This window comes from Streptomyces sp. NPDC002092, assembly GCF_053593775.1.
On record NZ_JBSFDG010000022.1, the window covers coordinates 56,078 to 142,807 of the forward strand.

The 86,730-nt window shown below is 72.4% G+C and carries 54 protein-coding genes and 5 pseudogenes (1 of these 59 running past the window's edge); 27 read left to right on the forward strand and 32 right to left on the reverse strand.

The genetic code is table 11. From position 1 onward, the window contains the following. On the forward strand, positions 1-549 hold the 3' portion of the coding sequence (locus tag ACWCRD_RS38095) for a TetR/AcrR family transcriptional regulator (RefSeq protein ID WP_450970266.1). It extends 102 nt beyond the left edge of the window; the window shows 549 of its 651 coding nt (coding positions 103-651); its start codon lies beyond the left edge, outside the window; the stop codon is at positions 547-549. Between the two features lie 62 nt (positions 550-611). Here the strand turns inward: ACWCRD_RS38095 and amaB are convergent, their stop codons facing one another. After that, positions 612-2,141, reverse strand: coding sequence for an L-piperidine-6-carboxylate dehydrogenase (amaB, locus tag ACWCRD_RS38100; protein ID WP_450970267.1), 1,530 nt, complete (start codon positions 2,139-2,141; stop codon positions 612-614). A 76-nt stretch (positions 2,142-2,217) separates the two neighbouring features. Then, positions 2,218-3,393, reverse strand: coding sequence for an NAD(P)/FAD-dependent oxidoreductase (locus ACWCRD_RS38105; protein ID WP_450970268.1), 1,176 nt, complete (start codon positions 3,391-3,393; stop codon positions 2,218-2,220). Between the two features lie 122 nt (positions 3,394-3,515). Between ACWCRD_RS38105 and ACWCRD_RS38110 the strand changes: the two genes are divergently transcribed. Both ACWCRD_RS38110 and ACWCRD_RS38115 read left to right on the forward strand, forming a co-directional pair. Then, positions 3,516-4,430 (forward strand): LysR family transcriptional regulator, encoded by a 915-nt coding sequence (locus ACWCRD_RS38110; RefSeq protein ID WP_450970269.1) that lies wholly within the window; start codon positions 3,516-3,518, stop codon positions 4,428-4,430. Positions 4,431-4,776: 346 nt separating this feature from the next. Further along, entirely contained in the window at positions 4,777-5,667 is an 891-nt protein-coding gene (locus ACWCRD_RS38115) for an ornithine cyclodeaminase family protein (protein ID WP_450970270.1), read from the forward strand. Between the two features lie 852 nt (positions 5,668-6,519). Here ACWCRD_RS38115 and ACWCRD_RS38120 read toward each other — a convergent pair. After that, positions 6,520-7,116 (reverse strand): short chain dehydrogenase, encoded by a 597-nt coding sequence (locus ACWCRD_RS38120; protein WP_450970271.1) that lies wholly within the window; start codon positions 7,114-7,116, stop codon positions 6,520-6,522. Positions 7,117-7,186: 70 nt separating this feature from the next. Between ACWCRD_RS38120 and ACWCRD_RS38125 the strand changes: the two genes are divergently transcribed. The 4 genes from ACWCRD_RS38125 to ACWCRD_RS38140 all read left to right on the forward strand — a co-directional run bounded on the left by ACWCRD_RS38125 (position 7,187) and on the right by ACWCRD_RS38140 (position 11,468). Continuing rightward, on the forward strand, positions 7,187-8,038 hold the full coding sequence (locus ACWCRD_RS38125; RefSeq protein ID WP_450970272.1) for a LysR family transcriptional regulator: 852 nt from the start codon (positions 7,187-7,189) through the stop codon (positions 8,036-8,038). A 231-nt stretch (positions 8,039-8,269) separates the two neighbouring features. Continuing rightward, the gene (locus ACWCRD_RS38130; protein WP_450970273.1) at positions 8,270-9,160 is read left to right on the forward strand and encodes an alkaline phosphatase family protein; all 891 of its coding nucleotides are present in this window, start codon (positions 8,270-8,272) and stop codon (positions 9,158-9,160) included. 5 nt (positions 9,161-9,165) lie between these two features. Continuing rightward, entirely contained in the window at positions 9,166-10,449 is a 1,284-nt protein-coding gene (locus ACWCRD_RS38135) for an MFS transporter (RefSeq protein ID WP_450970274.1), read from the forward strand. After that, positions 10,446-11,468, forward strand: a complete 1,023-nt coding sequence (locus tag ACWCRD_RS38140; protein WP_450970275.1) for a TolB family protein — start codon at positions 10,446-10,448, stop codon at positions 11,466-11,468. Before ACWCRD_RS38135 ends, ACWCRD_RS38140 begins: the two co-directional genes overlap by 4 nt. Before the next feature lie 7 nt (positions 11,469-11,475). Here the strand turns inward: ACWCRD_RS38140 and ACWCRD_RS38145 are convergent, their stop codons facing one another. Continuing rightward, positions 11,476-11,805 (reverse strand): GNAT family N-acetyltransferase, encoded by a 330-nt coding sequence (locus ACWCRD_RS38145; protein ID WP_450970276.1) that lies wholly within the window; start codon positions 11,803-11,805, stop codon positions 11,476-11,478. Between the two features lie 233 nt (positions 11,806-12,038). Here ACWCRD_RS38145 and ACWCRD_RS38150 point away from each other — a divergent pair, with 233 nt between their 5' ends. Continuing rightward, positions 12,039-12,824, forward strand: a complete 786-nt coding sequence (locus tag ACWCRD_RS38150) for a transglutaminase domain-containing protein (protein ID WP_450970277.1) — start codon at positions 12,039-12,041, stop codon at positions 12,822-12,824. A gap of 8 nt (positions 12,825-12,832) precedes the next feature. On the opposite strand, the gene ACWCRD_RS38155 is transcribed toward ACWCRD_RS38150, so the two are convergent. The 4 genes and pseudogenes from ACWCRD_RS38155 to ACWCRD_RS38170 all read right to left on the reverse strand — a co-directional run. Continuing rightward, positions 12,833-13,741, reverse strand: a complete 909-nt coding sequence (locus ACWCRD_RS38155) for a TIGR01777 family oxidoreductase (protein WP_450970278.1) — start codon at positions 13,739-13,741, stop codon at positions 12,833-12,835. Between the two features lie 219 nt (positions 13,742-13,960). Beyond that, entirely contained in the window at positions 13,961-14,935 is a 975-nt protein-coding gene (locus ACWCRD_RS38160; RefSeq protein ID WP_450970279.1) for a helix-turn-helix domain-containing protein, read from the reverse strand. A 53-nt stretch (positions 14,936-14,988) separates the two neighbouring features. Next, positions 14,989-16,194, reverse strand: a complete 1,206-nt coding sequence (locus ACWCRD_RS38165) for a cysteine desulfurase-like protein (protein ID WP_450970315.1) — start codon at positions 16,192-16,194, stop codon at positions 14,989-14,991. 81 nt (positions 16,195-16,275) lie between these two features. After that, positions 16,276-16,588 (reverse strand): annotated as a pseudogene (locus ACWCRD_RS38170) (IclR family transcriptional regulator domain-containing protein); the annotation flags it as partial. 3 nt (positions 16,589-16,591) lie between these two features. Here ACWCRD_RS38170 and ACWCRD_RS38175 point away from each other — a divergent pair. The 10 genes and pseudogenes from ACWCRD_RS38175 to ACWCRD_RS38220 all read left to right on the forward strand — a co-directional run. Beyond that, positions 16,592-16,684 (forward strand): annotated as a pseudogene (locus ACWCRD_RS38175) (hypothetical protein); the annotation flags it as partial. A 115-nt stretch (positions 16,685-16,799) separates the two neighbouring features. Next, entirely contained in the window at positions 16,800-18,218 is a 1,419-nt protein-coding gene (locus tag ACWCRD_RS38180; RefSeq protein ID WP_450970280.1) for a hypothetical protein, read from the forward strand. Between the two features lie 58 nt (positions 18,219-18,276). Further along, positions 18,277-19,527 (forward strand): AAA family ATPase, encoded by a 1,251-nt coding sequence (locus ACWCRD_RS38185; RefSeq protein WP_450970281.1) that lies wholly within the window; start codon positions 18,277-18,279, stop codon positions 19,525-19,527. After that, on the forward strand, positions 19,524-20,759 hold the full coding sequence (locus ACWCRD_RS38190; protein WP_450970282.1) for a vWA domain-containing protein: 1,236 nt from the start codon (positions 19,524-19,526) through the stop codon (positions 20,757-20,759). The genes ACWCRD_RS38185 and ACWCRD_RS38190 overlap by 4 nt, the downstream gene beginning before the upstream one ends. Positions 20,760-20,844: 85 nt before the next feature. Then, a complete protein-coding gene (locus tag ACWCRD_RS38195; protein WP_450970283.1) occupies positions 20,845-21,684 on the forward strand; it encodes a PaaX family transcriptional regulator in 840 nt (279 codons plus the stop codon). Between the two features lie 156 nt (positions 21,685-21,840). Next, positions 21,841-23,442 (forward strand): MFS transporter, encoded by a 1,602-nt coding sequence (locus ACWCRD_RS38200; RefSeq protein ID WP_450970284.1) that lies wholly within the window; start codon positions 21,841-21,843, stop codon positions 23,440-23,442. Positions 23,443-23,632: 190 nt separating this feature from the next. Then, a complete protein-coding gene (locus ACWCRD_RS38205) occupies positions 23,633-24,322 on the forward strand; it encodes a DUF4232 domain-containing protein (RefSeq protein ID WP_450970285.1) in 690 nt (229 codons plus the stop codon). 188 nt (positions 24,323-24,510) lie between these two features. Further along, positions 24,511-24,645, forward strand: coding sequence for a hypothetical protein (locus tag ACWCRD_RS38210; RefSeq protein ID WP_450970286.1), 135 nt, complete (start codon positions 24,511-24,513; stop codon positions 24,643-24,645). Between the two features lie 155 nt (positions 24,646-24,800). Further along, positions 24,801-32,780: a type I polyketide synthase gene (locus ACWCRD_RS38215; RefSeq protein ID WP_450970287.1), complete on the forward strand. Its 7,980-nt coding sequence runs from the start codon at positions 24,801-24,803 to the stop codon at positions 32,778-32,780. Next, positions 32,777-34,297, forward strand: coding sequence for a tryptophan 7-halogenase (locus tag ACWCRD_RS38220; RefSeq protein WP_450970288.1), 1,521 nt, complete (start codon positions 32,777-32,779; stop codon positions 34,295-34,297). The genes ACWCRD_RS38215 and ACWCRD_RS38220 overlap by 4 nt, the downstream gene beginning before the upstream one ends. Here the strand turns inward: ACWCRD_RS38220 and ACWCRD_RS38225 are convergent. The 8 genes and pseudogenes from ACWCRD_RS38225 to ACWCRD_RS38260 all read right to left on the reverse strand — a co-directional run bounded on the left by ACWCRD_RS38225 (position 34,263) and on the right by ACWCRD_RS38260 (position 58,290). Next, a complete protein-coding gene (locus ACWCRD_RS38225; protein WP_450970289.1) occupies positions 34,263-36,938 on the reverse strand; it encodes a non-ribosomal peptide synthetase in 2,676 nt (891 codons plus the stop codon). The two genes, ACWCRD_RS38220 and ACWCRD_RS38225, sit on opposite strands and share 35 nt — an antisense overlap. 69 nt (positions 36,939-37,007) lie before the next feature. Next, positions 37,008-37,832: an SDR family oxidoreductase gene (locus ACWCRD_RS38230; protein ID WP_450970290.1), complete on the reverse strand. Its 825-nt coding sequence runs from the start codon at positions 37,830-37,832 to the stop codon at positions 37,008-37,010. A 49-nt stretch (positions 37,833-37,881) separates the two neighbouring features. Beyond that, a complete protein-coding gene (locus ACWCRD_RS38235; protein ID WP_450970316.1) occupies positions 37,882-38,586 on the reverse strand; it encodes a thioesterase II family protein in 705 nt (234 codons plus the stop codon). 51 nt (positions 38,587-38,637) lie between these two features. Further along, positions 38,638-38,787: pseudogene (locus tag ACWCRD_RS38240) on the reverse strand (MbtH family protein); the annotation flags it as partial. After that, a complete protein-coding gene (locus ACWCRD_RS38245) occupies positions 38,784-42,773 on the reverse strand; it encodes an amino acid adenylation domain-containing protein (protein ID WP_450970291.1) in 3,990 nt (1,329 codons plus the stop codon). The pseudogene ACWCRD_RS38240 and the gene ACWCRD_RS38245, both read right to left, overlap by 4 nt. A 192-nt stretch (positions 42,774-42,965) precedes the next feature. Continuing rightward, entirely contained in the window at positions 42,966-49,247 is a 6,282-nt protein-coding gene (locus tag ACWCRD_RS38250) for an amino acid adenylation domain-containing protein (RefSeq protein ID WP_450970292.1), read from the reverse strand. A 5-nt stretch (positions 49,248-49,252) separates the two neighbouring features. Then, on the reverse strand, positions 49,253-56,953 hold the full coding sequence (locus ACWCRD_RS38255) for an amino acid adenylation domain-containing protein (protein WP_450970293.1): 7,701 nt from the start codon (positions 56,951-56,953) through the stop codon (positions 49,253-49,255). Then, the gene (locus tag ACWCRD_RS38260) at positions 56,950-58,290 is read right to left on the reverse strand and encodes a cysteate synthase (RefSeq protein ID WP_450970294.1); all 1,341 of its coding nucleotides are present in this window, start codon (positions 58,288-58,290) and stop codon (positions 56,950-56,952) included. The genes ACWCRD_RS38255 and ACWCRD_RS38260 overlap by 4 nt, the downstream gene beginning before the upstream one ends. 251 nt (positions 58,291-58,541) lie before the next feature. Here ACWCRD_RS38260 and ACWCRD_RS38265 point away from each other — a divergent pair, with 251 nt between their 5' ends. The 3 genes and pseudogenes from ACWCRD_RS38265 to ACWCRD_RS38275 form a co-directional block, all read left to right on the forward strand. Continuing rightward, positions 58,542-59,654 (forward strand): thiamine pyrophosphate-dependent dehydrogenase E1 component subunit alpha, encoded by a 1,113-nt coding sequence (locus tag ACWCRD_RS38265; RefSeq protein WP_450970295.1) that lies wholly within the window; start codon positions 58,542-58,544, stop codon positions 59,652-59,654. A gap of 1 nt (position 59,655) precedes the next feature. Continuing rightward, a pseudogene (locus ACWCRD_RS38270) lies at positions 59,656-60,624 on the forward strand (alpha-ketoacid dehydrogenase subunit beta); the annotation flags it as partial. A 129-nt stretch (positions 60,625-60,753) separates the two neighbouring features. Then, positions 60,754-61,683: pseudogene (locus tag ACWCRD_RS38275) on the forward strand (dihydrolipoamide acetyltransferase family protein); the annotation flags it as partial. A gap of 3 nt (positions 61,684-61,686) precedes the next feature. Here the strand turns inward: ACWCRD_RS38275 and ACWCRD_RS38280 are convergent. Beyond that, positions 61,687-62,538, reverse strand: a complete 852-nt coding sequence (locus ACWCRD_RS38280) for an isocitrate lyase/PEP mutase family protein (RefSeq protein WP_450970296.1) — start codon at positions 62,536-62,538, stop codon at positions 61,687-61,689. 90 nt (positions 62,539-62,628) lie between these two features. Further along, on the reverse strand, positions 62,629-63,819 hold the full coding sequence (locus ACWCRD_RS38285; RefSeq protein WP_450970297.1) for a cytochrome P450: 1,191 nt from the start codon (positions 63,817-63,819) through the stop codon (positions 62,629-62,631). Between the two features lie 224 nt (positions 63,820-64,043). Here ACWCRD_RS38285 and lanKC point away from each other — a divergent pair, with 224 nt between their 5' ends. From lanKC to ACWCRD_RS38305, 4 genes are all read left to right on the forward strand, one after another. Then, complete coding sequence (lanKC, locus tag ACWCRD_RS38290; protein WP_450970317.1) at positions 64,044-66,656, forward strand: class III lanthionine synthetase LanKC; 2,613 nt, start codon at positions 64,044-64,046, stop codon at positions 66,654-66,656. A 6-nt stretch (positions 66,657-66,662) separates the two neighbouring features. Continuing rightward, positions 66,663-66,782 carry a class III lanthipeptide gene (locus ACWCRD_RS38295; protein WP_266963462.1) on the forward strand — a complete coding sequence of 40 codons (120 nt, stop codon included), beginning with the start codon at positions 66,663-66,665 and terminating at the stop codon, positions 66,780-66,782. A gap of 85 nt (positions 66,783-66,867) precedes the next feature. Beyond that, positions 66,868-68,589 carry an ABC transporter ATP-binding protein gene (locus ACWCRD_RS38300; protein ID WP_450970298.1) on the forward strand — a complete coding sequence of 574 codons (1,722 nt, stop codon included), beginning with the start codon at positions 66,868-66,870 and terminating at the stop codon, positions 68,587-68,589. Continuing rightward, positions 68,586-70,886 carry an ATP-binding cassette domain-containing protein gene (locus ACWCRD_RS38305; protein WP_450970299.1) on the forward strand — a complete coding sequence of 767 codons (2,301 nt, stop codon included), beginning with the start codon at positions 68,586-68,588 and terminating at the stop codon, positions 70,884-70,886. The genes ACWCRD_RS38300 and ACWCRD_RS38305 overlap by 4 nt, the downstream gene beginning before the upstream one ends. 25 nt (positions 70,887-70,911) lie before the next feature. Here ACWCRD_RS38305 and ACWCRD_RS38310 read toward each other — a convergent pair whose 3' ends face one another. Further along, a complete protein-coding gene (locus ACWCRD_RS38310) occupies positions 70,912-71,526 on the reverse strand; it encodes a response regulator transcription factor (RefSeq protein WP_450970300.1) in 615 nt (204 codons plus the stop codon). Positions 71,527-71,731: 205 nt separating this feature from the next. Between ACWCRD_RS38310 and ACWCRD_RS38315 the strand changes: the two genes are divergently transcribed. Together ACWCRD_RS38315 and ACWCRD_RS38320 are read left to right on the forward strand one after the other, a co-directional pair. Then, positions 71,732-72,790, forward strand: coding sequence for a right-handed parallel beta-helix repeat-containing protein (locus ACWCRD_RS38315; protein WP_450970301.1), 1,059 nt, complete (start codon positions 71,732-71,734; stop codon positions 72,788-72,790). 48 nt (positions 72,791-72,838) lie between these two features. After that, on the forward strand, positions 72,839-73,867 hold the full coding sequence (locus ACWCRD_RS38320) for a methyltransferase (protein WP_450970302.1): 1,029 nt from the start codon (positions 72,839-72,841) through the stop codon (positions 73,865-73,867). Between the two features lie 74 nt (positions 73,868-73,941). Here the strand turns inward: ACWCRD_RS38320 and ACWCRD_RS38325 are convergent, their stop codons facing one another. The 13 genes from ACWCRD_RS38325 to ACWCRD_RS38385 all read right to left on the reverse strand — a co-directional run bounded on the left by ACWCRD_RS38325 (position 73,942) and on the right by ACWCRD_RS38385 (position 86,061). Beyond that, positions 73,942-74,274, reverse strand: coding sequence for a TcmI family type II polyketide cyclase (locus ACWCRD_RS38325; RefSeq protein WP_450970303.1), 333 nt, complete (start codon positions 74,272-74,274; stop codon positions 73,942-73,944). A 22-nt stretch (positions 74,275-74,296) separates the two neighbouring features. Next, positions 74,297-74,776, reverse strand: coding sequence for an SRPBCC family protein (locus ACWCRD_RS38330; protein WP_450970304.1), 480 nt, complete (start codon positions 74,774-74,776; stop codon positions 74,297-74,299). A gap of 1 nt (position 74,777) precedes the next feature. Beyond that, positions 74,778-75,032, reverse strand: coding sequence for an acyl carrier protein (locus tag ACWCRD_RS38335; protein ID WP_450970305.1), 255 nt, complete (start codon positions 75,030-75,032; stop codon positions 74,778-74,780). 29 nt (positions 75,033-75,061) lie between these two features. Next, complete coding sequence (locus ACWCRD_RS38340; protein ID WP_450970306.1) at positions 75,062-76,315, reverse strand: beta-ketoacyl synthase N-terminal-like domain-containing protein; 1,254 nt, start codon at positions 76,313-76,315, stop codon at positions 75,062-75,064. Continuing rightward, complete coding sequence (locus ACWCRD_RS38345) at positions 76,312-77,580, reverse strand: beta-ketoacyl-[acyl-carrier-protein] synthase family protein (protein ID WP_450970307.1); 1,269 nt, start codon at positions 77,578-77,580, stop codon at positions 76,312-76,314. Before ACWCRD_RS38345 ends, ACWCRD_RS38340 begins: the two co-directional genes overlap by 4 nt. Next, the gene (locus ACWCRD_RS38350) at positions 77,577-77,987 is read right to left on the reverse strand and encodes a cupin domain-containing protein (RefSeq protein WP_344398925.1); all 411 of its coding nucleotides are present in this window, start codon (positions 77,985-77,987) and stop codon (positions 77,577-77,579) included. The genes ACWCRD_RS38345 and ACWCRD_RS38350 overlap by 4 nt, the downstream gene beginning before the upstream one ends. A gap of 67 nt (positions 77,988-78,054) precedes the next feature. Further along, entirely contained in the window at positions 78,055-79,197 is a 1,143-nt protein-coding gene (locus tag ACWCRD_RS38355) for a SchA/CurD-like domain-containing protein (protein ID WP_450970308.1), read from the reverse strand. 113 nt (positions 79,198-79,310) lie between these two features. Then, complete coding sequence (locus tag ACWCRD_RS38360) at positions 79,311-79,916, reverse strand: class F sortase (protein ID WP_450970309.1); 606 nt, start codon at positions 79,914-79,916, stop codon at positions 79,311-79,313. Between the two features lie 307 nt (positions 79,917-80,223). Beyond that, positions 80,224-80,760 carry a hypothetical protein gene (locus ACWCRD_RS38365; RefSeq protein ID WP_450970310.1) on the reverse strand — a complete coding sequence of 179 codons (537 nt, stop codon included), beginning with the start codon at positions 80,758-80,760 and terminating at the stop codon, positions 80,224-80,226. A gap of 162 nt (positions 80,761-80,922) precedes the next feature. Next, positions 80,923-82,629: an FAD-dependent oxidoreductase gene (locus ACWCRD_RS38370; protein ID WP_450970311.1), complete on the reverse strand. Its 1,707-nt coding sequence runs from the start codon at positions 82,627-82,629 to the stop codon at positions 80,923-80,925. Between the two features lie 224 nt (positions 82,630-82,853). Continuing rightward, positions 82,854-84,116 (reverse strand): MFS transporter, encoded by a 1,263-nt coding sequence (locus ACWCRD_RS38375; protein ID WP_450970312.1) that lies wholly within the window; start codon positions 84,114-84,116, stop codon positions 82,854-82,856. Between the two features lie 128 nt (positions 84,117-84,244). Next, positions 84,245-85,039, reverse strand: coding sequence for an endo alpha-1,4 polygalactosaminidase (locus ACWCRD_RS38380; protein WP_450970318.1), 795 nt, complete (start codon positions 85,037-85,039; stop codon positions 84,245-84,247). Beyond that, positions 85,027-86,061 carry a serine/threonine-protein kinase gene (locus ACWCRD_RS38385; RefSeq protein ID WP_450970313.1) on the reverse strand — a complete coding sequence of 345 codons (1,035 nt, stop codon included), beginning with the start codon at positions 86,059-86,061 and terminating at the stop codon, positions 85,027-85,029. Before ACWCRD_RS38385 ends, ACWCRD_RS38380 begins: the two co-directional genes overlap by 13 nt. Positions 86,062-86,730 lie beyond the last annotated feature (669 nt).

The following is an 86,730-nucleotide window of genomic DNA, read 5'->3' on the forward strand; positions in this document are numbered from 1 at the left end:
GAGCGTGTCCTGATCGGTGAGGGGGTCGAGGCGCTGACCACCACCCGGGTCGCCGCGGAAGCCAAGGTGTCGGTCGGCTCGCTGTATCAGTACCTGCCCGACCGCGACGCGATCATCGACGCCCTGGCGGCCGGCTACTTCGCGAAACTGGAGGCCGCCATGGACGGCCTCGTACAGGCCGCGACGGCGGAGCGCTGGGAGGACCCGGTGGCCGTGCTGATCGACGCGTTCGCCGGGATCTACCGCACCGAGCACGGCTTCCGGGCCCTGTGGTTCGGCAGCGGCCTCACCGAGCGGACCCACACAGCGGACCGCGCGCACAAGAGCCGTATGGCCGACGGAATCCGCCGCGTCCTGCTAGCGCTCGACCTGGCCCACGACCACGAGACCCTCGCCCGCGCCTGCCACGCCGCGGTCCTGGCGGCCGACGCGCTGGCACAGGAGGCGTTCCGGCGGGACGCCGAGGGGGACGCGGAACTCCTCGACGAGGCCAAGGTCATGCTGCGCGGCTATCTCGCGGACGTCACCGCACGCCGTCGCCGGCGCTGACCGTGCCGACGCTCGCGGGCGGGGTGGGTGCCCCCGCGCCCGCTGCACTCCCCCGGCTGCCCCTAGAGGAAGCTGACGTTCTGGGCCAGGGCGAGTCGGCCGGAGTAGTTGATGGTGTTGGTGGCCGGGCGCATGTAAGCGCGCCAGGCGTCGGAGCCCGACTCGCGGCCGCCGCCCGTCTCCTTCTCCCCGCCGAACGCGCCGCCGATCTCGGCGCCGGAGGTGCCGATGTTGACGTTGGCGATGCCGCAGTCGGAGCCCTCGGCGGAGAGGAAGAGCTCTGCTTCCTGCTGGTCGCGGGTGAAGATGCTGGAGGACAGGCCCTGCGGGACGTCGTTGTGCAGGGCGATGGCCTCCTCCAGCGTGTCGTAGGTCAGGACGTAGAGGATCGGCGCGAAGGTCTCCTCCCGTACGACGTCGGTCTGTTCGTCGACGCGGACGATGACCGGTTCGACGTAGGCGGCTCGGGGCGCGGCTTCGGCCAGGCGGCGCTCACCGCCGGCCAGGATCTTGCCGCCCTGGGCCTGGACCCGGGTGACGGCGTCCTGCATGGCGTCGAGGGCCTTGGTGGAGATGAGCGGTCCGACGAGGGTGTTCTCGTCGAAGGGGTCCCCGATGGGAAGCCTGGCGTAGGCGGCCGTGAGCCGTGCGACGAGCGTGTCGGCGATGTCGCGGTGCACGATGAGGCGCCGCAGCGTCGTACAGCGCTGCCCCGCGGTGCCGGCCGCGGCGAAGACGATGCCCTGGACGGCCAGGTCGAGGTCGGCCGAGCAAGCGACGATCGCCGCGTTGTTGCCGCCGAGCTCCAGCAGGCTGCGGCCGAAGCGGGCCGCGACACGGGGGCCGACCTCGCGGCCCATGCGGGTGGAGCCGGTGGCGCTGACGAGGGCGACGCGCGGGTCGTCGACGAGCTGTTCGCCGACGGTGCGGTCGCCGAGCAGGAGGCGGTGTACGCCCGCGGGCGCCCCGGTGTCCTCGGCGGCCCGGGCCAGCAGCCGGTCGCAGGCGAGGGAGATCAGCGGGGTGAGCTCGGACGGCTTCCAGATCACCGTGTCGCCGCAGGCCAGGGCCACGGCGGTGTTCCAGGACCATACGGCGGCCGGGAAGTTGAACGCGGAGATCACGCCGACGACGCCCAGCGGGTGCCAGGTCTCGGCCAGGCGGTGGCCGGGGCGCTCGGAGGCGATCGTGCGGCCGTACAGCCGGCGGGAGAGACCGACGGCGAAATCGCAGATGTCGATCATCTCCTGGACCTCGCCGAGCGCCTCGGAACGGATCTTGCCCGCTTCGACGGTGATGAGGTCCGCCAGGTCGCTCTTGTTCTCACGCAGCAACTCGCCCAGTCGGCGCACCAGTTCACCGCGTCGCGGGGCCGGGGTGGTGCGCCAGGTGAGGAAGGTTTCCCGGGTGGCCTTGATGGCCTCCTCGGTGTCGGCGGCGGTGGCGGCCTTGAGGCCGAAGAGATCCTCGCCGGTGATCGGCGTACGGGCCTGGAAGTCGGCGCCTTCGGGGACGGTGACGCCGATGCGCCCCAGGCTCGTACGGGCGCGGGTGCGCAGGTCCTCGGTGCTGGGCAGGGGGGTGCTCGTCATGGTTCCTCGGGGTTCGGTGAGGGGCAAGGGGCGGGTCAGCTGAGCGGGCCGTCGAGTTGCAGCTCGCTTCGGGGCGTCACACCACGTGGGCTTCGGGGCGGAATTCGGCCCCCGAACGGAAGCGGTCGGCGCTGAGCGGGGAGATGTCGACGAAGGGGGCGCGGTCGAGGTGGAGGTCGCGCAGGATCTCGCCGACGGCCGGGGCCTGGAGGAAACCATGGCCCGAAAACCCCGTGGCGTAGAGGAAGTTGACGAGTTCGCCGGAGCGGCCGATGAGGGCGTTGTGGTCGGGGGTGACCTCGTAGAGGCCGGCCCAGCCGCCGACGGTCTTCATATCGGCCAGTTCGGGGGCCCGCCTGCGTACGGCGTCCCGGAACAGTTCGAGCCACTCCGGGGTCCAGGTGGTGTCGAAGCCGTCGGGCTGGCGGGGGTCGGCGAGGCCGAACAGCAGGCCGTCGTCGCTGTTGTGGAAGTAGGCCGAGGAGGTGAAGTCGATGGTGAAGGGGATGCGGGGAGCGGGTGGCACGAGCGGTTCGGTGAAGGCGAGTTGGCGGCGCACCGGCCGGACCGGCAGGTCGATGCCGACCATGTCGCCGATCAGGCCCGACCAGGCGCCCGCCGCACAGATCACGGTGTTGCAGTCGATGCTGCCGTGGTCGGTGTGGACGGCGGTGACGCGGTCGCCCGCGGTGTCGATGCCGGTCACGGTGGTGCGGGTGGCGAAGGTGGCGCCGGCCCGGGCGGCGGCGTCGGCGTATCCCCTCACGACCAGTACGGGGCGGGCGTGGCCGTCTGCGGGCGAGTAGGCGGCGGCCACGAGTCCGTCGGTGCTGACGTAGGGGCACAGGCGGAGGGCCTCGTCCGGGGTGATCATGCGGGTGGGGACGCCGAGGGCGTTCTGGGTCCTGACGCCGGCCTCGAAGTCCGCGGCCTGCCGGTCGGTGGCGAGCAGGAAGAGGTAGCCGACGGTGTCCAGGCGGATGTCGGCGCCGGGGCGGTGCGGGAAGTCCTCGTAGGCGCGCAGGCTCCGGCTGCCCAGCTCGATGTTGAGCGGGTCGGAGAACTGGGCGCGTACGCCGCCGATCGGCTTGCCCGAGCTGCCGCACGCCAGGTCGCCGCGCTCGACGACGACGATGTCGGTCACCCCTGCTTCGGCGAAGTGGAACGCGGCACTGGCGCCCATCACACCCCCGCCGATGATCACGACGTCTGCGGTCGGCGGAACGGAGCGGAGGGCGGATGTGGAGGACAAGGGGCCGTCCCTTCCGGAGGCCGCGCCGGGCCGGGGCATGGGCTTTCTGGCCGTCATCGTGACGCAACCCGACCTTTGACGTCCATGAACAGTTACTGCGCCTGATCTATTAGTGTTCCCATATGGACTGGACGAGCTCCCAGCTGCGTTCGCTCGTGGAGCTGACCAGGCGCGGAACCATCACCGCGGTGGCCCGGGCGCTGGGGTACACGCCCGGCGGGGTCTCGCAGCAGATCGCCGCGCTGGAGAAGGCCACCGGCATGGAGCTGCTGCAGCGGGTGGGGCGGCGGGTGGAGCTGACCGACGCCGGGATGACGCTGGCCCGGCATGCCGAGCGGATCCTGTCCACGGAGGCCGAGGCGGTCGAGGCGCTGGAGCGCAGCCGGGGCGAGGTCTCCGGGGTGCTGGTCGTGGGGCTGTTCGCCACGGCCGCCGCCGAGATCCTGCCGCCGGCGCTGCAGCGGGTGCGCGAGACGCATCCCGGGCTCGCCGTGCACAGCCGCGACATGGACGTGGACGAGGTGTACGACGCCGTCGCCTCCGGTGCGGTGGACCTGGCGCTCGGCCTGGACTACCCGGACGTGCCCATCCCGCGCGATCCGGCGCTGCGGGTCATGCAGCTGGACCGGGAGCGGTTCTCCCTTGCGGTGCCCACCGGGTGGCTTAAGGGCCGCGAGGAGATCGCCCTGGCCGAGACGCAGAACCTGGGCTGGATCCTGCCCTCCCCCGACAGCTACTACGGCCGCGCCGTGCGCACCGTCTGCCGACGGGCCGGCATCGAACCCGACGTCCAGCACGAGGTGACCGACACGGCGGCCACACTGGCACTGGTCGAGGCCGGCATCGGGATCAGCACGGTGACGGAGCTGATGCTCGGGCTGCGCGCCTCCCGCTTCGACGTGGTGCGGCTGCGGGAGAGGGTCGAGCGGCACATCGTCGTGGTGTTCCGCTCCGCCGCCGAACACCGGCCGACGGTGGCCGCACTGGTCGAAGTGCTGCGGGCGGTGACCGGTACGCGGCGCGGTACGACGACGTAGCAGGTGCCGGAGGGGGCTCGGGACAGGCCCGCCGGCCGGTCGCTCAGTCCGCTGTCGCGGGCGCGGAGCAGGACGAGGTCCTCGTCGCCGCTGCCGAGTGCGGCGAGGAGTTCGTGGGGTTCGCCCTTCGGCAGCTCGATCCCGGCGCACGGCTGGGGAGGCGACGGATGTCGACAGCGCGGACGGCACCGCCGGCGAGTTCCTGCACCGCTCACACTCGAATGGCAGGCGGTGTGGCCGGGCCGCCGGTCGGGTGATCTTCTGGCCCTTGCGGGTGCGGCTGTCCGGCCCACGTCGTGGGAGGAACCGGTCGTAGATGACCGGTGAGCAAGGAGGGTTTCCAGCTGTGATCACCGTTCTGAAGGGTGCGCCGTCCATGGAGGCGGCCATCGGCGCGCTGCGTGCCAGCCTGCTCGGCGGGCTCGATCCGGAGGCCGGTCCGCCGCGTTCGGCCGTGCCGGTGCCGCGGGGTGAGCTCCTGCTCATGCCCGCGCAGTGGGGCTCGTACGCCGGAGTCAAGGTGGTGACCGTGGCACCGGACAACCCGGCGCGCGAACTGCCGCGGATCCAGGGCAACTACCTGCTCCTGGACGGCGAGACCCTCACCCCGCTGGCCCTGCTGGACGGCATCGCGCTCACCAACGTACGTACCGCCGCGGTGTCCGCCGTCGCCGTCGACGCGCTCGCCGAGCCGGACGCGAGCCGACTGGTGCTGTTCGGGACGGGGCCGCAGGCACGGTCGCATGTCGAGGCCCTGCGGTGCGTCCGGCCGATCCGGGACGTCGTGGTCGTCGGCCGCGACGCCGAGCGCACCCGCGCGTTCGCCGATGACATCAAGGCGCGAGTCGGCAGTGCGGACGATGTGGCGGACGCGGACCTCGTGGCCTGCTGCACCACGGCGCGCACACCGCTGTTCGACGGCTCGCTGCTGCCGCCGCACGCGACCGTGGTGGCCGTCGGATCGCACGAGCCGGACGCCCGGGAGGTCGACGAGACGGCTGTCGGGCGTTCGGCGGTGGTGGTGGAGGCGGTTTCGGCGGCGCTGCGTGAGGCGGGCGACATCGTGCTGGCCGTGCGGGCAGGGGCACTCGATCCCGGCACGCTGGTCGGCCTCGCCGATCTCGTTCGGGGCCGGGCCCGACTGCCTTCCGATCGCCCGCGGTTGTTCAAGAGCGTGGGCATGGCCTGGCAGGACCTGGTGGTCGCCGCGGCCCACTTCGACGCGGGGCGGGCATGACGGCGGCGGTCCGGTGACACCATCGGGCGCCGGGCGCGGTACTCGGCCGATGGTCCGAACTACCGCCTGCGCGCATCCGGGAACCGCTGCGGCGCATGGATGTCGACAACTTCGCGCTCGTGATCGGGCTGGACTGGACAGGGGGCTGCCCGAGAGCGACGCAGCCGTCGTCCATGACGAGTTGGACGATCGCGGGCCGGTCCGCGGCACGCCCGTCGCCGAGTCGGCCGACGGGGCGGCCCTATATCTGGACCTGCCTTTGGACGGCGCCCTGTCGCCCGCCAGGGCTTCGGCGTCGCAGGCAGCGCGGTCGCCCGGCGCTTCACGGAGCTCGACACCACCGTTGTCGCGCACCCACCGCGCACGGCGCCCTGTCCGACCCGAGCGCTCTCGACGCCGAGGACCTCCTGGCCGCGAGCGAGGAGGGCGGCGACCCATCTCGTCACCCGCGCCCTCTGGTGCTGAACTCCCCGTTGACTGCGAGGTGTTGACGCCCGCCGTACTGCAGGACGCCATCGACGACGCCACGGCGCACGAGATCAAGGGAGCTCATCGTGGAGGGCCAACTGCCCACGGCGCCGGCGGCCCGGGCGTCCTCGCCGCGCGCCGCATCACAGTGGTCCCGGACTGCGTCGCCACCGCCGGAGCATCGTCGCGGGCGGCTTCGCGGACGGGCCTTGGCCACTCAGGGTTTTGCCCTGACACCGCCGCCGTCTTCGAGGCGATCTGGACGAGGCTGCGCGCCAACACGGTGGCCGTCCCCCGCCCGCCGCGGGCCGCGCCCCGGCCGAGGAGCGCGTCCGCACGGCGATGCGGAGCAAGGGGCACCCGTCCCGGACAGGACTCAGCCCGCTACAGGGCGTAGATCTGCCCGGTCTGCGCGCCCTCGACGGACCGGACGTACGCCTGGGTGACGTCGGCGAGATCGACCGGTGGCATGCCCGGGAAGTGGTCGCCGTACTCGGCGAGGCTCTCGGTGAAGACCGTCGGGCTGATCGCGTTGATGCGCTGCGGGGCGATCTCGATGGCGGCGGCCCGGACGAACGCCTCCAGCGCCCCGTTGGCCATGGAGGCCGCACTGCCCGTGGGGATGGGCTCGCGGGCCAGCACGCCGGTGATGAGGGTGAAGGAGCCGCGCTCGGCGATCCGGGGGATGCCCTGGCGCACCAGGTCGATCTGGCTGAGCACCTTGCCGTGGAAGGCGGCCAGATAGTCCTCGGGGGTCAGTTCGGTGACCGGCTTGTACGGCACGTGTCCGGCGGCGCTGACCACGGCGTCCACCCGGCCGGCGCGGTCGTAGAGCTCGGTGACCTGCGCGGGGTCGGTGATGTCGTGGCGCAGATCGCCGCCGCTGCGTCCCACGGTCAGGACTTCGTGGCCGCGGGTGCCGAGTGTCTTGTGGAGGGCCGCGCCGAGCGTGCCGGTGGCGCCGATGAGCAGAATCTTCATGGCTGCGACGCTAGGCCCGGCCCCCGGCGGGAGGGAAATACCTTCTGGGGAGCACTTATGCTTCAGGGTTATGAATGTGGAGCTACGGCATCTGCGGGCGCTCACCGCGATCGGCGACGAGGGCACCATCACCGGCGCGGCGGCCGTGCTTCACATCAGCCAGCCCGCCCTCTCCCGCACCCTGGAGCAGCTGGAGAGCCGGGTCGGCGTGCGGCTGGCGGAACGTACCACCCGCACCCTTGCGCTCACCGATGCCGGTCAAAAGCTGTACGAGAGAGCTCATTTGATCCTCCGTCAGCTGGATGACGCGCTGACGGAGGCCGCGGCCGGGGTGCGGCCACTGCGGATCGGTTTCGCCTGGGCGGCACTCGGCGACCTGACCGTACCGCTGTTGCGTACATGGCGGGAGGCACACCCCGGGACCCCGGTGCAGGTGTACCGGCGCGACGATCCGGAGGTGGCGCTGCGCCGGGGGGAGATCGACGCGGCGCTGGTGCGCACCGCGCCCGGCGCCGGGCTCGAGGTCCGGTCGCTGTACCGGGAGCGGCGCATGGCCGCCGTACCCGACAGCGACCCGCTGGCCACTCGTCCATCGGTGCGGCTGACGGATCTCGCCGAGCGCCCGGTGGTGCTGTGTGCCACCGCCGCGACCACCGCCGAGCTGTGGCCCGAGGGACGACGGCCGCGCACGTTCGAGGTGGCCAACGTCGACGAATGGCTCACCGTGATCGCCACCGGGGAGGCGGTCGGTGTCACCGCGGAGGCCACCCGGCAGAGCCATCCGCACCCCGGGGTCCGCTATCTGCCCCTGACGGACGTACCGCCCGTGACGGTCCGCATGGCCTGGCCGCACACTCCCACGCACCCGGCCACGCTCGCCTTTCTCGGCCATCTGCAGGTCATGACGTCCGCGCAGCCGTAGGCCGCGGGCTGCGCGGCGATCGACGAGAGGACCTCGGGGTACGCGGGTCGTATGTCGTGGCGACCGCGAGCCCGCACCGCGCATGACCTGTACATGACCAGCATGTCGTGCGATGTTTGCCCATCGGGGTCCGGCGTTCGTCTGGGCTTCACGCAGTACCGGCCTGGGGCTCCTATGGTTGCGGCGCCGCCTCCCCCGCACGTGCCCGTCACTTCTGTCCGGAGGACAGTCATGACCGCCGTAAAGGCTTCCAAGCGCACCCGACGCCCCCTCACCGCACTCGCCGGGGCTGTCGCCCTGACCGCGACGTCGATCGGTGTGTGGGCCGCAACGACCTCAGCCGCTCAGGCCGCCGCTCTCCCCACCCCCGACCACGTGGTGGTCGTGGTGATGGAGAACCACGCCTACTCGCAGGTGATCGGAAGCTCCAGCGCCCCGTACATCAACAACACCCTCAAGGCGGGTGGCGCCAACCTCACCCAGTCCTACGGCCTCACCCACCCCAGTGAGCCGAACTACTACATGCTCTTCTCGGGCTCCAACCAGGGCCGCACCGACGACAGTTGTGTGAGCGTCGGGTCCATCTCGGCGCCGAACCTCGCCTCCGAGCTGATCGCCGCGGGCAAGACGTGGAAGAGCTACAACGAGTCGCTGCCCAGCCAGGGTTCGACGACCTGCAGCAGCGGCAACTACGCGCAGAAGCACAACCCGTGGTTCGGCTTCTCCAACGTGCCGACGAACACCGCGATGACCTTCGCGCAGTTCCCGACCGACTACACGACCCTGCCGAACGTCTCCTTCGTCGTGCCGAACCTGTGCAGCGACATGCACGACTGCTCGGTCTCCACCGGCGACACCTGGATCAAGAACAACCTGGGCGCGTACGCCACGTGGGCCAAGACCCACAACAGCATCCTCGCCGTCACCTTCGACGAGGACAACAAGCTCTCCGGCAACCGCATCCCGACCCTCTTCTACGGGCAGCACGTCGCCCCCGGCAGCTCCGACGCGACCACGTACAACCACTACAACGTCCTGCGCACCCTGGAGGACCTGGCGGGTCTGAGCGCCCATGCGGGCAACGCCGCCTCGGCGTCCGACATCTCCGGCATCTGGAACTGACGCCCGTGTATCTCGCGGACTCCCGCAGCACCAAGGCCGCCGTCGCCCCGGACACCCGTCCGGGGCGGCGGCCGGCCGCTGTGCCCGGCACCGTGCTGGCCCTGGGTGCGGTCAGCCTGATCACCGACGTCTCCTCGGAGATGGTGACGGCCGTGCTGCCGCTGTACGTGGTCGCCGGCCTCGGCCTGTCCCCGCTCGGCTTCGGTCTCCTCGACGGCATCAACAACGGCGTGGGGGCGCTGGTCCGGCTGGCCGGCGGTCATCTCGCCGACCGCGGCGGCCGCCGGCACAAGGTCGTGGCGGGCCTCGGCTACGGTCTGTCGGCGCTGTGCAAGCCGCTGCTGCTGCTCGCCCACACGCTTCCCGTCATCAGCGCCGTGCTCGCGGCCGACCGCACCGGCAAGGGACTGCGCACCGCCCCACGGGACGCGATGATCTCGCTGGCCACCGAACCCGAGCGCCGGGGGCGGGCGTTCGGGGTGCACCGCGCGATGGACACCACCGGCGCACTGCTCGGCCCGCTGGTCGCCTTCGCCGTGCTGCGGGCCACCGTCGACGGCTACGACGCGGTCTTCACGGTCAGCGGCTGTATCGCGGTGCTCGGGGTGCTGGTTCTGGTGCTGTTCGTGCCGGGCCGCATCACGCCCGCCGGTGCCGTGCGACCGCCCGCATCGGCCCGGCCCGCCCTGCGCGACTCGCTGGGCCTGCTGCGCCGCCCGGAGCTGCGCCGACTCACTCTCTGCGCGGCCCTGCTGGGTCTCACCACCGTCAGCGACTCCTTCCTGTATCTGCTGCTGCAGCGCGAGGGGGACCTGTCCGCCGACCTGTTCCCGCTGCTGCCCCTGGGCACCGCCGCGGTCTTCCTGCTGCTGGCCGTCCCGCTCGGCGCGCTCGCCGACCGCCTCGACCGCCGTCGGCTGTTCCTGGCCGGTCACGGCGTCCTGCTGCTCGGCTACGGCCTGGTGCTCTCACCCTGGCACGGCATTCCCGCCGTGGTCGCGGTCCTCGTACTGCACGGCACCTTCTACGCGGCCACCGACGGAGTCCTCGCGGCGGCCACCGCCTCAGCCGTGCCGGCACAGCACCAGGGGGCGGGGCAGGCGCTGGTGGGCACCGGCCAGGCACTGGCCCGGTTCGCCTGCTCGCTCGCCTTCGGCGCGGCCTGGAGCCTGTGGGGCGGGCGCACCGCGCTCGCCGTCACCGCCGCCGCGCTGGCCGTCAGCGCCGTCGTGGCCTCGTTCGTGCTCCGCCCCGCCGACAACGTGTCCCCCGCCGAGGTGTCCGCATGACCCGAACCTCCCGTCTGGTGATCCTGCTGGTAGCCGTCCTGCTGCTCGGCGGCGTCGGCACGGGGGCGGTCCTCTACGCCGCCCACCGCTCGGGCATGCGCGACGAACAGCAGGCGAACGGCCCGACCGTGCGGACCGGCACCGTCACACTGGGGCCGACGGCCGGGCGTCGGCTGCTGGTGCGCAACCTGGCCTGGGGCCCGCACCGCGACGAGATCGCCACCGTGCCCGCCGACGATCCGCAGGGGCCGCGCACCGCCTCGGGCATGAAGTGCCTGCGCTTCCACGCGGCGGCAGGTACCGGCATCTGCCTGCAGGCCGTGCACGGCACGCTCAGGGACACCTACCGGGCGGTGGTCCTCGACGCACACCTGCGCGAGCGGCACCGCTTCCCGGCCGCGGGCATCCCCACCCGGGCCCGCGTCTCACCCTCCGGCCACCTGGTGGCCTGGACGGTCTTCGTCAGCGGAGACTCCTACGCCGGCACGAACTTCTCCACCCGCACGGCCGTCGTCGACACCCGCACCTGGAAGATCGACGACAACCTGGAGACCTTCCGCATCATCAAGGACGGCCGGACCTACCGAGCCGCCGACACCAACATCTGGGGCGTCACCTTCGCCGACGACGACCGCTTCTACGCCACGCTGGCCACAGGCGGCAACACCTACCTCGTACGAGGTGACGTCGCGGCACACACCCTCACCACCCTGCACCGCAACGTCGAATGCCCCTCCCTCTCCCCCGACGGCACCCGCATCGCCTACAAGAAACGCGTCAAGGGAGCCTCTCCCGACGCCCCTTGGCGGCTGTACGTCCTGAACCTGCGCACCATGAAGGAGACCGCGACCGCCGAGCAGCGCAACATCGACGACCAGGCCCTGTGGGCCGACGGCTCCACCCTCGTCTACGCCCTCCCCGGCGACTACGGCTCCGACCTGTGGACCGTCCCGGCCGACGGCACCGGCACGGCCCACCGGCTGATGACCTCGGCCGTGGCCCCCGCCTACCTGGGCTGACGGGTCCTCACAGGTCCCATGTGCGCGGGCGCCACAGCGTCTCCCACTCGGAGCGCAGCAGCGACAGCACCGCAACGTCGTGGCGGCGCCCCCGGTGCAGACAGGCCGAACGGCGCACGCCCTCCCGGACGAACCCGGACTTGGCCAGGACCTTGAGGGCGGCGGTGTTCTCGGTGTGGGTGACTGCCTGGAGGCGGTGCAGGGGCAGTTCACCGAAGGCCAGGTCGACCATGGTGTCGAGGTCACGCTCCACCCGCTCGCGGAGCCAGGACAGGGACCGGGGCCAGAGGCCGATCTCATGTGCGGCCGCCGGGTCGGACCGCCACCGCTGCAGCACCTCGGCATCGTCGACCTCCAGAGGGGCGGAGGCGATCTTGCTCCCCGCCGGCAGGGCACCCTTTCACTCGCCGCCGTCACTGCTTCCCGCCCGTTGTCGTCCACGAGCGGAGCGGCTAGAGGCCGGTGCGGGACATGACCACGCTTTTTCGGGCGACCGCAGCATAGTTGAACATGTTCAATTCATGAGCGATGATACGTGTGGCCATCGGGGCTGGAGAGAGGACCACGGTCATGACGAGCTCGCTTCTCACGCCACGAGGCCGTTGTCGCGCCGGTACGACGGCCGGGGTGGCGGCGGGGAGCACTGCCCCGACGCGGATCCTCGACTGGCAGCACCCGCAGGTCACTTCCCTGCTCCGGCAGGTCGACGCGGGGACGGGCGCGGCGCCCGACCGCCGGACAGCGGACCTGCGCCGGGCCCACCGGGTCATTGCCGCGGCTGTGCGGCCGGTGTACTCGGTGCAGGACGAGCGGCCCGTGTCCGAGGTGCTGCGCCGTGGCCGTGGTTCGTGCAGCCAGCGGCTGGCCGTCCTGGAGGCGGTGGCGCGGGCGTCCGGGATGGCCACGCGGGTGCGTGGGCTGCTGGTCGACGGGGCTTTCTGGTACCCGCGCTTCCCGAGGCTGCGCCGGATCGTCCCGGACCAGGTTCTCCTGGCATGGCCGGAATTCCGCCTCGACGTACCGGCGCCGACCGCCCACACCGCAGACCCCTGGCTGACGGTCTCGGAACTCTTCGGCAGCCTTGACGAGTTGAGCGACAACCGCGGTGGCGGCTTCACCAACGCCGGTGCGGAGACGCTGTTCGAGGCGCTGTCCAGGACAGCGATCGACTGGGACGGCAGGACACTCTGCCCGGCCGACGGTGCCTCGTGCGATCTCTCGGCCTACGTCCTGGCGGACCTGGGCCACTTCGACTCGCGCGACGAACTCTTCGCCCGGCACGGCCAGACCCTCTGCCGGGCGGCGAGAGTGCTGGCCGAGCCCGTCCTGGGCCGTCGTCGCGCGGCCCGCGTCTGAGGACACCGTCAGTGGATCGCTGAGCCCAGGGCGGCCTCGAAGGTCGGGTGCTCGAAGGTGAAACCCGAGTCGAGGAGGCGTCCCGGCACCACCCGTTGGCTCATCAGGATGCCGTCCGCGAACTCCCCGAGCACCAGCCTCAGGGCGAAGCCGGGCACGGGCAGCACCGTGGGGCGGTGCAGGGCCCTGCCGATGGCGGCGGTGATGTCCCGGTTGGTCGCGGGGTGCGGGGTGGTCATGTTGACCGGCCCGCTGACCGATCCGGTGTCGATGAGGTGGCGCAGGGCGCGGACCGTGTCGGGCAGGGAGATGTAGCTCCAGTACTGGCGGCCGTCGCCCAGCCGCCCGCCGAGCCCCGCCCGGGCCAGTGGCAGCAGGCGGCCCATCGCCCCGCCCGCGCCGGACACGACGATACCGAAGCGGGTGGTGACGACCCGCGTCCCGGCCGCCCGGGCGCCGTCGGCGGCCTCTTCCCACTCCTGGCAGACGCCGGCCAGGAAATCCCGGCCCGGCCTGCCGGACTCGTCCACCACGGCCTGCCCGGTCTCGCCGTAGTAGCCGACGGCGGATCCCGACACGAACACCTGCGGCGGCTTCTCGCAGCCGGCGATCGCCTCAGCGAGGGCGCCGGTGCCGCGCACCCGGCTCTCGCGGATCTCCTTCCTGTACGCGGCGGTCCACCGGCGGTCGCCGACTCCGGCACCGGCCAGCCCGACCACCGCGTCCGCGCCGTCGAGCACCGCCGGATCCACCCCGCTTGCCGCCGCCCGCGGGTCCCACCGGGCCTCGGCGCTTCCGTCGGCCCGGGTCTGCGGCTCGCGCCGGACCAACCGGGTCACACGGTGACCGTCGGCCAGCAGCGACGCGGCGAGTGCACCGCCTATCAATCCTGAGGAACCACTGATGACGACGTGCATGAGAACCGGCCTCGATCCGGGAACGAACAACCGACCAATACGTTTGACTCTTCAAACATACACCCGGTCGGACACAACGGCGGGGCCAGGACTCCCCGGCAGTCCTGGCCCCGCCCCGGTTCGCGCGTCTCCCTCGCGCCGATCACCATGATGCGCAGAGGGCAGCGGAGCTGTCGTTGGCGCACGGTCCACACCTGCTTGGCGCACGGTCCACGGCCGCTACTCGGCGGGCGGTCCGCTCCGTTGGCGGAACTCGCTCGGCGGCACACCATGGGCCGAGCGGAAGGCCCGTGTGAACTCGGCGGCCCGGGGAAAGCCCCAGCGGGCGGCGACGGCATGGATCGGCAGTGTGCGCAAAGCCGGGTCGGCGAGGTCCCGGCAGACGTTCTTCAGTCGTTGATCGCGGATGTAGGCGGCGACGGTGGTGCCCTCAGACCGGAAGAGTCTGTACAGGTAGCTGCGGGAGATGTGGTGCGCGGCGGCGATCCGGGCGGGGGTCAGGTCGGGGTCGCCGAGGTGCCGGCGGATGAACGACTTGATTTGCAGGGTCAGCGTCCGGGCGCGGGTCTCGGGCGGCAACTGGCGGTCGGCGTCCAGGGCGTGGGCGAAGACGGTGGTCACCAGATCGGCGACGACGGTTCCCAGCCGGGGCGCGTCCAGCGGCTGGTAGGGCGCTGTGTCGGAGACCAGCTGCACGAGGAACTGCGCCAGCAGCGCGCCGACGCCCTCACGGCCCGACATCCGGCGCCCGATCACCTGGTCCGCCCGGTGCGCGGGCAGCGCCACCAGGGCCCTGGGTATCTCGATTCCGATGAGGGTGACCGGGTCCGGGCCGGTGGATATGTCGTAGGACCGCGAGGAGCTGTTGGTGTGGATGTCGTCGATCCGGTAGGCGACCTGCTGCCTGCCCCAGCTGGCCGCTCCCTCTCCCCGTCGCAGGACGGAGAGGTGGTAGACCTCCGGGTCGGACTGCCGTACGAGCTTGGGGGTCCGTCGGAAGACCAGGTGGTCGAAGGTGGCCGGCCACACCGTCACATCGCCCAGGCAGATCAGGCGCTGCTCGCCGCGGTAGTCCGCCGCGCGGTCGCTGGCCAGTTGCATGGGCGCGTGGGTGCGGCCCATGCGCTCGGTCCAGGCGTCGAAACGGTCGCCCGCCGGCAGATCCACGGTCCGCAGGACCGACTCGTGCAACACGGCCGTAGTCAACCACACGGCCCGGGCGGCACTTTCGGGCGTCCGGCCGCTGCTCAGAGGCTGAGGAACTCAGACAGTCCGCCCAGCAGCCGGTCGGCGTCCTCCGCGCTGTTGTAGGGCGCGAGGCCGATGCGGAGGCCGCCGGTGTCGCCGAGGCCGAGCCTGCGGGAGGCCTCGATGGCGTAGAAGGATCCCGAGGGGGCGTGGACGCCGCGCTCGGCGAGGAAGCGGTAGGCGTCCGTGGTGGAGCGGCCCTCGAACGTCAGCAGCAGGGTGGGAGTGCGGTCGGCCGCCCGGGAGTGGATCGTGGTGCCTTCGAGTGAGGACAGTCCCTTGTCGATCTGTGTGCGCAGGCTGTGTTCGTGTGCTTCGAGCGCCGTGAACGCGGCGGCCAGGCGCTGTCGGCGGGTTCCCGTGGCGCCCGGGTCGAGGCAGGTGAGGAAGTCGGCCGCGGCGGTGGTGCCCGCCAGGAACTCATAGGGCAGCGTGCCCAGTTCGAAGCGCTCGGGGACCGCATCGGTGGAGGGCAGGAGTTTGTCCGGCCGCAGGGTCTCCAGCAACTCCGGCCGGGCGGCGAGGACTCCGTGGTGCGGGCCCAGGAACTTGTACGGGGAGCAGACGAAGAAGTCCGCGCCGAGCGCCTCCAGGTCGACCAGCGTGTGGGCGGCGTAGTGGACGCCGTCCACGTAACTGAGCGCCCCCGCCTCGTGCGCCAGGCGGGAGATCTCGGCGATCGCGGGACGGGTGCCGATCAGGTTGGAGGCGGCGGTGACGGCGACCAGCCGGGTGCGTCCGCTGAGGACGGCGCGGATGTCGTCGAGGGTCAGCTCCCCGGTGGCGGGGTCGAAGTCGGCCCAGCGTACGGTGGCGCCGGCCGCCGCGGCGGCCTGGACCCAGGGGCGGATGTTGGCGTCGTGGTCGAGGCGGGTGACGACCACCTCGTCCCCGGGCTGCCAGGTCTTGGCGAGGGTGCGGGAGAACTCGTAGGTGAGCTGGGTGGCGCTGCGGCCGAAGACGATCCCCGACGGATCCGCTCCGAGCAGGTCGGCCATGGCCCGGCGGGCCCCGGTGACGATGGTGTCGGCGTTGCGCTCCCCCTGCGCCACCTGGCCACGGTTCGACAGGGGGTTGGACAGGGCGTCCGCGATGGCCTGGATCACCGCTCGCGGGGTCTGGGTGCCGCCCGGGCCGTCGAAGTGCGCCGTTCCGGCCGCCAGGGCGGGGAACTGGGAGCGGATGGCGGTGATGTCGTACGTCACGAGGGCTCCTGTCGAGTGCCGGGCCGGAGCAAAGATCCTCCGCGACGGCGGGCGGACGTGGCAACAGGCCGTGTCAGCCACCTGGGTGCGGGGCACGGCCACCGAGAGGGCGGCGACGGCAGTGCCGTCGGCGAACACGGGGGCGGCGATGCAGCTCACGCCCGGGGCGGCCTCCTGCTCCTCGTGGGCGAGGCCGGACACCTGGCCGACCGCGGTGCAGCTCAGCGGGAGGCTGCCGCCGATGCGGGGAGGGCAACTGGAGGGGTTCGTGGCCGTGGATGCGTTCGAGGTGGATGAAGTCCATGCCCTCGCGCATGCCGAGACGGACGGTCTCGCGGGTGGCCTCGAACAGGTCCTGGAGGAAGGGCAGGGCCGTCTCGCGCAGGTCCAGCCGGACGAGGTCGGCCGACGGGGCATGGTCGGCGGCCAGGAGGACATGATCACCGACATCGCGCTGGATCTGCTCACCCGCGCGCAGACATCGCCCTGAACCGGCTGCTCGGAAAACCCGTGGCCGAGCGGGCGGGGGCAAGGCTACGATCCCTCGCGATGACGACTCATTCTGTTGACAGATCGGGGGTCCCGTCCGCGCCAGGTGAGTGCTGATGCTCACCGAGACTGCGAACGGGGATCCCCGCCTCTCCTTCTGGCAGCGCGTGCGCGAGTTCGCCGTGCCGCCCTCCATGATCGAGACTGCGACCGCCCGCCGCCTGGTCGGCGACTGGGCGGGAGCGTGTGCCGCCGCAGGCCTCGATGTCGATCTCAACCTGCGTTCCGTGGCGCGCAGCCACGGCCGGGAGCTCGGGGCCCAAGTGCGGGCCGATCTGCGCCGGTTGGCTCCCGACCTGCTGCGCTGGCACATGCCGAGGATCGCTCCCGACGGGTTGCTGCGCCCGGGACTGACCATTGCCCTGGCCCGGTACGAGGCTGCCGGGCGGGACGGGGCAGGTCCGGTGCACCTGGTGGTGCGGACTCCGCCGGCCTGGGCCGATGCCGGGCAGCGGATCAGCCTCGCGCTGTGGGGCGGATCCTCTGCCGAAGCCGCCGCCCGGCGCCATCCGCATCCTCATCCCAGCCGGCGGTTCCGGCTCGACCTGCACCGCCATCTGTGGGACGCGAGCAGAGCCGACGAGCTGCGGACACGGTCCGGGGCCGATCGGCCGAGCCACGACAACAGCCCTGCAGCACAATGGGAGTTGCCCGCGCCGGTGCCGGACGGTCGGCGGTGTGCCGTCGACCGGTGGGCGGCCGAGGCGGGGATACTGCTCGGCGCCGAAGGGCGGCGCGGGTCCGGCGGTCGCGTGCTCGTGCGGCTCGGGGGCAGGCATCGCCTGGTCCTGGCCCTGACCGCGGGCAGCGAGGAGGCCGGGCCGACCTCGGTACGACACGCGGAGGCGTCCGGGTACGGCGACCGCTCCGCGCTGCCGGTGCTGCCCGATGCGGCGACCTGGGTCCCGCCCGACCTGGAGCTCCTGCGCACCGGTGCGATCACACCCGAGCGACTGCACCCGCTGGTCGCCACCGCCCTCGTACCGGACTACTCGCCGGCCGACCCGCCCCCTGCTCCGGAACTGGCAGGGCAGCCGCGTCTCGTGGAGTGCCGTGGAGCCCGGCACCGGATCGGTCTGGTGAACGGGGTACTGGCCTCGTTGGACCATGACCCGGCCGAGATCCGGCGGGAGGAGCTGCTGGTCGCGCTGACCGGGACTCCGCTGCCCTGCCTCCAGGCGATCGACGAGGCGCACCGTCGTCCGGACTGCCTCACGGGCGTCCGCGAACGCCTGGACCACGGAGACATCGCCGGTGCACTGGCCGTCGTGGAGGGCCTGCTCGGCCCTGGGGCGGTGCTGCGCGACGGCCCCTTGCGGGACGAGCTGGAGGCGGCCGCGGAGCGGCGGATCACCTACGGCCTGTTCAGGCAGGGGCTGACCGGACCCGCTCGCGGGCCTGCACGTTACCGACCCGGGGACCTTTGCCGCACCCCCCGCCACCGCTCCCACCCGCGCCACGCGAATTTCCGCTGACCTCACCCTCGTACATCCGTCGCACTCGGCTCACCCCGACGAAAAGGTGACCACACACATGCCTGCACACACTCCGTTCGCTGCCACCGTCACCCCCTCCGGCTCCCAACTCGACGTCGCCGACGAGCTGTTGATTCTGCTGCGCGACGCCAGCACCGAACCCCGTCCCGACCTGCAACTCGAAGCCCTGACGCTGACCGTGGCCGCCGATCTGCCCGTGCTGCTGTGGGGTGAGCCGGGGATCGGCAAGACCGCGGCCCTGACCCAGCTCGCCGAGGCCCTCGACCTGCCGCTGACCACGGTGATCGCCAGCGTGCACGAGCCGTCCGACTTCTCCGGACTGCCCGTCGTCGGGGACGATCCCGCGGAGCAGGGGGTCCCGATGGCCCCGCCGGACTGGGCGGTGCGCCTGGTGCGGGCCGGGCGGGGGCTGCTGTTCCTGGACGAGCTGTCCACCGCGCCGCCCGCCGTCCAGGCCGCGCTGCTGCGCCTGGTGCTGGAGCGCCGGATCGGCGCCCTCCGACTTCCGCCCGGGGTGCGGATCGTGGCCGCCGCCAATCCGCGGTCCTCGGCGGCCGACGGCTGGGAGCTGAGCCCGCCGCTGGCCAACCGTTTCGTACACCTCCAGTGGACCCACGACCACGAGGTCGTCGTCCGCGGCCTCGGCGGGACCTGGCCGCGCGCCACGCTGCCGCGGCTCTCACCGGAGAAGCTGTCGGAGGCGGTGGACTTCGCCCGCCGTGCGGTGTGCGGGCTGCTCACCGCACGGCCCAAACTCGTACACCAGCTTCCCGGCAACGAGATGCGGCGGGGCGGCGCCTGGCCGTCGCCCCGGAGCTGGGAGATGACGCTGCGCCTGATCGCCTTCGCGACCGCGGCCGACTCCTCCCGGGACGTGCTCTCGCTGCTGGTCCGGGGCACGGTGGGCGACGGCCCGGGCCTCGAACTGCTGGCCAGTCTGGACCGGTTGGACCTGCCGGACCCCGAGGTGCTCCTGGCCGACCCCGCGAACGCGGAGCTGCCCGAGCGGGGGGATCTGCGCCAGGCCGTGCTCGACGGCGTGGTGGCGGCGGTCCGCAGCCGCCCCGAGAAGCCCCGCTGGGACGCGGCCTGGGCGATCCTGGTCCGCGCGCTGGAAACGGGAGCGCCGGACCTGGTGGTGGTGCCCGCGACCACGCTCGCCGCGCTGCGCCGCGAGGACTGGGATGTACCGGCGTCGATCGAGAAGCTCGCCGGAGTGGTGTCCGTGTCCCGGCGGGCGGACCAGGCGGCGGCCCGCGCCGCCGTGACCGCGAAGGCCGGCCGATGAGTCCCGACGCACCCGGGGCACTGGACCTGGACAAGCTCTTCGCGGCCCGGCTGCAGGCCGCCCGGGCCCGCCCCTATCTGGCGACCGCGCTGTTCGCCCTGCACACCGTGGAGTCGCGGCAGGTGCCGACGATGGGCGTCGACCGGCACTGGCGGTGCTATGTCTCACCGGGCTTCGTGGACCGGATGCCGGTGGAGGACCTGGCGGCCGTATGGGTGCACGAGGTGTCGCATCTGCTGCGCGACCACCACGGGCGCAGCGACCGGGTCGCCCGGGAGCGGGGGCTGACCGGCCCCGGCGAACGGCTGCGGATGAACATCGCCGCGGACTGCGAGATCAACGACGACATCTACGGCGACGGGCTGGTCCTGCCCCGGGGCGCGGTGCGGCCGACGGCCCTGGGGCTGTCCGAGGGGCAGCTGATGGAGGACTACCTGCGCCAGTTCACGCTCGGCGCGCGGACCCAGAGCATGGCCTGGCTGGACTGCGGCAGCGGCGCCGACGGACTGGCACGGGAGTGGGAGCTGGGCCCGGACGGCGCGCACGGCCTGAGCGCGCAGGAACAGGACGCGGTGCGGTTCCGGGTGGCGGAAGGGCTCAAGGGCCGTCCGGGGAACGCTCCGGAGGGATGGCGGCGGTGGGCGGAGAAGGCGTTCCATCCGCCGCAGCCGTGGCGGGAGTTGCTGGGCGCGGCGGTCCGTTCGGCGGCCTCGGGGTCGGGCGCGGGCGAGGACTACAGCTACGGCCGGCCCGCGCGGCGCTCGGCGTCACTGCCCGGCGTCGTACTGCCGAGCCTGCGGCGCAGACCGCCCCGGGTCTCGGTGATCATCGACACGTCCGGGTCGGTCAGTGACGCCGAACTGGGCAGCGCGCTGCTGGAGGTCGCCGCGATCTCCCGGGCCGTGGGCGGCCGCCGCGACCTGGTGACCGTCGTGCCGTGCGACGCGGCGGCCCGGGTCGCGCACCCACTGTGCCGGGCCGAAGGCATCCCGCTGCTGGGCGGCGGCGGCACGGATCTGCGCACGGGCTTCGCCAAGGCGCTGCGCACGCGCCCGCGCCCCGATGTCGTCGTGGTGCTGACCGACGGTCAGACACCCTGGCCGGACGCGCGGCCGGCGTGCCGGACGGTGGTGGGCTTGTTCCCCCGGCACGGCGCGGGCTGGGACGAGGAGGATCCCGACCATGTGCCCGATGCGCCGCCCGGGTGGGCCCGGGTGGTCGAGATCGGATAGGTGACCGCGGCCCGGCGCGCCCCTGTGGCACGGCGGACCACGACCTGTCCGCCGAGGTGGAAAGGACCGGATCTACCCTTGCCCGGTGACCAGCTTCGATCCGCCGGACCAGGCGGGCAGCGCACCCCGGCCGCAGTCGCTGATGCTGAGCTTCCTCGGCATTCACGCCCTGGGCCGGGGCGTCGCCCTGTCGGCGAGCAGTCTGATCGACGTGTTCGGGCAGGCCGGGATCACCGAGGACGCCGTACGGTCGACGCTGACCCGCATGGTCAAGCGCGGCCTGCTGGAACGGCACCGGCGCGGCCGTAAGACGTACTTCGGCCCGACGCCCCGCGCCACCCGCGTGCTGCAGGACGGCCACGATCGGATCTGGTGCACCGGTGCGGTCAACCGCACCTGGGACGGCACCTGGACCCTGGTGGGCTTCTCCCTCCCGGAGGCGTGGCGGCGCGAGCGGCACGACCTGCGTTCGCGTCTGCTGTGGAGCGGTTTCGGGCCGCTGCAGAACGGCCTGTGGGTGGCGCCCGGCCAGGTGGACGTGCCCGGGATCGTCGCCGGGCTGGACCTCGACCCGTATCTGCGCGTCTTCCAGGGCGCCACGGCCGTCGCCCCGACCGACGCCCGGACGATCCTGCACACGGCGTTCGACGTGGAGTCCGTCGCCAAGGGATACGAGGCGTTCCTGGCCCGCTGGAGCACGGACGCCGACGCGCCGGCGGACGCCCTCGTACGGCAGTTGCTGCTGCACACCGACTGGCTGGACCAGGTCCGCCAGGATCCCCATCTGCCCGCCGAGCACCTGCCCGAGGACTGGCCTGCGGCCCGCGCGGAGGAACGGTTCCACGAGCTGGCGCGCCGCTGCGAGGAGCCGGCCCGTCAGGCGGCCGCGAGCACTCTCGATGTGATCCGGGTGGCCGTCCCGTAACACCGCACGGACCTGCGGTAGCACCCGCAGGGCACAGCCATGCCCATCGTTACTGGGCAATCTATTGACCGCCGTCGAAAAACTGCCCTACATTCATCGCGTTCTCGGCGTCCCCGCATCGCTCGAAGCCGCCCAGCCGCTCAAAGGGGAGCACACGTGTCCACCGAAACGCGCACTCAAACCGGCGCCACCGCCGCCTCGCAACCATCCGGCGGCCTGCCCGTCGGCACCCTGATCGCCGGCTGCTTCGCGGTCTGTCTGGCACAGATCGCCCTGGCCATGCCGGCCACGCTCAACGGGCTCTTCCAGGAGGACCTGCATCCCGTCGGTTCGCAGCTGACCTGGATCTCGGACGCCTTCCTGCTGCCCGTGTCCGTACTGGAGCTGACCTTCGGCGTCCTCGGCGACCTCTTCGGCCGCAAGCGGCTGCTGGTCGGCGGCGGTGCGCTGCTGGTGGTCGGCGAGGCGCTGGCCGCCGCCAGCACCGGCATCCACATGCTCTGGGTGGGCCAGGCCATCGCCGGTCTGGGTGCGGCGGCGCTGTTCCCGACCTCGCTCGCGATGATCGCCGCGGGCACCCACTCGGCCAAGGACCGGGCCCGCACCATCACGGTCTGGGCGGCCGCGCTGTCCAGCGGCGGTTTCGTCGCCCCCGTCCTGGGCGGCATCACCGGCAACTACGGCTCCTGGCGCTGGGCGTTCATCGTCGTCACGGGCCTCGCCCTGATCAGCACCGTGCTCAGCCAGCTGCTGGCACACAACTCCAGCGCCCCGGAGGGCCGTTCACTCGACCTGGCGGGCCAGATCACCATCGGCATCGGCATGTTCGCCCTGCTCTACGCGGTGATCCAGGGCCCGGCTGACGGCTGGACCGCGACGCCGGTGGTGATCGCGTACGTGGTCGCCGCAGTGTTCATCGGCCTGTTCGTCGTGGCCGAAAGCCGGGCCGCCTCCCCGTTGTTGAGGCTCGATCTGTTCAAGAACCGGGCGTTCGCGGTGGCGTCGTTCGTCGCGGTGGTCGGCATGTTCAGCTACCTCGGCACCGCCTACGCGACCAGCATCCGGCTCGGGCCGATCCAGCACCAGAGCCCGCTGCGCGGCTCGTTCGCGTTCATTCTCCTCAACGCCTGGACACTGCTGCTGATGCCGCTGATCTCCCGGCTCCTTGAGAAGGTCAGCCCGCGCTGGGTGCTCGGCGCCGGCCTCGGGCTGATGGCGACAGGAGACTTCATCGCCGCCACCCTGTCGGTGCACGACCGTGCCCTGACCTCTCTCATCCTCCCCATCGGCCTGGTCGGCATCGGTTTCGCGCTGACGGTCTCCTCGATCACGGCGACGGCCGTCAACACCGTGGAGGTCCACTACGCGGGCATGGCCAGCGCATCGACCAGCCTGCTGCGCGACTTCGGCTTCACGCTCGGCCCGGCGGTCATCGGCGCGATCGCGCTGAGCCGCGCGGCGGACGAGTTCACCTCGAAGCTGGCCGCCTCCCATCTGCCCGCCGAGGTCAAGGCGGCCGCCGGGCAGGTGGCGGCGGAGGGCGGCCCGCTCGCCTCCAACTCCGTACCGCCGTCCTCCCCGCCGGGCGGCGCGGTCCCCCTCGCCCTGGAAGCCCTCGGCAACGGGTACGCCATCGGCTATGTGATCTGCGGCCTCTCGGCCCTGGCCTGCTGCCTCCTCAGCGTGATCGCGCTGCGCGGGAAGGCCGACAAGGACGCGACGGTGGGCATCGCGGAGGACGAACCCGCGTCCGCCTGACCCCCGTGAGATCCCCGTGCGAGACGGCGCCGGTCCACCTGGCCGGTGCCGTCTCGTCACTGCACTGTCACAGAAGATCCACGCGTGTCACAGCTGACCCACAGGCGAAACCCCCGGTGAGGCAGTCATGTCTCCATGGTCGGGCGCCGGCGAAGGACCGGCCCCGCACCATCCGAACTCGGGGGACTCCATGCAGTACGTGAACGGCATCCGCAAGGCCGCGCCGGCGATCGCCGCCCTTCTGGCCGCCCTGTCGGTGACCGCGTGTCAGGCCGACGGCTCCAAGGCGGCGGCCGAAACGTCGTCGAAGGCGCCGAGCAGCGCGCCGTCCGCTTCCACCACCACCCCGGGCACGACCACCCAGGAACCCTCCCAGGCGCCCACGTCGAAGGCTCCGACCGCGAAGGCATCCCCCATATCCGGGTCCGGTTCCACGGGTACGGCCGTGAAGACGTGCGCGGCAACCGCCCTGAAGGTCACGGCGCACCAGGCCACCGACCGCCCGGCGGGCACCGGAACCGGAGCGGCAGTGGTCGTGTTCACCAATGTCTCCGCCAAGCCGTGCATCCTGCAGGGCCACCCCACCGTGGCCGGCGCGGGCAACGGTTCCCCCGAGCACAACGCCCCGCTGAAGGTGACGCCGTCCGGCACCGCCGCTCCGGTCAAGCTGGCACCGGGCGCCAAGGCCTGGCTGAAGCTGACCTTCGTCCAGGTCCAGGGCGAGGCAGACGGCTACTGCAAGTCCGGCGCGAAGCCGGTCGCCTACCCGACGCTGGTGGTCGGTCTGCCGGGCTCCGGGGCACACCAGGTCGCCCTGGACGACGGTGTCTTCGCCGAGTGCGACAACACGGTGACGGCCACGGTCGTGGCGGCCGCCTAGTCCTGAGCCCACAGGACATTTTCACCATGGACACCGAAGGCGTTCTCCTTCTCCTCAATTCGGTCCGCCTGTCCTGATTTATTGGCTGGTCGGTCACGGCATCCGTGACCGACCAGTCCGCACGACCGGCACACCACGGAGAAGGACAGACTGTGATACCGAACCCGACCGGAAACGATCACCTACCGGTGTACGAGAGCCTGCTGCGCGAGCGCGGTGACGTCGTGGCCGAAGCTCGTGTGGCCGCGGAGCAGATGCAGGACCAGGCACCGCACGCGTCGAGCAGCCACGACTGGGATCCGTCGGACTTCGGCCCGCAGTGAAGCAGGAGCCCCACCGGTGAGGCATGGGGCTCCTCCTTTGCGCCACCCCGCCGGAATGTTCGATCACCCGGCCTTCCTCCCCGTAGGCTCAACGTCATTGACCTGCAAGGGGATTGACGGCTGCCGTGCCGAGCACGCGCCGGAGGGGCAGGAACATGACGCACGACGGGCTGATCCGGCCGCTGCCGGAGCTGCTGAAGGCGCACGCGTCGGAGGCACCGTCACGGGTGGCGTTCGCCGACGACGTACGCGCCGTCACCTACGCGGAGTTGGAGGAGCGCACCGGACGACTTGCCGCGTACCTCGCCCGGACCGGCCATCGGCGGGGCGAGCGGGTCGCGATCTGCCTGGGCAACCGTGTCGAGACGGTGGAGAGTGTGCTGGCCGTCGTCAGGGCTGGGGCGGTCGGCGTACCGCTCAATCCCCGGTCCTCCGACGCGGAACTCGCCCATTTCCTGGCGGACAGCGGCGCCTCGGTCCTCGTCACCGACCCCGGGCACCTGGACCGGCTGCACCGCCTGGGCCCCGGACAGCGCCGTCCACGCGTCCTGCTCACCGGCCCGGGACCGCTCCCCGAGGACGCCCCGGAGGGCACGGTCCTCTTCGACGCCGTCGCCGCCGATCCCTCGCCCGCCCGGCCGCCGCGGGACGATCTCGGCCTGGACGAGCCCGCCTGGATGCTCTACACGTCCGGCACCACCCACCGCCCCAAGGGCGTGCTGTCCACGCAGCGCGTCGCCCTGTGGTCGGCGGCGGCCTGTTACGCCCCGCTCTTCGGGCTCTCCCCAGCGGACCGGCTGCTGTGGCCGCTGCCGCTGTTCCACAGCTTCGGGCACTCCCTTGCCGTCCTGGGCGTCACCGCGGTCGGCGCGAGCGCCAGGATCACCGCCGAACTCCTTCCGCCCGACGGCCTGTTGCGGGAGCTGCGCGCACCGCGCGAAGACCTGGGCGGCCCCTACACCGTCCTGGCCGGGGTGCCTGCCACCTACCACCAGCTGCTGGCCTCCGCCCGCGAGCAGCCCTCCCCGGCCCCGCCGGGTCTGCGGACCTGCATCGTGGCGGGCGCCCCGAGCACACCCGCCCTGCGCCGGGCGGTGGAGGACCTGCTGGGGGCTCCGCTCCTCGACGCCTACGGCAGCACCGAGACCTGCGGCATGATCGCGGTGAACCGTCCGCACGGGCCGCGGGTCGACGGTTCCTGCGGTCCGCCGGTGCCGGGCATGGAGGTGCGTGTCGTCGATCCCGGCTCCGGCAACGATGTCGCGGACGGCGACGAGGGCGAGTTCTGGGTGCGCGGCCCGAGCCTGATGACCGGCTACCACAACCGGCCGGGGGAGACCAAGGCCGCGCTGCGCGACGGCTGGTACCGCACCGGGGACCTCGGCCGGCGCGTCGCACACGGTCATCTCACCCTCACCGGCCGGGTCAGCGAGCTGATCATCCGCGGCGGGGAGAACATCCACCCCACGGAGATCGAACAGGCCCTGCTGCGCTGCCCCGGTGTGCGGGACGCGGTCGTGGTGGGCATCCCGCACGACGTCCTCGGCGAGGTGCCGGTGGCCTACGTCGTCCCGGGACCGGAAGGGTTCGACCCGCGGAAGATCCTGGAGGCGTGCCGTACGCGGCTGGCCGCGTACAAACTGCCCGTCGAGATCCGCGAGATCGCGGCCGTACCGCGCACGGCGTCGGGCAAGATCGCCCGCCACGCGGTGGTCACGGGAGCGGTCCGGCCGACCCCGTCCTCCCCCGCGTCCGCCGCGGGAGCCCTGCGCCTGCGGCTGCTGTCCCTGCCGCCGGAGGGGCGTGAGCGGGCACTGCACGAGGCGGTGCTCGCGCAGACGGCCGCGGTCTGCGACGGCGGGCCGTACGAACGGCTCCACGCCGACGACCCGTTCACCGATCTGGGCCTGACGTCCGTGGGTGCCGTCACGCTCGTCGACCGGCTCGGCGAGGCGACCGGGCTCCGGCTGCCCTCGACGCTGGTCTTCGACCATCCCACACCGGCCGCGCTCGCGCGGCACCTGCACCGCACTCTCTTCACCCCGGCCACCGCGATGGTGCCGCCCTCCGCCGCGCACGCGCGCACAGACGATCCGGTGGTGATCGTCGCCATGGGCTGCCGCCTGCCCGGTGACGTCGAATCGCCCGAGGACCTGTGGCGCCTGGTGGCGGAGGGCCGGGACGCGACCTCGGACTTCCCGACCGACCGGGGCTGGGACCTGGCCGCCCTCTACGATCCCGACCCGGACCGGACCGGCACCTCGTACACCCGCCGGGGCGGATTCCTGCACCGGGCCGCGGAGTTCGACGCGGAACTGTTCGGGATCTCGCCGCGCGAGGCGCTGGCCATGGATCCACAGCAGCGGCTGCTGCTGGAGACCTCGTGGGAGGTCTGGGAGCGGGCGGGCATCGCCCCGGCCACGATCCGCGAGAGCGACACCGGCGTGTTCGTGGGCGTGATGCACGGCGACTACTCCGCACGCTTCACCACCCACGAACTGGAGGCCCATCTGGGTCTGGGCTCGGCCGGCAGCGTCGCCTCGGGCCGCATCTCCTACGTCTACGGCCTGCACGGGCCTTCGATCACCGTCGACACCGCGTGTTCCTCCTCGCTGGTGGCGCTGCACTGGGCGGCGCAGGCACTGCGCTCCGGGGAGTGTGCCCTTGCGCTGGCGGGCGGGGTCACGGTGATGGCGACGCCCAAGCCGTTCACGGCGTTCAGCCGCCAGCGCGGTCTGGCGCCCGACGGCCGCTGCAAGTCGTTCTCGGCCGCGGCGGACGGCACCGCCTGGGCCGAGGGCGCGGGCCTGGTGCTGCTGGAGCGCCTGTCCGACGCCCGCCGTCACGGCCACCCGGTACTGGCCGTACTGCGCGGCTCCGCGGTCAACTCCGACGGCGCGTCCAACGGGCTGACCGCCCCGAGCGGCCAGGCCCAACAACGGCTGATCGCCCGGGCATTGGCCGACGCCGGGCTCCGTGCGCAGGACGTGGACGCGGTGGAGGCGCACGGCACGGGCACCACGCTCGGCGACCCCCTGGAGGCGCGGGCGCTGCTGGCCACCTACGGCCAGGAGCGGCCCGAGGACCGGCCGCCGCTGTGGCTCGGCTCGGTCAAGTCGAACCTCGGTCACACCCAGGCGGCCGCCGGAGTCGCCGGAGTCATCAAGATGGTGCAGGCCCTGCACCACGAGGAACTCCCCCGGACCCTGCACGCGCAGACTCCCACACCACACGTCGACTGGTCCGCCGGACGGGTGCAGCTGCTGACCGAGGCCCGCCCGTGGCCGGCGACGGACGCCGGACCGCGCCGGGCCGGTGTGTCGGCCTTCGGCATCGGAGGCACCAATGCGCATGTGATCCTGGAGGAGCCTCCGCAGGGGCCCAGCACTGAATCGAAGGCTGCGGGGCCGGTTCCCTGGATGCTCTCCGGCGCCGACGAGACGGCGCTGCGGGCTCAGGCCCGCCGACTCGCCGACCACCTGACGGCCCGCCCCGGCCTCTCCGCGGCCGACGTCGGCCTCTCCCTGGCCGTGTCCCGGTCGGCGCTTGCGCACCGGGCGATGGTGCCGGCCGACGACCCGGCGCGTATGCGGGCGGCCCTCACCGCACTCGCCGATGGCGCCGACGGCCGCGGCTCGATGCGGGCCGTCGCCGACCCGGCCCTGCGCACGGCCTTCCTGTTCACCGGGCAGGGTGCCCAACGCGTCCGGATGGGTGCCGAGTTGCGCATCGCGTTCCCCGTGTTCGCCGCCGCTTTCGACGAGGTCTGCCGGGAGCTCGAGGGCCGTCTCGAACTGCCGCTGGGCCAGGTGCTGTCCGCCGAGCGCGGTTCACCCGAGGCCGCCCTGCTCGACCGTACTGACGTCACGCAGGCCGGTCTGTTCGCCTTCGAGGTGGCGCTGTTCCGGTTGCTGGAGTCCTGGGGCGTGCGCGCCGACTTCCTGACCGGGCACTCCGTGGGGGAACTGACGGCGGCCCATGTCGCCGGAGTACTGGAGCTGCCCGACGCGGCCGAACTGGTCGCGGCCCGCGGCCGGTTGATGCAGGCACTGCCCACCGGCGGCGCGATGATGTCGCTGCACGCGACGGAGGAAGAGGTCCTCGCCGCGCTCGAGCACGCCGGCGACCGGGTGGCGATCGCCTCCCTCAACGGGCCGCGCTCGGTGGTGATCTCCGGCGTACGGGAGACGGTGCTCGCCGTCGCGGCCGGGTTCGAGGCGCGCGGCCGCAGGACGGTACGTCTGCGGGTCGCCCACGCCTTCCACTCGCCGCTGGTGGAGCCGATGCTCGACGAGTTCCGCCGGGTCGCCGAGGGACTGGCCTTCCGGCCGCCACGGATGCCCGTGGTCTCGGCGGTGACCGGCCGCCTGGCCGAGTCCGCGGAGCTGTGTTCCCCGGAGTACTGGGTACGGCACTGCCGCCGGCCGGTGCGGTTCGCCGACGCCCTGCACTGGCTCGGTGACCACGGTGTCTCGGCGTTCCTGGAGCTCGGCCCCGGGCCCGCACTCACGGCGGCGGCCGAGGAGTGCCTGACCGGCCCGGACGACGACGGGCCCGTGTGCGTCCCCGCCACCCGCGGCGGCGAGCACGAGCCGCAGACCCTCCTGACCGCCGTGGCCCGCCTCCATGTGCAGGGGGCGCAGGTCGACTGGCCCGCGGTGTTCGCGGACGGCGGGGCCCGGCGGGTGGACCTGCCGACGTACGCCTTCCAGCGCCGCCGCTACTGGCTGGACGCGCCGCGCACCCCGGCCCAGGTGGCGGACACCCACGAACACCCGTTGCTGGGCCCGGCGTTCACCGTGCCGGACACCGACCGCACGGTGTTCTCCGGACGGCTTTCGCCGATCACGCACCCATGGCTCACCGACCATGTGATCGCCGGGGCGGTCCTCGTCCCCGCGACGGCGTTCGTGGAACTGGCCGTACAGGCAGGCCACGAGGTCGGCTGCGACACCCTCGACGAACTCGTCCTCGTGGCCCCGCTCACCCTGGCCCCGGACACCGGGGTGCGCGTCCACCTCGTCGTAGGAAAGCCGGACGAGTCAGGCCGACGTCCGTTCGACGTCTACGCCCGCCCCGACGTGGACGAAGAGCCCGCCTGGACCCGGCACGCCACCGGTCTGCTCGGCCCGGCCCCCGGGGAGACTCCGCCGCCGGACCCGGAGCTCACGGCATGGCCGCCGCAGGGCGCCGTCGAGGTCGACCTCACGGACGCCTACGACGGTCTCGCCGAGGGCGGCCTCGGGTACGGGCCGGCCTTCCGGGGCGTACGGTCGGCGTGGCGGCGCGGGGACGTGCTCTTCGCGGAAGTACGGCTGCCCGAAGGGGGGTTGACGGACGCCGACCGCTTCGGCATCCATCCAGCGCTGCTGGACGCTGCGCTGCACGCACCGCTGCTGACGGGATCCGGGACGGAGGCCCTCCGGGTGCCGTTCGCGTGGACCGGCGTGCGACTGTATGCGGTGGGGGCGTCGGAGGTACGCGTACGGGTCGTCCCGAACGGAGCGGACGCGCTCTCGGTGACGCTCGCCGACCCGGCGGGCCGCCCGGTGGCGCGTGTGGATTCCCTCGTCACCCGGGAGCTGACCGCCCCGGGGGCCGAACTCGACGTGGTGCGGCACGGCCTGTGGCGCCCCGACTGGACGCCCGTGGAACCGTCCGACGGTGAACGGGACACCACCACACGCTGGGCGCTCCTGGGCCCGGACGAGCTGGACCTGTGCACGTTGCTCCCGGACGTCACGGACACCGCCGCAGCCGAACCGGACACCCTCGTCCTCACGGCCGTCGACCCGGCGACAGGGCCCGACCCGCTGCCCGCCGTGCACACGCTGACGGCCAAGGTGCTCCGCACGCTGCAGGACTGGCAGGACGACCCGCGCACGGCGGGCTCGCGCCTGGTGGTGCTGACGCGCAACGCAACCGCACCGCACCCGGACCTGGCCGGTGCCGCGGTGTGGGGGCTGGTGCGCACGGCCCAGTCCGAGGTACCGGGGCGTGTCATCCTCGTGGACGTGGACGGACGGCCCGAGTCGCTACGGCTCCTGCCGACGGCGGTGGCCACAGGCCAACCCCAACTGTCCATCCGGTCGGGCCAGTTGCGCGTGCCGCGACTGGTTCGTGCCACCGGCACCGCATCCGCAGATGACCCTCACTGGACCGGCACCGTCCTGATCACCGGCGGTACCGGCGCTCTGGGAGCGGAGCTCGCCCGCCATCTCGTCACCTCGTACGGCGTACGGCACTTGGTGCTCACCGGGCGCCAGGGCCCCCAGGCGCCGGGCGCCGCGGAACTGCACGCCGCGCTGGAGGAGTTGGGCGCCGAGGTGCGGATCGTGGCCTGCGACGCGGCCGACCGTGCCGCACTCGCCGAGGTGATCGACGGCTGTGCCCCCGCCCTGACCGCCGTGGTGCATGCCGCCGGAGTGCTGGACGACGGGGTGCTGACCGCGCTGACCCCCGCGCGGATGGCAGCGGTGCTGCGGCCGAAGGCGGATGCGGCCTACCATCTGCACGAGCTGACGCGGGGCCTGAACCTGTCGGCGTTCGTCCTGTTCTCCTCGGTGTCCGGTCTGCTGGGTCGCGCGGGCCAGGGCAACTACGCGGCGGCGAACTCCTTCCTGGACGCCCTGGCAGGCCACCGCACCCGGCTCGGCCTGCCGGCCGTGTCCTTGGCCTGGGGGCCGTGGCAGGCCGCAGGGGGTATGGCCGGGGCACTGCGGCGGGAAGGTGACGTGCTGCGGCCGCTGTCCACGGCGCAGGGTCTGGCCCTGTTCGACGCGGCGCTCCGCGACGGCGGGCCCGTGCTGGCGCCCGTTCTGCTGGACCGGGCGGGCCGGCGCTCCGTCCAAGGGCCGCTGCCACCGCTTCTCCAAGGCCTGGTGCGCCCTCGTACGGCTACTGCCGAGAAGGCCCGACCGGGTCCTGAGCAGGCGTGGGAGCCGGGAGCGTGGCGCCAGGTGCTGGCCGAGCTGCCCGCCGAGCAGCGGGAGGGCAGGCTCACGGAGTTGATGAGTGCCGACGTCGCCGCGGTGCTCGGATACCCGGACGCCGACGCGCTCCCGGCCGGCAGGTCGTTCGCCGAGCTGGGCTTCGACTCGCTGATGGCGGTGCAGGTCCGCAACCGGCTGAGCATGGCGCTGCGGCTGCGTCTTTCGGCCGCCGTGGTGTTCGAGCATCCGACGGCTCAGGGGCTGGCCCGGCACATCCTCGGCCTGCTGGAGGACGACCTGCCCGCGAGGGCGCCCGACGCCAGGAGCACCGCGGGTCCGCGGCCCGCGCAGACGCTGTCCTCTCTCTACCGGCGGGTCTGCGAGGCCGGTCAGGTGGTCGCCGGGATGCAGATGCTGGTGACGGCGTCCTGGGCGGTTCCGACGTTCGACGCGGGCGAAAGTCGTCGGCACGCGATCCCGCCGGTGCGGCGCGCCACCGGTGCCGGAACCGGCGGCCCGGTGCTCGTGTTCTTCACCGGCACCCACCCGACGTTCGGTGCGCCGGGCGGGGAGTTCGCTCGCTTCCACGGTTGCTTTCAAGGGGAGTTGGACGTCCTGGAGTTCCCGCACCCGGGCATCGGTGCGGGTGGTGCGGTGCCGCCCGACCGGGAGACCCTGGCCCTCACCCACGCCGAGTCGGTGCTGCGGCACGTGGGCGGCAGGCCCTTCGTGGTCGTCGGCGTCAGCACCGGGGGCGCCGTGGCACACGCCGTGACCCGGCGGCTCGAAGCGCTGGGGGCCGCTCCGCTCGGGCAGGTGCTGCTGGACACGTACCTCGTCGACGACGGCAACAGCGACAAGGACTGGCTGCTGGCGCTGCCCGCGGTGATCGCGCCGCGGCTGGGCGGCACCCGGTTCGCCGGGGACGAGGACGCAGGCGTCGCCGCCATGGGGGCGTACACCCGCATGTTCCTCGGCTGGGACCCGGAACCGGTCGACACCCCCACGCTGCTGGTGCGGGCGACCCGGCCCACGCCGGAGATGGCGGCGAGCGCGGGCCCGGACGGGTGGCGGACGTCCTGGCCGCTGCCGCACACCGAGGTCGACGTCCCGGGCGACCACTTCTCGTTCATGCAGGAACACGCCCCGACCACCGTGGCGGCCCTGCGCGCATGGCTCGACTCGCTGGGAGAAGCGCAGTGACCGTTGCCCAACACACCGGTGACCGTGAGGCAGTTGAGGAGTTCGACGTGATCGTCGTGGGCGGTGGTCCGGCCGGGTCCACCGCCGCCACCGCCGTCGCCCTGCGCGGTCATCGCGTTTTGCTCCTGGAACAGCAGACGTTCCCCCGCTACCAGATCGGCGAGTCGCTGCTGCCGTCCACCGTGCACGGTGTGTGCCGCATCCTGGGCGTCGAGGACGAGGTCGCGCGGGCGGGCTTCAAGCTGAAGCGCGGCGGGACGTTCCGGTGGGGCCGCAACCGGGATCCGTGGCAGTTCTCCTTCGCCCTGTCTCCACGGCTGGCCGACCCGACCTCGTTCGCCTACCAGGTGGAGCGGTCCCGGTTCGATGCGATCCTGCTGGCAGGCGCCCGCCGGGCGGGCGTCGACGTACGGGAGGACTGCCGCGTCAAAGGCGTGCTCGCCGACGAGGAGCGGGTGCGGGGCGTCAGCTGGAGCGGCCCCGGCGGCGAGCTCCGCGAGGCCCGGGCCCGCTACGTCGTGGACGCCTCCGGCAACGGCAGCCGGATCCACACCGAGGTCGGCGGCAGCCGGACGTACTCCGACTTCTTCCGCAACATCGCGGTGTTCGGCTACTTCGCCGGCGGCAGGCGGCTCCCGAAGCCCAACGACGGCAACATCTTCTGCGCCGCCTTCGACGAGGGCTGGATCTGGTACATCCCGCTCCGTGACGACCTCACCAGCGTGGGAGCTGTGGTGAGCCGGGAGAACGCCGCCGGGATACAGGGGGACCCGGTCGCGGCCTGGCGCCGGCTGATCGACTCCTGCCCCGAGGTCCGCGACCTCCTCCAGGGGGTTCCACAGGCCACCGAGGTGCCCTACGACCAGGTCCGCGTCCGCAAGGACTGGTCGTACTGGAAGTCCCGGCTGTGGCGGCCCGGCATGGTGCTGGCCGGGGACGCGGCGTGCTTCGTCGACCCGGTGCTCTCCTCCGGCGTGCACCTCGCCACCTACGGTGCCCTGCTCGCGGCCCGCTCCATCAACGCCGGCCTGGCCGGGACGCTGGACGAGGATCGCCTGTTCGACGAGTTCGAGGCCCGCTACCGGCACGAGTACCGCCTGTTCTACGAGTTCCTGGTCTCCTTCTACGACATGCATCAGGACGAGCGTTCGTACTTCTGGAAGGCCCGCAAGGTCACCAACGTGGGTGCGACGGAACTGGAGGCGTTCGTGGAACTGGTGGGCGGTCTGGCCTCCGGGGACGAGAGCTTCGGCGGGCTCGGGGAGGCGGGCGCCCGACTGACGACGGCCTCCTCGGAACTCGACACCGCGGTGGGCCGGCTGCCGGACTCCGACGGCATGCGCAATCCGCTCTTCGAGTCCGCCTCCATCCGTGAGGTGTTCCAGGAGGGTGCGGTTCTGCAGGAACGAGGAGTGTTCGGCGGGCCGTTGGAGGAGGAGACGCCGGTACGGCCAGGCGGGCTGGTGGCTTCGGAGGACGGGCTCACCTGGGTGGATCCTGCCCGGCCACGGCCCTGAGACTCGTCACGGTTGCCCGGACGGTCGGGTGGCGGTACAGCTCACGCAGCCGCAGAGACGGCAGACCGCGGGCGCGCAGGGCGGCACCGATGCGGACGGCGAACAGGGAGTTGCCGCCGAGCTCGAAGAAGTCGTCGTCCGGGCCGACCGGCACGCCCAGCACGTCGCTCCAGATCTCCGTCAGACTTGCGGTGAGGTCGTCGTGGGCGGGCGCGACAGGGGCCGGGTCCCGCTTGGGCGGGCGCAGGACGGCCGGCGCGGGGAGCTTGGCCGCGTCGAGTTTGCCGTTGGCGGTCAGCGGGAGGGCGCCCAGCTCGGTGACGGTGGCAGGGAGCATGTACTCGGGCAGGATGCCGGCGGCCCGATCGCGGACCCCGGCAAGGTCGCCTCCCGGCGCCAGGGTCACGTAGGCATCGATCCTGGCCGTGGCGGCGCCCGCCGTCTCGTCGCGACGTACCAGGACGGCCGCGGTGCGCACGTCGGGGTCCTCCAGCAGCACGGAGCGGATCTCGTCGAGTTCGATCCGGAAGCCGCGGATCTTCACCTGGCTGTCGATCCGCCCGAGGTGTTCGAGCCGTCCGTCGGGGCGCAGTCGTCCGAGGTCGCCGCTGCGGTACATGGTGCCGCCGGTGAACGGGTCCGGTGCGAACCGCCGGCCGGTCAGCTCCTCCTGCCCCAGGTAGCCGAGCGCCACGCCGGCACCGCCGACACATATCTCGCCCGCCGCCCCCGGCGGCAGCAGCCGTCCGACCGGGTCCACTACGTACAGGTGCCAGCCGGGCAGGGCGCGCCCCACGGAGCGGGTGGCGGCGAGCGCCAGTTGTCGGGTGAGGGTCTGCTCGGTGACATGGACGGTGGTCTCCGTGATGCCGAACATGTTCACCACCCGGCAGGACCGCTCGGGGTGCCGGTCGAACCAGGGCAGCAGCATCCGCGTGTCCAGCGCCTCACCGCCGAAGACGACGAGCCGGACGGACACGTCGGTGTGGTCGACGTCCAGGAGCTGTGCGAAGGCCGACGGGGTCTGGCTGAGCACGGTGACCTTCTCGGCGACGAGCAGGTCACGGAATTGGTCCGGTTCACGGGAGACGAAGTACGGCACCACGACCAGCCGCCCGCCGGTCAGCAGGCAGCCCCAGATCTCCCACACGGAGAAATCGAAGGCACTGGAGTGGAACCAGGTCCACACGTCCGCTTCGGAGAACCCGTACTCGTCGCGGGTCGCGTCGACCAGGGCGATCACATTGCGGTGCGGTACGACGACGCCCTTGGGCCGTCCGGTGGAGCCGGAGGTGTAGATGACGTAGGCGGCGTCATCGGGCGAGGGGGGCGGAGGGCTGGTGCTCTCCTCCGGTGCAGGCCACCCGCGTGCCGGCTCCTTCGCCAGTTCGTCCGGGGTCACCTGCACGCAGTCCGCCACGGCCGGGAACTCCGGGAGCCGGGTGATCACCACGCCGAGACCGGCGTCCCGTGCCGTGTGGGCGAGCCGTTCCGCCGGGTAGGCGGGGTCGACGGGCACGTAGGTCGCGCCGGCCATCAGCACGGCGAGCAGAGTGACGACGAGTTCGGCGGAGCGCTCCAGGCATACGCCCACCCGATCGCCGGCGCGGACTCCGCGTGCGCGCAGGCCGTGCGCCGACCGGGCGGCCCGCTCGTCGAGTTCGCGGTAGGTCAGACCGGTGTTGCCATCGGTCACGGCGATACGGTCCGGCGCCGCCGCCACGATCCGGGCGAGCGCCGCGGGCAGGCTCACCGGCCTGGTGGTCAGGGAACGGGGCGGGCGGCCGAGCGCCGCCGTGCGGGCGCGCTCCGCCTCGTCGAGGAGCTCGACGTCGTCCGACGGAGTCTGCGGGCGGTGCAGAACCTGCTGGTGTACGTGCACCAGATGCCGTACGAACTGGGCCGCGATCTCAGCGGAGAAGTGACTGTCCAGGTGGTCGCAGCGCAGTCGCAGACCGCCCGAGTCCCGGAGGATCGAGACGGTGAGCGGGAACGGGGGCGCGAGGCAGGGCACGTACTCGGTGTCGCCCGCACCGGGAAGGGCGGTGTCGGAGAAGAGCAGTCCCGTGAGAGCAGGGCCGGTCGTGGAGGAGGGCTTCGACTCGCCGAGCGTGGCGGCCGGTTCGACGGTGAAGCTGCCGTGGTCGGTGCCGATGACCGGTGGGGTGTCGGGGTCGTAGCGGCGCAGGGTGACGGCGAGTGCCGTGAGCCAGCTCGCCTCGTCGCCACCATGGTCCAGGGCGACGACGTGGGGAGTGCCGGGGCCGTCGCCGCCCAGGCCCCAGGCGGGGGCGGGCGCGGCCGGGGATGCCTCGGGAGCCGGGGGCACGTCGTTCGGTGCCACGGGCTGCCCGGCGGCCAGCCGGTCGAGGGCCGTGCGGTCCCAGCGCCCGCGCGGGGCGACGACGATCAGGTCGGACAGGCCGTCGGCGTAGCGCAGGAGGACGCGGCGCGGATCGCGGCTGGGGCGGGCGAGTTCGGTGGCACGTCGGCGCTCTGCAAGAGGGTCCGCCGCGCGTACGGAGAGGTCCTCGATCCACAGCCCCGGTCGGCGGGCGAGGTCCGGGGAGTGGCCCGACCGCACGCGCAGCGCATGGCAGTGGGTCGCGTGGAGATGGGGATCGGGCAGCAACGCGGACACGGGCCGTGCTCCTTGTCGTTCTTGTCGTTCTTGTCGTTCTTGTCGTTCTGGTTGTCCGGGGCGGGGGTTTCAGCGGACGCTGAAACCACCGTCCACGGTCAGGACCGATCCGGTGATCTGCCGGGACTCGTCGGAGGCCAGAAAGACGATCGCGGCGGCGACGTCCTCGGGTTCGATCAGCGCGTTCATGGGCTGTGCCTCGACGAAGGTCTTCTCGTGCTCGTGGACGGGCACCTCCAGCGCCCTGGCGATCTCGGCGAGCATCCTGCCCTCGGCCCAGGCGTCGTCGCGCACGGACCCCGGGCAGACCGCGTTCACGCGCACCTTCGTCGGCGCGAAGTCGAGCGCGGCGGATTTGGTGAGGCCGACGACGGCGTGCTTGGCGGCGACATAACCGGCGAAATGGCGGTAGCCGACGAGCCCGGCGGTGGAGGCGACGTTCACGATGCTGCCGGCGCGCCGGGCGCTCATCGCCCCGCCGACCTCACGGATCACCCGCCAGGCCCCGGAGAGGTCCACGTCGATCATCAGGGACCACTCGTCCTCTTCGATCTCGTGCACGGGTTTGCCCGAGGGGGCGGCGATGCCCGCGTTGTTGACGGCGACGTCGATCCGGCCGAACCGGTCCTCGGCGAGGGTCACCGCCTCCCGTATGCCATGAGTGTCACGGATGTCGGCCACCGCGGTGAGGACGGCCGCACCGGCGTCCCGGCACAGCGCGGCGGTGTGCTCCAACTGCCCTGGGGTGCCCAGCGGGTAGGGCACGCCCGGCAGGTCGGCGCAGATGTCCAGCAGCGTGAGGTCGGCGCCCTCGGCCGCACAGGCCACCGCGGCCGCTCTGCCGAGTCCGCGGGCGGCGCCGGTGACGAGGACCGACTTGCCGTGCAGACGCATCGGATACTCCCTGGAGGTCGTGAAGGGGCAAGGGGTGAGGGGGGTGCGGCTAGGGCAGCTTCGAGACGATCAGGCGGACCAGGGCGGGTGCGGAGTCGGTCAGATACATGTGGCCGCCTGGGATCTCCACGTGCTCGAAGTCGCGGCCGGTCGCCTTGTTCCAGGACGCGGCGTCGTCGTGGCCGACCAGTGCGTCGTCCTCGCCCCGAATGACCGTGAGGGGTGCGTCCAGCGGAAGGGGCGTGCTCGGTACGTAGGTCTCGTGCATCTCGACGTCGGCGCGCAGGGTGGGCAGGAGCATCTCGCGCATCTCCGGGTCGTCGAGGGCGGGATGGCTGTAGCCCGCGAACTCGCCGACGCGGGCGAGGAAGTCGTCGTCGGACAGGCCGGTGGCCCGCTGTTCACGGCTCTGACCGGGGTGCGGCGAGCCGCTGACGAACACGCGGACGAGGTCGATGCCGGGCTCGGCGACGAGGCGGTGCGCGAGTTCGTGGGCGAGCACGGCGCCGAGGCTGTGCCCGAAGAGGGCCACCTTGTGGTCGCCGGTGCCGAGCCGTTCCCGCAGCTGGAGGAGGAGTGCGTCGACGGCCTTGTGCGCATCCCGGTAGGGCTCCTCGTCGATCAGCCTTTCACGGCCGGGCAGTTGGAGCGGCACGATCTCCAGCGCGTCCCCGGCCAGATCGGCCCAGGGGCGGTAGAACGAGGCGCCCGCGCCGGCGTACGGAAGGCACACCAGCTTGGTCGCCTCCCCCATCGCCTTGATCAGGCTCTTGGGACGCATGTCGGTCCAGTGCTCGTTGACATGGTCCACGCAGGACTGCCGGCTCGCACGGCCGTGTACGACGGTCCAGCCGGCCGGGACCTCGGCGAAGGCGGGCCAGAGGGAATGCTGGCCCTCGTCGTTCACCAGGACCAGATGCTCGATGCTGTCGTCGTCGAAGGGGTTGGTGGTCATGACAGTTCCTGTTCCTTCTGTGGTGGACGGTTGCGGCCGAGATGTTCGGGGCTTTCGGACTGCTTCCGGAGCCGGCTGTCCAGCACCGGGCCGATCCGGTCCAGTGCCATGGGCCGGGTCATCTCTCCGTGCGTGCAGGGGATGTCGTGGTTGTCGATGTGGCCTTCGACGTACGGCTGCCAGGAGCGGTGGCGGCCCGGGACCGCGTCCGGATCCTGTGCGGCGGTGAAGAAGAGCAGGTCACCGCGGTAGGACTCGGGCGTGAACTCGCCCAGCAGGCGCCGGTTGTCGGCCGTCACGTCGACCAGGGCCGCCAGTTCGTTGTCGTCGAGGCTGCCGGGCATGTCGGGTACGCGGCGGACCAGCTCCGCGAACCGGCTCTCGGTCAGTGGCTCCGGGTCGTCCTCGGGCACCTGACGGCCGAGGATGGTGAGGAGGCTGCGCAGCAGCGCCGGGCGGTCGGACAGGGCGGGGCCCTGTCGGATCCAGGCCCCGGGAAAGGAGTCGAGCAGCGCGAGAAGCGCGACCTGCTCTCCGGCCTCCTGGAGGCCGACGGCGATGTCGTAGGCGACCAGGCCGCCCATGGAGTAGCCGAGCAGGTGGTAGGGGCCGTGCGGTTGTACTTCGCGGATGAGGGCGGTGTGCTCGGCGACCACCTCGGCCAGGCTGCCGGCCCGGTCCTGGCCCGGAATCAGGCCACGGGACTGCAGGCCGTACAGCGGGCGGCCGGCGCTGATGTGGCGGGCCAGCCCGGCGAAACCCCAGGACAGGCCGGAGGCCGGCGGAAGACAGAACAGGGGCTGGTGCTCGCCTCGGGTGCGCAGCGGGAGCAGAGGGCCCACGGGGGCCGTACCCGAGCCGCCGGAGTGGCCGGACCCTCCGGGACGGTCCGGCTCTGCGCGGTGGTCGCCTTCGGCCAGGCCTCGGGCCAGCGCCGCCACGGTTGGTGTGTGGAAGAGCGCACGCAGGGGCAGTTCGACGCCGAGTTCGGCGCGGATGCGTGCGGTCAGGCGGGGGGCCAGCAGGGAGTGGCCGCCCAGGTCGAGAAAGCTGTCGTGGATTCCGACCTGGGCCGGGGCGAGGCCGAGGACCTCGGCGAAGATTCCGCGTAGGGTCTCCTCCCGCTCGGTACGCGGGGCCGTCTTCGCGGCGAGCGGCGCGTCGGGGGCGGGCAGCGCCTTGCGGTCCAGCTTGCCGCTGGCGGTGTGCGGGAGCGCTTCGAGCGCGACGAACACCGAGGGGACCATGTGGGCGGGGAGGACACGTGCGAGATGGTCGCGGAGGCCGTCGGCATCGGCTCCCGATGCCGCCCCCTGAGCGGGTACGACGTAGGCGACGAGTTGTTTCCCGCCCCGCTGGTCCTCCCCCACCGTGGCCGCCGCCTCGGCGACGGCCGGATGTGCGGCCAGTACGGCTTCGATCTCGCCCAGTTCGATCCGGAAGCCGCGGAGTTTCACCTGCTGGTCGGCCCGGCCCAGGAAACGCAGCTGCCCGTCGGAACCGCGCACCGCCAGATCGCCCGTGCGGTACATGCGCTCCCCCGGCCCGCCGAAGGGGTCGGCGACGAACCGCTCGGCCGTCAGCCCCGGCCTGCCGAGGTAACCGCGGGCGGGGCCGCCGCCTGCCACGTACACCTCGCCGACGGCCCCGTCGGGCACGGGATGCAGCGCGTGGTCGAGCAGGTGGACGAGGTTGCGGGCGAGGGGGCGGCCGATGGGCGGCGCGCCCTTGTCGTCCGGGTCGGCGCCGGACTGCCAGGCGGTGGCATAGATGGTCGCCTCGGTGGGCCCGTAGAAGTTGACGAGCCGTGCCCCGGGGAAGGCGGCCTCGACGCCGGCCCGCAGCTGTTCGGGGATCGGTTCGCCGCCGAGGGCCACCGTGTGCGGTGAGACGGCAGGCCGCTCGGCGAGCACGCCGGCCATGACCGTGGGTACGCCGCTGATGAGACCCACGTCCCGTGGGGCGCTCTCGGTGAGTGCGAGGAGGTTCTCGACGATCTCGATACGCCCGCCGCACAGCAACGGCGAGAAGATCTCGAACACCGACACGTCGAAGTTGAGCGAGGTCGAGAACAGAACCTTGGCCAGCCGTTCGGGGCCGAACTCTGCATGGGTCCACTCGACGAACTCGACGGCGTTTCGGTGTGTGGCCAGCACGCCCTTGGGTCGGCCGGTTGAGCCGGAGGTGTACGTGATGTAGGCGAGGTTGTCGGGGGCCGAAAAGCCTGGAACAGAAGGACTTTGACGGCCCGTCGTCTCGCTGCAGGGGTTGAGCAGCGGTGTGCCCTTCGGCAGCGCCCCCGCCGTCTCCGCCGTGGCGAGAACGACGACCGGGCAGGCATCGTCGACGATGTACGCCAGCCGGCCGGCCGGGTAGGCCGGGTCGAGCGGCAGATAGGCGGCACCGGACTTCAGTACGGCAAGCACGGCGACGACCAGCTCCGCCGTGCGGGGCAGCGCGATGCCCACGACCCGCTCCGGGCCGGCTCCCTGGGCGGTCAGAAGACCGGCCAGCTGCTCGGCGCGGGCGTCCAGTTCGCGGTAGGTGAGACGGGTGCCGCGGTCCAGGACGGCTTCGGCGTCGGGGGTGGCCGCGGCCTGGGCCGACCAGAGGTCGGTGAGGGTGCGGGTCGCAGGGGGCGTGAGCCGGGGCCGCTGCGGGAGTTCCTTGGGCTCCAGGAGCCCAAGACGGCCCTGCGGGAGCTCCGGGTCGGCCGCCATGGCCTCGAGGATCCGCACCAGGCGGGCGAGCGTGGCCTCGGCCCAGCCCGCGTCGAACAGTCCCGGATGGTAGGCCAGCCGGAAGCGGGGCCGGGGGCCGGGGAGCGCCACGAGGGTCACGGGGTAGTGCGTGGCGTCGCGGCCGCTGGAGCCGACGACGCGGAGCCCATCGCCGTCACGTCCGTCGCCCGTCGCCTCCGGATCCACCGGATAGTTCTCGAAGATGACGATGCTGTCGAAGAGCTCCGGTACGCCCATGGCCCGCTGGATGTCGGCCAGACCGAGATGCTGGTGGTCGAGGAGGCGAACATAGCCGTCCTGGACCTGGCGGAACAGGGCGCCCAGGCTCTCCTCGGGCCGCAGCCGGACCCGCGTCGGGATGGTGTTGATGAACAGGCCGACCATCGACTCGACACCGGGGAGCTCGGGCGGGCGGCCGGAGACGGTGGCGCCGAAGACGACGTCGTCACGGCCGGTCAGGCGGCCGAGCAGGATCGCCCAGGCGCTCTGGACGAGGGTGTTCACGGTCACGCCGAGCCTCCTGGCGCATGCCGTGAGGGCGGCTCCGGTCTCCGCCGACAGCTCGGTCCGTGCCTGCGCCGGCTCGGTGGCGCCCAGAGTTGCGGCCGGGGCCAGTCGGGTCGGTTCCGTCACGTCGGCCAGCGCATCCCGCCAGGCGGCCTCGGCGGCGCTGCGGTCCCTGCGGCTCAGCCACTCCAGGAAGGTGCGGTACGGCGGGACGGGCGTGAGCACGGCCGGGTCGCCGTCTGCGTACAGGGCGAGCAGTTCCCGCAGGAGCACGGAGACCGACCAGCCGTCGAGCAGGATGTGGTGGTGGGTGACGAGCAGCCGGTGGCGGCGCTCGCCGGTGCGGACCAGGGTGCAGCGCAGAAGGGGCGGAGTGGCGGGGTCGAACCCGAGGGCGCGGTCCTCGTCGAGTAGTTCGGTCCACGCCTTCTCGGTGTCGAGGGTTCGGCCGGTCAGATCCGCCTCCGCCCAGGGCAGCGTCGCCCGGTGCGGGACGACCTGTACCGGCTGGCCGCCGCGCCGCCGCCGGAAGGCCGCCCGCAGGTTCGGGTGGCGGTCCAGCAGTGCCTGAGCGGCCGCGCGGAGGCGGCCGGCGTCCACCGGACCTTCGAGTTCGAAGACCAGCTGCACGACGTACACGTCGGGGGCGTCCCGTTCGTGCTCGTACAGAGCATGGAAGAGCAGGCCCTCCTGGAGCGGGGTCAGGGGCAGTACGTCGACCGGCCCGGGCTGCGTCATGTCGCCTCGTCTCGCTGTGTTCTGGCTCTGCTGGAGCTGCTGGTCTTCTCGGAAGGTCGGCCGGGCACGGGCGGGCGAACTCCGCTGCGGTTCGGCAGCGCCCCGAAAGGGCGCGGGGCCGTATCCGTATGCGGCTCCGCCGCGCGGGCGCGGCCAGCCACGATGGCGCTGCAGACGTTCGACGGGGAGCGCTCAGTCAAGGCCCGCAGCCAGCTCGTCCAGCTCGTCCCGGGACAGGCCCGCAACCGACAGACCGGCCTCGTTGCCGGACCGGGACACGAGTGCGGTGAGTGCCGTGAACCAGGACTCGGCCAGCGCCCGTACCTCCGGCTCGGTCAGCACGTCCTCGGGCCACGCCCAGTCGGCCACCAGCCGTGGTCCGGTGGGCATGTCGTGGACGACCGCGTTGATGTCGAGGGCATGGGCGGCGGCGAGGCCGGGGTCGCAGCCGGTACCGAGTGCCGACGACTCCGGGGCGAAGGCCCACGGCTCTGTGCCGGTGGCGGCGGGGGCGGTGAACCGGCCGAGGTAGTTGAAGCCGATCGCCGGTGCGGGCGCCTTGGCCAACTCGGATGCCGTGTCCGGGTTGAGGTGGCGCAGCAGGCCGTGTCCCACGCCGTGGTCGGGCAGTTCACGCAGCCGCTCCGCGACCCGGGTGGCGGCGAGGTCGGCCGCGGGTCCGGCGGCCAGGGCGTCAGCCACGTCCACGCCCTGCAGATCCAGGTGGACCGGGTAGAGCGAGGTGAACCAGCCGACCGTGGCCGACAGTTCGAGCCCGGGTGTCACTTCCTCGCGGCCGTGCCCTTCCACGTCGAGCACGACGTGCGGGGAGCCCTGCCGGTCGGCGACGGCCAGCGCGAGGCCGGCGAGCAGGACGTCCTGGACACCGAGGTGGAAGGCGGCCGGGACGCTGGTGAGCAGCGGTCCCGTGGTCTCGGTCGGCAGGGTGAGCCGCACGGAGCGCGTGGTGGCGGCGGTGTCCCGGTCGGGGTCGAGCGGGCGTCGGCCGAGCGGGGCGCGCGGGGCGTCGGCGATGCGGCGCCACAGTTCGGCCTCGGCGACCCGCGACGGCGTACGGGCCTGTCGGCCCAGCGTCAGGGACCAGTGGCGGAACGATGTGCCGACGGGCGCCAGTTGGGGGCTGCGTCCGGCGGCGACGGCCTCCCAGGCGGCCTTCAGATCGGGTACGAGGATGCGCCAGGACACGCCGTCCACGGCCAGGTGGTGGACGACCAGCAGCAGCCGTCCGACGCGGTCCGGTCCGGCGTCGAACCACACGGCCCGGACCATCGCCCCGGCCACCGGATCGAGCAGTCCCACAGCCCGGTCGAACTCCTCGGCCACGGCCGCGCGGAGGTCGTCGACGCCGGAGGAATCGGAGACATCCCGGCGGTCGAGCAGGTCCGCGGCGCGGACGCGGCCTGCAGGGGTGACGTCGAGTTCCGGGGCCGGGGTGAGCCGGGAGCGCAGCATGTCGTGGTGGTCGAGCACCGCCTGCAGGGCGTCGGTCAGCCGCGGCAGACCGGCGTCCGCCGGAACCGTCAGCAAGACGGACTGGCTGAACCGCCCGATCGGGCCGCCGCGTTCGAGCAGCCACCGCATGATCGGGGTGAGCGGGACCGTGCCCACGCCGTCGGTCGCGTGGACGCCCCCCACGCCGTCGGCGGTACCGCCGACCGGTCCACGGGCCACCGCCGCGAGTTCCTTCACCGTCTGGTGCTTGAAGACGTCCCGGGCGCTGATCACGACTCCGGCCTCGGCGGCCCGGCTCACCAGCCGGATCGAGGTGATGCTGTCGCCGCCGAGGGCGAAGAAGTCCTTGTCGAGCGGGACTTCGGGCAGCTTGAGCAGCTCGCGGAAGAGCCCGGCGAGGATGCGCTCGGCCGGGGTCGCCGGTTCCTGTCGCTCAACGGCACCGGGCGCGGGTGGTGCCTCGCGGACTTCTACGGAGGCCGTGTTCGACTGACCGCGCCGCTGCCATTCGTCGTCCTCCGGGAGGTCCACGTCCGCCACGCGCAGATCGGGATCGGCGGCGACGGCGGCCAGGAAGCGGACGAGCCGCCGTGTGAGCAGCTGAACCGTGGCCGGGTCGAACAGGTCGGTGCTGTACTCGGCGATGCCGTCGATACCGGCCGGGGCGCCGTCGCCCTGGCGGCGCTCGCTGAGGTAGAGGCAGAGGTCGAAGCGGGCGGCTCCGGTCTCGACTGGCTCGCGTACGACGCCCAGACCGGGCAGGGACAGGGCGACGTCCGAGGCGTGACCGGTGAACGCCAGCATCACCTGGAACAGCGGATGGCGGGCGAGGCTGCGCTGCCGGCTGAGGGCATCCACGAGGAGGTCGAACGGCACGTCCTGGTGGGCGTAGGCGGCGAGGTCGAAGTCCCGGACGCGGGCCAGCAGTTCACGGAAAGTGGGGTTGCCCGATGTGTCGGTGCGCAGAGTGAGGCTGTTGACGAAGAAGCCGACCAGGTCGTCCAGCCGGGAGTCGGCGCGTCCGGCGACCGGCGTGCCCATGGTGATGTCGGTACCCGAACCCACCCTGGTCAGCGTCGCGGCGAGACCTGCCTGGAGCACCATGAACAGGGTGACCCGGGAGGCTGAGGCGAGGTCGGCGAGCGCTGCATGCAGCTCTGCGCCGACGGTGAGTTCGGCGCGGTCGCCGCGTCCGCTGGGCTCGGCCGGCCTGGGACGGTCGACGGGGAGCGGCAGCTCCTCCGGGACGCCCGCCAACGCCTGGCGCCAGAAGGCGGTCTGACGTTCCAGCAGGCTTCCTGCGTCGCCTGCCGTCGCGCCGAGCAGTTCGCGCTGCCAGTGGGCGAAGTCGGCGTACTGGACGGGCAGTGGCCGCCACTGCGGGGCACATCCGCTGGTCCGGGCCGTGTACGCCGTCTCCAGGTCGCGCATCAGGGGCGCCATGGACCAGCCGTCGACGGCGATGTGGTGGGCGAGCAGCAGCAGGACGTGCGTGTCGTCGCCGAGGGTGAACAGGGTGGCGCGCAGCGGGGTTTCGGCGGAGAGGTCGAAGCGGTGCCCTGCCGCGGTGGTGAGCAGCGCGGGCAGTTCCGCCTCGGTGACCGGTACGACGGTGAGGTCCGGGCGTCCGGCCTCCGGGTCGAGGATCCGCTGGTACGGGATGCCCTGGAAGTCGGGGTGGAGGGTGCGCAGGGGTTCGTGGCGGGTCACGACGTCGGCGAGCGCCGCCGTCAGCGCCTCACGGTCGAGGGGGCCGGTGAGGCGCAGCGCCCAGGGGACCGTGTACGTGTTGGCGCCGTCGAGACGGCTCAGGAACCACAGCCGCTGCTGGGCGTACGACAGCGGAATCGGAGCGTGCCCGCGTTCCCGCACGGTGAGTTCGGGGCGCCGGGCGCCGCCCTCGCCTTCGCCGATTCGCACCGCCAGCCCGGCAGGCGTCGCCGCCTCGAACACCGTCCGTACGGGCAGTGCGACGCCCAGCGCACTCCTGATGCGGTCGGTGAGGCGCATGGCGAGCAGGGAGTCGCCGCCGAGGTCGAAGAAGCCGTCGTCCGCGCCGACCCGTTGCGGGTCCAGGCCGAGGACGTCGGCGTAGAGCCCGCACAGGATCTCCTCCTGCGGGGTGCGCGGGGCGCGGCCGCCGCTCTGCACGGAAGGTGCCGGCAGGGCGGCGCGGTCCAGCTTGCCGTTGGCGGTCAGTGGCAGCCGGTCGAGGACGACCACGGCGGAGGGGACCATGTGGTCCGGCAGCGTCCGCGCCGCGTGGCGACGCAGGGCGTCCGCGTCGAGGGCTCGTCCGACGGCGTAGCCGACCAGCCGTCCGTCCCGTACGAGGACGACAGCCTGCACCACGTCGGGATGGTCTGCGAGGGCTGCCTCCACCTCGCCGAGTTCGATGCGGAAGCCCCGGATCTTGACCTGGTCGTCCGCCCGGCCGAGGTACGCCAGCTCCCCGTCGGGCGACTGCCGCACCAAGTCGCCCGTACGGTACATCCGTTCCCCAGGTACTGCCGCGTACGGATCGGCCACGAAGCGCCCGGCCGTCAGCCCCGGCCGCCCCAGGTACCCGCGCGCGAGGCCCGCTCCCGCCACGTACAGCTCGCCGGTCCCACCCGGGGGCACGAGCCGCAGGCCCGAGTCGAGGACGTATGCGCGCAGGTCGGGGATCGGCCGCCCGATGCCACTGGCCTGCGGCCGGTCGCCCACCGCGGCCTTTGTCAGCGGCAGGCCGGTGACATGGACCGTCGTCTCTGTGATGCCGTACATGTTGACCAGTACGGGTGTGTCCTGCAGGTGCCGGGTGTACCACTCGGCGACCAGCGTGAAGTCGAGTGCCTCACCGCCGAAAGCCACGTACCGCAGGGCCAGTTCGCGCCCTGCGTCCGGCAGGGCGGCCTCCGCGCGCAGGAGTTCACCGAAGGCCGAGGGCGTCTGGTTCAGCACCGTGACGCGTTCGCGCGCGAGCAGCCGCAGGAACTCTTCCGGATCACGGCTCACCGCATGCGGGACGACCACGAGCGTGCCGCCGTGCAGCAGAGCGCCCCACAGCTCCCACACCGAGAAGTCGAACGCGTAGGAGTGGAAGAGCGTCCACACGTCGTCCGGGCCGAAGTCGAACCAGTGCCGTGTGGCCGAGAAGAGCCGTATGACGTTGTGGTGCGGGACCGCGACGCCCTTGGGGCGGCCGGTCGAGCCCGAGGTGTAGATGACGTAGGCGAGGTGGTCGGCGGTCAGGAACGGCGCCTCGGGGGCCCTGCCGGGACAGGTCAGCGCCTCGTCCGGGGTGACCACTGGGATCTCGCTTGGCGGCAGGCCCGCGGCAACGTCCGGCACGGTGACCAGCAGCACCGGATCGGCGTCGGCCAGCATGAACTCCAGCCGGTCCGCCGGGTACTCCGGGTCCATCGGCACATACGCGGCGCCGGTCTTCAGGACCGCCAGCACGGCCACCACCAGCTCGGGGGAACGCGGCAGTGCGAGCGCCACCAGTCGCTCCGGGCCCGCACCGCGCGCCGCCAGCAGGTGAGCCAGGCGGTCGGCCCGCGCGTCGAGTTCGGCGTAGCTGAGGCGGGTGCCCTCGTGCAGCACGGCCGTGGCGTCGGGGGTACGGGCCGCCTGGGCAGCGAACAGCTCGGTCAGGGTGGCCGACGACGGTACGGACGCGTCTGCGTCCCAGCCCGGCAGCAGCTCCCGCTCTTCCGGCAGCAGGACCTCGACCTCGCGCACGCGCCGCGTCGGGTCGGCCACGAAGGCCTCCAGTACGGCGGCGAACCGGTCCAGGAGCTGCCGGGCGCCCCTCTCGTCGTACAGGTCGGGCCGGTAGGACAGGCGCAGGGCGAGGCGGCCGGCGGGCAGGACGGCGAGGGTGAGCGGGTAGTGGGTGGCGTCGCGGCCGGTGAGCTGGGTGACCCGGGAGGCGCCGGGACCGGTCGTGGCCGGGTGGTTCTCGAAGGCCAGCAGGGTGTCGAAGAGTTCGCCGCTGCTTCCCGCGGAGCGCCTGATGTCGGCGAGTCCCAGGTGCTGGTGCGGAAGCAGGGCGGCCTGCCGCTGGTGCAGCGCCGTGAGGAGGTCCGTGACACTGCCGTCCTCGTCCCAACGGACCCGGGTGGGAACGGTGTTGATGCAGAAGCCCACCATGGAGGCGATGTTGGGCAGCTCGGGCGGGCGCACGGTCACCGCCTGGCCGAAGACGATGTCGGTGCGGTCGGTCAGGCGGCCCAGCAGGACGCCCCAGGCGCCCTGGACGAGCGTGTTGAGAGTAACCCCGAGGGAGCGGGCGGTGGCCTCGGCGGCGCTGGTCGGCTGCTCGGGGAGTTCGACGACGAGTTCGCGGGGCAGGACGGCGGTGGTCGGGCCGGGGGCGAGCAGGGTGGGCTCGTCCGCATCCGAGAGGGCGTCGCGCCAGGCCGTCTCGGCGGCGGTGCGGTCCTGGCGTTCCAGCCAGGCGAGGTAGTCGCGGTAGGCGGGCGCCGGCGGCAGGGCGGTGGGGTGTTCCCCCGCGTGCAGGGTGGTGAACTCGCGTACCAGCAGCTGCTTCGACCAACCGTCCAGCAGGATGTGGTGATTGGTGACGAGCAGGCGGTAGCGGTCAGCGGACCACTTGACCAGCACGTACCGCAGGAGCGGGGGCTTGGCGAGGTCGAACCGGCGGGCGCGTTCCTCGTCCAGCAGCCGTTCCCACTCCTTGTCGCGCTCGCTCTCCCCGAGGGCCGTCAGGTCGGCCTCCGCCCAGGGAAGTTCGACGTCCGTGGGCACGATCTGCAGGGGCCGCCCGGCGTCCCGGCGGCGGAAGCAGGCGCGCAGGTTGGGGTGCCGGTCGAGCAGGGCCTGTCCGGCGGCGCGTACGGCCGCGGGGTCGACGGGGCCCTCCAACTCCAGGATCTGCTGGGTCGCGTAGAGGTCGGGGGACTGCTCGTCGTCGTACAGGGCGTGGAAGAGCAGGCCCTCCTGCAGCGGCGACAGGGGCAGGATGTCGGCGATTCCGGAACCGGTCCGAGTCACCTGGGTTACCTCCACTCATTGCCGAACTCGGCTTCGAGTTCGTCGATCTCTGCTTGGGACAGCGACACCAGGGGCAGGTCGGACGGGGTGTGCCCGCCCGCCTCGCGGGTGCCGCCCGCGGCCTGCGCGGTCAGCTCCGCCAGCCACCGGTCCGCGAGGGCGTGTACGTCGTCCTCGGACCAGATGCCGGGGGCCCAGGACCAGGTGGTGTCGAGCCGGCCGTCCTCTGCGGTCACGGCGGTGATCTCCAGGCCGTGGGCCACGGGCATGGCGGGATCGTGCACGGCGCCGAAATTGCGCAGCGGTTCCGGTGCGAGGGACCAGTCGCCCTCGACCGAACGGGCTGTCCGGCCCAGGTAGTTGAAGCCGATCTCCGGTGTCGGGAGAACCGCGAGGAGCGGCCCGTTGGAGGGATCGAGATGGCGCAGCAGGCCGTATCCGATGCCGTGGTCCGGGACGGACCGCAGCTGTTCCTTGACGGTCTTGAGGACCTGGGCCGGATCCGCGGGGTCGGCTCCGGCGAGGTCGAGCCGGGCGGGCACGACGCTGGTGAACCAGCCGACCGTGCGCGACAGGTCCAGTCCGTCGGCGATCTCCTCGCGGCCGTGCCGCTCGACGTCCAGCAGGAGGGCCGGGTGGCCGTCCTTGGCGCGCCGCCAGCGCACGAACGCTGCGGCCAGCGCGGCGAGCAGGACGTCGTCGGGTCCGGCGTGGAAGGCGGCGGGCACGGTGGTGAGCAGATCGTTGGTGACCGCGGCCGGGAGCTGCCGGGTGAGATGGCGCATCTCGCCGACGACGTCTCGCCGGGGATCGGGCCTGCGGGTGCCCAGCAGAGGACCGGGATCCCCCACCGTGTGGCGCCACACGTCGATTTCCGTTGCCCGTGCCGGTGTGCCGGCCTCCCGCTCCAGCAGCCGGGCCCAGTGCCGGAAGGAAGTGCCCTGCTCGGGGAGGTCCTCCTCACGCCAGGCCGCGGCCAGGTCGGAGCGCAGGATGCGCCAGGACACACCGTCCACGGCGAGGTGATGGATGGTCAGCAGGAGCCGCCCGGGGCGGCCGGGACCGGCGTCGCACCACACCGCGCGCAGCAACTCGCCTTGCTCCGGGCGGAGTTGTGACGCCGATTTGTTCACCAGCTGTGCGAAGTCGGCCGGTCCGGCGACGCATTCCAGCACCGTGGCCGCGTCGACGGTGCCGGGCGCAGGAATCTCGGCCGTCCATTCGTCGGGCGTCAGACGCATCCGCAGCACGTCGTGGTGGTCGAGTACGGCCTGCAGCGCGGCGGTCAGGCGCTTCTCGTCCGCGCCCGGCGGAGTGACGAGCAGCACCGACTGGCTGAACGCCCCGATCGGGCCGCCGCGTTCCCGCAGCCGGTGCATGGCCGGGGTGAGGGGCAGCGTTCCGATCGGCGAGTCCTGTTCGGCGGCCGGGCCGGCAGCCGGACGATCGGCGGCCGCGGCGGCGAGACCGGCGACCGTACGGTGCTCGAACACGTCCCGCGGGGTCAGCCGCAGCCCTTCGGTGAGCGCGCGGCTGACCAGGTGGATGGAGGTGATGCTGTCACCGCCCAGGTCGAAGAAGCCGTCGTCGACACCGACGGTGTCGGCGGCAACTCCGAGGACCTCGGCGAACAGATCCCTGAGTGCCTCCTCCTGGGGGGTGCGCGGCGCCCGTCCCGTCGCCGTGCCCCGGGTGGTGTCCGGTGCGGGCAGCGCGGCGCGGTCCAGCTTGCCGTTGGCGGTCATCGGCAGCGCGTCGAGCGCCACGAGCGCCTCGGGGACCATGTGGGCGGGCAGCCGGCGGGCGGCGTGCGCGAGGACGGCGGGGCAGTCGGTCTCGGTGGCTCCTACGACGTATCCGACCAGGCGCCGGACGCCGGTCCGGTCCTCGTGGACCACCACCGCGGCCTGGGCGACGGCCGGATGGGCGGTGAGCACGCCCTCGACCTCGCCGGGCTCGATCCGCAGTCCCCGGATCTTGAGCTGGCCGTCGGCCCGCCCGCGCAGTTCCAGGGTGCCGTCGGCCCGCCACACGGCCAGATCCCCGGTCCGGTACATGCGCCCGCCGGACGGATCGAAGGGGTCGGCGACGAACCGCTCGGCGGTCAGACCGGGCCGCCTCCAGTAGCCGCGGGCCACGTGATCACCGGCGACGTACAACTCGCCCTCGACACCGGCCGGTACGAGGTTCAGCCGGGCGTCGAGCACATACGCCCGGGTGTTCCACATGGGGCGGCCGATGGGCACCGGCCCGGTCGGCAGTTCGTCGCCGGGCTCGATGCGGTGGTCGGTGCAGCCGACGGTGAGCTCGGTCGGGCCGTAGTGGTTGATCAGGCGTGCGTCGGGGTGGTCGCGGCGCCAGGTGCGCAGGGCCTCGCCGACCAGTGCCTCGCCGCCGAGCATGAACTCCTCGGCGGGCGAGAGGTCGTGCGGCAGGGCGGGCAGCAACGGCAGGTGGCTGGGGGTCGCCTTGAGGAAGGTGTAGCCGCCGTCCGCCGGCGCCGCCCCCGCGTCGTGGAAACCGGCGATGTGCACCCGGCCGCCGGCGGCGAGCGCCCCGTGCAGGGTGGTCACGGTGGCGTCGAAGGACAACGTGGCGTGCAGCAGTGAGGTACCGCGCAGACTCGGGTACGCCTCGACACAACGGGCCACATAGGTGGTGAGGTTGCGGTGCTCGACGACGACGCCCTTGGGGCGGCCGGTGGTGCCGGAGGTGTAGATCAGGTAGGCGGGGTCGCCGGGCCGGGCCTCCGGGAGCGGTGTGCCGGGATCGTCCGGGACCGCGTCGGGAGCCACGGCCGGGCAGCCGACGCTGGACTCGGCGGGGAGCCGTTCCCTGGCGATCACACACACCGGGTCCGCGTCGGCGAGCAGATGGGCGGTGCGCTCAGCCGGATGTTCCGGGTCCAGCGGCAGATACGCGGCGCCGGCCTTGAGGACGGCGAGCACGGCGACCGCGAGGTCGGCCGAACGGGGCAGCGAGAACGCGACGATCCGCCCCGGACCGGCACCGTGCGAAGAGAGGACTCGCGCCAACCGATCGGCGTGGTCATCGAGTTGACGATATGTCAGTGAGTTGGTGCCGTCCTCCACGGCGACGGTGTCCGGTGTCTCGGCGGCGCGCGCCTCGAAGAGGCGAGGGAAGGTGGCGTCCGGTACTTCGCGCGCCGTGTCGTTGAACTCGGTCAGAAGCCGGTGACGTTCGCGGTCGCCGAGGATGTCATGGCTGCCGATGACGCGGTCGGGATGGCTGACCGCGGCCCGCAGCAGCCGCTCCAGACGGGCGGCCAGGTCCTCGGCCGTGCGCCGGTCGAAGAGGTCGGCGCTGTACTGGAGGATGCCCTCGATGCCGTCCGGGGAGCCGTCGGGGGCACGGTGCTCGCCCAGGTTGAAGGTCAGATCGATCTTGGTGGCGCCGGTCTCCACGGGGAGCATGCGGGCATGCAGTCCGGGGAGGTCGAGGCGGGGTCCGGCGGTCGGCCGGAAGGCGAGCATCACCTGGAAGAGCGGGTGCCGGGCAAGCGATCGAGGCGGGTTGAGGGCCTCCACCAGGTGCTCGAAGGGCAGCTCCTGGTGGGCGTAGGCCGCCAGGTCAATCTCCCGGACCCGGGCCAGCAGTTCACGGAAGCTGGGGTCGCCCGAGGTGTCGGTGCGCAGCACGAGGGTGTTGACGAAGCAGCCGACCAGGTCGTCCAGCACCTCGTCGGCACGACCGGCGACCGGCGTGCCGATCGGGATGTCGGTGCCCGCGCCCAGCCGGGTCAGCAGGGCGGCGAGGCCCGCCTGCACCACCATGAACACCGTCGTGCCGGTCTCGCCGGCCAGGGCCCGCAGTCGCCGGTGCAGGTCCGCGTCCAGCCGGACGGGGATGTCGCCGCCCCGGTGGGTGGCGCGGGCCGGGCGCGGGCGGTCGGCGGGGAGCGGGAGTTCGTCCGGGAGCCCGGCGAGCGCCGCGCGCCAGTGGTCGAGTTGACGGTCCTGGTCGTCGCCGAGCACCTCGTGCTGCCAGACGCAGTAGTCGGCGTACTGGAGGGGCAGGGGCGCCCAGCCCGGCTCCCGGCCCTCCAGCCGGGCCCGATAGGCCGTCGTCACATCCAGGAGGAGGGGGTCCAGGGACCAGCCGTCGGCGGCGATGTGGTGCAGGACCAGGAGGAGGACGTGGTCCTCGGGGCCCAGGGTGAGGAGGTGCGCGCGGAACGGCACGCCCTCTGCGATCTCACATGCCTCCCCCGCCAACTGAGCCAGCCGATCAGGCAGTTGGGCCTCGGTCACCTGGTCGACACACAGGTCCGGCTCGGCTCGGTCCAGCAGCCGCTGGGACGGAAGGCCGCCGGCGTCCGGGTAGACGGTGCGCAGGATCTCATGCCGGGCGACGAGGTCCGTGAGGGCCGCGTGCAGCGCGTCCACGTCGAGGGGGGCGCCGGTCAGCCGTACGGCGAGGGGGATGTTGTAGGCCGCGCTCGGGCCCTCCAGCCGGTGCAGGAACCACAGCCGCCGCTGGGCGGACGACAGCGGGGTCCCGTCGAGGGCCGTGCGCGGAGTGGGCCGCGGGGCGGGGCGTACGGCCGCCTGGGCGGCGGACAGCAGCCGGGCGAGCCCGGCCGGCGTGGGCGCCTGGAAGACGTCGCGCAGGGTCAGCTCGACGCCGAGGGTGCTACGGATGCGCCCGAGGAGGCGCAGAGCGAGCAGCGAGTGCCCGCCGAGTGCGAAGAAGCCGTCACGGGAGCCGACGTCCGGGAGGCCGAGCAGGTCGGCGAAGAGAGCGCACAGGACGTCTTCCTGGGGGGTGCGCGGGGCGTGAGCCTGCGGGGCGGCAGCGGTCGTCGGGGCGGGCAGCGCGGCCCGGTCGACCTTGCCGTTGGGGGTCAGCGGCAGCTGGTCCAGGGCCACGACGGCCGCGGGGACCATGAAGTCGGGCAGGCGGGCGGCCAGGTGGTCGCGGAGGGCTTCGGGGGTGGGTGCGGCGGCGCCCTCGGCCCGCTGTTCCCCCGCAGCCACCACGGCTGGTCCCGAACGGACCGCGTACGCGACCAGCCGTCGATCGCCCGGCCGGTCCTCTCGGACGACGGCCACCGCCTGGGTGACCTCGGGGTGGGCGGCGAGAGCGGTCTCGACCTCGCCCAGTTCGATGCGGAAGCCGCGGAGTTTGACCTGGCCGTCGGTGCGGCCGTGGAACTCCAGCTCGCCGTCGGCCGTCACGCGCGCGTGGTCGCCCGTGCGGTACATACGGGACCCGGGCGGGCCGTAAGGGTCGGCGGTGAAGCGTTCGGCGGTGGCGGCGGGGCGGTCGAGGTAGCCGCGGGCCACACCGGGCCCCGCGACGTACAGCTCCCCCACCGTGCCCGGTGGTTGTGGCTGCAGGGCGCCGTCGAGGACGTAGGCGCGCATGCCGTTCAGGGGGCGGCCTACGGGCAGCGGATCGGGTACGGTCGCGGCCGCCGTGCAGGGGCGGGTGGTGGCGAAGGTGGTCGTCTCGGTGGGGCCGTAGCCGTCGGTGACGGTCAGTCCGGGGCAGGCTGTCAGGACCCGGCGGACCGCCGGCGCGGGCACGGCCTCTCCGCCGGTCCACACCTGGCGCAGCCCCGCGAAGCAGCCGGGGTCCTCCTCGGCGGCGAGGCGGAACAGCCCGGCGGTGAGCCACAGAGCCGTCAGCCCGTGGCGCTGTGTCAGACGGGCTACGGCGGCGGCGTCCACGTCCCCCTCCGGCCCTGCGACCACGGCGGTGCCGCCGTTCAGCAGCGGTACCCACATCTCGTAGGTGGAGGCGTCGAAGGCCGTCGGGGAGTGCACCAGCACGCGCGCGTGCGCGCCGTCCGCGAACGCCGAGTCGGCGGCCAGGGCGGTGACGTCGCGGTGGGTGACGGCGACGCCCTTGGGGGTGCCGGTGGAGCCGGAGGTGTAGCTGACGTAGGCGAGCTGGGCGGGGTGCAGGAGCACCGCGGGATCCGTGTCCGGTTCGGCGGCGAGCGTCGGGTCCTCGGGAGCGACCGTGATCGCCGCGTCGTACGGTTCGGTCGGCTCGGTGTCGGTCAGCAGGACGTTTGCGCCGGTCTCGGCCAGGATCTGCCGGGTGCGGGCGGCCGGGGCGCGCGCGTCGAGGCCGACGTATGCGGCGCCCGCCTTGAGTACGGCCAGGAGCGCGGCCAGGAGTCCGTCGGAGCGGTCCAGCAGGACCGCCACGCGGTCCTCCGGGCGGACACCGAGGGCGATCAGCCGGTGTGCGAGGCGGTTGGCGCGGCCGTTCAACTGCCTGTAGGTGCTGCTGCGTTCGCCCTGGATGACCGCCGTGGCGTCGGGGGTGGCCATGACCCGGGCCGCGAAGAGTTCCGGCACGGTCGTCGCCGCTCCCGCGGGCGCGGCGGAGCCGGCGAGCCGGGCGTCCGCCCGCTCCTCCGGCAAGGTCACCTCGACCTGGCCGACCGGGGTGCCGGAGGCGATGACGGCTCGGGCGAAGTGCTCCACGAAGCGGGCGAAGCGCCGGTGATGGGCGGCGAGTTCGGCGTCCGTGTAGTGGTCGGGGCCCGCGTCGAGGTCGATGCGGATGCCGTCGCCGTCCGCACGGTCGTACACGTTGACGGCGAGGTCCTCGACGGGTCCCGTGGACAGGTTGTGGCGGGTGGTGGCATGCCCGGCGAACCGCAGCTCCGGGCCGAACGCCATGATGTTGACGACCGGCCCGAAGAAACGGGGGCCGTCCTGCGGCCAGTCCGGCTCCCGGCGGAGGTCCTCGCCGCGGTACCGCTGGTGCGCCAGCAGCTCGCGGGTGGCGGAGGCCGTCCGGCGTACGAGGTCTTCGGCGGCGGTGTCGGGCCGTACGGGCAGCCGCAGCGGAAGCACGTTGGACGCCATGCCCGGCGTGGCGAGTTCGGTCTCGCTCTCGCGGGCGGTGACGGCGAGGCCCAGGACGATGTCCCGGGCTCCGGTGAGCCGGTGCAGATAGGCGGCGGTCGCCGCGAGCAGGACGCGCGACCAGCGGGTCCCGGCCTGTTCGGCGGCCGCGTGCACCAAGTCCCCTGCTGTCTGCGGGAGATGGCCGGTACGGCGCAGGAAGCGCCCAGCGACGTGCGGCGGGCGGGCGGACAGGCTCACCGGGTCGGGGCGGTCGGCGAGCGCGGACGTCCAGAACTCCCGGTCCGCCGCGTGCCGTTGGCCGGTGCGGTAGGCCTCGTCCGCGGCGACCAGGGGGGCGAGGGGCGCGGCCGGCGGAACATGCGGTGTGCCCGCGACGAGGGCGCTGTAGGCGTCGGCGACCCGGCGCGCGAGGAGGGAGCAGCTGTAGCCGTCGACGGCGATGTGGTGGTAGCGCTGGTACCAGATCCAGTGGGTGGCCGTGAGGTGCAGCAGCGCGTACCGGAAGAGCGGTGGCCGGTCGAGGTCGAACGGTGTGGCGAAGTCGGCGGCCATCCAGGCCTCGGCGGCCGACCGGGGGTCGGCTTCGCCCGTGAGGTCGACGACGGGAAGCTCCCGGGCGGGGTCGGGGTCGACGAGTTGGCGGACGGTGTCGTCCTCGGCCGTGAACCGGACCCGCAGTGTCTCGGTGGCCGCCACCACCTGCTGGACGGCCGCCCGGAAGCGGACGGGGTCGACGGGGCCGTGGATCTCGGTGTATTCGCCCACGTTGTAGGCGGGCCCGGCGGGGTCGAGCCGCTGCCCGAACCACATGGAGCGCTGGGCGGCGGACACGTCCAGGGTGCGGGGGACGGTCATCGGGCGGCCTCCGTGACCGCCGTGAGGCCGGTCAGCTGCCGTGCCACCAGCTCGGCCACGTGCCGCGGGCCCTCGTCGCGTCCGGGCCAGGGGACGCGCAGCCAGGGCTCGGCGGGGATCAGCGGCAGGTCACGGGCCTGGCGGGCCCGGCCGCCTCCGGTGATGTTGAGGAGGACGAGTTCGTCCCGGCGGACGCGACCGGTTCGCGCCGACTCGGCCAGGGCGGCCAGGGCCACTCCGGCGCCCGGCTCGATGTCGATGCCCTCGACCTCCTCGAACAGGGCCATCGCGGCGAGGGCGGCGATGTTGTCGGTCCACAGGACGTCGCCGCCGCTCTCGGAGAGCACGTCGCGCACACCGCCGCGGACGGTGAACGGCGGACGCCTGTTGGTCAGTTCGCGTGCCAGCGGCTGGAGCTCGCGATCGCTGTCGCTGTCGCTGTCCCGGTCCTGGCGGGCAGGAGCGGAACCGGTACATCGCCAGGCGTCGTACAGCGGTGCGAAGGGCGCGTTCTGGCACATCAGCAGGCGGGGCAGTGCCTCGCCGTCGGCGCGCAGCCTGCGGGCGGCCTCGTGGGCGCCGATGGCTCCGGTGCCGCTGCCGACGGCCTGCACATAGGTCTCCGGCAGCCGTCCGAGGGCATCGGCGGCGGCCAGCATCACGGTGCCCAGGCCGTCGCGGCGGCCGACGTTGCGTGCACCGCCCTCGGCGTGGTGGCCGGGCAGGGCGGACAGCAGGTCGGCGCAGGCGATGGCGTCGCTGTAGGTGGCGGTGCCGTCGAGGACCACGAGCCGGACGCGAGGGTCGAGCGGTGCGGGGAAGCGCATCCGCTCCAGGGCCGGTGCGGGCACGACGAGCAGACAGGGCACCCGGTGGCAGGTGGCGGCCCAGGCGAAGGCGGCAGCGGTGTTGCCTGCTGAGGGAATGACGAGCACGGGCGGCCCGGCGGGCAGTCGGCCGAGCACCGTGTAGGCCTCGAGGTCCTTGAACGTACAGGTCGGCAGGGCCGCCCCGCGCTCGGGCCAGTACCCGTTGAAGGCGACCCACAGCCGGTCGAGGCCGATACGGCGCCCGAGCCGCTCGGCGCGGTGGACGACCGGGCCGGGAACGTCGGGGAACGTGCGCACCACCGGCAGCAGCGGGGCATGCCGGAACAGACCGCTGTTTTCACCGACGCGGGTTCCGGTTGTGTTCCGCTCGCTGTTGTACTCGGTGCGCAGGAATGCCGGTTCGTGCCGACGGGAGCAGTCGAGGAGGAGACCGTCGTCCTCGTAACGGGTTCCGCAGGAGGAACAGACAACGGTGTAGTGACGTGTTCCCGGGCCTACTCCGGACATCTTCGCTTGCCTTCCGCAGTGCCTCGTTTCGCTGATCAATTGGAACCGTCACTTCAGGACGGGCGGGCGACGCCCGAATTACCTTTTGGCGACGCCCTGTTGACAGACAGGAAGCGCTTACTCCCTCCTTGCACGGAACGGCGGACTGTTCAGTTCCGCTTCATCCGCCCTTATCTGCCGGACAGTTGAGAAAGCACACGTCCTGGAGATCATCCGAAGCGCGAAAGCCGTTCGGAAAGGGTGGCGGATACATGGGCAACAAGCCGACGGGAACCAAAGCGGGGAACGGGACGGAGCCTTCGCGCTGGCTTCCCTCCCCGGTTCCGGTTTCCCTTCTGTCCTCGGACGGCGGGACGGTGAGCAGGACGTACTCCGAGCCTCCGGCCGAGACGCTGCTGACGGCGTACCGGAAGATGGTCGTCGGGCGCCGCTTCGACGAGCAGGCGACCGCGCTCGCCCGGCAGGGCAGGCTCGCGGTCCATCCCTCCAGCCTCGGCCAGGAGGCCTGCCAGGTGAGCGCCGCGCTCGCCCTGCGTGCCACCGACTGGCTGTTCCCCACCTACCGGGACTGTGTCGCCCTGGTCAGCCGGGGGATCGACCCCGTCGAGGCGCTGACGCTGCTGCGCGGGGACGCGCACTGCGGCTACGACCCGGTGCGGCACCGCACGGCACCGCAGTGCACCCCGCTGGCCACCCACGCCGCGCACGCCACGGGACTGGCCCACGGCGAGCGCCTCAAGGGCGCGGACACGGTCGCCCTCGCGCTGGTGGGCGACGGCGCCACCAGCGAGGGCGACTTCCATGAAGCCCTCAATCTGGCGGGCGTGTTGAAGGCTCCGGTGGTGTTCCTGGTGCAGAACAACGGGTACGCCATCTCGGTCCCGCTGTCCGAGCAGTGCGCGGCACCGAGCCTGGCGTACAAGGGGGTCGGCTACGGCATCCGCTCGGAACAGGTGGACGGCAACGACGCCGCCTCCGTGCTCTCCGTACTGACCACCGCAGTTGAGGATGCCCGCGCCGGCGGTGGCCCGTGGCTGGTCGAGGCGCACACCTACCGGATGGGCCCCCACACCAGCGCCGACGACCCCTCCCGGTACCGCGCGGCCGCGGAGGCCGACGGCTGGCGGGAGCGTGACCCGATCGCCCGGCTGGAGTCGGCGCTGCGGACCCGGGGCCTGCTGACCGACGAGGACGTGAAGACCGCAGCCGCCGAGGCGGAGGCGTACGCCACCGACGTACGCGAACGGCTCGGCACAGAACCGGAGTTGGACCCTGCGGCCCTCTTCGACCACGTCTTCGCTTCGCCGACCCCACACATCACCGAGCAACGAGCCCTCCTGCGGGCCGAGTCGGAGGAGAGCTGACATGACCGCGGTCGACACAGGGATGGCCCAGGCGCTCAACGCCGCCCTGCGGGACGCGCTGGGCGCGGACGAACGGGTCGTCGTCTTCGGCGAGGACGTCGGCCGGCTCGGCGGCGTCTTCCGGGTCACCGACGGGCTGCGGGACGCCTTCGGCGAGGGCCGCTGCTTCGACACGCCCGTCAGCGAGGCCGGGATCGCGGGCCTCGCGGTCGGCATGGCGATGGCCGGCTGGCGGCCGGTGGTGGAGATGCAGTTCGACGCGTTCGCCTACCCGGCGTTCGAGCAGATCACCTCCCACATGGCGAAGATGCGCAACCGCACCCGCGGCGCCCTCCCGCTGCCCCTGGTCGTCCGGATCCCCTACGGCGGCGGCATCGGCGGCGTCGAGCACCACAGCGACTCCAGCGAGGCGTACTACGCGCACACGGCGGGCCTGAAGGTCGTGACCCCGGCGACGGCGGCGGACGCGTACTCCCTGCTGCGCGAGGCGATCGACGACCCGGACCCGGTGATCTTCCTGGAGCCGAAGCGCCGCTACTGGACCAAGGAGTCCCTCGCACTCCCGGTGCGTACCGGGCCGTTCGGCACCGCAGCCGTACGCCGCGCCGGAGACGACATCACGCTCGTCACCTACGGTCCCGCGGTCGCCGTAGCGCTGGAGGCGGCCCGACTGGCCGCCGCGGAAGGCCTGGACGTCGAGGTGCTGGACCTGCGCACCCTCGTACCCCTCGACGACGACGCGCTGACCGCGTCGGTGCGGCGGACCGGCCGGTGCCTGGTGGTGCACGAGGCGCAGGGCTTCGCCGGGGTCGGCGCCGAGATCGCGGCGCGGGTGCAGGAGCGGTGCTTCGACGCGCTGCGGGCTCCGGTGCTGCGGGTCACCGGGCTCGACATCCCCTATCCGCCGCCGTTGCTGGAGGACGCCCATCTGCCGGGCGTGCGCCGGGTGCTGGACTGCCTGCGCCGCCTGCTGCCCTCCTCCGTGCGACGGACCCGCCCCTCCCTTCCCGCCGTCGCTGCCCCCGCGTCCGGCCGTACGTTCCTCCTGCCCGACCTGGGTGAGGGGCTGGCCGAGGCGGAGGTGCTGGAGTGGAAGGTCGCCGTGGGCGATCCCGTCGAGCACGATCAGGTCGTCGCGGAGGTCGAGACGGCCAAGTCCGTGGTGACGTTGCCGAGCCCGTTCGCGGGGACCGTCACGGCCTTGCACTGCGGTACGGGTGAGGTCGTCGAGGTGGGGGCGCCGCTGCTGACCGTGGAGGAGTCGGCAGGGGCATCCGGTTCGGGTGCCGTCCTGACCGGCTATGGGACTTCGGGCGGGCGGCCGGCGGACACGACCAGGACGACCGATGCCGTACACAAGTCGTACGGCCCGGTAAACGCGACGACGTCCGCCACCCGGATCCCGCTGGGCCCCGCGGCCGACAAGTTCGTCCGCGGGCACCGGGACACACCTGCGGTGACCATCTGGGCGGACACCGACGCCGGCAGCCTGCTCGCCGCCCGCACCACCCTCGGTACCGGCGTGATGCCGCTGCTGGCCCGGGCCTGCCTCGACGCGCTGGCCGCCTTCCCTGAGCTCAACTCCCGTGTCGACGCCGAGCGTCAGGAACTCGTCCGCCTGCCGCAGGTGCATCTCGGCTTCGCCGCGCAGACCGACCACGGGCTGGTCGTCCCCGTGGTCCGCGACGCCGACCGCCTCACGCTCGACGACCTGGCCGCCGAACTACGACGGCTCACCGACCTCGCCCGCCGCGGTGCGCTGCCCGCCGAGCACCGCACCGGTGGCACCTTCACCCTGAACAACTACGGCGGCTTCGACGTCGACGGCGCCACTCCGATACTCAACCACCCCCAGGTGGCGATGATCGGGGTGGGCCGCATCACCGACCGCCCCTGGGTGAAGGACGGCCGCGTCGAGGTCCGCAAGGTCGTCAACGTGTCCCTGACCTTCGACCACCGCGTCTGCGACGGCGGCACGGCGGCAGGGTTCCTCCGGCACGTCGTCGACGGCCTCGGCTCTGGCGTCTGAGCCTCAAGTACGCCGCTGGAAGAGGTCGTTGAGGTCCGACTGCGGGAGCTGGTCGTCGGCGTAGGAGAAGGTGCCCCGGTCGGCCAGTTCCCGTGCGGCGCTCAGCAGGTGGCGGTACATCGCGCGGGCGATGCTGCCGCCGACCGTGACGCGTCGTACGCCGAGCTCGCGCAGATCGCCCAGTGACAGCGTGCCGCCCGTCAGGCCCATCACCACGTTGAGCGGCCCGTCGAGTTCGCGCACGAGGGTGCCGATGATCCCGGCATCGGCGGCACCCGGCACGAACGCGCAGTCCGCTCCGGCCGCCAGATACGCGTTGGCCCGCCGGACGCACTCGTCGAGCGTGCCCCCGACGAGCAGCGCGTCGGTCCTGCCGACCAGGACGAAGGGCTCACCGCCCGTGTCCACGGCGGCGCGGGCGGCCCGGATGCGGTCGACCGCCAGGGCCGGATCGTAGAGCGGCATCTTGCGGTCGCCGGTGAAGTCCTCGATGTTGCCGCCCGCCGCGCCGGCCGCGAGCGCCATGGAGATCGTGGTCGCCACGGTCTCGGGCGCCTCGCCGTATCCGTCCTCGAGGTCGGCGCTCAGCGGCACCGTGACCTCGTCGGCGATCTCGCGGATGCGGCGCAGCATCGTCTCGCGGTCGATGCGGCCCTCCGGCTGCTCGGCGAAGAAATCGTGGTCCGGGCGTCCCAGGGAGAACGCGACTCCCGCGCTGGTGGTCGCCACGGCCGGGAAGCCGGCCGCCTCCAGGATCCGGGCGCTGCCCACGTCCCATGCGTTGGGGAGCAGGAAGCAGCCCTGCTGGTGCAACTGGACGAATCGTTCGGCTCGTTCTCGGCTGTCGCTGTTCACGTGACGAACCTACGAGCCGCGGGGCCGAGCCGGAACCCTCGTCCCGGGTGCGTCACTCCCGGACCACGACGTTGCGTCGCACCGACACCGTCAGCGGACCCCCCGGCCGTCCAAGGTGTCCCACTGCACATGGAGGGCCGGGGGCTTGCGGAAGACCAGGCCCCGTGGGGCGGTGGGGCGGTCCGGGTCGAGGCGGAGGGCGGGGAGGCGTTCGAGCAGGCGCTGGAGGGCGATGCGGGTCTCCAGGCGGGCCAGGTGGGCGGCGATGCAGTGGTGCGGGCCGTGGGCGAAGGCCAGTTGGAGGCGCGCGTTGTCGCGGCGGACGTCGAAGCGGTCGGGTTCGGGGAAGACGGCCGGGTCGCGGTTGGCGCCGGCCAGGGAGACCGTGACCAGATCGCCCCGGCTGATGGTGGCGGGGCCCAGTGCTGTGTCACGTACCGCGTAGCGGTCCACGACCGCCGCGCCCGGTTCCAGGCGCAGCGACTCCTCGATCGCACCGTCCAGCAGCTCGAAGTCAGCGAGTACGAGGGCCAGTTGGTCGGGGTGGCTCAGCAGATGCAGCAGCGCATTGGTGATCATCGCCTCGGTGGTCTCGATGCCCCCGAACATCAGGACCGCGGCATTGGACGCCACCTCGGGCAGCGCCAGCCGCCCGGCGGCGGAGACCAGCAGTGAGGAACTGCCCGCGTCGGCAACGGTGTTTTCCACGGCGGCCCGTAGCTCCGCGTACGCGGCGGCTCCCTCGGGTCCCGCCTCGTGTCCGGCGGTGATGTCCGAGACGGAGCGCACGATGGAGTCGTACCAGGAGAGCACCGTGTCCGTGCCGGCACCGGCCAGCCCGAGTGCCTCGGTCACGACGGCGACCGCGAGCGGTCCGGCGAAGGCGCGTCTCAGTTCGGCTGCACCCACCGGCTCCAGTGCCGTGATGAGCCGGCTGGTCTCCTGCTCGATGAACGAGGCGAAGCCTTCGCGTACCTGCCGCGGGCGGAAGGGGGCGTTGAACGGCTCGCGGTGGCGGGTGTGCTGCTCCCCGTCCAGCGACAGCATGCTCGGCCCGACGACCTGCGCGGTGGAGAACCGGGGGTCGTCCACGGTGAAGGTCGCGGCGTCCCGCATCACGTGCAGCGCGAGGTCGCGGCGCGTCACCAGCCAGCCGCCCAGCTCCGGCAGCCAGGACACCGGCTCGTGCGCCCGCAGCCGCGCCAGACGGGGATGCGGGTCCCGGGCGAGTTCGTCGAGCGTGGTGGCGGCACCGAGCAGGAAGGAGTCGCCGACGCTCATCGTGCGAAACCGTTGCGCATGGCGGGAAACACACACCCTTTCGGGAGGTTCGAATACTCCGGCGGTCGTGATTATCCACGCCCCCGGGTGTGCGTTTCGCACAGAGGAGCCGGGTGAATCCCACGCCGGTCAGGTGACAGACGCACGATGTCCCCGCCTGCGCCTTCTGCCATTGTGGGACGTGAGAGGCACCAGGGAGGCGGACCGAACCCTTGGAGACTCCCGTGGACAAGCGGTACGAGGTCTACTGCCTCACGGACGCCCGTTTCTACGACGCACCGCATCACGGCCGGACGCATGGCCGCTTCCGGCAGGCAGACCGGCCACTGCCCGATTCATGGGCCCGCGAGGAGCTCGGCGACTGGGCGGTGTGCCGTCCCACCGGCACCGTGTTTCCCCGGCAGGGCTGGAAGATCCATGTCTCGGCCTGTCCGGACAACGCGCAGTCGATCCTGGACGAGGTGTGGGACTACTGCGTCCCGCGTCGCATCGCGTTCAAGTTCCTGCCCGGCATGGACGCCCTGTTCCTCGCGAACGCGAAGTACGCGCACCGCGGCTCCAGCGGCAAGTTCGTGACCGTCTACCCCGTGGACGAGGCCGAGTGCGAGCGCATCCTCACCGAGCTGGGCGCTCTGCTCGACGGCCGCCAGGGCCCCTACATTCTCAGCGATCTGCGCTGGGGGGACGGTCCGCTCTACGTCAGGTACGGGGCCTTCGCCGACCGGTACTGCGTGTCGGACGACGGCGAGCTGGAGCAGGCGGTGGAGGACCCCTCCGGCCGTCTGGTGCCGGACGTGCGCGGCCCCACCTTCCGGCTGCCCGAGTGGGTGCAGCTGCCCGGCTTCCTCGAACCCCACCTCGCCGAGAGCCGCCGCACCACCGTCGCCGACCTGCCCTACCGGATCGAGAAGGCGCTGCACTTCTCCAACGCCGGCGGACTGTACGCCGCAGTGGACACCCGGACGCAGGAGCGGGTCGTCCTGAAGGAGGGGCGGCCGCACGCGGGGCTCACCCCGGACGGCGCGGACGCCGTCACCCGGCTCCGGCGCGAGCGGGAGGCCCTGGAACGGCTGGCCGGACTGCCGTTCGTGCCGGCGGTCCGTGACCACTTCGAGCTGGGCGGTCACCACTTCCTCGTGGAGGAGCTGGTCGAGGCCACGGCGCTGTACAACGAGTTCGTCAAGCGCTATCCGCTCGCCGCGCTGGCCCCGGAGGCCGCCGCGTTCGCCGACTACACCGACTGGGCTCTCGACATCCACCGGCAGGTGGAGGAGGCGGTCGCGGCGGTCCACGAGCGGGGCATCGTGATCGGCGACATCCACACGGACAACATCCTGGTGCGCCCCGACGGCAGGGTCGTGCTGGTCGACTTCGAGGGCGCCATGGACGTGACGCAGGCACGGCGCCAGGTCCTCGCCGCACCGGGCTTCATCGCCCCGCGCGGCGCCACCGGCTTCGACATCGACCGGTATGCGCTGGCCAGCCTGCGGCTGTTCCTGTTCCTGCCGCTGACCGGCCTGATCGAACTGGACGTCGGCAAGGCGGGGCAGCTCGCCAGGGAGGCCGCCCGGCTGTTCCCGGTCCCCCGCCCCTTCCTCGACGAGGCGGTACGCACCATCACCGGCGACGGCGGCATCGACGCGGGCGCGGACGACGCGCCCCGGCTGGAGCCCGACCGGGCGGGCTGGCTGCACGCCCGGGACTCGATCGCCTCCGCCGTCCTGGCCGCCGCCGCACCCGAGCGGCACGACCGGCTCTTCCCGGGCGACATCGAGCAGTTCCTGCTCCCGGGAAGCGGCCTGGGCCTCGCCCACGGCGCCGCAGGCGTGCTGTACGCGCTGGACGTCACGGGCGCGGGACGCCACCCCGACCACGAGGACTGGCTGATCCGGCACGCGCTCGACCCGGCACCCGGCACCCGCCTCGGCTTCTACGACGGCCTGCACGGCGTCGCCCATGTCCTGGAGCACCTCGGCCACCACGAGGAGGCCGTCAAGGTCCTCGACATGTGCCTGGGCGAGCGGTGGGAGCCGCTGCCCCTCGACCTCAAGGGCGGCCTGTCCGGTATCGGGCTCAATCTGCTGCACTTCGCGCTCACCACCGGCGACGCCACCTGCCGGGACACCGCCTGCCGGGTGGCGGAGGTCGTCGCCGACCGCCTGGGCCCGGCCGACGCCGTGCCGGAGACCAGCGGCGGTGCCCACCCCAGGGCGGGGCTGATGTTCGGGTCGTCCGGGCCGGCGCTGCTGTTCCTTCGCCTGTACGAGCGCAGCAAGGACCCGGCCCTGCTCGACCTGGCCGCCACGGCACTGCGTCAGGACCTGCGTCGCTGTGTCGTGCGCGAGGAGGGGTCGATGGAGGTGAACGAGGGCTGGCGCACCATGCCGTATCTGGCCGACGGCAGTGTGGGCATCGGCATGGTGCTCGAGGACTATCTGGCCCATCGCGCGGACGAGGAGTTCCTGGACGCCGCCGCGGCGATCCGCAAGGCGGCCGGGGCGTCCTTCTACATCGAGCCCGGGCTCTTCGACGGTCTCGCCGGGATGATCCTCCACCTCAGCCGCCCGCACCCGCCCGGCACGGCCGTCGATCGGGACCCCCTGATCGCCGACCACGTACGCCGCCTGACCCGGCACGCCTGCCTCCTGGACGGGCAACTGGCCTTCCCCGGCGAACAGTTGCTGCGGCTGTCCATGGACCTGGCCACCGGCGGCGCGGGCGTCCTGCTCGCCCTGGGCGCCGCCTTCCACTCCCGGCCGACCGGACTGCCGTTCCTGACGCCCGACCTGCCCGCTCATGACTTCCCCGTCCCCACACGAGTACGAGAGAGGAGGTGAGGACACATGTCGCTCCTCGAACTGCAGGGTCTCACCATCGAGACCGAAACCGGACTTCGTCCGCCGCCGGGCAGCCGCGCGAGCAAGGGCTGTGGAGGCAGCCGCCTGAGCCTGCTGCTCTGCTAGTTCTCACCCCAACGGCGGGGGCACCTCCGGTGTCCCCGCCTCCCTCCGCCGGAAACCGTCCGGCGACGGCAGACGGGAGCGGCCCGTGGACCGACGTGCGGCGGACCGACTACTGCTGACCGCGGTCCGGCGGGGCGGCAGCTGGGGCGGTGCCCTGGCCGCCACATCCCTTGTGCTCGCGGGGGTCTACGTCCTCCTGCCCGCCGTCATGGGCCGCACGGTCGACGCCGTGCTGGGGCGCGGTGACGCCACCCTGTGGCTGGCCCTGTCCGCCGTGGCCGTCACGCTCCTCGTGGTGTGCGACGCGGCGGACGACTACGCGGGCGCCGTGGCCAACTCCCGCTCCACGGCATGGCTGCGTCACACCTTGCTGGGGCACATCCTCGACATGGGCGCCCGTGCCACCCGCCGCCACACTCCCGGCGATCTGGTGACGCGCCTGGTGAGCAACACCGCCCGGACCGGCAGCGCGCCCTCGGGTCTGGTGTGGGCGGTGACCGAAGTGCTGCCCCCGGTCGGGGCGGTGGTCGCGCTGGCCCTCATCGACCCCTGGCTGTGCCTGACGTTCCTCGCCGGGCTGCCGCTGGTCGTCCTGGTGGTGCGCGCCTTCGTCCGTGACGTCTCCGACGTCAACGACCGCTACTTCGCCGCGCAGGGCCGTATCGCCGGACGCCTCGTCGACGCCCTCACCGGCATCCGCTCCATCACCGCGGCCGGGACCACGGCCCGGGAGGCCGAGCGGATCCTGCAGCCGCTGCCGGAACTGCACCGCCACGGCATGGGCATGTGGCGGGCGTACGCCCGGGTCTCCGCGCGGGACGCTGCGGTCGTCCCCCTGCTGGAGGTCGCCGTGCTGGCGGTGGCAGGACTGGAGCTCGCCCGGGGCCGCATCACACCGGGCCAGACGCTTGCCGCGAGCGAGTACGTGCTGCTGGCGACGGGGGTGAGTTCACTGGTGGCCTCGGCGCACCGGCTCGCCTTCGCGCGCGCCACGGCGGGGCGGGTCGCCGAGGTGCTGGCGGAACCCGCGGTGGTGTACGGCGACGCACGACTACCGGACGGGGGCGGCGGCCGGCTGGAGTTCCGCCGGGTGACCGTCCGCACGCCGGAGGGCGGCACGGTACTGGCCGGGGTCGACCTGGCCCCGCCGCCCGGCCTGCTGACGGCCGTGGTGGGGCGTTCGGGATCCGGCAAGTCGCTGCTCGCCGCGCTGGCCGGGCGGCTGGCCGACCCTAACGAGGGCGAGGTGCTGCTCGACGGGGTGCCTTTGCCTGACGTGGGCCGCGCGGCGCTGCGGCGGGCCGTGGCGTACGGCTTCGACCGGCCGGTGCTGCTGGGCGAGACGTACGCCGACGCGATCGCCTTCGGGGCCTGCACCCCCGCGCAGGCCGAGGTGCTGGCGGGGGCGACCGCCGCGCGCGCCGACGCCTTCCTCCAGACTCTGCCCGAGGGGTACGGCACCCGGCCGGCCACCGCCCCGCTGTCCGGCGGGGAGATCCAACGGGTCGGCCTGGCACGCGCGTTCGTCCAGGCCGGCCCGGCCGGCCGTGTCCTGGTGCTCGACGACGTGACGGCCGGCCTCGACACCGTCACCGAGCACCACATCGGCAAGGTGCTCACCGGGTCCGGGCGGCTCGCCCGCCGTACCCGGCTGGTGGTGACCCACCGGGCGTCGACCGCGGCCCGCGCGGACCACGTCGTCTGGCTGGAGGCGGGCCGCGTCCGCGGACAGGGCACCCACCGGGTTCTCTGGGCGGACCCGGAGTACCGGGCCGTGTTCCGGCCGCCCGACGGGGGGCCGCGATGAACCGGGCGGCCCACGGCCTGCTTCGCTCCGCCCTCCGCGCCCGGCGCCGGGAGTTCGCACGGCTCGCCGGCTGGTCGCTGGTGCAGGCGGTGCCCGCGCTGCTCTCCGGCTGGCTGGTGGCCCGGGCCGTCGACGACGGCTTCCTCGCCGGCCGCAGTACCGAAGGCCTCGGCTGGCTGGCGTTGCTGGCCTGCACCGTCCTGCTCGGCGCCTGGGGCACCCGGCAGGCCACACTCCAACTCGCCGATGTCGTCGAACCGTTCCGCGACGACCTGGTCACCCTCGTCACCACGGGTACGCTGCAGCGCTCCGCCCGTCTCACCGGACCGCCCGACACGGCGGGCGTCGCGCGGCTGACCGAACAGGTCGAGATCGCCCGCGAGTCGTACGGGGCGATCGTGATGTTCGTGCAGACCTTCTCGGTCACCGCGGTGAGCGTGCTGCTCGGGCTGGTCGTACTCGATCCCGCCCTCCTGCTGTTCGTGCTGCCGCCCCTCGCGGCCGGGCTCGCGCTGTTCCTGCTGGCCCTGCACGCGATGGCCGCCCGGCAGCGGGCTGTCGTGCTGGCCGACGAGGCCATCGCCGAGCAGGTGGGCGCGGTGGCCGACGGGCTGCGGGACGTCACGGCCTGCGGTGCCGAGGACGTCGTACGGGCCCGGGTCGGCGTCCGCATCGACGCGGCGGCGGACGCGGCCCGCGCCCTGGCCCGGCTCACCGCCGTGCGGACCGCCGCCCTGGGCGTCGGCGGCTGGCTGCCGATCGTGCTGATCCTCGCCGGAACCCCCTGGCTGGTCCACGGCGGCATGACGACCGGAGCCGTCCTGGGCGCCCTGACCTACGTCTCCCAGTCCCTGCAACCGGCTCTGCGGGGCTTCGTCCAGGGCCTCGGCGGCAGTGGCCTGTGGCTCCTGGTCACCCTCACCCGAATCCTGGAGGCATCCACCCCGACGGCACCCCCTCCCGGACCTACGGACACGAAGCCGGGCAACGCCGCACCCGCTGCCGAGGCCTCGGGAAGCGGCAGTCCTGCCGACGGCTTCCCAGGGATGGTGCCGGGCGGGCCCAGCGAGCCGAGAACTCCGGGAAGAGATACCGACCCGGACATGGCCCCCGGCCCGGGAAGGCGCAGGACTGCCCGCCGGATCCCCAGGGTGTTTCCTGGGGGTCCGAGCACGCCACAATCCCTGGAGAGGGGCACCGAGCCGGGCAAGGCCTGGTCTGCTGCTGACGGATCGGTACGAGGCAGGGCTGCCGGCCATGCGGTGCCGGATGGGCCGGAAGGGCCGCACTCCCTCGACGAGAGCACCAAGCCGGACAACGCGCCACCCGCCGCCCTCGGCCCCGGGGCGCACAGGGCTGCCAGCCTGTCCACCACGGCGTTTTCGGGCGGCCCCACAAGGCCGCAATCCCTGGAGAGGGGCACCGGACCGCCACTCCCCACAGCCGCGGCCGACCCGCTCGGGAGGGCTCAGCCCTCGGACTGCCGCCCCGGACCGTCCGCCCCCTCCGCCGTCGCACCGCAGCCCCGCGACGGCCGGGTCGAGTTGTGCGGGGTCACCTTTGGATACGCCCGTTCCGCCGAGCCGGTCGTCCGGGATCTCGACCTTGTACTCGCGCCTGGCACGCATCTGGCCGTCGTGGGGCCCAGCGGGGCGGGCAAGTCGACGCTGGCCTCGCTGATCGCCGGGGTGCTCGAACCGCGGGCCGGCCTGATCCGGCTGGGCGGTGTGCCGGTGCGGGAGCTGGATCGGGGCCGGTTGGCACGGTGCCGTGTGCTGATCCCCCAGGAGGCTTATGTGTTCGCCGGCACCCTGCGCGAGAATCTCGCCTACCTCGAGCCCGCGGCCACCGAGTCCGAGCTGGACGCGGCGGTCCGCGCCATCGGTGCGCAGGCGCTCGTCCGGCGCCTCGGCGGCTGTGGCGGGACCGTGGATCCTGCCGTGCTCTCGGCAGGCGAGCGGCAGCTGATCGCCCTGGTCCGGGCCCTGCTGCCGCCGGCCCGGCTGGTCCTGCTGGACGAGGCCACCTGCCATCTCGACCCGGCGGCGGAGGCGGTCGCCGAACGGGCCTTCGCCCACAGCCCGGCCACCCTGATCGTCTGCGCCCACCGGATCAGTTCCGCGCTGCGCGCCGACCTCGTCCTCGTCATGGACGGCTCGCACTGCCGCCTCGGCACACACGACCGGCTGATGGCCGACTGCGCCCTCTACCGCGACCTCATCGGCCACTGGGACGGGCGAGAAAGCACGGAGCGACCGGCAGGGGGCGGCGAACTCGCCCACCGTAGAGCCATGTGAGGCGGGCGCCCCGCTGCGGACCCGGTTACAGCCAGCCCGACTGCCGGGCGATGCGGATCGCGTCGATGCGGTTGCGTGCACCGGTCTTCCGGGAGACCGCGTTGAGGTGGTTGCGGACCGTTCCCACCGACAGCGACAGCCGCTCCGCGATCTCCCGCGTCGGAGTGCCGTCCGCCGCCAGCCGCAGCACCTCGAGCTCCCTGGGGGTCAGCGGGCTGCGACCCGAGGAGAGCGCCAGCAGCGCCAGCTCCGGGTCGATGAACCGCCCGCCCGCCGCCACCTTGCGCACGCCCTCCGTCAGAAAGTTGCTGGGGCTGTTCCTGCCGATGAGTCCCGCGACGGGCTGGGCCAGCGCCTGGCGCAGATACTCGGGCGTCGCCGCGCCGGCCACCAGCAGGATCCGGCACTCCGGAAGCCGCTCGCTCAGCTCCTGCGAGGTACCGAGCGCCCCGTCCTCGACGGCATCACCGTCACAGTCGATGACGACGACATCGGGCCGGTACGACAGCGCCCGTGTGAGGGCCTGCCCGCACCCCGGTGCCGCTGCGACCACGTCGATGTCCTCCTCACGTGTCAGCAGGGCAGCCAGTGCCCCGCGCACCAGGTCGGTCTCCTCGACGAGAAGAACACGGATCAACATCGCTCCCGCCCGGCCCGCAGCGGCCTGCTCATGCGACACGCCCCGGACACTCCGAAGGCGCCGTACGAAGTATCTCCGGTTATCAGCCTATTTGACGGATGCCGCCCCGCCCCGGGCCCGCGCCAGGCGCAGGGTGCCCGCAGGACACGCCGCCGAACGGCCCATTCGGCAGGTAAACGTCCTATCTGGTCATAGCGTGCGCGATATGAAGAAATACCGGATTGCATACATGATGTGCACGGCCGTGGTGGTCGGGACCGGGTTGGGTGCCGCTCCGCCGGCCGCCCGTCATGCGTTCCATGTGGTCATGCCGGGCCAGTCGATCCAGAAGGCGGTGGACGCCTCAAAGCCCGGAGACACCGTTCTCGTGGCCCCCGGCACGTTCCACGAGAGCATCAAGGTGACCACGCCCGGGCTGACCCTGCGCGGCATGGGGCGAGCCACAGTGATCGAGCCGAGCCGGAAGAAGGCCGCCAACAGCTGCGCCGAGGGCGGCAACGGTATCTGTGTCCTGGGCACGAAGGACCGTGACGTCAAGGGCGTCACCATCGCCTCGCTGACCGTCACGGGCTTCGCCAGGACCGGGGTGTTCGCCATGGCCACCGACCGGCTGACCGTGCGGAATGTGACCACGGCACGCAACGGCGTGTGGGGCATCGCCCAGGAGCGCTCGGTCCGCTCTCTGATCCAGGACAACAGCGCCCTGAACAACGGCGACGCGGGTGTCTTCCTCGCCAACACGATCAATGAGGAGGCAGGCGCCACGGACACCGGGGGGACAGTGATCGACCACAACCGGCTGGAGGGCAACCGGATCGGCCTGACGGTCCGGCGCCTGCGCAACCTCACCGTCGCTCGCAACCGCGCGACCGCCAACTGCGTGGCGGTGTTCGTCGTCGGCGACGAGAACAAGCCGAAGGCCGGGGCGCTGACCGTGCGCGACAACCTCCTCGTACGCAACAACAAGTCGTGCCCGAAGACCGCGCGGCTGGACGCCCTGCAGGGCTCCGGCATCGTCCTGACCGGTGCCGAGGACACCCTGGTGACGCGGAACGTGGTCAGGGACAACGTCGGCAACTCGTCGATGTCGGGCGGCATCGTCCTGTTCAAGAGCTTTGTGGGAGTCACCAGCGACCGCAACCGGATCAGCGACAACGTGGTCGAGGGCAACTCCCCGGCGGACCTCATCAACGCCGACCACGGCGCGGGCAACACCTTCGAACACAACTCCTGCCGGGCCTCCCAGCCCGCGGGAATGTGCTGACCCACAGGTCACGGCCCGCTTGCGGGCCCAGAAGGAAGGAAGCGGCACATGACGACCGCACAGACAGCCCCACCGCCGTCCATGCGGCTGAGGGAGCTAGCGTTCGCGGCGGCATGTGCCGCCGCCCTCCGGGCCGCCGCCCGGCTGGGAGTCCCTGACGCCCTCGGTGACACCCCCATGACCGCGGAGGACCTGGCTGCGGCGGTGAAGGCGGAGGCCAAGCCGCTACGACGGCTGCTGCGGACCCTTTCCTGCTACGGCGTCTTCGCGGAGCTGGCGGACGGGACCTTCGCCCACACCGATGTCTCCCGGCTGCTGCGCGAGGACGATCCGAACAGTCTGCGCGCCATCTCGCTGTGGTGCACCGAGCCATGGACCTGGGACGCCTGGCCGAGGCTCGACGAGGCGGTGCGCACCGGGCGCAATGTCGTCGAGGACCTGTACGGCAAGGAGTTCTTCCCCTACCTCAACGAGGACGCCCCGGAGTCCGCCGACGTCTTCAACCGGGCCATGACGACCTCCAGCGTGCAGTCGGCGCGGGACGTCGCCGACTTCCTCGATTTGTCGGGGAGTTCGTCGGTCGCCGATCTCGGCGGCGGGCAGGGGCATGTGCTGGTGAGCCTGCTGGACAAGTACCCCTCGCTGCACGGCACTCTGCTCGACCTCCCGCGGGTGGTGGAGAACGCGCTGCCGAGGCTGCGGCCGGGCGGCGACCTCGCGGACCGCGCCTGCGTGGTGCCCGGCGACGTGAGGGTGTCCGTGCCGGTCGCGGCGGACGTGTACATCATCAAGAACATCCTGGAGTGGGACGACGACAGCACCGCCCGGACGCTGCGCAACGTCCGTGCGGCGGGCGGCCCGGGGGCCCGCGTCGTGGTCATCGAGAACCTCGTCGACGACTCGCCCTCGATGCGGTTCAGCACCGCGATGGACCTGCTGCTGCTCCTCAACGTCGGCGGGGCGAAGCACACCACCGACAGCATGGTCGGCCGGCTGACCGAGGCGGGGCTGGCCATCGACGACATCCGCCCGGTCAACCCCTATCTGCACGCGTTCGACTGTCACGTCCCGGGCTGAACGGCCCCCTCAAGACCACCGGTCGCCGGGCCCGCGGCACTGCGGGCCCGGCGACCGGTGAGGTCACGGCGGGGTCAGCCGGCCGGGTCGCGCTCCCAGAGGTAGAAGCGCTGCGCCATGGCGTCCTTCGGGGAGCGCCAGGTGTCGGGGTCGTACGCGCTGACGTACGCGGACAGCCGCTCGCTGACGTCCCGGAACTCGGGGTGTTCGGTCACCTTGGCGATGGCGGGTCCGGGTTCCCGCTCGGACTCGATGAGGTGCATGTACACGTCGCCGAACTGGAAGAGGCTGCGCCGGACCACCCCGACGAGATGCGGCAGCTCTCCCCGGTCGGACTCCGCGAACACCTTGGCGATGTCCGGGGCCGACCCCGGGGCCATACGGGCGACGATCAGTGCTTGGTGCATGGGGGCTGGTTCTCCGTCCGGCTCAGTCGGTCAGACCCGGAGTGGCACCGCGCTCGGCGGCGACCTTCTCGATGCGGTCCCGGATCAGCCCCATCTGGACCTTGGAGTTCCGGTTGATGTTGTCGGTCATCCAGGCGTCGTCGACCGGCGCCTCCGGCTTCATCGCGAAGTCCTGCGTCCACACCATGCGGGTGCCGCCCGGCACTTCCTCGTACCGCCAGTGGATGTTCATGTGGTCGAAGGGTCCCGTCTCGACCCTGCGGGCCCTGACGGTGAGCGTGTCGCGGTCCGGTTCGCGTTCGGAGACCCAGCTCCACACGGTGCCGTTCTCGTCGGGGTGCATGGTCAGCCGGAAGGTGGTCTTGCGTCCCTCCCGGGCCAGGACCTCGACGGAGGCGTACTCGGTGAACAGCCGCGGCCAGTTCTCGAGGTCGTTGGTCATCTCCCAGACCAGGTCCAGCGGCGCCGCGATGGTGATCTCGTTCTGTGTGTGTCCGGTCATCTCACGCTCCTGTCATGAGGGCACTGTTGACGAGGTCGAGGAACTGCCGGGGGGTCTTGGAGCGTTCGGCGTCGGCCGGCATCGGTGTGCCGTAGCGGTTCTCCAGTTCGCCCACGATGCCCAGCAGGCCGAGCGAGTCGACGCCCAGGGTGTCGAAGCCGGGGTTGTGCAGCGCGAGTTCCTCGGGGGTGACGGTGACACCGGCGGACTTCTTCATGAGTTCGGCCAGCTCTTCGACGGTTATTCGGTCGGACATGTGGTTCTCCTCTACTGCTCCGCGGCGCCTCAGGACGAAGTGCCGGTGGCGCCGTGCCGCAGCACCAGCGCCGAGTTCGACCCCATGAGGCCCCGGCTCAGGACCAGCGCCGTGCGCGCCTCGGCGGCGCGGGCCCGGCCGGTCACGAGGTCGAGTTCGTGGCAGATGTCGTAGACATTGGGGGTGGGCGGGATCAGTCCGTGCTCCATGGCGAGGACCGCCGCCGCGGCATCGAGGACCGCCGCCGCGCCGTAGCCGCGGCCGATGCCCGTCTTGGGTGCGGTGACGGGCACGCGGGTGCCGTGCGCGCCGAGCGCGTCGACGATCGCGAGGGCCTCGGCCCGGTCCGCCTCCGGCACGCCGAGGGCGTCGGCGAAGACGACGTCGATCTCCTCGGGGGCGCAGCCGGCTTCGGCCAGTGCGCCCCGGACGGCGTGGGCGAGGCCTTCCCGGGACTGCTCCCAACGGGAGGCGCCGGTGAAGGTGGCCGCGTGCCCGGCGAGCACCGCCTGCACGCGCGCGCCCCGCGCCAGGGCCGTCTCCTCGTCCTCCACGACGAACATGGCGCCGCCCTCGGCGGGGACGAATCCGCAGGCCGCGGAGGTGAACGGGCGGTAGGCGCGGGCCGGGTCGGCTTCGGTGCTGAGCTCCGGGTAGCCGAGCTGGCAGACGACGGAGTACGGGGCGAGCGGCGCCTCGGTCGATCCGGTCACGATCACGTCGGTGCCGCGCCGCACCGCACGCGCCGCGTGCGCGAGGGCGTCCAGGCCGCCGGCCTCGTCGCCGGCGACGACCGAGCAGGGGCCCTTGAACCCGTGGCGGATGGAGATCTGGCCGGTGCTGGCGGCGTAGAACCAGGCGATGGACTGGTAGGGGCCGACGAACCGGCTGCCCTTTCCCCACAGTTGCTGCAGTTCCCGCTGCCCGAACTCGCCGCCGCCGGAACCGGCCGCGGTGACCACGCCCACGGAGAAGGGCGAGCCGTCGGTTGCGGCCCGGCCCAGCCGGGCCTCGTCCAGCGCGAGGTCGGCCGCGGCCATGGCGAAGTGCGTGAACCGGTCGGTCTGGACGAGGAAGCGTTCCTCGACGGCGGTGGAGGGGTCGAAGTCGCGGACCTCGCCCGCCACCCGAAGCGGCAGATGCGTGCAGCCCTCGCGGGTGACCCGGTCGAGGACGCTGATGCCCTCCTTGACGGACTTCCAGAAGGTTTCCGTGCTTGATCCGTTGGGTGCGACCACGCCGATTCCGGTGATGGCCGCCCGCCGTGGATGCGGTTCGCTCATCGTGTCTTCTCCCTCGGCCGGGTCAGGACCACCGCGGACTGGAAGCCGCCGAACCCGCTGCCCACCGAGAGCACGCTGTCCAGTTTCCGTTCGCGTGCGATGCGCGGGACGTAGTCCAGGTCGCACTCGGGGTCCGGGGTCTCGTAGTTGGCGGTCGGCGGGACCACCTGGTGGGCCAACGCCAGGACGCAGGCGACGAGTTCGATGGCGCCGATCGCGCCGAGGGAGTGGCCCACCATGGACTTGATGGAGCTCATCGGGGTGTCGTAGGCGTGCGGGCCCAAGGCCCGCTTGACGGCGGCGGTCTCGTGACGGTCGTTCTGCTGGGTGCCCGAGCCGTGCGCGTTGACGTAGTCGATCGCCGTGCCGTCCAGCCGGGCGTGGTCGAGGGCGGCCTCGATGGCTTTGGCCATCTCCACGCCCTCACGGGTGAGTCCGGTCATGTGGTAGGCGTTGCCGAAGGTGGCGTAGCCGGCGAGTTCGCAGTACACGTGCGCGCCGCGGGCCCGGGCGTGGTCGAGTTCCTCCAGGACCAGCACCGCGCCGCCCTCGCCCATGACGAACCCGTCGCGGTCGGCGTCGAAGGGGCGCGAGGCGTGCGCCGGGTCGTCGTTGTTCGCGGACGTGGCCTTGATCGCGTCGAAGCAGGCCATGGTGATCGGGGAGATCGGCGAGTCCGAGGCGCCGGCGATGCACACGTCGGCGCGACCCTCCTCCACGGTGTGGAAGGCGTAGCCGACGGCGTCGAGCCCCGAGGTGCAGCCCGTGGAGACGGTCTGCACCGGGCCGCGCGCCCCGAACCGCTCGGCCACCGTGGAGGCGAGCGTGCTGGGCGCGAACGCACGGTGCAGATACGGGCCGGCCTCCTGCGGGTCCACGTCCCAGCGCTGCCCGTGATGGCTGACCAGCACATAGTCGTGCTCCAGCCGGGTGGTGCCGCCGACCGCGGTGCCCAGCGAGACCCCGACCCGCCAGGGGTTCTCCCGCTCGGGCTCCAGGCCGGCGTCGCGTATCGCCTCCGCCGCGGCGGCCAGGGCGAACTGTATGTAGCGGTCGCACCGTGCGGTCTGCTCCGCGTCGAGACCGTGCGCCGCCGGGTCGAAGTCGCACTCGGCGGCTATCCGGGAGCGCAGGCCGGCCGGGTCGAAGAAGGTGATGCCCCGCGTCGCCGTGCGCCCGGCGGCCAGGAGGTCCCAGAACGCCGGTATGCCGGTGCCGCCGGGTGCGACGACGCCTATGCCGGTGACCGCCACCCGGCGTGTCATGACGGGACCTCCGCGGCGGCGTCGCTCTCCTCGGTGTCGACATGGCCGAGCGGCGGGCTCGGGGCCAGCGGGCCGAGGTGGAAGACGATGCGGGCCTCGACGTTGCCGACGTTGCGGAAGCGGTGCCGCATGTGCATGGGGATCATGAGACCCTGCTCGGGCCGCAGCGGCTGGGGCACGCCGTCGAGGTCCACCTCCAGGTCCCCGCACACGACGTACACGAACTCCTCGGAGTACGGGTGGTAGTGCTCCCCGATGCGCTCGCCGGGCTGGACGATGGCGACGCCCATGAATCCGCTGGTGGAGCCGACCGTGGCGGGGGTGAGCATGGCACGCAGGTCACCGCCGCGCCGACGGTTGGGCTCGACCTCGCTGAGATCCACGATTCTGGGACGGGATGTGATCACGGCGTTCCTCCGATCAGGTCCTGCATCGACGTGGGGGCTGTGGCCGCCACGGCCGGCTGAGGGCAGCTCAGGCCTCGGGCGAGCGGCGGTCGGTGACGCGGTCCATGCGGGCGAGCCCGATGCAGCGTGCGAGCTCGCCGTGCAGGGGCGCGGACGCGTCGATGCGGAAGCTCGTCAGCTCGGCCAGCTGCCCGGGGTCCTGGAGGCCGAGGGCGAGGGCGGGGTCGGCGGCCGCCAGTCCACCGCGTACGTCGATCAGGCGTACGACGACGTCATCGCGCTGGAAGATGGTGCTGCGCAGGATCGGGCTGCGCGGGTCGTCCGCCGCGGCCTCGTCCTGCCGGGCCAGCGCCTCGGCCAGGCGCATGCCGCAGCCGGGCCGGACCGGATAGGACAGGGCGTGCCGCTCCTCCTGCGGGTCCTGCTGCTCCAGCGTCACGTGGTGGACGGCGGGCAGTGCGGCCCGGGTGAAGAAGACGCGGGCGGACTCGGGGTCGTCGAGGTCCCGGTCCTGCTCCAGGTACGGGTTGATGGCCTCCTCGACGGCGCGCACCTCGGGCTGCCGGGCGACATGGCGCAGTGCGGCGAGCAGGTCGCCGCGCACCTCGATGGCCCGTACCACCCGATTTCCGTGCATGAACAGGGAGGTGCGGCACAGCCTCGTGGAGTCGTCGACCTTCGGTTCGGGTGAGGCGTAGTCGGCGAGGATCTTCGCGACTTTCTCCTCGCTGCCCGGTGTGACGGTGAAGGTGAGGGCGTGCCGGATCAGTCCGTCGCCGATCCTGGGGGCCGCCTGGAGCCGGCGCTTGCCGTGCCCGGCGTCGGGGGCCGGGCTGCCGGTCTCGCGGACGATGTGGAAGCGCAGCGACCTGGTGTCGCGGACGCAGCTGTGCAGCGGCTCCACCATCCGCACGTGTTCCTCGCTGTTGACCCAGGCGAGGAACGGCGGGGCGCTCTCCCACTCGCTGGTGATGAGCCATTGGGAGGGGTTCTCGATGGACTGGCACAGCTGGTCGCTGACATGTCCGGGGACGGAGGCGACCTGGTTGCACAGGAGCTCGTACGCCTCCAGGAACTGCTGCTGGGCTCCGTCGTAGACGTCCACCAGCAGGACGACCCGGAGTCTGGAGCCGTCGAACACGGACTGGGAGACCCGGGGGGACACCTGTCGGGCCGGCGGACGGGAAACACGTTCGGACGTGGTCGTCATCCTGCGCACATCTCCTTCGCGGGGGCGGAAGCCGGCGTCGGCGGCGTCGGCGTTCCTCGATCGTGTGCCCGTGGCCCGCAGCGCGCGACTCGTATGGCCTACGCGGGTGACGCTCAGACGAGGTGGGCGAAGACCACCAGGTTGTCCGTGTAGTCCATGACCGACCGGTCGTAGTTGCCCGCGCAGGTGATGAGCCGCACCTGGGCCTGCGGGGTGTCGTCGTACACGCGGTCGCTGGGGAAGTCGTCCTTCTCGAAGGTCTCCACGCTGTCGACCCGGAAGGTCGCCGTGCGCCCGTCGGCGCGCTGGACGTAGAAGACGTCGCCCTTGGTCAGCTGGCCGAGGTTGGCGAAGACGGCCGCGGACGTCTTGGTGTCGACGTGCCCGGCGATGACCGCGGTCCCCGTCTCTCCGGGGGAGGCTCCCTTGGTGTGCCAGCCGACGAGGTTGGTGTTGTTGGCGGGGGGAGGCTGCAGCTGTCCGTTGGGGCCGATGGACAGGCCCGTGAAGGGGGCGTCGACCCAGATCTTGGGGATGCGCAGGCGCACGGGCATCGACCGGGGCAGGTGCTTGCCCACCGGCTGCCCCGGGGACATCGTCGCCGTGGCGGGGTGCCGCACGGACGCGGCGGACTGCTGGTGGGGAGCGTCGGCGGAGGTGTCCTGTCCGCTGATCATGCTCGCTGCGAGCACCAGGCAGGCGGCGGCGCAGATCATCATCACGCCCGAGCGGGGCAGTCCAGGTTCGGTGGGCGCCGGTTGGTCGTCGGCGTGAGGAGAGGGAGGAGAGGGACGAGAGGGAGGAGGAACTGCCATGGGAGAGCACCTCATTCGGGCACGACGGCGGGGGCGCTGAACAGGCCGGGCGCGATCCGCTGCGGTGCGGCAGCGCCCTGAAGGGGCGCGGGGCCGCGGACAGTCGACGGCCCGCGCGGCCCTTCCAGCGCGGCCCGGCGGAGCGCTACGCCGCGGCCGCCGCACGGGGCTCGGGTGACGGCCGCGGCTGCGCTATTGCATCGGGCACGGGTCAGGCCGTGCCCACGGCCGGCTTCTTGCGGCGCACCGCATACAGCCCGGTGGCGACGACGCCCAGTACGGCCAGCCCGCCCGCGGTCGCGGTCGGCGCCGCGAGCGCCCCGCCGCCGGTGTGCATGCCGCCCTTGGGCTTCTCGTGGTCGCCGCCGCCCCAGGAGTCACTGCCGCGGCCGCCACCGTCCTCGTCACGGCCCCCGTGGTCGTGGTCGCTGCCCCACGAGTCGTCCCGGTAGGTGTCCGGATCCGTCTTCGAGTCCCGCGAGCCGCCCCAGTCCCCGTTGTCGTTCACCGCGGTCAGCGCACCGCCGCCGGCGTGCACGCCGCCGCGCGGCTCCTCGTGCCTGGACTCGTTGCCGTGCTCCTTCCCGTGTTCCTTGCCGTGCTCCTTGCCGTGCTCCTTCCCGTGCTCCTTGCCGTGCGAAGAACCGTCATGATTCCCGTCGCCACCGCTTGCGAACGCGCCGGGCGCACCGATGGCGAGGACGGCGGAAGCCGCCGCTGTGGCCAGAAAAATGCGAGCAGAACGCATAGGAACGTCCTTCCGCCAAGGCCCGGCAGCTGGTACTTCATCAGCTGACTTGACCGGACCCCGACGTGAACCACCGTCAGTCAGTCGTCACCTCACCACCAGTCGGGGCGATCACCTGGGTGACAGGACCAAGGGTTGAGACAGGGGTCCCACCGCGGGTGATCAGATCAGTGACAGCACGGTTTTCAGGACCTGCCGCAGTACCGGTTCGGCGTCCTGCTCCGGGCCGGGCGACCGCCATGCGACGAACCCGTCGGGCCGCACGAGCACGGCTCCCCCGGCTGTGATGCCATGCCGCTCCGTCCACTGGGCATCCCCTTCCGGTACCAGTTCGGCCCCGGGTCCGCTGCCCACGCGGTACGCCCGGATGGGCACCGACAGCTCCTCGGCGAGGCGGCCTGCGGCCCGGTGCCATCCGCTCGGGTCGCCGCCGTCGCTGAGCAGGACCAGGGACCGTTCGTAGAGGTCCAGGGTGGAGATCCGCTCGGCCCCGTGCCACACCCACAGATGGGGTGCCCTGCTGCCGGGCTCGCCGGTCAGTTCGAGGTTCTCCGGCACGACCGCGGCCGCCGGGTCGGTGCCGACGACGGCGCCCTGCCGGTAGCGGTAGCCGAGGGCGACGTTGAGGATACCGCGCCGCGGGCCGCCGCCGGCGTCGGGCGGCGGGGTGAACCCGGGGTGGCTGTGCTCGGCGGACCGGTCGGCGGCCCGGGCGCTGGTCGCCTCCGCCACCGGGCGGCGCTCGGCGTCGTAGGAGTCCAGCAGGCCCTCCCCGGCCCAGCCGCCGAGCACCGCGGCCAGCTTCCAGGCGAGGTTGTGGGCGTCCTGGATTCCGGTGTTGGAGCCGAAGGCTCCGGTGGGTGACATCTCGTGGGCCGAGTCTCCGGCGAGGAAGACCCGTCCGGAGCGGTAGCTGCGGGCGACGCGCTGGGCGGCGTGCCAGGGTGCCCGGCCGGTGATCTCCACGTCGAGGTCCGGTACGCCGACCGCGCGGCGGATGTGCTCGATGCACCGCCGGTTGGTGAACTCCTCCAGGGTTTCGCCGTGTTCGGGGTGCCAGGGGGCGTGGAAGACCCAGTGCTCGCGGTTGTCCACCGGGAGCAGGGCGCCGTCGGCTTCCGGGTCGGTGAGGTAGCAGACGATGAAGCGGCGGTCGCCGACGACGTCCGCGAGGCGGCGGGAGCGGAAGGTGATGCTGACGTTGTGGAACAGGTCGCCGGGGCCGCTGTGGCCGATGCCGAGCTGCTCGCGGACGGGGCTGCGGGGGCCGTCTGCGGCGACGAGGTAGTCCGCGCGGACGGTGCTGTGCTCGCCCGTCTCCCGGCTCTTGACCACCGCGGTGACACCGGTGGGGTCGCTCTCGAACGACATCAGTTCGGTGGCGAAGCGCAGGTCGCCGCCGAGCGCCGCGGCCTGTTCGAGGAGGACCGGCTCCAGGTCGTTCTGGCTGCACAGACACCAGGCGCCGGGGCTGAAGCGGGCCACTCCGCCGCCGGGGTCGATCTCCCGGAACAGCCACTCCCCCGCGTCTGTGACCAGGGTGGGGGTCTGCAGGATGCCGTGGTTGTCGGCCAGGGTGGCGGCGGCCTCATGGATCGCCGGCTCGATTCCCGCAACTCGGAACAGTTCCATGGTGCGGATGTTGTTGCCGCGGCCACGCGGGTGGATGGAGGTGCCGGTGTGACGCTCCACCAGCAGATGGCGCACGCCCAGTCGCCCGAGGAACAACGAGGTCGACAGGCCGACCAGGGAACCCCCGACGATGAGCACCGGGACCCTGTGGGTGTGCCGGCCGGCCAGATCGGCTCGTTCGTTCGTCACTCTCGCCTCCCGCGCATGGAGCCCCGCCGTACGGCCGGGGATCCTCATGCATGCCCCGGGAAACGGACGGCACCTCAGGCTTCGCCCGCCTGTCACCCGGTGGGCAGGCCAACGGGCACGGAAGGCGGGGAGTGAGTACGACGAGCGGCGCTCGGGCAAGGACGACACGCCGGATCGGGCGGATGACCGCTGACCCGAACGGGCGAAGTGCCGTCGTGGTCGCCATGGCGCTGCGCTTCGCGCCGGTGCGCGTCGCGTCGATCGGTGTTCCGCTAGGCGGTGTCCGCCGTTGCGGTGGTCGGGACGTGCGTGCCGGTGCTGCCGAACCGGATGCCCTTGGCCTCCTTGCCGACGGCGCTCAGGACGATCACCACCGCTAGGGCGGGCACCACCGTCCACGACATCGCCGCCGGATAGCCGTGCCGCTCGGCGATGGCCTCCTGGATCGGCAGGTTGAGGGCGGCGATCAGGTTCCCCAGTTGGTAGGTGACACCCGGGTAGAAGCCCCGGATGGCATCCGGGCTCATCTCGGTCAGATGCGCGGGGATGACACCCCAGGCGCCCTGTACGCACACCTGCATCAGGAAGGAGGAGAGCATCAGCCAGCCCACGGCGGTGGACAGCACGAAGAAGGGCACGACGGCCAGGCCCGCGGCAGCCGCGACCATGATCGTGCGACGGCGGCCCAGCCTCTCGGAGTAGGCGCCGAGCACCATGCCTCCGATGATGGCGCCGATGTTGTAGACCACGGCGATGGCGATCGCGGTGTCCGGGGACAGGCCCAGGCCCTTCTTGACGAAGGTCGGATAGACGTCCTGGGTGCCGTGCGACATCCAGTTGAAGGCGGTCATCAGCGCGACCAGATAGACGAAGCGCTTGAGCACCGCCGGGTTCTTGAACACCTGGTAGGCGGGGGTGCGGTTGAGCGCCACGCTCTTCTCCCACACCTCGCTCTCCTCCACCCGGGTACGCACCCACAAGGCGACCAGGGCGGGCACCAGGCTGAAGGCGAACAACCCCCGCCAGCCGAAGGCGGGTTCGATGCCGAAGAACGCCACGGCGGCGAGCAGATATCCCAGCGAGTAACCGCTCTGCAGCAGCCCCGACCAGAAACCGCGCCGCTCGGCCGGGATCTTCTCCATGGCCAGCGCCGCGCCCAGGCCCCACTCGCCGCCCATGCCGATGCCGTACAGCAGGCGCAGCACCAGCAGCACGGCGTAGTTGGGTGCGAAGGCGCAGGCGAACCCGACGACCGAGTAGAAGCAGACGTCGACCATCAGCGGGAGCCGTCGGCCCTTGCGGTCCGCCCACATCCCGAAGAGCAGCGCACCCACCGGGCGCATCACCAGGGTGGCGGTGGTGAGGAAGGCCATGTCGGTGAGGGAGACATGGAAGTCGTCGGCGATCTCGCTGTAGACGAGGACCACCAGGAAGTAGTCGAACGCGTCCATCGCCCAGCCCAGGTAGGCGGCGACAAAAGCATTGCGCTGATCTTTGGTGAGACCCGATGCCTGCTCGCGGACGGTCTTCAGCATGCCTGCCCTTCCCACGGCTTCGCAGGTGAGGCTAGGTCCGGGCGGCGCAGCGGGCAACGCAAGCACAGGCAAAGTGCAAACCACAATTCCACAAAAACGCCAGGCAGTTCACGCAGGGCGAGCGGGCGTCAGCAGGTCTGGTGCACGTAGCCGCCGGTGCCCTCGGGCACGACCGACTCGTCACGGCGGACGATGCTCAGGCTGCCGCCCCAGTTGGTGCACGCTTTCGCCATGCCCTTCGCCGTGTACTCGACCACGAGCACATTGTCGCCGTATGCCTCTGCGAACTCTCCGCATTCGTTCCACTCGGCGCACTCCTCGGCGACGGCGAAGTCCAGGCCCAGGGACGCACGGTCGGACAGGAGCTCGGCGGCGTTCTTCTGGGCGATGGCCAGGCCCTTGTCGTGGGCATGGGCGGACAGCAGCTTCATCAAGGCCTCGGCCTGGCCGGCCTTGAGGTACTTCGGGAAGCGCGTGAAGACGTCGTAGTTGTCGGGCTCCACGGCCTTGTACCCCTTGGCCGCGCACGCGTCGGTCCAGCTGTTCAGCCTGGCGGCGATCCGTTGCCGTTTGGCGGCCGTGCGGATGTCCAGGACCGCCTCGCCCCAGTCCTTGTCGTACACGACGTCGGCCTTGGCGTCGCGCAGGAGCAGGTCGGAGTCCCAGTCGCGCTCCTCGCCCTTCTGTGCCTGGAAGGCGTTGATGTTGCAGATGTTGTAGACGCCCGGCGCGGGCTCGCTGTCGTGGTCGCGGCTCACGACCCGGGCACCGGCCGTCAGGGGGTACGCGCCGCCGATCTGGTAGTCCCACTGCACATGCTTCGGCGGCAGGGTCACCGTGGGAGCCGAAGGCGAGGCGGACACGGATCCGGTCGGCGGCGGGGAGGCGTCGTCGTGGTGCGACCCGAGTCTCACCGCGGCGATGCCCACTCCGGTGACCGCCAGGGCAGCGGCGATGCCGATGAGGACGCGCCGCCGCCGGGGTCCGTGGCCGGTCCGGTTCCGACCGCTTCCGCCCTTCCCGCGTCCGCGGCCGGGCCCGGCGCGAAGGGGTGGGTGCGGGAGGCCCGGCGGTCGGCTTCCGCGGAGTCGGGCAGTCCCGGTGCGACCGGCACGACGGAGACAACTGGCGGTACGTCGGAGTCCGGCAACTCGCGGAGCATACGATGGAGTTCGTCGAGGCCGGGGCGGGCGGCCGGGTTCTTGTCCAGGCACCGCTCGGCGATGCTCCGGAGCGGTTCGGCGATGCCGTCGAGGTCCGGGGCCTCGTACATCACCTGATACCCCGTCAAGTACGGGCTGTCGCCGTCGAACGGACGGTTTCCGGTGGCCGCGTACACCAGCACCGAGCCCAGCGAGAAGACGTCCGAGGCGCCGGTGACCTCGCGCGGCGCGGCGAACTGCTCCGGGGACATGAAGGGCGGGGTGCCGATCAGCCGGCCGGTCATGGTGAGGGCCTCGTTGTCGACGGCGTACGAGATGCCGAAGTCGATGACGCGGGGGCCGTCCTCGGCCATCAGGACGTTGCTCGGCTTCAGATCGCGGTGCACCATGCCCACCCGGTGGATGTCCCGCAACGCCTCGACCAGACCCAGCGCGAGCACGCGCAACTCGCGTCCGCGCAGCGGGCCGTCCTTGGCCACGGTGTCCGACAGCGTGCGGCCGGGGACGAAGAGCGTCGCCATCCACGGCTGTTCGGCGTCCGGATCGGCGTCCACCACCGGCGCGGTGAACGCGCCGCTCACCCGGCGGGCCGCCGCGACCTCCTGCCGGAAGCGCGTCCGGAACTCCTCGTCCTGCGCATACGGGGCGTGTACGACCTTGACCGCGACCTGTCGTCCCGAGTCCGAGCGCCCCAGATAGACGATCCCCATGCCGCCGCTACCGAGCCGGTCGACCAGCGCATAGCCGCCTATGGACTCCGGATCGCCGAGGCTCAGCGACATCGCGGGTCACCTTTCCCATGTGCCGTGCTTCGAAGAGCTGTTCACGTGCATTCGAAGATCAGACTAGTACTGGGACACGTGAGTCCGGTGTGCAACTTCGATGCAGGGGAGCAGCGACGTCTCGATCCGGCCCTGGCGGGGGCGCGCGCCACGGCACCTGGAGACGCCGGACGAACTACGGCCGGGCATCGCGTCCCTGCGGCCGGGCGGCGCTGGGGTCGGCGTACCGGTCGGGTCGCCGGTAGCAGCAGACAGCGCCGACCCTGCTCCTGCACCCGTGCCGACCACATGGCCGACGGCGAACACGACGAGTGCCAGCACCAGCCTTGAGCGCCGCGGCAGACGCAGTGTCGCAATCAGGCCCGTTGATCGTGCCGACAGCGAACGCTGTGATCAGCAGTCCGGCCCGGAACACACTGACGTCCGGATCGTCCGCGACCTCGGCCGGCAGCAGACCGACCACGACGAATGCGGTGCTGCCCATGAGAAATGCGCCGACGGACAGCACGCATACGACAAGGGGCAGCTTGCGAGTTCGGCTGTCCATGGCCCCCCTCTTCTACAACCTGAGCTCAGAGGTCGTTTTCACCTTTAGTGCGTCGGTATTTTCACTATTGCACCCGCTGATGCATTGGTACGGGTGAGGCGGTCGGGTCGGTCGTGCTTGTC

Excerpts from the sequence above, each read along its gene's own strand:
- ACWCRD_RS38335 (WP_450970305.1), bottom strand. The coding sequence starts at position 75,032 with ATGTCCGACCGAATAACCGTCGAAGAGCTGGCCGAACTCATGAAGAAG.
- ACWCRD_RS38315 (WP_450970301.1), top strand. The coding sequence starts at position 71,732 with ATGAAGAAATACCGGATTGCATACATGATGTGCACGGCCGTGGTGGTC.
- ACWCRD_RS38205 (WP_450970285.1), top strand. The coding sequence starts at position 23,633 with ATGCAGTACGTGAACGGCATCCGCAAGGCCGCGCCGGCGATCGCCGCC.
- ACWCRD_RS38185 (WP_450970281.1), top strand. The coding sequence starts at position 18,277 with ATGCCTGCACACACTCCGTTCGCTGCCACCGTCACCCCCTCCGGCTCC.
- ACWCRD_RS38360 (WP_450970309.1), bottom strand. The coding sequence starts at position 79,916 with ATGATGATCTGCGCCGCCGCCTGCCTGGTGCTCGCAGCGAGCATGATC.
- ACWCRD_RS38140 (WP_450970275.1), top strand. The coding sequence starts at position 10,446 with ATGACCCGAACCTCCCGTCTGGTGATCCTGCTGGTAGCCGTCCTGCTG.
- ACWCRD_RS38120 (WP_450970271.1), bottom strand. The coding sequence starts at position 7,116 with ATGAAGATTCTGCTCATCGGCGCCACCGGCACGCTCGGCGCGGCCCTC.
- ACWCRD_RS38230 (WP_450970290.1), bottom strand. The coding sequence starts at position 37,832 with ATGCGTCTGCACGGCAAGTCGGTCCTCGTCACCGGCGCCGCCCGCGGA.
- ACWCRD_RS38370 (WP_450970311.1), bottom strand. The coding sequence starts at position 82,629 with ATGAGGATCCCCGGCCGTACGGCGGGGCTCCATGCGCGGGAGGCGAGA.
- ACWCRD_RS38190 (WP_450970282.1), top strand. The coding sequence starts at position 19,524 with ATGAGTCCCGACGCACCCGGGGCACTGGACCTGGACAAGCTCTTCGCG.
- ACWCRD_RS38235 (WP_450970316.1), bottom strand. The coding sequence starts at position 38,586 with ATGGGGGAGGCGACCAAGCTGGTGTGCCTTCCGTACGCCGGCGCGGGC.
- ACWCRD_RS38150 (WP_450970277.1), top strand. The coding sequence starts at position 12,039 with ATGACGAGCTCGCTTCTCACGCCACGAGGCCGTTGTCGCGCCGGTACG.
- ACWCRD_RS38330 (WP_450970304.1), bottom strand. The coding sequence starts at position 74,776 with ATGACCGGACACACACAGAACGAGATCACCATCGCGGCGCCGCTGGAC.
- ACWCRD_RS38215 (WP_450970287.1), top strand. The coding sequence starts at position 24,801 with ATGACGCACGACGGGCTGATCCGGCCGCTGCCGGAGCTGCTGAAGGCG.
- ACWCRD_RS38130 (WP_450970273.1), top strand. The coding sequence starts at position 8,270 with ATGACCGCCGTAAAGGCTTCCAAGCGCACCCGACGCCCCCTCACCGCA.
- ACWCRD_RS38305 (WP_450970299.1), top strand. The coding sequence starts at position 68,586 with ATGAACCGGGCGGCCCACGGCCTGCTTCGCTCCGCCCTCCGCGCCCGG.
- ACWCRD_RS38385 (WP_450970313.1), bottom strand. The coding sequence starts at position 86,061 with ATGTCGCTGAGCCTCGGCGATCCGGAGTCCATAGGCGGCTATGCGCTG.
- ACWCRD_RS38355 (WP_450970308.1), bottom strand. The coding sequence starts at position 79,197 with ATGACGACCACGTCCGAACGTGTTTCCCGTCCGCCGGCCCGACAGGTG.
- ACWCRD_RS38310 (WP_450970300.1), bottom strand. The coding sequence starts at position 71,526 with ATGTTGATCCGTGTTCTTCTCGTCGAGGAGACCGACCTGGTGCGCGGG.
- ACWCRD_RS38375 (WP_450970312.1), bottom strand. The coding sequence starts at position 84,116 with ATGCTGAAGACCGTCCGCGAGCAGGCATCGGGTCTCACCAAAGATCAG.
- ACWCRD_RS38320 (WP_450970302.1), top strand. The coding sequence starts at position 72,839 with ATGACGACCGCACAGACAGCCCCACCGCCGTCCATGCGGCTGAGGGAG.
- ACWCRD_RS38340 (WP_450970306.1), bottom strand. The coding sequence starts at position 76,315 with ATGAGCGAACCGCATCCACGGCGGGCGGCCATCACCGGAATCGGCGTG.
- ACWCRD_RS38110 (WP_450970269.1), top strand. The coding sequence starts at position 3,516 with ATGGACTGGACGAGCTCCCAGCTGCGTTCGCTCGTGGAGCTGACCAGG.
- ACWCRD_RS38345 (WP_450970307.1), bottom strand. The coding sequence starts at position 77,580 with ATGACACGCCGGGTGGCGGTCACCGGCATAGGCGTCGTCGCACCCGGC.
- ACWCRD_RS38265 (WP_450970295.1), top strand. The coding sequence starts at position 58,542 with ATGGGCAACAAGCCGACGGGAACCAAAGCGGGGAACGGGACGGAGCCT.
- ACWCRD_RS38180 (WP_450970280.1), top strand. The coding sequence starts at position 16,800 with ATGCTCACCGAGACTGCGAACGGGGATCCCCGCCTCTCCTTCTGGCAG.
- ACWCRD_RS38125 (WP_450970272.1), top strand. The coding sequence starts at position 7,187 with ATGAATGTGGAGCTACGGCATCTGCGGGCGCTCACCGCGATCGGCGAC.
- ACWCRD_RS38245 (WP_450970291.1), bottom strand. The coding sequence starts at position 42,773 with ATGACGCAGCCCGGGCCGGTCGACGTACTGCCCCTGACCCCGCTCCAG.
- ACWCRD_RS38325 (WP_450970303.1), bottom strand. The coding sequence starts at position 74,274 with ATGCACCAAGCACTGATCGTCGCCCGTATGGCCCCGGGGTCGGCCCCG.
- ACWCRD_RS38155 (WP_450970278.1), bottom strand. The coding sequence starts at position 13,741 with ATGCACGTCGTCATCAGTGGTTCCTCAGGATTGATAGGCGGTGCACTC.
- ACWCRD_RS38260 (WP_450970294.1), bottom strand. The coding sequence starts at position 58,290 with ATGTCCGGAGTAGGCCCGGGAACACGTCACTACACCGTTGTCTGTTCC.
- ACWCRD_RS38285 (WP_450970297.1), bottom strand. The coding sequence starts at position 63,819 with ATGAGCGTCGGCGACTCCTTCCTGCTCGGTGCCGCCACCACGCTCGAC.
- ACWCRD_RS38255 (WP_450970293.1), bottom strand. The coding sequence starts at position 56,953 with ATGACCGTCCCCCGCACCCTGGACGTGTCCGCCGCCCAGCGCTCCATG.
- amaB (WP_450970267.1), bottom strand. The coding sequence starts at position 2,141 with ATGACGAGCACCCCCCTGCCCAGCACCGAGGACCTGCGCACCCGCGCC.
- ACWCRD_RS38295 (WP_266963462.1), top strand. The coding sequence starts at position 66,663 with ATGTCGCTCCTCGAACTGCAGGGTCTCACCATCGAGACCGAAACCGGA.
- ACWCRD_RS38365 (WP_450970310.1), bottom strand. The coding sequence starts at position 80,760 with ATGCGTTCTGCTCGCATTTTTCTGGCCACAGCGGCGGCTTCCGCCGTC.